Below are 114,159 nucleotides of genomic sequence, written 5' to 3'. Positions count from 1 at the left end.
CGTGGTGGTCGCCCTCTCGTCCCTGGTCGTCGCCGACGTGCGGCTCCTGCAGTCGGTCGACCCGGGTGCGGCCTTCGCCGCCACCCTTCGGACGCCCACGCTGCTGCTCGCCCTCCTCGCGGTGCTGCTGGCCTCGACCCTGTTCCACGAGCTCGGCCACGCGGCCGCCTGCCGCTACGGCGGCGCCCAGCCGGGGGCGATCGGCATGGCCGTCTACGTCGTCTACCCGGCCTTCTACACCGACGTCACCGCGTCCTACCGGCTGGGCCGCGCCGGACGGGTGCGCACCGACCTCGGCGGCGTCTACTTCAACGCCCTCTTCGCGCTCGGGCTCGTCGGCGTGCACGCCTGGACCGGGTGGGACGTCGTCGTGCTCGCGGTCGCCCTCGTGCACCTCGAGCTCCTGCAGCAACTGCTGCCGCTCGCGCGCCTCGACGGCTACTTCGTGGTGGCCGACGGCGTCGGGGTGCCCGACCTCTTCTCGCGCATCCGCCCCATCCTCGCCAGCCTGGTGCCCGGTCGAGAGCCCGGCCCACGGGTGCGTGAGCTGCGACCGGCGGCCCGGGCAGTCGTCACCCTGTGGGTGCTGACCGCCGTCCCCGTCATGGTCGTCCTCCTGTGCCTGCTGGTCTGGAACGCCCCCGCGATGCTCGCCGCGGTCTGGGCCGCCGAGCAGCAGCACGTCGCGCACCTGCTGTCGGCCGTGCGCTCCGGCGACGTCGCCCAGACGGTGCTCTCGACGCTGTCGGTGCTGCTGCTGCCGCTGCCCCTGGTGGGGCTCGCGCTGCTGCTCCTCACCATCGGCCGCCGCCTGCTGGCGGCCCTCGTGGGCCGGGTCGCCCGGCCCTCCCTCGTCCCCGGCCCGCCGACCGCGGGTCGTCCACCCTCGGAGGTCACGATGTCCGGATCGAAGCCTGCGCCCGTGCTGCCCATGATGGAGGGAGCACCCACCCAGCCGGCGGCGCCGCCACCCACCCCACCACCGCCCACTCACGGGGTGGCGGCGCCACCACAGAAGTCCGAGCGCCCACCGGGACCACGGGGTTCGGCACCGCCGACGCCGGTGCCGGCGAGCCCCCCACCTGCCGCACCTGCTCCGCAGGAGCCGGGGTGGGGTGCCCCGGGCCCGCACACGGCGTCGGAGTTCACCGAGGAGGCCATGCTGCGCCGCCGGACCCATCCGGCCAGCCGTGGCTGGCGCCGAGGCGTGTATGCCGTGACCGGCGGCACCGTGAACCTCGGCCCGGGTGCCGAGGAGCGCCGGCAGATCGACCTGCTGGCCCAGGTCCGCACACCGATCCGCGGCTGCCGCCGCGTCGTGGTGCTCTCGCGCAAGGGCGGTGCGGGCAAGACCACGACGACTCTGATGCTCGGCCACACCTTCGCCACCCACCGCGGCGACCGGGTGGTGGCGCTCGATGCCAACCCCGACGCCGGCAGCCTGGCGCACCGCATGCGCCGCGAGTCGCCCGCGACGGTCACCGACCTGCTGCAGGAGCGGCAGTACATCGAGCGCTACGCCGACATGCGCGGCTACACCTCCCAGGCGGTCGACTCCCGGCTGGAGGTGGTCGCGTCCGACGACGACCCGCGGATCACCCAGGCCCTCGGCGAGGACGACTACCGCACGGCCATCGACGTGCTCGACCGGCACTACAACCTGCTGCTCGTCGACACGGGCACGGGCATCCTCGACAGCGCCATCCGCGGCGTGCTGTCCGAGGCCGACCAGATCGTGGTGGTCATGCCGCCCGCCCTCGACGGCGCCCGGGTCGCCGCGATGACGCTGGACTGGCTCGAGGAGCACGGCCACGCCGACCTCGTCGAGGGTGCCGTCGCGGTGGTCAACGCCGTCCACGGCGAGGGACCCCTCGAGCTCGACCGCATCGACCAGCACTTCGCCGCCCGCTGCTCCGCGGTGGTGCACATTCCCTGGGACGTCACCCTGCAGGCCGGGGCGCACACCAGCCTCGGCGACCTGCGGCGGGAGACCCGTGACGCCTACCTCGAGCTCGCCGCCACCGTGGGCCGTTCGTTCGCCGTCAGCCGCCCCCGTCGCGGCCAGGCCGTCGAGGGGTCCCGGTGAGCCGCGCGATGGTCCGACGGCTGCGCTGGGCCGCGGCCGTCGTGGCAGCGACGCTCGCGCTGGCCGGGCTGCCGGCGACGGCCAGTGCGGCAGCGGCATCCGGAACCGCACCAGACGCCCGCTCGGTCACCTTCACCGACCAGCAGGTCCTGGAGCTCACCCGCGACGGCACCCGTCGAGGCGCGTCGGGGCTCGGCGTGCACCACACCGACGCCGACCGCGTCACGGCCCGCAACGCCGCCGTGGCCTATGCCGCCTGCGACGGCTGCCGTGCCGTGTCCCTCTCCTTCCAGGTGGTGCTGGCCGACGGCCGCCCCACCGACGTCGACGCCCAGAACCTCGCCGTGGCCGTCAACGACCACTGCCGCCGCTGCGAGACGCTTGCCGTGGCCTACCAGGTCGTGGTCGCCTCGCCGGGCCGCACGCGCCTGACCGAGGTGGGTCGGGTGGGCCTGCAGTACGTCGAGCTGAGGCTGGGCGGACTGGCCCGCTCGGGACGGCCGCTGCCGGAGATCCGCCGTGAGGCCGACCGGCTCATGCGGATCGTGCAGGACATCGTCACCGAGGAGCTCGACGCGCGCCCGGTCATCCGTGAACGGGAGCGCTGGGACCGCGACTAGTCACCACCGGGCGGCCCCACGCCGCCGGGTGCGTGCGCGGTGCCGCGACCAGCGCGCACGCGCCCGGCCGGTGCGCTCAGTCCTCGATGCGGAAGCCGAGCTTGACGGTGACCTGCCAGTGGGCGACGGCGCCGTCGACCAGCTGGCCGCGGATGTTCGACACCTCGAACCAGTCGAGGTGCCGCACGGTCTGCGCGGCCTTGCCGACGGCGTTGTTCACCGCCGCCTCGACACCGTCAGGTGAGCTCCCGACGACCTCGGAGACGCCGTACACGTGGTTGGTCATGTCCCGTCCTCGCTCTCCCGCGCCACGATCAGGCACGACCCGACCACGCTAGCCCCGACCACGCGGGGCGGGGGTCGATACGAGCGGAGCGAGTCGAAGGGCTCGGCGAGTCGATGGGCAGAGCGAGCCGAAGTGCTCGGCGAACGACGGGCTCAGCGCCGGCCGACGAACCAGGCGCGGATCTTCTCGATGCGGGCGGTCACCTGGTCGGAGCTGGCCTCGTCGAGCGCCGGCCCGCCACACGCCCGGCGCAGGTCGGTGTGCACAACCGCGTGGGGCGCACCCGTCTTGCGGGCGTACGCCGACACCAGCTTGTTCAGCTCCTTGCGCTGCGCCGCGAGCGCCCGGTGCGCGGCCACCGGCTCCTCGGCCTTCTTGGGCCGCCGGGTGTTCTGGGCCGCCTGCCGCTCGTGCAGGAGCATCGCGACCTGGTCGGGCTCGAGCAGACCGGGCAGGCCGAGGTACTCCTGCTCGTCCTCCGAGCCGACCTGCGCGTTGAGGCCGAACTGCTTGGCGTCGAACAACACGTGGTCGAACTCGGCGTCGGACTGCAGCGCCTCGAACCCGGGTGCGTCGAGGTCGGCGGTCTTCAGCGTCCGGTTGGCGGCCGCGAGGAGCGCGTCCTCCTCCGACCACATCGACGCCTCAGGGTCCTCCGTCCTGGGGCGGTCGAGGGCGTGGTCGCGCTCGTCCTCCAGGCGCGCCGCGTGCTCGAGGATCACCGGCACGCTGGGCAGGAACACCGAGGCGGTCTCGCCGCGCTTGCGGGCCCGCACGAAGCGGCCCACGGCCTGGGCGAAGAACAGCGGCGTCGAGGTCGACGTGGCGTAGACGCCAACGCACAGGCGGGGCACGTCGACGCCCTCGGACACCATGCGCACCGCGACCATCCAGCGGTCGTCGCTGGCCGAGAACTCCTCGATCCGAGCCGAGGCACCGGCGTCGTCGGAGAGCACCACGGTCGGCTTCTTGCCGGTGATGCCCTCGAGGATCTTGGCGTAGGCGCGGGCCGCCGTCTGGTTCGAGGCGATGACGAGCGCGCCCGCGTCGGGAACGCCCCGCCGCACCTCGGTCAGCCGCTTGTCGGCGGCCGCCAGGACGGCAGGGATCCACTCCCCCTTGGGGTCCAGGGCGGTGCGCCAGGCGTGCGCCATGGCGTCCTTGGTGAGCGGCTCACCGAGGCGGGCCGCGATCTCGTCGCCGGCCTTGGTGCGCCAGCGCATGCCGCCGCCGTAGGCCATGAAGAGCACCGGCCGCACGACCCCGTCGCGCAGCGCCTCGGCATACCCGTAGGTGTAGTCCGCCGAGGAGCGGCGGATGCCGTCACGGTCCGGCTCGTAGGTGACGAACGGGATCGGGGAGGTGTCGGAGCGGAACGGCGTCCCCGTGAGGGCCAGGCGGCGCACGGCCGGCTCGAACGCCTCGCGGATGGCGTCACCCCAGGAGAGGTTGTCGCCTCCGTGGTGGATCTCGTCGAGGATCACCAGGGTCCGCTCGCCCTGGGTGCGGGTGCGGTGCAGCGACGGGCGGCTGGCGACCTGGGCGTAGGTCAGGGCGACGCCGTCGTACTCGTGGCTGTGCCGCGCCGAGGAGTTCGAGAAGCGTGGGTCGATGTGGATGCCCACCCGCCCGGCTGCGTCGGCCCACTGCGTCTTGAGGTGCTCGGTCGGCGCCACGATGGTGACGGCGGTGATCTCGCCGCGACCGAGCAGCTCGGTGGCCACCCGCAGCGCGTAGGTGGTCTTGCCGGCCCCGGGCGTCGCGACGGCGAGGAAGTCCTCAGGGGCCTGCTCGAGGTAGATCGAGAGCGCGGCCGCCTGCCAGGCGCGCAGCTTCGACGCGGTCCCCCAGGCGGCCCTCTCCGGGAACGCTGGTGACAGGTTCGAGGCAGCCGCAGTACTCATAGGCGGGCAACGATAACCGGATCCCGGGGACGACATGCCGGGGCCCCGCCATCACCGGCGGGGCCCCGAAGTGTGCTATCCCAGAGGGATTCGAGGGTGGTTCGTCACCCCCGGTAGGCCGCCCACGAGTTCTGCATGCGGACCTGCTGGCCCGAGGAGAAGGTGTTCATGCAGGCGTCGTCGGTGTAGTCCATGAAGTTCTTGATCGGGTCGAGCCCGGCCGCCGAGCAGGTGTCGCGCCCGGTCGGGCAGCCGTAGGCCGCGGAGGCCTCGGCCGGCGTGTCGCCGACGTAGTCGCCGCTGCCGGTGCAGCCGCCCTGGAACGTGTGGTAGAGCCCGAGCCAGTGCCCGATCTCGTGCGTCGCGGTGTCGCCCTGGTTGTACGGCGCCGCCGAGCCGCCGGGGATGCTCTCGTCGAGGATGACCACGCCGTCCATGGCGTCGTAGCTCGACTTCGGGAAGGTGGCCCAGCCCAGCAGGCCGCCCTGCAGGTTGGCGCTGTAGATGTTGAGGTCGGCCATGGTGCCCTTGCGCAGCGTGCGCTTCATGTCGCGCTCCTGCTTGGAGCCGTTGCGCAGGTTGTACCACTGGCTGTTGGTCGTGGTGTCCGTGCCGGCCAGCGCGAAGCTGAAGCCACTGCTGGAGTAGGCGCTGTTCAGCACGTTCAGCTGGCCGCTGATGTCGCTGGAGGTCAGCTTGCCGTTGGTGCCGTCGGTGATGACGTGCCAGTAGACCTTGACGGTCGCCGCGGCGAAGGCCCCACCGCCGCCGGGCTTGCGCGCCTCGCCGTTGGGGGCCTTCGTGTAGCCCTTGGCCGCCAGGGCCCGCGACAGGTCGGCCTCCATGGCCCTGGTCTGGGCCGCGGTGAGCTCGTGCGGGTCCTTGCGGTTGCCTCCGGCGGCCGCACGGCCCGCGTTGACGCTGTCGGTGTGCGTCGCGCACTCGGGGGCGACGCTGTCGGTGCCGGCCATGGTGACGGCCTGGGCGCCTGCCGGTGCGGCCACGCCCGCCGCGGCGAGCAGCAGGGCGGAGAGGGCGAGACGGGCGCGTGCTGACATGGGCGTCCTTTCACGGGTCGCCGCGCCATCGTGTGGCACGGTGCTGACCCGAAGGACGCTAGGTCGGTCTGCTCGGCAGGTCGGCCTTGCGGAGCCCCGGATTCGGTAAAGACTCCGCCAAAGCGGGAGCTACTCGCCGCCGTCCTGCGGTGCCCGCAGCCCGTCGTAGATCTCCTTGCAGACCGGGCAGACGGGGAACTTCTTCGGGTCGCGGCCGGGGACCCAGACCTTGCCGCACAGGGCGGTCACGGGCTCGCCGGACAGCGCGCTCTCGAGGATCTTCTCCTTGCGCACGTAGTGCGAGAAGCGCTCGTGGTCGCCGGGCTCCTGCAGCTGCTCCTCGACCTGCTCACGCTCGAGCACGGCCGTCGACGTCGAGGGCTGGGCCTGGGGGGCGTGCGGGTCGTCCAGAGGGATCTGCGGGTCGCTCATGCCGCCGAGTGTAGGCGCTGGTCGACCGGCTCAGTTCATCTCCGGGTCGGGCGGGAACGTCGAGACCAGGGCGAGGTGGTCACGCTGCCGGCGCAGGACGCGCTTCCACATCTCGAGCGGGTGGTCGCTGAAGGCGTCGCGGGCCTCGGCGTCCACGACGTACCAGCTGCCCGTCTCGACCTCGTCCTCGAGCTGCCCCGGTGACCACCCGGCATACCCCGCGAAGATCCGCAGCCCGGCGATCTCGGGGACCACGAGCGGTGGGGGCGTGTCGAGGTCGACGAGGCCGACGCCGCCGAAGAGCCGCTTGACCCCCATCGGCTCCTCGCTGTCGCCGGGCACGGTCACCAGGCCGAGGGCGGTGTCGAGGCCCACCGGGCCCCCCTCGAACAGGACCGCCGGCGGGGTGACGTGCTCCTGCCACATGGGCAGCACCGCGTCGACGGGCGCCTCCATGGGCCGGTTCAGCACGACGCCCTGGGCGCCGTCGGCGTCGTGGTGGAGCAGCAGCACGACGCTGCGGTGGAACACGCCCTCCCCGATCTGGGGGGTGGCCACCAGCAGCTGCCCGGCCAGGGTCTCGTTCTCCACGCGCCCATTCTGTCGGAGACGGGAGCGGCCCTTTATCGGGTCACCCGATAAAGGGCCGCTCCACCCGAAGTGCCACCCCGGGAGAAGTGCACGTTTGTCGGGTCACCCGACAAACGCACAGCAGGTATGCAGTGGGTCAGCTCCGCGCGCCGCGGTAGCCGCCGCTGCGCTCACCGCGGGGGGCGGGACGACCGCCCTGACCGCGGTAGCCGCCACGCTGGCCACCGTCACGGCGCGGGCCGCCGGGACGACGTCCGCCGCGCTTCTCGCCCTCGAGGACGCGGCGCACCTGGTCCTCGGGCACCGGGACACCGCTCGGGGCCGAGGCCCCGGTGGCGGCCAGGCGGGCGTCGCCGGGGACGGCCTTGGTCGGCATCGCGTCGATGCCGGCCTCGCGGGCCATCCGCTCCATGCCCTTGCGCTGGTGCGGCAGGGCCAGGGTCACGACGGTGCCCTTGTCGCCGGCGCGAGCCGTGCGGCCCGAGCGGTGCAGGTAGTCCTTGTGGTCGGCCGGCGGGTCGACCTGGAGGACGACCGAGACGTCGTCGACGTGGATGCCGCGGGCCGCGACGTCGGTGGCCACGAGCACCGGCAGGGTGCCGTCGCGGAACGCGCCGAGGACACGGTTGCGGGCGCCCTGGTTGAGGCCACCGTGCAGCGCCGCGGCGAAGACGCCCTGCTCGCGCAGCTGCAGCGCCACGCGGTCGGCGCCGAGCTTGGTGCGCACGAAGACCACGGTGCGGCCCTCGCGGTTGGCGACCTCGGCCGTGATCGTCTTCTTGTGCATCGGGTCGATGAGCAGCACGTGGTGCTCCATCGTCGTGACCGAGGCCTTGGCGTCGTCGGTGGAGTGGGTCACCGGGTCGGTGAGGTAACGGTCGACGAGCTGGTCGATCCCGTTGTCCAGCGTGGCCGAGTAGAGCAGCCGCTGGCCGCCCGCAGGCATCTGGTCGAGGATCGCGGTGACCTCGGGCATGAAGCCCATGTCGGCCATGTGGTCGGCCTCGTCGAGGATGCAGACCTCGATGTCGCCGAGCTCGACGGCACCGCGCTCGATGAGGTCCTTGAGACGGCCGGGGGTGGCGATGAGCAGGTCGAGGCCGCGGTTCAGGGCGTTGATCTGCGTGGTGTAGGACAGGCCACCCGCGACGAGCTTGTGGCGCAGGCCGAGCACGTGCACCAGGGGCTCGAGGGCGTCGGAGACCTGCATGGCCAGCTCGCGGGTCGGCACCATGACGAGGGCACGGGGGCGGCGCGGAGCCGCCTTGGTGCCGTCGGCGAGACGGGTCAGTGTCGGCAGGCCGAAGGCCAGCGTCTTGCCGGAGCCGGTCTGGCCGCGGCCGAGCACGTCCTTGCCGGCCAGCGCGTCCGGGATGGTCGCGGTCTGGATCGGGAACGGCGTGGTGATGCCGTCGCGGGCCAGGCGCTCGACGAGGGCCTGGGGCAGGCCCATGGCGGCGAAGCCGTTGTCCTCGGTCACCGAGACGGGGCCGTCGACCTCCTTGCGGGTGGCCTTCACCCAGGTGTCGGCCTCCATGCGCTCGGACTCGGGGTCCACGAACTCCTCGCGGGGTGCGCGGTCGAACCGGTCGGTGCGCTCGAAGCGGCGGGGACCACGGTCGCCGACGTCACGGCGCGGGCCGCGGTTGTCGAGCTCGCGGCGCTGCGGCCGCTCGTCGCGGTTGAACTCACGGCGCTGCGGGCGCTCGTCGCGGTTGAACTCGCGACGGGGGGCGCGGTCGTCCCGGTCGAAGGAGCGAGCCGGGCGGTCGTCGCGGGAGAAGTCCCGACGCGGGCTCCGGTCGTCGCGGTCGAAGGAACGAGCCGGGCGGTCGTCGCGCGAGAACTCGCGACGGGGGGCGCGGTCGTCCCGGTCGAAGGAACGAGCCGGGCGGTCGTCACGCGAGGACTCACGACGGGGGCCGCGGTCGTCACGGTTCCAGGTGCGAGCCGGGCGGCTCTCCTGGCCGTCGCGGTCCACGCGGCGCGGACGGTCGTCGAAGCGACGCGGGGCGCGGTCGTCACGGTCGTAGGAACGGGCCGGACGGTCGTCGCGGGAGAACTCGCGACGCGGGCTCCGGTCGTCACGGTCGAAGGACCGAGCCGGGCGGTCGTCACGGTCGGACCACCGCGGCGAGCGCTCGGCGCGAGGCGCCTTGCCGGCATACCCGGTCTTGCTGGACGAGGACGCGGAGGCGGACTGGCCGCGGTGCGGCTTCTTAGGACCGCGCTGGGCGTCAGCCTTCTTGGAGGCAGACCAGCGGGCCTTCTTGGGCGCGCCGGAGGAGGTGTTCTTGGGCACAGACGTTCAACTCACTTCAGATGACTCGAGGTAGACACGTCTCGAGCCACCTGGCGAGGGCGACCTGTGTAGACGAGCCTCAGGCGCTTCGCGCCCGGCGGACCGGATCGACAGTTGTCATCCGGCGGTCCCAGTCGGCCTCGGGGGGCAGTCATGTCCGACGACTGCGATGGCGACCTTGCCACGTGGCGCTGCCAGCGCCGCCGATCTGGGCAGAAACAGTCTACCAGCGCAGCCGGGTGCCCCCGACCACGGCGATCGTGACCCCGACCACGACCCCGGACAGGTCGGCGACGGCGTCCCACGGGTCCCCGGAACGGTTCGGCAGGAGGAAGTGCTGGACCAGCTCCGAGAGCGGCGCGTGCAGGGCGAGAGGCACGAGGAGGTATGCCGGTCGGAGGCTGGCGAGCAGCCCGGCCGCGGCCGGCAGCGCGAAGAGGAGCACGTGGACCACCTTGTCGGTCCAGGTCACCGGGCCCTCGACCCCAATGCGCGGCCAGTAGAGCGCGCAGAGGTGGGCGACGACGAGCACGAGGAACACCCAGAGCCAGGGACTCCGCACGACGCCCCGTTGCTCCGTCGTGGTCTCCCCCAGCTCCTGCGCGCCCATGGCACCCGACCCTACGTGGTCCCGGCGGCGCGCAGACCCGCCGTGGCCGGGATAGGAATCCCCACGGGGCGCGCGACGTTGGCAACGGTCGTGAGTGCTCCCGCCCTTCCCCTGTCCCTGCTCGACTTCGTCGACGTGCCCGCCGGTGTGCCGGCCCCGCAGGCCATTGAGCGCACCGTGCGCACCGCGCAGACGGCCGACCGCCTGGGCTACGCGCGGTTCTGGATCTCAGAGCACCACAGCTTCGCCGGCCTCGCCAGCAGCTCCCCCGAGATCCTCATCAGCCACATCGCCGGGGCCACCAGCGGCATCCGGGTCGGCGCCGCCGGGATCATGCTGCCGAACCACTCCCCCCTGAAGGTCGCCGAGTGGTTCAAGACGCTGGAGATGCTGCACCCCGGCCGCATCGACCTCGGGCTGGGCCGCGCGCCCGGCACCGACCAGCTGACCGCCTTCGCGCTGCGCCGCTCGCGCGAGGCGCTGACCGCCGACGACTTCCCGCAGCAGGCCGCCGAGCTGATCGCCTTCCTCACCGACACCTGGCCCGACGGCCACCCGTTCGAGGCGGTCAAGGCCACACCGGTGGTCGAGACCCAGCCGGAGCTGCTCATGCTGGGCTCGAGTGGCTGGGGCTCCAGCTTCGCGGCCGCCAACGGCATGACCACGGTCTTCGCCCACCACATGAGCCCGGAGCTCGCGGTCGCCGCCCTGCGCGCCTACCGCGAGAACTTCGTGCCGTCGGACCTCGGCAGCGAGCCCCGGGTCATCGTCTCCGCGCTGGCCCTGGCGAGCGAGGACCCCGAGGTCGCCGAGGAGTTCCGGGCCGGCTGGGCGCTCGGGATGCGGCGGATCCGCAGCGGTGACACGACCCGCCCCACGCTCGAGGAGGTCCGCGCCTTCCGCCGCAGCGACGAGTGGGCCCGGCTCGCACCGAGCCTGGCCGGCCGGGTCTTCGCCGGCCGCCCCGACGAGGTGCGCGAGGGCCTGACCGCCCTGGCCAAGGAGGCCGGCGCCGACGAGCTCACCCTGGTGTGCCCGACCCCCGACCACGACGCCAAGCTGCGGAGCCTCGAGCTGCTCGCCGGCGAGTTCGGGCTCAGCCCGCGCTGACCTCGGTGACGCCGCGGGCGCACCAGGCCCGCGCGGTGAGGTGCACCGTGCCGTCGTCGTCGACGGGCAGCCGCCGTCGCACCTCCTCGCCCAGCGCCTGCCGCGCCGTGTCGTCGAGCCCGGCGACGTAGCCGGCCACCGAGCCCTGACCACCCAGGAACGGCTGCCAGTAGTCGTCCACGTCGGCGAAGACGGTCGGCACGGTGAGCTCGCCGACCTCCACGTCACGCAGCCCGGCGGAGCGGAACGCCTCGAGCAGGGCGTCGGGACGGCAGAGCGGGAACCGGCCCTCGTCGAGCTCGGCCGCCGCAGGGTCGAGCGCCACGGCGGCGTCCCAGAAGTGGCGGAGCATCTGCATGCCGTCGGCGTAGTCCCAGACCGTGCACGCGACCGTGCCGCCGGGGCGGGCGACCCGGGCCATCTCGCGCAGGGCCTGCACCGGGTCGCCGACGAAGTTCAGCACGAGGCTCGAGACGACGTAGTCGGCCGTGCCGGAGTCGAGCGGCAGGTCCTCGGCCGCACCGGTGCGCACCACCACGCGCTCGTCCCCCAGCCGCGCCCGGGCGTGCTCGGTGAACACCGCGGTGGGGTCGACCGCCGTCACCTGCGCCGGAGCAGCCCTGCGCAGCACCGCCTCGGTCAGGGCTCCGGTGCCGCTGCCGACGTCGACCCACCGCGCCCCGGGCTCGGGGTCGAGCCGGCGCACCATCCCGTCGGCGAGCAGCCGGCTCCACCGGCCCATGAAGCGCTCGTAGGCCGCGCCGTCCGACCAGGTGCCGGTCATGCGGTTCATCATGGCGGCGCGAGCTGCCGCGCACCAGCAGCTGCCTGAACCTTCGCCTGGGCGGCGAGGTGGCGGCCGGGCAGCGCACCGGAGGGCCCACCCCGGTCAGGCCGGGGCGACCGTCTCGCTGCGCTTCACCGCGGCCTCGACCGCGGCGGAGACGACCTCGGTCACGTGCGGGTTGAACACGCTCGGGATGATGTAGGCCGGGTTCAGCTCGTCGGGGTGCACGACCTCGGCCAGGGCGTCGGCCGCCGCGAGCAGCACGTCGTCGGTGATCATGGTCGAGTGGGCGTCGAGCAGCCCGCGGAAGACGCCGGGGAAGACGAGCACGTTGTTGATCTGGTTGGCGAAGTCGGAGCGGCCCGTCGCCACGACCGTCGCGTGCTGCGCCGCCTCCACGGGGTCGACCTCGGGCTCGGGGTTGGCCATCGCGAAGACGATCGCGTCGTCGTTCATGGTGGCGATGTCGTCGCCGGTGAGGATGTGCGGGGCGGAGACACCGACGAAGACATCGGCGCCGACCAGGGCCTCGCGCAGCGTGCCCTGCATGCCCTCGGTGTTGGTGTGGGTGGCCGACCACATCAGCGACGGGTGCTCGCCCGACGCGATGTCCTCACGCTCGGGGTGCAGGATCCCGAACTGGTCGGCCACGATCACGTTCTTCGCGCCGGCCTTGAGGAACAGCTTGAGGATCGCCGTGCCGGCGGCGCCCGCCCCGCTCATGACGATGCGCACGCTGCCGAGGTCCTTCTTCACCACGCGCAGCGCGTTCTTCAGCGCTGCCAGCGCCACGATCGCGGTGCCGTGCTGGTCGTCGTGGAACACCGGGATGTCGAGCTCCTCGCGCAGGCGGGCCTCGATCTCGAAGCAGCGAGGCGCGGAGATGTCCTCGAGGTTGATGCCGGCGAACACCGGCGAGATGGCCTTGACGGTGCGGATGATCTCCTCGGTGTCCTGGGTGTCGAGGCAGATCGGGAACGCGTCGATGTCCGCGAAGCGCTTGAAGAGGGCCGCCTTGCCCTCCATCACCGGCAGCGCGGCCAGCGGACCGATGTTGCCGAGGCCGAGCACGGCTGAGCCGTCGGTGACGACCGCCACGGTGTTGCGCTTGATGGTCAGCCGCCGGGCGTCGGCGGGGTTCTCCGCGATCGCGGTGCACACCCGCGCGACGCCCGGGGTGTAGATGAGCGAGAGGTCGTCACGGTTGCGGATCGGCACCTTCGACTCGATCTTCAGCTTGCCGCCGAGGTGCACGAGGAACGTGCGGTCCGAGACCTTCCCGATCTCGATCCCGTGCACCGTGCGCATGGCCTCGACGATCTCGTCGGCGTGCGCCGTGTCGCGCGCCGCAGCGGTGACGTCGACCCGGAGCCGGTCGGGGCCCGAGGCCGTGACGTCGAGGCCGGTGACGAGGCCGCCGCTCTTCTCGATGACGTTGGTCAGCTCGCTGACGGCCGTGGCACGGGCCGGCAGCTCGAGGCGGACGGTGATGGAGTTGGAGACGGAGGGGATCGCGGCCATGGCGGCCATTGTCCCGACTACCGCTCGGTAGACCGAACCGGGGCCGCCGCCGTCTCACCACCGCGGTCTGCTACGCCGGCCTCCGTGCCAGGTCCGGCATTCGCCGGCGCGTTCGCGGGTGCGGCGGCCGGCACGTCGGCGCGCGTCCGTCCGTGGCGCGAGAGGCCGAAGACCACCGTCACGGCCGCCAGCGCCAGGCTCAGGGCGAGCTCGAGGCGGTGTCCCTCCTGCACGAGCATGAGCACCAGCACGAAGCCGATGAACCCGATCGTGAGCCAGGTCAGCCACGGGTAGAGCCACATCCTCACCTGCGGGGTGTGGCCGGCGCGGTCGAGCTGGCGGCGCATCCGCAGCTGCGACAGGGCGATGACGAGGTAGACGAACAGCGCGATGGCGCCGGAGGTGGCGAGCAGGTAGCCGAAGATCGCCTCGGGCAGCAGGTAGTTGCCGATGACACCGAGGAAGCCCACGACCGAGCTGGCGATGATCGCCGCCGCCGGGACGCCGCGGGCGGTGGTGCGCGACCACGACGCCGGGGCGTCGCCGCGCGAGGAGAGCGAGAACGCCATCCGCGAGGCGGTGTAGAGCGCCGAGTTCAGGCAGGACGCGACCGCGGTGAGGATGACGAACTCCAGCACCGTCGTCAGTCGGCCGAGGCCCATCTGCTCGAGGGTGAACTGGTAGGAGCCCGAGGCGCCGGAGGCCAGGTCCTTGGCGTTCCAGGCGACGAGGGAGACGACCACGAAGATGGAGCCGAGGTAGAAGAGGCTGATGCGCCAGATCACCGAGTTCACGGCCTTGCGGATGCCCGCCTCGGGGTGCGGCGACTCGGCGGCCGCGATGGTGACGATCTCGGTGCCCATGAACGTGAACATCGTGATGAGCATGGCCGCGAACACCGACCCCAGCCCGTTGGGCATGAAGCCGCCGTCCTGCCACAGGTGGCCGACGCCGGACGTCTGCGACCCCGGCAGCAGGCCGAGGATGGCGGCGACGCCGAGGGCGATGAACGCGACGATCGCGACCACCTTGACGAGGGCGAACCAGAACTCGAACTCGCCGTAGTTGCCCACGCTGAACAGGTTCGTGCCCACGAGCAGCGCGGTGATCAGCAGTGCGAAGGCCCACTGCGGCACGGCCGGGAACCAGTCGCCGAGGATCAGCGCACCGGCGGTCGCCTCGACCGGGATGACGATGACCCAGAACCACCAGTAGAGCCACCCGATGGAGAACCCGGCCCAGCGACCGAGCGAGCGGTCGGCGTAGGTCGAGAAGGACCCGGTGTCGGGCTGGGCGGTCGCCATCTCGCCGAGCATCCGCATGACGAGCACGACCAGCGAGCCGGCCAGCGCGTAGGAGATGAGCACGGCCGGACCGGCCGTGGCGATGGCCTTCGCGGAGCCCACGAAGAGGCCGGCGCCGATGACGCCGGCGATGGAGATCATCGTGATGTGCCGCGGCTTCAGCCCGGCGTCGAGGCCCGTGGACGGGGTGTCAGTGGAGTCCGTCAGGGCGCCGTTGTCCTGGTTCGTGACCGTTCTGCTCATCCGAGCAGGGTGGCGGAATCAGGACGGATGACGCAAACCGGGGCGACGCCGCGCACGCAGCGCGATCCGGTGCTCGAGCAGGCTCTGGCCCCGGACGGCGAGCCAGCCGCAGACCGCCGCCAGGGGCAGCTCCACCAGCAGCGCCATGGCGAGCGCGGCGAGCTGCTCGTCCCGCGTCGGTGCCGTCACGACGTCGAACCACGCGTCGACGAGCAGCATCGTCGCCAGGGCCGCGGAGCTCACCGGCAGCCAACGGCTGCGCCGCACCGCGGCGATGGCGGTGGCCGCCAGCACCGCGAGCAGCCCGACGTCGAACCCGCCCCAGGCGAGGTCGTAGTGCGCCGCCTGGTGGGATCCCGGGAGGGCGAGCGCGAGGTATGCCGTCCACGGCACCATCAGGGCGGCCAGCACCGCGAACACCCAGCCGACCGCGACCATCCGTCCGGCAGCCGGTGCCAGGCTCCCGGGCACCGGCACGTCGACGGAGCCCTCGACCGGCACGGTGGGGGGGGCGCTCACCGGCTCGGCCGGGCCACCGGTCGAGCCGGTCGCGCCGGTCACGTCGGTCGAGCCGGTCGAGCCGGTCGAGTCGGTCGAGTCGGCGCGCGGGTCGTCGGGGAGGTGCGTGGTCACGCTGATGGCACCCGCGCCGCGAGGAGGTAGCGCTCGTCGTCGATGTCGCGGCCCCACAGGACGGGGTCGGTCAGCTGCACGACGTGCACGTCCTCGGCGACCTCGGCGACCGCCGCGCGCAGGTCGTCGGCGCGCACGCCGCCGGCCCACGGCATACGGTCCGGGTCGTCGAAGCTGTCGTCGCCGACCGAGCTCCACCGCCCCTCGACGAGCACCAGCCGGCCCCCCGGGCGCAGGGCCCGGGCCCACGCGACGAGCGCGGCATGCGGGTCGGGCAGGGTCCACAGGATGTGCCGCGCCAGCACGGCGTCGACGCTGGCCGGCGCGAGGGGTGGCGCGCTGACGTCGGACTGGTGCACCTCCACCGCGGCCCCGAAGTGGGCGGTCTTCGCCGTGGCCCGGCGGACCATCTCGCCGGAGAGGTCGTAGGCACGCACCCGGTGGCCCAGCTCGGCGGCGAGCGCGGTGAGGGTGCCGGTGCCGCAGGCGAGGTCGACGACGTCGCTCGGCTGCGGTGGCAGCCACATGCGCAGCAGGTCCTTCCAGGCCGCCCGGGTGTCGGAGTCCAGCAGGCCGTGGTCGGGCTCCTGGTCGTACTCGGCGGCGTACTCGTCCCAGTACTGCGCGATCTGCTCGGCGTTCATGCCTCTCCTCGTCGAGACCCGCCGCACCGTTGGCGGGTGGCGGCCCTGACATCCCACCACGCGGGGCCGGGCGGACGCGAGACGCCGCGGTTCCCCCGCCCCTACGCTGGCCCCCGTGCCGGGCAACGAGGAACGAGCGGCCGGTGGCGCGGCCCACGTCGAGGTCAGCGGTGTCGGCGCGGCGAGCGCCGTGCCCGATGTCGTGCGGCTGGACGTGACGGTGCGCTGCGACGCCGAGGACGTCGCGCGGGCCCTGGCCGACGCCGGTGCCCGGGCCACCGCGCTGGCCGAGGCCGCTCGCGACCACGGCGTCGAGGGACGCGACGTGCAGACGACCGGAGCAGGCGTGCGGCCCCGGCACGACCGCGACGGCGTCGAGGTCGTCGGCTACACGGCCCACCAGGGGCTGAGCCTCGCCGTCCGCGACCCCGGACGTCTCGGGGCGCTGGTCGAGGCCTTCGCCGGGGTGGCGGGCAACGCGCTGGCCGTCGACCGCATCTCGCTCGAGGTCGGCGACCCCGAGCCGCTGCGCGCCCGGGCCCGCCAGGCGGCCTTCGCGGACGCCCGGGCGAAGGCGGAGCAGTACGCCGACCTCGCCGGACGGACGCTCGGGAAGGTGACAGCCCTCACCGACGTTGTGCAGGGTGGTGCCCAGCCCCGCTACGAGCTCATGGCCGCACGGGCAGGCTCCCCCGGCGCCCTGCCGGTGGAGCTGGGAGAGAACACGGTGACCGCGACCGTCGTGGTCCGATGGGATTGGTGACACAACATGGCGAGCACGACCCTGACCGCTGACAACTTCGAGAAGACCGTCCTCGGCGAGGACATCGTCCTGGTCGACTTCTGGGCGGAGTGGTGCGGCCCGTGCCGCCAGTTCGCGCCCGTCTTCGAGGCCGCCTCGGAGGAGCACGACGACATCGTGTTCGGCAAGGTCGACACCGAGGCCGAGCAGGCCCTCGCCGCGGCCGCCAACATCACCTCGATCCCGACCCTGATGGCCTTCCGCGACGGCATCCTCGTCTTCGCCCAGCCGGGTGCCCTGCCCGCCTCCGCGCTGCAGCAGGTCATCGACGGCGTGCGCGGCCTCGACATGGACGCCATCCGCGCCGAGATCGCCGCCGACCAGGGCACCGAGCAGGGCGCCGGCCAGGGCGGCGACGCCACCCCGGGCGCCTGAGCCCGCGATGAGCGCGCGGTGAGCTGGGTCCAGGCGCTCGGCTGGGCCGGCTCGGCGCTGCTCGTCTTCTCGATCCTGCAGGCGCGGGTGCTGCGCTTCCGGGTGCTGAACCTGCTCGCCTGCCTGATCCTCGTGGTCTTCAACGCGGTCCTGCACATCTGGCCGATGGTCGCGATGAACGTCGTGCTGGCCGTCATCAACCTGTGGTTCATCCGCCGGCTGCTGGCCGACCGCACCGACGACCAGGCCTACACGGTGCTGCAGGTCGCCGCCGACGACACCTACCTGCAGCACTTCCTGCAGGTGCACGCCGGTGACATCGCGCGGTACTTCCCGCACCTCGGTGCGGCGGCCCCGGCCGGTGACCGCACGGCATACCTCGTGCTGCGCGGTGACGAGACGGTCGGCGCGGTGGTGGTCCGCGACGCGGGCGGAGGGGTGGCGCAGGTCGAGCTCGACTACGTGACCCCGCGCTTCCGCGACTTCTCCCCCGGCGAGTTCGTCTACCGGCGCAGCGGGCTGTTCACCGAGCGCGGCTTCCGGCGCATCGTGACCCCGCCCGGGATGGTCAACCCCTACTACGAGCGCCTGGGGTTCACCCGCGAGGGCGACTCCTGGACCGCAGAGCTGGTCTGACCACCGGCTCCACCCGCGCCCGGGCTGCCGGGCGCTGTCGCTGCCGTCGCCTCCTCGCGCCGGGCCCGTCGGACCGTGAGGAAGAGCCGGTGGGCCGTCACCACGACGCTGAGCCAGGCCAGGCCGAGGGTCCAGCCCACCATGACGTCGGTGAGCCAGTGGTGCCCGAGGAAGACCCGGCTGAGCCCCATCGCGACGACGAACACCGAACCCGCCACGACGACGGCCGTGCGGGCCCATCGGCTCGAGAGGTGCAGCAGCGCGACGTAGACGAGCACCCCGATGAGCACCGTCGAGTTCAGCGTGTGGCCGCTGGGGAACGACGGCGAGTGCTCGTAGGGCGGGACGGCCAGGTTCAGCGGCGGGCGGGCCCGGCCGATCAGGTCCTTGCCGGCGGTGGTCATGGCCAGCGAGCCGGCCGCAGCGATGAGCGTCAGCACCACCGGGGTCCACGAGCGCCAGGCGAGCACCATGACCAGCAGGACCACTGCCACGAGCACCGGCATGCCGGCGGTGCCGCCCACGTCGGTGAAGGCGGTGACCGCGGTGTCGAGCCCCGGGCTGCGCCACTGCACGGCCTGGTGGAGCACGGGCTGGTCGAGGCCGGCCACCCCGTCGTTCTCGGTGACCGCGTCGTAGACCTCGGCCGACGCGGTGGTCAGCAGCACCGCCAGCACGCCGCCGACGACCGCCGTTGCCACCAGCACGCCGCGAGCCGTTGTCCACCGGACGAGGGCGAACGCCACGCGCACCAGCCACCGGCCGGGCTCGGAACGCCACTGCGCCAGGTCGCGCTGCCCGATCCGCTCCTCGTCGGGCGTGTGGTCGCGAAGTCGCATGCCCCATTCTCACCAGGCTGTCCGGGCTCGGCGCGTCGTGCGGCCCTACCGTGGGGCCATGCCGAGCGAGCCGACCACGACCGACCACGCCGCGACCGCCGCACCCGACCTCGACGCACCGGACCTCGCCTCACCCGACCTCGCCGCGCGGCGGGCCGTCGCCCGGCGCGGCTGCACCCGGTGGCTCGTCGGCCACGGCGACGTCACGCCGCAGGCCTGGCTCGAGGAGGTCGCCGACGCCGCCACGGAACAGGACCTCGACCGCTACGGCGAGGGTGGCGAGGTCGAGGCGCTCGAGCGCGAGGTGGCCGAGCTGCTCGGCATGCCCGCCGCCGCGTTCATGCCCAGCGGGGTGATGGCCCAGCAGACCGCGCTGCGGTCGTGGGTCGAGCGCTCCCCCACCGACGCCGTGGCCGTGCACGGGCTCTCGCACTTCGTGCTGCACGAGCTCGACGCCCTGCCCGAGCTGCACCGGCTGCGGGTGCAGCAGCTGACCGCGGAGCCGCGACCGGCGACCGTCGCCGACCTCGACGCGCTGCCCGGCCCGCTCGCCGCGCTCAGCCTGGAGCTGCCGCTGCGCGACGCCGGCTACCTGCTGCCCTCGTGGGAGGAGCTGGTGGCGTTCAGCAGCCGGGCCCGCGAGCGCGAGGTGCCCCTGCACCTCGACGGCGCCCGGCTCTGGGAGAGCCAGCCGTTCTACGGCCGGCCCCTCCACGAGGTCGCGGGACTGGCCGACTCCGTCTACGTCTCGTTCTACAAGGGCCTGGGCGGCCTGGCCGGCGCGGCCCTCGCCGGGCCGGAGGACCTCGTGGCCCAGGCGCGCCGCTGGCGCACCCGCCACGGCGGCACCCTGTTCACCCTGCTGCCGTATGCCGTCGCGGCACGCCACGGCCTCGCCACCCGGCTGCCACGGATGGCCGGCTACGTCGAGCGGGCTCGGGAGCTGGCCGCCGGCCTCGCCGCGGTCGAGGGGGTGCGGGTGCTGCCGGAACCGCCGCACACCAACGCCTTCCGCCTGTTCGCCGACGCACCCGTCGAGGCCCTCGAGGCCGTGGCGCTGGAGGTCATGGAGCGCGACCGGGTGGCCTTGACCCCCCGGTGGCGGGCGAGCGAGGTCCCCGGCTGGTCGGTCACCGAGCTGACCGCCGGGGACGCCACGCTCGACTGGCCGGTCGCCGACCAGGTCGCAGCCCTCGCGGCGCTGGTGGGTGAGGCGCGCGCCCGCTGAGGCCCGCGGCATACCGGGCCTGCGCGCGAGCCCGCCTCCGACGCGCGCTGCCTGCCGGGCACGACGCTGTCGGCGGGGCACGCCGAAGGGCCCCGCCGGAAACCGGCGGGGCCCTTGTCGGTGAGTCGCGTGATGTGGCCACGATGGTGGAGGTGGCGGGAATCGAACCCGCGTCCATTGACGGGAAACCAGGGCTTCTCCGGGTGCAGTGCGCTGTGGAGTTTCTCGGCCCCAGAGCTCGCGCGCACACGTCCTCTGACAGGCCCAGTCGAGTAAGAGTCCCGCACAGCCCCCCGACATGACTGCGCAGCAAGTTCTCTAGCTGACGCCAGACACTGAGTCGAGAACTAGCTCAGGCTGACGGACTTCGAGGCTCGCTCAGGCGGCGAGGGCGAAGTCGGTGCGCTTGGAATTGGCACCTATTGGTTTGCAGGGGGCGTTGACGAGATGACCCTGCATCCTCGACCCGCTTCCCCTGGTATGCCGACCAATGTCGAAACCGATCACCCCCATGCTCCCGCACGGGGTGTCCACATCACGCTGTTCACTTGTCAAGCTGCTGTTCGCACAGCGTCTCATGCTGCTCGCCCAGTATTGCCTGCAACGCCGACGGGGCCCAAATCATTTCCCGAGCTGGTCACCGGCATGGTCCATCCGAGTCTCGGAAATGGTCACCCGCATGGCCCATCCGCCCTCCAGGGAGGTCCGAACCACGTCCGACAGCCGGGGAGCGGACGTGGCGGACCCGCAGCGGGGGGCCTCATCGACACGCCAACACCATGCAGGAGCAACCCCATGACGACTCGACGCACACTCGCGGTCATCGCCGCCGCCGGCCTCGCCTCCGTGGCAGGCCTCGCCACCGCCTCGGGCGCCTCCGCGCACGAACGCCAGCACTGCCCCAAGCCACCGACCCTGGGGACGCGCAGCCTGGCAGCGGTCCTGGCCTCGGACCGGTCGGGCTTCGACCGCAACTGGAGGGACTACGACATCGTCACGGCCGCAGTCGGCGCCGTCCTGAAGGCCAAGCCGAACAGCCCCGTCAAGGTGCTGGCCGACGGCAAGGTCCCCCTGACGGCGTTCCTCCCCACCGACCAGGCCTTCCGCATCCTGGCCACCGATCTCACCCACAAGCGGTACACCAACGAGAAGGCCGTCTTCGCGGCCGTTGCCAGCCTGGGCATCCCGACCGTCGAGACCGTCCTGCTCTACCACGTGGTGCCCGGTGCGACCATCGACGCGCGGACCGCCCTGCGCAGCGACGGGGCCAAGCTCAAGACCGCCCAGGGCGGGACGATCACCGTCGACGTGCGTCACGGCAAGCGCATCTTCCTCGTCGATGCCGACCCTGACGCCCGCAACCCGCGGGTCGTCCAGCCCGACATCAACAAGGGCAACCGGCAGATCGCCCACGGGATCGACCGCGTGCTCCGGCCGGTGAACCTGCCCTGACGGGCCCGGCACAGCCGTGGGCCGGCTCCCCCACTGGGAGCCGGCCCACGGTCATGTCACGCTCCGTCATGCCACGCTCCGGTGGCGTTCGTCAGCCGCCAAAATCAGCCGCCAAAATCAGCCGCCGAAGTCCTGGGTCCAGTACGTGCCGTAGGTGCCGCCCTTGGCGTAGCCCACGCCGAGGTAGCGGTAGGCGCAGTTGAGGATGTTGGCGCGGTGGCCCGGGCTGTTCATCCAGCTCGTCATGACGGCGGTGGCCGTGGCCTGGCCTGCCGCGATGTTCTCGGCGATGGCACCGCCGGTGTAGCCCGCAGCACGGATCCGGTCGGCGAAGGTGCGGCCGTCCTGGCTGGTGTGCGAGAAGTAGTCGTTCGCCGCCATGTCGGCACTGTGGCCCTGGGCGGCCCGCTGCAGCGCGGAGCTGGTGGCCAGGGCGCCGCAGCCGGCCTTCGCGCGCTCGGCGTTCACGAGGGTCAGGACCTGCGCGGCCACCCCACTGGAGGCGGTGACCGGCTTCGGAGACGGCTTCGGCGTACTGGTCGCGCGCGCCGTCGTGGCCTGCGGCGACGGCTTGGGCGCCGCCTGCACCGGCTTGGGTGCAGCCGTCTGCGACGGCGCCTTCGGCGTCGTCGTGGTGCGGGCCGGTGTGCGCGTGGGCGTCGGCGCGGCCGTGGTCTGGGTCGTGGTCGTCGGCACGGCCCGGGTGGGGGCGGTCGTGCTGACCCGCGTCGTCGGGGTGGTGGGGGGACTCGTCGGGCTCCACGACGGGGTCGTCGGGGGTGCTGCGACCGTGGAGCCGCTCGTCGGGGAGCTGCTCTCGCGACCGAACGCCATCACGGCGCCCGCGCTCCCGGCCAGGAGCGCGGCGACGGCCACCACTCCGAGAAGTCGCTGTCGTGAACTGGTGGGTACGGCCCGGTGCCGTGCCATGTCATACCTCGCAAACCGTCCATCTGGCTCGGACGGGCCGACACCCTACGCGAGGTGGGCTATGACCACGACATTCCGTGTGGTGTGCTCCTCGTGGCCGGTGGCCCGGTAGCACCCGAGGAGGAGCAGGCGCCCGGGGATCCCGGCAGCGACGGCAGGGGTCTTGCTGAGGTCGGTCTTGGCGACGGTGAAGGAGCTGTCGACCACGTAGCGCAGGCGGCCGGTGCGGGTGGTGACGTAGACGGAGTCACCGCGTCGGAGCTCCTTGATGTGGTTGAAGACGGCCGGCTCCTTCCAGGTGTGCCCGTAGAGGTAGACCGTGTTGCCGGCATGGCTGCCGGGCATGCCTCCCCCGGTCCACCACGCCACCTCCCACAGGCTCGAGGGCTTCACGGCCCCGTCGTTCGCTGCCACCTGCTCGGGGGTGTACGGGGTCACGGCGGCGCGCAGCCGGATCGCCGGCGCCTCCAGCAGCCGCGGCTCGCTGCTGGGCACGTACGGGCGCGACTCGTCGGCGGGCCGCGAGAACGACTGTGGCGGCGCCGGGTCGACGCCGTGCGAGGTCTGTGGTGCCGAGGCGGTGGACGCTGCTGCGACGCCGCGACCACCCGGGAACAGGTCCGGCCACCCGCTGAGCCCGACCACTCCGGCCACGAGCAGGGCGACCGCCGCCGCCACCAGGACGGTGGCGGCGACGGTCGCCCACCCGACCGGCCGGTACCTCTTGGACCGGCCGGTCGGTGCGTTGCTGCGGAACCTCACGGGCTCCCCGCTCCTAGAAGGTGTGACGGCGCCTCATGGACATCAGGCCGGCAGCCAGGAGCAGCAGTGCCCCCGATCCGACGAGCCCGTAGCGCAGGCCACCCCAGGTGCTGTCGCCGCCCATCAGGTCGGCACCGTCGGTGGCCGCCTGGGGCACGGCGTTCTCGTTGACCGCCCCCAGCTCGGGCTGCCCCGCCCCCGGCGCAGCCGGCGTCGTGGGCGCCTCGGTTGCCGGCACCTCGGGTGCCTCGGTGCTCGGAGTCTCCGTGGCGGGGGTCTCCGGCGCCGGGGCGCTGGTGGAGGAGGTCGGCGACGTGGCACCGGTGCTCGGGGTCTCCGTGGAGGTGGTCGACGTCGTGCTCGAGGTCGTGCTCGAGGTGGTCGTGCTCGAGGTCTCCGTGGAGGTCCCCGTGCCCGAGGTCGACGTGGTGTGCGTCGGCGGGGTGGTGTGCGTCCCGGTGTGCGAGGTCGTCGACGTCGGCGGCGTGGTGTGCGTCTCCGTGTGCGAGGTCGTCGACGTCGGCGGCGTGGTGTGCGTCTCCGTGTGCGTTCCCGTGCCGGACGTCGTGCTCGAGGAGGAGCTGCTCGAGGAGGAGCTGGTCGTCGAGGTGGTGGGGGGTGGGGGCGGCGGCGGGCACTGGCTCACGTCCGGCTCGGGGTCGAGCTTGAGGGTGTCGGCGATGAGGACGTAGGACCGGCCCTGGCGGTCGTTGAACCAGGTGCCCTGCGTGGCCGCCGTGTCGACCCAGATCGGGTTCTGGCCGGTCTGGAGCCGCTCGTCCACCCCCGGCTTCCCGACGTACTTGCAGACGTAGTCCTTGTGGGCCGGGTCTGGCGGAGTCGCCTGGGCGGGGGCCACGAAGCCCACCACCACCGCGACCAGGCCCAGCAGCCCCACCACCATGGACGGACGACTGAGACGGAACGTGTAGACCGTCGGCGCTGCCTTCTTCTCCTGCATGGCACCCCTCACTCCTCAGGCGGACGAGGTCCGCCTGTTGCACGAGGTCGCCACCCGCAGGCGCGAGTACCCCAGACGTAGCGACCTCCTCCCAGAGTCGGCATGCAGGTGCACGAGGCACAGATGCAGGAGTTCTACGTGGTCTGCGCCGTGTGCCGTAGGACGAATGCAGTGGTGTGCGCAGAGGTGCGCCCTCGGCCTGCCCGGACCCCGCTGCTGCCGCCGCCACGGTGGGCGGCGGCAGCAGCGGTTCGCGGTTCGATGTGACCGTGACCGGGTCAGCTGGTCGGCGTCCGACGAGCCGAGAACAGGCCGGCGGCGAGCAGCAGGAGCAGCCCAGCGCCGATGAGCATCGGCTGCAGGCCGGTCGAGCCAGCGCCCTGCGGCTGCAGGTCGGCACCATCGGTGGCCGCCTGCGGCACGGCGTTCTGCACCACGGCGGCCTGCTGCGGTGCCTGGGCGGCCGGCGCCACGACGGCGGCCTCGGCCGGGGCGGCCGGAGCCTGCGACGGCGGCTGGAACGGCGCCACCGACGGCGGCGTGGTCTGCGTGGCCGGGGTCACCGGCGTCGAGCTCGTCGTCGACGACGAGGTGGCCCCGGTGGACGGAGTCGTGGACGAGCTGGTCGTGGACGAGCTCGTGGTGGACGAGCTCGTCGTCGATGAGGTCGTCGTGCTCGTGGTGGTCGTGCTCGTCGACGACGTCGTGGAGGTGGTGGGGCAGGTCGTCGTCGGGTGCGGCTTCGGGTGGTGGGTCTTGGTGTGGGTCGGCGTCGGGTAGCCCTGGGCACAGTCCTTGCCACCGGACGCGTAGGTGTCCGTGCGCCCGTCCTTGCGGGTGTGCTTGCCGGCGCCATTCTGCTCGTTGATGTGGCTGGAGTGCGCGTTCGGGTTGATGACGTTGTAGCCGGCGCCGCTCTCGCCCTTGCCCTCGACGGGGTGGCAGATCCACGGCTTGTCACCGCCTCTCCCGTTGCCGCTGTGGTCACCCGCCTGCGCCGAGAGCGGAGCGAACAGCCCGAAGGCCACCGCGACGAGCCCCGCCAACGCCGCAAGGAGTGCTGCGCGGGTGGGACGGAACCTGACGACGACCGGGGCGGCTTGATGTTTCTGCATGACGTCCCCCTTTCCGAAGGCGGTGCGGTGCACGGCACCGGAGCCGAGAGTCCCGAGAGACCCGCTGCCCCCGCGGCGGCTCCCGGCCCTTTTGTCAGGATCGAGCCCGGTCGACTCGACAGCACAGACGCATCCGTCCTACTCCCTCCATGCTTGTCGTAACCCGGAAGGACGACGTGGGTTGGCCCTTCGTGCTTGGCCCACCCCAGCACCCTCATCCCAGCTGGGCGACGACCACCACGTTGCGGGTGGTGCGTTCCTCCCGGCCCGTCTCCCGGAAGCAGCCGATGAGCAGGAGCCGCCCGGGATGCGCGTCGCGGACGAGCGGGTGGTCGTCGAGGTCGGCCTTGGCCACGGTGAACGACTGCTCGACGACGTAGGCGAGCCGTCCGGCTCGGGTGGTCACCACCACCGCGTCACCGAGCCGGAGCTCCTTGACCCGGTTGAAGACCGCCGGCGCGGTCCAGGTGTGCCCGTAGAGGTAGACGGTGTTGGCGGCGTGGCTGCCCGGGGTGCCTCCCCCGGTCCACCACGCGACATCCCAGAGGGAGGAGGGCATGACCGCTCCGCCGTGGGCCGCGACCTGCTGCTCGCCCCACGGTGTGACGGTGACGCGTAGCCCGATCGTCGGCACCTCGAGGAGCACCGGCGGGCTCTCGGGCACGTACGCCCTCGCCTCCCGCGCCGGACGCGACGACGACTGCGGCGGTGCCGGTGCGACGGTGGCCGGCGCCGTCACCGCCACATCCGGTATGCCGCTGGCCCGGCCCTGCTCACCCACCTGCTGCGGCGTCGTGGCGAGCAGGGCGGCTGCCGCCGCCACCAGCACGGTGGCGGCGGCCGCCCGGCCGGTGGTCGCACCGGTCACCCGGTGTCGGCCGGTCCTCACGGAGCCTCACTCCCGCCTTCGATGGGTCCTACCGGTCGACCGGTTCCCGTCGGACGGTCATCAGGCCACCGGAGGCCACCATCAGCAGCCCGGCCCCCACGAGGGCCGCCTGCAGCCCGGTCCAGCCACCGGACGAGCCGACCAGGTCGGCACCGTCGGTGTGGGCCTGCGGCACGGCGTTCTCCTGAACCGCCCCCACCTCGGGGCCAGCAGCCGTTCTGGGCGTGGTGGGTGCCACGGTGGCGCCTTCCTCGGGCGTCTCCCCCTCTGTCGTCCCGGGGACCAGCGGGTTCGACGACGTCGTCGACGGCACGGTCGCACCGGTGCCCGGGGTCTCCGTCGACGGTGCGGTGGTCGTGGCGGTCGGCGGCTCACTCGTCGTCGGAGGCTCGGTCGTCGGAGGCTCAGTCGTCGGCGGAGTGGTTGTCGTGGTCGATGTCGTGGCAGTGGTGGTCGTCGGCGGCACCGAGCCGGGGCACGTCCACGTCCCGTCGGTCCACACGGCATACACGTCGGTGCTGCCGTCCTTGCGGGTGTGCTTGCCGGCCCCCGTCGCCTCGTCGATGTGCGACGACGCCTTCGACGGGTCGATGAGGTTCCAGCCCGAGCTGGCCTCACCGGCGCCCTCGACGGGGTGGCAGACCCACGGCTTGGCGCCCACGTCGACGCCGCCGCCCTGGTGGTCGCCCGCCTCCGCCGACAGCGGCGCGAGGAAGCCCACGCCGAGGGCGAGGACCCCCAACGCGGCGACGAGCAGAGCAGGCCGGGTGAGGTGGACCCTGTAGGTCACCGGTGCTGTGCGTCCGTCTCTCATGACGCCCCCTTTCGAGGTCCCGGTGCCGTGGTGGCACCGTGAGCCGGGAGCCCTGGGTGGCCGGTGCCGCTCGGCGGCTCTCGGTCCACCACCACGCTCTACTGACCGGTAACAAGTGCCCAGAGGCGATGGGCCCGCCTTCTACGTCTTTTCGCGCAGGTGCGCGGGGACCTCGCAGGAACTCGTCGGGCTGCGTCGGGCGCGGTGTGGCGACGGCCCGGCCCGCTGGGCGGTGTCCGTATGACGGTCGTGACATCTCACGTGGCGGGACAGGTCACTAGGCTCGCGGCACACGCCTGCCCCGCCCACAGGAGGTCCCCCTGTGTTCAGCAAGGTCCTGGTCGCCAACCGCGGCGAGATCGCAGTCCGCGCCTTCCGCGCCGCCACCGAGCTCGGCGCCAAGACGGTCGCCGTCTTCCCCTACGAGGACCGCAAGTCCGAGCACGTGCTCAAGGCCGACGAGGCCTACCAGATCGGCGAGCCCGGGCACCCCGTGCGGGCCTACCTCGACCCGGCCGCCGTGGTCCGTACCGCGGTGGACGCCGGGGCCGACGCGGTCTACCCGGGGTACGGCTTCCTGAGCGAGAACCCCGACCTGGCCGAGGAGTGCGCCGCCCAGGGCGTCACCTTCGTGGGGCCGCCCGCCAGCGTGCTGCACCTGACCGGCAACAAGGCTCGCGCCATCGCCGCCGCCAAGAAGGCCGGACTGCCGACGCTGCGCAGCGCCGAGCCGGGCACCGACGTCGACACGCTCGAGGCGGCCGCGCACGAGATCGGCTTCCCGGTCTTCGTCAAGGCCGTGGCCGGTGGTGGCGGGCGCGGCATGCGCCGGGTCGAGCAGCCCTCCGAGCTGCGCGACGCCATCGAGGCGTGCATGCGCGAGGCGGAGTCCGCGTTCGGCGACCCGACCGTCTTCCTCGAGGAGGCGGTCGTCAGCCCGCGGCACATCGAGGTCCAGATCCTCGCCGACGCCGCCGGCAACGTCATCCACCTCTTCGAGCGCGACTGCTCGGTGCAGCGGCGCCACCAGAAGGTGGTCGAGATCGCGCCGGCCCCCAACCTCGACCCTGAGCTGCGGGAGCGCATCTGCGCCCACGCCGTCGCCTTCGCCCGCGAGATCGGCTACGTCAACGCCGGCACGGTGGAGTTCCTGCTCGCCCCGGACGGGCGCTACGTCTTCATCGAGATGAACCCCCGCATCCAGGTGGAGCACACGGTCACCGAGGAGATCACCGACGTCGACCTCGTCGGTGCGCAGCTGCGGATCGCCAGCGGCGAGACGCTCGACGACCTCGGGCTGTCACAGGACCGGCTGCGGATCCGCGGCGCCGCCCTGCAGTGCCGCATCACCACCGAGGACCCGGCCAACGGCTTCCGTCCCGACACCGGTCGCGTGACGACCTACCGGTCGGCAGGCGGTGCGGGGGTGCGCCTCGACGGCGGCACGGTCTTCGTCGGCGCCGAGATCGGGGCGCACTTCGACTCCATGCTGGTCAAGCTGACCTGTCGCGGCGCCGACTTCCCCACGGCCGTGCGCCGCGCCCGGCGGGCCCTGGCCGAGTTCCGCATCCGTGGCGTGTCCACGAACATCCCGTTCCTCCAGGCGCTCCTCGACGAGCCCGACTTCCAGGCCGGGCGGCTCAGCACCGCCTTCATCGACGAGCGGCCCGAGCTGCGCACCGCCCGGGTGCCGGCCGACCGCGGCACCAAGCTGCTGACCTACCTCGCCGAGGTCACCGTCAACCAGCCCCACGGTCCCGCCCGCACCCACGCGTCCCCGCAGGGCAAGCTGCCCGCCCTCGACCTCGAGGCGCCGCCCCAGCCGGGTGCCCGTGACCGCCTGGTGCGGCAGGGCCCCGAGGCCTTCGCCCGGTCGCTGCGCGAGCAGGTGCCCGTGGCCGTCACCGACACGACCTTCCGCGACGCCCACCAGTCGCTGCTCGCCACCCGGCTGCGCACCCGCGACCTGCTGCACGTGGCGCCGTACGTCGCCCGCATGACCCCCCAGCTGCTGAGCGTCGAGGCCTGGGGAGGTGCCACCTACGACGTCGCCCTGCGCTTCCTCTCCGAGGACCCGTGGGAACGGCTGGCCGCGCTGCGCGAGGCGATGCCCAACCTGCCGCTGCAGATGCTGCTCCGCGGCCGCAACACCGTCGGCTACACGCCGTACCCGACCAAGGTGACCGACGCCTTCGTGCACGAGGCGGCCCACACGGGCATCGACATCTTCCGCATCTTCGACGCCCTCAACGACGTCGGGCAGATGCGGCCGGCCATCGAGGCCGTGCGCGACACCGGCACGGCGGTCGCCGAGGTCGCCCTCTGCTACACCGGCGACCTCACCAGCCCGGGCGAGAAGCTCTACACCCTCGACTACTACCTGCACCTCGCCGAGCAGATCGTGGAGTCGGGCGCCCACATCCTCGCCATCAAGGACATGGCCGGCCTGCTGCGCGCCCCGGCAGCGCGCACCCTCGTCACGGCGCTGCGTGAGCGCTTCGACCTCCCCGTGCACCTGCACACCCACGACACCGCCGGTGGACAGCTCGGCACCCTGCTGGCCGCCATCGACGCGGGCGTCGACGCGGTCGACGTCGCGAGCGCGTCGATGTCGGGCACCACGAGCCAGCCGTCGATGTCGGCGCTCGTGGCGGCGACCGACGGCACCGAGCGGGCCAGCGGGCTCGACCTCCAGGCGGTGTGCGACCTCGAGCCCTACTGGGAGGCCGTGCGCCACCTCTACGCCCCCTTCGAGTCGGGCCTGCCCTCCCCCACCGGGCGGGTCTACACCCACGAGATCCCCGGCGGCCAGCTGTCGAACCTGCGCCAGCAGGCCATCGCCCTCGGGCTCGGCGAGCGCTTCGAGTCGATCGAGGACACGTATGCCGCCGCCAACCGGATCCTGGGCAACATCGTCAAGGTGACGCCCAGCTCCAAGGTGGTGGGCGACCTCGCCCTGGCGCTCGTCGGCGCCGGCGCCGACCCCGACGCGTTCGAGGCCGACCCCACGGCATACGACATCCCGGACTCGGTCATCGGCTTCCTCAACGGCGAGCTCGGCGACCCGCCCGGCGGCTGGCCGGAGCCGTTCCGCACCAAGGCGCTGCAGGGCCGCACGACCAAGCCGCGGGTGACCGAGCTCGCCGACGAGGACGAGGAGGCCCTGCGACGGCAGCCCCGCAGCACCCTCAACCGGCTGCTCTTCCCGGGGCCGACCAAGGACTTCCTGCACTCACGTGAGGCGTACTCCGACCTGGCGGTCCTCGGCACGCGCGAGTTCCTGCACGGCCTCGAGCTCGGCGTCGAGCACGAGGTCGACCTCGAGCCCGGCAAGCGTCTGCTGCTGAGCCTGCAGGCCATCTCCGACCCGGACGAGCGGGGCATGCGCACTGTGATGTGCACGCTGAACGGCCAGCTGCGACCCCTCCAGGTGCGCGACGAGTCGGTGTCGGTGCAGGTCCGCTCGGCGGAGAAGGCCGACCCCACCGACAAGGGCCAGGTCGCGGCACCGTTCGCCGGCGTGGTGAGCCTGGCCGTCGGGGAGGGCGCCACGGTCGAGGCCGGAGCCGTCGTGGCCACCATCGAGGCCATGAAGATGGAGGCCAACATCACGGCCCCGGTCGGCGGCACCGTCAAGCGGCTCGCCATCGGCTCCCAACAGCAGGTGGAGGGCGGCGACCTGCTGCTGGTGGTCGCCGGCTGAGGCCCTCGCGGGCCGGCTCCGCTCGAACTGCCGATTTCGGCGAGCGGGGTTAGCGTGGCGGTGACGCCGGCTCCACGAGGGGCGGCGGCAACCCGACACCGACTGACAGGAGAGTGCCATGGGACTCGGCGACAAGATCGAGAACACCTCCGAGAACATGCAGGGCAAGGCCAAGGAGGCCGCCGGCAAGGCGACCGACGACGAGAGCCTCGAGGCCGAGGGCCAGATGGACCAGTCCAAGGCCGACGTGAAGCAGGCCGGTGAGAAGGTCAAGGACGCGTTCAAGGACTGACCGTCCGGTGCGACGAGGGGGCGGGTCCGCGTGGACCCGCCCCCTCGTCGTGTGCCGTCCCGTTCCACCGCCGCGGCCCCGCGGTGCCTGGCAGCTACCAGGAGCCGCCTGAGCTGCCCCCGCCACCGCCGCCCGAGAAGCCGCCCCCGGCGGAGAAGCCGCTCGAGCCCGAGGAGCCGGGCGTGCTCGTGAAGGTGCCGCCCGCCGTGGTGGCGAACGAGTCCATGCCCGAGGCGAGGTGGGTGAAGCTGCCGAAGCCGCCGGGGCCGGCGTACCACCACGGCGCGACGATGGTGTGGCCGGCGGCTGCGGCTGCCGCGGCCACCTGCTCGAACGTCTTGGCCCACTTCTCCGCCACGCCGAAGACGATCGCGTACGGCAGGTAGCGGCTGAAGACCTCCTGGGCCTCCTCCCAGCGGATCTGCGAGGCCTCGGCGGTCACGAGGTACTCCCGGAAGCCGAGCGACTGCGCGAGCACCGCGCTGCCCTCGGCCGTGCGGGCGGCCATCCGGCGACCGAGCAGCCAGAAGATGGCTCCGGCGAGCACGACGCCGACCGCGAGCGCCAGGGCAGGCGGCACCGGGTAGCCGCTCCCGGCCATCATCGAGGACAGGCCACTGCCGAACCAGAACGTGCCGAGGATGCCGCCGAAGACCAGGACCTGGCCGAGGCCGGTCCACACGGCCCGCTGGGCCCGGGGTGAGCGCCGGAACCAGCCTCGCGCGACGACCTCGTCGTACATCGCCGACTGCACGCTGTCGAGGGTGGGCTTGAACTCGTTCTTGAGCTCCGAGAGGAGCACCGCGTCGCGGCCGGCGAAGATGCCGTCGAGCAGCCGGCGCTCGTAGAGGTGCAGCGCGGACCGGTCCTCACGGGTGCTCTCCGTGCGCCTGAGCATCCAGTCGACGTGGTGTCCGAAGCCGCTCCGGTCCCTCTCCTCCATGGTCAGGTGCCCGCGCACCGCGAGGTCGACGACCGTCGCCGCCACGTCGACCGTGTTGGCGGTCTCGTCGATGACGGTGCCGAGCATGCCCGGCTGGACGCCCGCCGGGGGCGTGAACTGCACCGCCACGGTGGGAGCGGCACCGCGCACGACCTGCGCCTGCTGCCCGGCGCCAGGAGCCGTGCCCGGAGCCATCCCCGGGGTCAGGCCCGGGGTCAGGCCCGGGGTCAGGCCCGGGGTCAGGCCGGGGGTGAGCCCGGCGTAGCGCTCGTCGCGTCCGCGGGTCCAGACCAGGAAGCCCATCAGCGCCGCGGCGAGCACCGGGAGCACGACCCCTGCCCCGATGCTCAGCGCGCCGAGGGCCCGGGCGGTGCCGGTGGCGACGACCTCGCCGCTGTCGGTCACGGCACCCTCGCGCAGGTCGGGCTCGAGCGAGCCGAACGCGCTGCGCGGCAGGGACGCCAGGATCGAGACGGCCTGCCGGGGAGCCACGGTGCCCGCCGAGAACGAGGCCGACTCCCCCGGCGACGACTGGCACCGCTGGGTCGACCCGAGCTCGCCGTAGAAGCAGTCGGTCCGGTCGACCGGCGCCGGGCCGTGCACCGTGGCCGAGACGTTCTCGTAGGTGTTCTCGTTCGAGGTGTCGACGAGGTTGAAGTAGAGCTCGGCGTGGTCGGGGAAGCCGTTGACGTAGTGGGCGAGGGTGTAGCGCACGACGTAGGTCTGGGTGCCCGAGACGGTGCGGTTGGGGTCGCCGACGCGGATCCGCTCGTAGGCGCCGAACGAGCTGGTGCTGACGTCCGACGGCGCGCCCGAGGGCGACTGCGCCGAGACCCTGCTCATGTCGTAGAGCCGGTAGGTGTCCTGGCGGTCCTGGTAGCCGGCGCGCACCTTGATGAGCCGCTCGATCCCGTGCCGCTCCTCGCCGCTCGGGAACTGCCAGGTGATGTTCTCGGTGACGTCGACCGAGCCGTCGGCCTTGAGCTCGAAGTCGACGTGGAAGCGGGTCGCCTTGTCCTCGGACCCGGCTGCCGACGCCGGAGCAGCCCCCAGGGTGGCCAAGACCAGTAGGACAGCCATGAGCGCACCGAGCCGCACCCCGCCGCGGGCAGCCCGCGGCATACCCCCCGCTGGTCGCACCCTCAGACGTCCCGGCCTCGGGAGTGCAGCGCGCGCTGCACCTCGCGCTCGTCCTGCCGCTCCCGCAGCGCGTGGCGCTTGTCGTAGGCCTTCTTGCCCTTGGCGAGGGCGATCTCGACCTTGGCCCGGCCGTCCTTGAAGTACAGCGCCAGTGGCACGATCGTGTGGCCGCTCTCACGGGTCTTGGCGGCGAGCTTGTCGAGCTCGATGCGGTTGAGCAGCAGCTTGCGGCGCCGGCGCGGCGTGTGGTTGGTCCACGTGCCGTTGAGGTACTCGGGGATGTGCACGCCTTCGAGCCACAGCTCGTCGCCGTAGAACGTGGCGTACCCGTCGACCAGCGACGCCCGGCCCATGCGCAGCGACTTCACCTCGGTGCCCGTGAGCACCAGGCCCGCCTCGTAGGTGTCCTCGATGAGGTAGTCGTGGCGCGCCTTGCGGTTGCTCGCGACGAGCTTGCGCCCCTGCTCCTTGGCCACTGCTGTCGTCCGTCCTTGCTCTGCTGCCGTGCGGCTGCACGGCGCCCTGCCGTGCGGGGCCACGCTACCCGCTCAACGCCTGGCGGCGCCGAGGTGTTCTCTGGCAGCGGGCGTCCGGCCCGGCTCGGCCGTCAGAGCCACTTGCGCGGGTCGACCGGGGTGCCGTTCTCCCGCGCCTCGAAGTGCAGGTGGCAGCCCGTGGAGGTCCCGGTCGTGCCGACGTAGCCGATGACCTGGCCCCGGTTGACGTAGCCGCCGGTGCGGGCGAACCGCGTCATGTGGTTGTAGGTCGTGGCGAGGTCGACCCCGCCGTGGAGGCCGTGGTCGATGACGATCTGGTTGCCGTAGCCCCCGGCGACGCCGGCCGAGATGATCGTGCCCGGCGCCGCGGCGTAGATGGGCTGTCCACAGTTGGCGGCGTAGTCGCGACCGGCGTGCAGGCGCCAGTAGTGCAGGATCGGGTGGTAGCGCATCCCGAACTCGGAGGAGATCGGCGCGGTGCTGGGGGCGGAGAGGTAGCCACCCGACCGCTCGGCCGGGGGCGGCGGCGGGGCCACGTAGCGGCGCTTCGCCTTGCGGGCGGCGGCCCGGGCCGCGGCCTCGCGGGCTGCGCGGGCCTTGGCGGCGGCGATCCTCGCGGCGCGGGCGCGGGCGGCCAGCACCCTCGTCAGGCGGTCCGACTCCGCCTGCATGCCGGTGAGCTTGCGCTGCTCGGCGGCCTTGCGGGCGGCGACCTGGGCGGCCTGGCTTCGCTGCTGGGCCGCGAGCTGGTCGAGGTGGACCTTGGCGGTCTGGGCCTGGGCGCGAGCGGCCGTCGCCGCCTTGAGCGCGTTCTCGGCGGCGACCTTCGCGCGGGCGGAGTCGCGGCGCAGCGCCTCGACGTGGGCCTTCTGCGCGGTGGCCGCGGCCTGCACGGTCGAGAGCCGCTGGAGCGAGGAGTTCTGCACGCTCATGACCGTGTCGGCCATGGCGAGCTTGGTGGCGAAGTCGTCGGGGCTGGTGGCGCTCATCGCCACCGAGAGCTGCCCCATGCCCTGGTCCTGGTACATCTGGGCGGCGAAGTGCGCGACCCGCGAGCGGGTGTCGGCGATGTCGGCGTCGGTGCGTGCCAAGGCATCCACGGCCCGCGCCTCGTTGGCCTGCGCGACCTGCAGGGCGACGGCCATCTCGTCGTTGTGGCGGTCGGCCTTGGCCAGCGCCGCGTTGGCCCGGTCCAGCTTGGCCTGGGCGACCGGCAGGGCGGCCTGCGTGCGCCGTAGCGCGATGAAGGCGGCCGCGAGGTCTGCCGAGGTGTCGTGCAGCTGGTCCTTCAGCTGGGAGATCTCGCGGTCGACCTTGCGCTTCTGGTCGTTCGGGTCGGCTGCCGTGGCCCCCATGGGCGGTGCCATGAGGGTGACAGCGCAGGCGAGGGCGGTACCCACCGTCACGAGGCGCACGCGGCGCGACACGGCGCGGCGGGGCTGGTTCGCACTCATAGGCCCCATTCGTAACACAGTCACCACCAGTTTCTGGGGATTGTGGCGGGGATGTGACGGGAATGGTGACCACGGCGTGGGTCGATCGGCCGATCACCGCCGGGTGCGCCGCTCCCCTGTGCCGGGGCGGTCAGACGCGCAGGTAGCGCCACAGGGTGACCCAGGAGGTGCCGATCGACAGCACGGCCACGCCCACGACCATCCACGGCGTGATGGCCCAGACGTCGGAGACACCGATGAAGGCCTGGTCGAGGATGAGCTGGTTGAGGTAGCGGTTGAACCCGTAGTTCGCCGTCGCCCACAGCAGGCCGGTGGCGGCGGCCGCCCCTAGCAGCGAGCTGAGCAGCGTCTCCATCATGAACGGGAACCGGATGGTGAAGTTCGAGGCGCCGACGAGCTTCATGATCCCCGTCTCACGCCGCCGGCTGAACGCCGCCTGGCGGATGGTCGTGGCCATGAGCAGCACCGCGCACAGCACCATCAGGGCGGCGAGGACGAACGAGAAGATGGTGATGTAGTTGATGCCCTTGAAGAACTTGTCGAGCACCTTCTTCTGGTCCTGCACCGCGCCGACGCCGGGCGCCCCCTCGAACGAGCTGACGATCACCTCGTACTTCGTCGGGTCGCTCAGCTGCACGCGGAAGTTCTGCGGGATGTCGCCGACCCGCACGTTGCCGGCGAGCGGGCTGTTGCGGAACTGCTTCTGGAACCGGTCGTAGGCCTGCTGTTCGGACTCGTAGTAGACGTTCTTGACCAGCGGGCGCATCTGGTCGAGCTGAGCCTTGATCGCGTTCTTCTGCTCCTCGGTGACCGCCTTCTTGTCACAGGCGGGCTCGCCGGAGTCCTCGGTGCACATGAAGATCGTGACCTGGACCCGGTCGTACCAGTAGCCCTTGAAGGTGTCCGCCTGGCGCTGGGCGAGCAGGCCCAGGCCGAGCAGGTACATCGACACCATCGTCACCAGCACCACCGAGATGGCCATGGACAGGTTGCGGCGCAAGCCGATCCAGATCTCGCTGAGGATGAACTGCAGTCGCATCAGTGACGTCTCTCGTGTGCTCGTGTGTCGTCGGTATGCCGGGTGGTCGGGTCGTCGTGGGGCGCCGGTCAGCGCGCGGCGCCGTAGACGCCCTGGTTCTCGTCGCGGATGACCTCGCCGTTGTCGAGCTCGACCACCCGCTTGCGCAGCTGGTTGACGATGTCGTCGTCGTGCGTGGCCATGACGATCGTGGTGCCGGTCCGGTTGATCCGGTCGAGCAGGCGCACGATCTCGAGGCTGGTGGTGGGGTCGAGGTTTCCGGTGGGCTCGTCGGCGAGCAGGATGGCCGGCTTGTTGACGAACGCGCGGGCGATGGCGACGCGCTGCTGCTCACCGCCGGAGAGCTCGTGCGGCAGGCGCTTCTCCTTGCCCTGCAGCCCGACCATCTCGAGCGTCTCGGGGACGACCTGGCGGATGGCGTGGCCGGAGCGGCCGAGCACCTGCAGGGCGAAGGCGACGTTCTGGTAGACGGTCTTGTTCGGCAGCAGGCGGAAGTCCTGGAAGACGGTGCCGATCTCGCGGCGCAGGCGCGGCACCTTGCGGTGCGGCAGGCGGCCGAGCTCGTGGCCGGCGACCAGCACCGTGCCGCGGGTCGCCTGCTCCTCACGCAGGGCCAGCCGCAGCAGGGTGGACTTGCCGGAGCCGGACTGCCCCACCACGAAGACGAACTCGCCGCGGTTGACCTCGAGGTTGATGTCGTGCAGCGCCGGCCGCGACGAGCGCGGGTAGACCTTGGTGACGTTCTCGAAACGGATCATGCGGCAGGGAGGCCTTCGCGGCTGGGGGACGTCGACGACGAGCCACGCCCGCCTCCGGCCTCACGACACCGGCGGACGCGCGTGGCGCACCGTCGAGGATAAGTCGCGGTTCCGCCCAAACCCGGCAGCCGAGGACCCTCGGCGTTGCGAACCGGCCGACCGGCCGAGGCGCGGGTCAGGCGTTCGCCTTCTCCTGCTCCTTGCGCCAGCGGATGCCGGCCTCGATGAAGTCGTCGATGTCGCCGTCGAACACCGCGCTGGGGTTGCCGACCTCGTGCTCGGTTCGCAGGTCCTTGACCATCTGGTACGGCTGCAGGACGTAGGAGCGCATCTGGTCGCCCCAGCTGGCCTTGACGTCGCCGGCCATCTCCTTGCGCTCGGCGGCCTCCTCGGCCTTCTTCTGCAGCAGCAGGCGCGACTGGAGCACGCGCAGGGCGGCGGCCCGGTTCTGGATCTGGGACTTCTCGTTCTGCATCGAGACCACGATTCCGGTGGGGATGTGCGTCATGCGGACCGCGGAGTCCGTGGTGTTGACGCTCTGGCCGCCCGGGCCCGAGGAGCGGAAGACGTCGACCTTGATCTCGTTCTCGGGGATCTCGATGCTGTCGGTCGACTCGATGAGCGGGATGACCTCGACGGCCGCGAAGCTCGTCTGGCGGCGGCCCTGGTTGTCGAACGGGCTGATTCGCACGAGGCGGTGGGTGCCGGCCTCGACGGAGAGGTTGCCGTAGGCGTAGGGCACGTTGACCTCGAAGGTGACCGACTTCAGGCCGGCCTCCTCCGCGTAGGAGGTGTCCATGACCTTGGTCGGGTAGCCGTGACGCTCGGCCCAGCGCAGGTACATGCGCAGCAGCATCTCGGCGAAGTCGGCGGCGTCGACCCCGCCGGCTCCGGACCGGATGGTGACGACGGCCTCGCGCTCGTCGTACTCGCCGGACAGCAGGGTGCGGACCTCGAGCTCTCCGAGGGCCTTCTTGATGGCCACGAGCTCGCGCTCGGCCTCGGCCAGGGTGTCGGCGTCGCCGCCGTCCTCGGTGGCCATCTCGACGAGCGCCTCGAGGTCCTCGACCCGGGCGTCCATGCCGACCACGCGGTCACGCTCGCTGTTGGCCCGCGACAGGGCGGAGGTGATCTGCTGGGCCTTCTCGGGGTCGTCCCAGAGATCGGGGGCCGACGCCTGCGCCTCCAGGTCCTTGATCCGGGCCTGCAGGGTGTCGAGGTCGGTCACGCCGCGGACCGAGTCCATGGTCGCGCGGAGCTCTTTGATCTCTTGGGTGAAGTCGACTGCCACGAGGCACAACACTACGGCAGCACGGCCCCCTCCCCCGAACCGGCGACCGCCGAGCAGCCGTCAGGCGGCCGGCCCGGACGCCCCGGCACGGAGGACGTCGCGGGTGATCTCCAGCTGCCCGCGGTGCTGGGCGAGCTCCTCGTAGACGTGCAGCAGCACGGAACCCTGCGTCGCGACGATGGCGCGGTCCCGGTCGTCGCCGAGGCCCCCGGGTGGGTTGGCGGGCGGTCGGTCGACGTCCGCCGCCGCGAACCAGTCCGCGAGGTCGGACCGCAGCGCGTCCGTGCGGGCGGCGAGGTCGGCCACGGGCCCGGTGGCCGTGAACTCGGCGTCGCGGTCACGCGGCACCACCCGCCCCAGGTTCACGCTCGAGGCCCAGTACCCGCACACGCCGAGGCAGTGCGTGAGGATCGCGAACGGGCTGTTGGCACCGGGCAGGTCGGGGCGCCGGTTGGCGAGCTGGTCGCGGAGCTCCACCACCATGTCCCGCATCGCGACGAGCGCCTCGTCGCAGTACCGGAGCAGATCGTCGCGCACTGTGCCTCCTTCTCTTCAGGGCCGGCCGGTCTCGAGCAGGCGCACGAACCCGGCCTCGTCGAGGATGGGCCGGCAGAGCTCGCGGGCCTTGTCCTCCTTCGACCCGGCGTTCTCCCCGACCACGACGTAGTCGGTCTTCTTCGACACCGACCCGGCCGCCTTGCCGCCGCGGGCCAGGATGGCCTCCTTGGCCTCGTCACGGGAGAAGCCCTCGAGCGATCCGGTGACCACGACGGTCAGGCCCGAGAGCGTCTGCTCGACGGACTCGTCGCGCTCGTCCTCCATGCGCACGCCGTCGCTGGCCCACTGCTCGACGATGTGGAGGTGCCAGTCGTTCTCCGGAAGGTCGAACCACTCGCGCACCGAGTCGGCGATGACGCCGCCGACGCCCTCGACGGAGGCGAGCTCCTCGCGGCTGGCGGCCCGGATGGCGTCCATCGAGCCGAAGTGCTGGGCCAGCGCCCGGGCGGCGGTGGGGCCGACGTGGCGGATGGAGAGGCCGACGAGCACTCGCCACAGGGGCTGCTCCTTGGCGGCCTGCAGGTTGGCGACCAGGCGCTTGCCGTTGGCGGAGAGCACCCGGCCCTCGACGACCTCCTCCGGCGGGTCGGTCCTCTTCGCCGCACGGGTGTAGATGGGTACGCGGGCGATGTCCTTCTCGGTCAGCCCGAACAGCGTGCTCTCGTCCTCGATGACGCCCGACTCGAGCAGCGCGATGGACCCCTCCCAGCCCAGGGCCTCGATGTCGAAGGCGCCGCGGCTGGCGAGGCCGAAGACCCGCTCCCGCAGCTGTGACGGACAGGAGCGGGAGTTGGGGCAACGGATGTCCTTGTCACCCTCCTTCTGCGGCGCGAGCTCGGTGCCACAGGAGGGGCAGTGGGTCGGCATGACGAACTCGCGCTCGGTGCCATCGCGCAGGGCGACCACAGGTCCGAGGATCTCGGGAATGACGTCACCGGCCTTGCGCAGCACCACGGTGTCGCCGATGAGCACGCCCTTGCGCTTGACCTCGTGGGCGTTGTGCAGCGTGGCCATCTCGACGGTGGACCCGGCCACCAGCACGGGCTCCATCACCCCGAACGGAGTGACCCGGCCGGTGCGCCCGACGTTCACCTGGATGTCGAGGAGCTTGGTGTTGACCTCCTCGGGCGGGTACTTGTACGCGATCGCCCAGCGAGGGGCCCGCGAGGTCGAGCCGAGCGCGCGCTGCACGGCGAGCTCGTCGACCTTGACGACGATGCCGTCGATCTCGTGCTCGACGCTGTGCCGGTTCTCGCCGAAGTAGGTGACGAACTCCTGCACCTGCTCGATGGTGTCGAGGACGCGGTAGTGCGAGGAGACGGGCAGCCCCCACTGGGCGAGCAGCTCGTAGGCCTGCGACTGGCGGGTCAGCTCGAAGCCCTCGCGGTAGCCGATGCCGTGGACGAGCATGTGGAGCGGGCGGCTGGCCGTCACCCGGGGGTCCTTCTGCCGCAGCGACCCCGCGGCGGAGTTGCGGGGGTTCGCGAACGGCGCCTTCCCCGCCTCCACGAGGGAGGCGTTGAGGTCGGCGAACGCCTCGATGGGGAAGTAGACCTCGCCGCGCACCTCCACCCGGGCGGGGTGGTCGGAGCCGGCGAGCCGGTGCGGGATGTGCTCGATGGTGCGGACGTTGTTGGTGACGTCCTCCCCCGTGCGCCCGTCACCGCGGGTGAGCGCCCGCACCAGCCGGCCGTGCTCGTAGAGCAGGTTGACGGCGAGGCCGTCGATCTTGAGCTCGCTGAGGAAGTGGAAGTCGTCGCGGCCGGCGTCGCGGGTGACCCGCGCGGCCCAGGACGCCAGCTCCTCGGGGCTGAAGCAGTTGTCGAGGCTCAGCATCCGCTCGAGGTGGTCGACCGCGGCGAAGTCGGTGGAGAACGTGCCGCCGACCTGCTGGGTCGGGCTGTCGGGCGTCCGCAGCGAGGGGTAGGCCTCCTCGAGCTCGGTCAGCCGCCGGATGACCCCGTCGTAGTCCGCGTCGCTGATCGTCGGCGCGTCCTTGACGTAGTAGTTGAACTGGGCCTCGGCGGCCTTCTGGGCCAGGTCGACCCACTCGTGGTGGAGCTCCTGCGGCACCTCGCTGACGATCTCGCTCACGGGCCCATCCTGCCGCAGACCGCCGACACCGACGCGGACAGCGACACCGACACGGATGTGTACCGATTGGTAGCGCAGGCGGAGGTCAGCAACCAAGATGGGGCGCAGAGTCAGCGCCGACCCAAGGAGCCCCGATGACCAACCTCGCCACCGACCTCGTCGCCACCGCCCGGGAGTACCCGGACCGGCCGGCGATCAAGTTCGCGGGCAACGACATCAGGTACGGCCAGGTGCACGCGATGGCTGCCAGGGTGGCCGGGCAGCTTCGCCAGGCGGGCGTCGAACCGGGCGACCGGGTGGCGGTGATCCTGCCCAACGTGCCGGCCTTCCCGGTCGTCTACTACGGCATCCTCCTCGCGGGCGGCATCGTGGTGCCGATGAACCCGCTGCTCAAGGCGGGGGAGATCGACTACTTCTTCACCAACTCCGGCGCGAAGGTGGCCTTCGTCTGGCCGGACTTCGTCGACGAGGCGGTGGAGGGCGCCGCCGGCTCCGGCACCCGGGTCGTCCCGTGCGGGCCGATGGGCCCCGCGGAGGGGACGCTCGAGGACGGCGAGGCGGTCACCGAGCCGGTGGACCGCGCCGACGACGACACGGCGATCATCCTCTACACCTCCGGCACGACGGGGCGCCCGAAGGGTGCCGAGCTGACCCACAGCAACATCCACCTCAACGCCTGGCGCAGCGCCAAGGACATCCAGGGCATCGACCCGAACGACGTCGTCATGGGCTGCCTGCCGCTCTTCCACGTCTTCGGGCTGGTCGTCGGGCTCAACGCCGCGGTCATCGCCGGCGCCGCCCTGGCTCTCATCCCCCGCTTCGACCCGGCCGCGGCCATCAAGGTCATCAACGACGAGTCCGTCACGATCATGCTCGGCGTGCCGACGATGTACCACGCGATCCTCAACCACCCCGACTCGGACTCGATGGACGCGACGCACCTGCGGATCTGCTGCTCGGGGGGCTCGGCGATGCCGCTGGAGGTCATGAAGGCGTTCGAGCAGAAGTTCGGCTGCATCATCCTCGAGGGCTACGGCCTCTCCGAGACCTCGCCGGTGGCGTCGTTCAACATGCCGGGCCGTGAGCGCAAGCCCGGCACCATCGGCGTGGCGATCCCCGGCTGCGAGATGAAGCTGGTCGACCTCGACGGCAAGGACGTCGCCCCCGGCGACGGCGTCGGCGAGATCGCGATCCGCGGCGACAACGTCATGAAGGGCTACTGGCGCAACCCCGAGGCGACCGCCGAGGCGATCCCGGACGGCTGGTTCCGCACCGGCGACCTCGCGACCGTCGACGAGGAGGGCTACTTCACGATCGTGGACCGCAAGAAGGACATGATCCTGCGCGGTGGCATGAACGTGTACCCCCGGGAGGTCGAGGAGGTGCTCTACCAGCACCCGGACGTGCTCGAGGCGGCCGTCGTCTCAGTGCCCGACGACATGCTCGGCGAGGACGTCGGCGCCGCGGTGGCGCTCCGGCCGGGTGCGACCGCGACGACCGAGGACATCAAGGCCTTCGTCAAGGACCGCATCGCCGCCTACAAGTACCCGCGCCACATCTGGCTGGTCGACGAGCTGCCCAAGGGCCCCACGGGCAAGATCCTCCGCCGCGAGGTGAAGGCCCCCGAGAAGGAGGCCGCAGCGGAGCAGAAGGCCGCCAGCGAGGGCTGAGCTGAGCCCGGCGCTCGGCTGGGCCGAGCCCGGCGCCCGTCAGCCGGCGGCGGCGTCGGGCTCGGAGTGCTCCACTTGGCGCTCCACCGGGCGCTCCACCGGCGCGGCCGCCCGGGACCGGCGCCGGGCCGGCAGGCCGATGACGACCGCGGAGGCGAGGACGACGCCGGCACCGAGCACCTGGGGCCACGCGAGGCGCTCGTGCAGAAGGGCCACACCGAGCACGACGGAGACCACCGGGATCAGGTAGGTGACGGTGCTGCCCACGGTGGCGCCGGCGGCGCGGACGACGTCGAACTGCAGGGTGTAGGCCAGCCCTGTGCCGACCACACCGAGGGCCACGACGGCGACCAGCGGCCAGACCGCGGAGCCGCTCGTGGCGTCGGGCCGCACCGACCACGGCGCCGAGACGGTCTCGCGGTGCAGCAGCCACCAGCCGAGCAGGACGAGCACGATCTGCGCCGACGAGGCGAGGAGCTGCGCGGTCGGCATCGCCAGGCCCCCGAGGTCGGCCTTGGACAGGTTGCGGCGCACGTAGGTCCAGCCGAGGCCGTAGGAGGCACCGGCCACCAGCGTCATGGCGAAGCCGACCGGGTCGGGGCGGCCCACGGCCTGCCACGGCTGCAGGATGACGAGGACGCCCACGAAGCCGGCCAGCACGGCGGCCAGCTTGCGGCCCGGGAGCCGCTCGCCCGGCAGCAGGAGCAGGGAGAACAGCACCGTCGCGAGCGGGGTCGTGGCGTTGCCGATGCCCGCGAGCGCCGAGGAGACCCGCTCCTCGCTGGCGGCGAAGAGCGAGAACGGCAGCGTCCCGAGGAAGAAGCCGGTCACCATCAGGTGGCCCCAGATCGCGCGCCCCCGGGGCAGCGAGCCCTTGGTGAGGCGGAGCAGCAGGAGCAGCGTCGAGCCGCCGGCCAGGATGCGCAGCCCGGCGATCTGCAGCGGCGCCAGCGAACGCAGGCCGAGCTTCATGAGCAGGAAGCTCGACCCCCAGATGCCCGCGAGCAGCAGGAACTTCACCTGCCACGGCACCCGGCCCACGCGGACCGACGGGACCGGCAGGACGGGGGTTGTGGCGGTGGTCATGGGCTCCTCGACTCTCTGCTCACCGGTGGGGGCCGGTCAGCCCTCTGCGCGTTCGGACAGTTCTCTGGCCACCTCGACGGCCGACCGTTGAACGTCGCGGGCCCCCGCAGGTGTGAGCCCGGCCAGTCCGCAGGCCGGGCTGACCACGATGTCAGCGAGCGCCGACAGCGGTAACCCCGTTCTCTGCCAGGCCTGCACGATCTGGCGCCACGCGCCCGCCGAGGTGCCGCTGCCATCGGTGGGCAGGCACCCGGCATACAGCGTGGTGCCTGCCTCGACGGTGGCGGCCACGGACTCCCAGCGGGCCGGCGTGAGCGCCGTGGTGTCGATGGCGAGGGCACCCGCCCCGGTGGAGCGCAGCAGCGGCAGCGGGGCGTCGGGCGCGCAGCAGTGCACCACGGTGGGTCGCTCCCCCGCCGCGGCCAGGACCTCCTCGAGCCCCTGCCGGGCGACCTGCGGGTCGACCGGGCGCAGGTGCCCGTAGCCGGAGGCCGTCGGCAGGCGGCCGGCCAGCACGGCCGGCAGCGACGGCTCGTCGACCTGGAGCACGAGCTGCGCGCCGGGCACGAGGCGCTCGACGTCGGCCAGGTGGCCCCGCACGCCCTCGGCCAGCGACCCCGTCAGGTCGCGCACCGCGCCCTCGTCGGCGAGGGCCCGCTCGCCCCGGTGCAGCTGGAGGCTCGCGGCGAGGGTCCAGGGGCCGGCGACCGCGAGCTTGAGCTCGCCCTCGTAGCCGTCGAAGACCTCGGCGAGGTCGTCGAGGTCGCGCCGCCAGAACGACGCCGTGCGCCCCGCGTCGCGGCCGGGGCGGTCGACGAAGCGCCAGCCCGAGGGCTGGAGGTCGACGGTGAGGTCGACGAGCAGGCCGGCTGCGCGGCCCACCATGTCGGCCCCGGGACCCCGTGCCGGTGCCTCGGGGAGGTACGGGAGCCCCTCCTCCGCGAGCAGCCCCTGCACCGTCCGCAGCGCCTCGCGCAGGTCGGTGCCGGGCCAGGATCCGATGCCGGTTGCGCGTGTCACGCCCTGACCCTAGTCGCGCGTGCCACGCCCTGAACCCCGCGGTGCCGTGCAGCAGGTTCTCAGCCGACATCCAGCGTCCTCCGAGCGGGTCGACCTACCGTTGACACATGACGGCAGCGTCCGCACTGCGCTCCGGTGGCACCCCGTGTCACTGACCGGCGGCGCCTTCCTCGGGCTGGTCATCGCGCTGACGGTCCTGGCCTTCCTCGTCGTCGTCGCGGAGTGGCCGGCGCTGGCCGGCCCCAGCCCCGGGAAGGTCGCGGCCAGGGTGGGGACGCTGCTCGTGGTCAACGCCCTCGTGCTGCTGACGGCCGCCACCCAGCTCAACGCGCAGTACCTCTTCTTCGCCGACTGGACCGACCTCAAGGGAGCGCTGACGGGCACCGTCACCACCACCGGACTCAAGCGAGGAGGCAACGCCACGCAGGCCGGGCGGGCCACGGTCCACGGTCGGGCGGCGAAGGCCGCTTCGACCCTGCCCCCGCTGCCCGCCGGGGCGTCGTCGGCCCAGCCGATCTCCTACACGGTGCACGGCCCGGCCAGCGGGATCGTCAACACGGTCATCGTCCAGCTCCCCCAGGGCTACACCGCCGCGGCGAACGCCGGCACCCGCTACCCGGTGATCGAGACCTTCCAGGGGTACCCCAGCTCGCCCAGCCGCTGGTTGGCGTCCGACAGCATGAACCTGCCGACCGTGATGGACCAGAAGGTCGCGGCGCACGAGATCGCCCCGGCCCTCATCGTCTCGCCGCAGGTGGAGATCCCCCGTGGGTTCGACACCGAGTGCGTCAACGGCCGCCCCGGGCGGCCGCAGCTGGAGACCTGGCTGACGGTCGACGTGCCGAACTGGGTCGCCAAGACCTTCCGGGTGCGCACCGACCGTGGCTCCTGGGCCGCGATGGGCCTGTCCACCGGCGGGTGGTGCGCGGCGATGGCCAGCATGCTGCACCCCGCCCAGTACGGCGGGGCGGTCGTGCTCGGCGGCTACTTCCGGCCCGAGTTCGGCCTGTACGAGCCCTACCCTCCCCAGAGCGCCCTGGCCCGCCGCTACGACCTCGTGGCCCTCGCGCGTCGCAAGCCACCGCCGGCCGCGATGTGGCTCGAGACGTCCCACGCGGACGCCACGTCCTACAGCTCGAGCGCAGCCTTCCTGAAGGCGGCACGCCCCCCGCTGGCGATCGAGGCCGTCGTCCTGCGGCACGCCGGTCACCGGGTCGGCATCTGGCAGGCCCTGCTGCCCTCGACGCTCACCTGGCTGGGGAAGACGCTGCCGGGCTTCGCGCCGAAGCCCTAGCGCGGGCACGGGTATGCCGCTCGCCCACCCCAGCGGCGCCCTCACCCGCCGCCCGAGCGGCGCCCTTACCGGACGCCCGCGCGGCAGGCGCGGCATACCGGTCAGCGCTCGAGCGTCGCCGCGCCGATCGTCGCGGAGCCGACCACGCGGGTCCCCTCGTAGAGCACCACGGACTGCCCGGGCGCGACGCCGCGGACCCGCTCGGAGAGCCGCACCTCGACGCGGTCGCCGTCGGCCCAGGCGGTGGCCGGTACCTCCTCGCCGTGGGCACGCACCTGGGCGCCGACCTCGATCACGCCCTCGGGAGCCGGTCCGCACCACCGGGCGTGGTCGCCGGTGAGGGCGTTGACCCCCAGCAGGTCCGCGGTGCCGACGACGACGGTGTTGGTGCGGGCGTCGACGTCGACGACGTAGCGGGGCTGCCCGTCCTGGCTGTGCCGGGGCAGGCCGAGGCCGCGGCGCTGGCCCACGGTGTAGCCGTAGGCGCCGGCGTGCGCACCCACCACCTGGCCGGACCCGGCGTCGACGATGTCACCCGGCTGCTCGCCGAGCCGCTCGGTCAGCCAGCGTCGGGTGTCGCCGTCGGCGATGAAGCAGATGTCGTGGGAGTCGGGCTTGGAGGCGACGTAGAACCCGCGATCCTTCGCCTCCTCCCGCACCTGTGGCTTGGTGCTGTCGCCGAGCGGGAAGAAGGAACGGGCCAGCTGCTCGGCGGTCAGCACGCCGAGCACGTAGGACTGGTCCTTGGCGGGGTCCACCGCGCGGTGCAGCTCACGGCCGCCGTCGGGCCGCTCCACGACCTGGGCATAGTGCCCGGTCGCGACCGCGTCGAAGCCCAGCGCGACCGCCTTGTCGAGCAGCGCGGCGAACTTGATCTTCTCGTTGCAGCGCAGGCACGGGTTGGGGGTGCGGCCGGCGGAGTACTCGGCGACGAAGTCCTCGACGACGTCGCGCTTGAAGCGGGCCGCCATGTCCCACACGTAGAAGGGGATGCCGAGCATGTCGGCCACCCGGCGGGCGTCGCCGGCGTCCTCGATGGTGCAGCAGCCGCGGGCGCTCTCGCGCAACGTGGCGGCGCTCTGCGAGAGCGCGAGGTGCACCCCCACGACCTCGTGGCCGGCGTCGAGCATCCGGGCCGCGGCGACCGCGGAGTCCACTCCCCCGCTCATGGCGGCGACGACGCGCATCAGCTCGCCATCCCCGAGGCGCGGCGGGCCCGCTCGACCGCCGCGGGCAGGGCGGCGAGGAAGGCGTCGACGTCGGCGTCGGTCGACGTGTGGCCCAGGGTCAGCCGCAGGGCACCGCGCGCCTCCTGCTCCGGGACACCCATCGCCAGCAGCACGTGGCTGGGCTGCGGCACCCCGGCCTGGCACGCCGAGCCGGTGGAGCACTCCACGCCGGCGGCGTCGAGCAGGTAGAGGAGCGAGTCACCCTCGCAGCCGGGCACCAGCAGGTGGGCGTTCCCGGGCAGCCGCCGGGTCGTGTCGCCCGGCTCCCAGGCCCCGCTCACGGTGATGCCGTAGCCGAGGCCGAGGGCGGTGGTGAGCAGCCGGTCGCGCAGCGCCGCCACGCGCACGGCCTCCTCCTCGAGGCGGCCGACGGACTCCTCGACCGCCACCGCGAACCCCCGGATGGCCGGGGTGTCGAGCGTGCCGCTGCGCACCTGCCGCTCCTGGCCGCCGCCGTGGGTCTGCGGCACCAGGGCCATGCTGCGCTTGACGACGAGCGCGCCGACCCCGAGCGGGCCGCCGACCTTGTGCGCCGTGACGGTCATGAGGTCGAGGCCGCTCTCGGCGAAGTGAACGGGCACGTGCCCGAGCGCCTGCACCGCGTCGCTGTGCACCGGTATGCCGTGCTCGTGCGCCGCGCGCACGATGTCGCGCACCGGCTGCACGGTGCCGACCTCGTTGTTGGCCCACATCACGCTGACGAGCGCCACCGAGCCGGGGTCCTCCTCGATGGCGGCCCGCACCGCGTCGGCGATGACCACCCCGCGGGCATCGGGCTCGACCCACGTGACCGTGGCGCCCTCGCGGGCGACCAGGTGCTCCACGCAGTCGAGCACCGCGTGGTGCTCGATGGCGCTGACGACGAGCCGGGTGCGTGCGGGGTCCTGCTCGCGTCGGGACTGGAAGGCCCCGGTGACGGCGACGTTGTCCGACTCGGTGCCACCCGAGGTGAAGACCACCTCGGAGGGGCGGGCTCCGATCGCCTTCGCCAGCCGCTCACGCGACTCCTCCACCACCCGGCGGGCCGACCGGCCGGAGGTGTGCAGCGAGGAGGCGTTGCCGACCACCGAGAGCTGCTCGGCCATGGCCGCGACGGCCGACGGGAGCATCGGCGTCGTGGCGGCGTGGTCGAGGTAGGCGGTCACCGGGCGAGTCTACGTCGCGGCGCGCGGGCGCCTGCGGCTGCCGACCGGTCCCGGATCCTCGTTGGCGGGCTGTTGTCCAGGGGTTGGCCAACCGTTGGCCGATCCCTGACCCGTCCAGCCGTAACCCGCCCCGGGGAGCCTCGTTGGCCCGGGCAGGCGACCGGCAACGACGCCGCCGCCGTTCCCCGAGAGGAAAGCATGCGCAACCTGAAGAGACCGGTCGCCGTGGCGGCCGCAGGCCTGACCCTCCTCGCCCTGGCCGCCCCCGCATCGGGATCGGTGCTGCCCGGCGGCGACGCCCTCAGCGGCGGTGTCCTCAGCGGAGATCGAGTGCTCGCCCCGGTGCAACCGTGGCTCTCCCGGCAGCTCGACGTGCTCGACGCAGCCACCCCGACCACGGTGCTCGTGCACGGCACCGACCTCGAGGCGGCCCGCAGCGCGGTGCGAGCGGCGGGGCTGACGACCAACACCACCTTCGACCGCATCGGCGTCGTCGTCGCGACGGGGCTGCCCGCGCAGGTGCAGCTGGTCCGCAGCCAGCCCGGGGTCACCTACGTCGAGGGCAACCAGCCCATCGCCTTCTCGCTCGCGACCTCCAACAAGGCGACCCGGGGTGACGAGGCGCGCAGCACCCTCACCGGGGCCGACGGCACCTCGCTCGACGGCAAGGGTGTCTCGGTGGCCGTCATCGACTCCGGCGTGGACCCGACCCACCCGTTCCTGCAGAACGCGGACGGCACCTCTGCCGTGGTCAAGAACCTCAAGATGGTGTGCGAGCCGCTGACGGAGAGCACCTGTGCGCCGGTCGACGCCGGCTCGGCCGACACCGACCTCGTCTCCGGCGGCGGGCACGGGATGCACGTCAACGGCATCGTGGCCGGTCGCGACGTCACCCTCTCGGACGGCACCAAGATGCACGGCGCGGCCCCGGGCGCGAGCCTGGTGAGCATCAGCACCGGCGCGGTCCTGTTCATCATCGGCGCCGACGCGGCCCTGAACTGGGTGCTCGAGCACCACGACGCCCCGTGTGGCGCGGGCGTGCCGGCGGCCCAGTGCCCGCCGATCAAGGTGACGTCGAACTCCTACGGCCCCAGTGGCGGCGGCGCGTTCGACCCGAACTCGGCCACCGTGAAGCTGCAGCGCGAGCTGGTCAAGGACGGCGTGGTGACCGTCTGGGCGAACGGCAACGACGGCGGTGACGGCTCGCAGAGCATGTCCAACCCGCCCGGCATGGACCCCACCCCGGGCATCATCAGCGTCGCGTCGTTCTTCGACCAGAACACCGGCACCCGTGACGGCACCGTCTCCGACTTCTCCTCCCGCGGCAAGAAGGGCGACCTGTCGACGTACCCCGACATCTCCGCGCCCGGTGAGGACATCACCTCCTCGTGCCGGGTCTACCTGCCGGTCTGCTCGACCGGGCTCGACCCGAAGGACGGCGGCGACTACAACACGATCTCGGGCACCTCGATGGCCACACCGCACATCTCCGGCATCGTGGCGCAGCTCTTCCAGGCCAACCCCTCCGCCACCCCGGCGCAGATCGAGGCGGCCATCGAGTCCACGGCGTACAAGTACGCCGACGGCGCCGCCTACGAGGGCGGTGACCCGAACGGCACGACGTCCTACGACAAGGGCCACGGCCTCGTCGACGTCGTCGCCGCGGCCGCAGCGGTGAAGTGAGAGGTTCCACCGCGGCACGGGCGAGGCGCGCGCGCCGCTGAGCCCGCGCGGAGGGGCGGTCCCGGAGCAGTGTCCGGGGCCGCCCCTTCCGGTGCGCCTCCGGGCGCGCGGGCGAGGCGGACGCCTGCGTGTCCCGCCCGCGCAACGCGCGCTTCCGCGAACCCAGCCCTAGCCTGAATGGCGACCGCCACCTCGGAGGAGGGGACCATGGCAGCCGAGCCGGCCGTCGCAGCACCCGTCAACGCGACCGTGACGACACCCGTCACCCGCGCACCCGTCGCACCCGTCACGGCACCGGTGAGCCCATCCGTCGGCTCCTCCGACGCCGTGGCAGACCGCCGACCCAACGCGTCGGCCTGGCGGTACGGGTTCATCTCCGCCGCCGCGCTGTGGGTGGCCCTGCTGCTCGTCCTCGTGACGATGGGCCGTCCGTTCACCGCCCTGACCTATGTCGCCCCGCTGGTCCTGGGCGGTGGCCTCGTCGCCCTCGTGGCGGCCCGGCTGCCCGTCCGGGTGCCGCCGGTGGCCTATCCCGTCGTGATCCTGGCTCTCGCCACCCTGCTCAACGCACCGGTGCTCGAGCTGGTCTTCTAGGACCCGCCGGGCCTCCTCCGGGGCGCCCGGAAACGCAAGAGCCCCCGTATGCCGTGTGCACGGCATACGGGGGCTTCTCGCACGGGGCGCTGCCCGGCAGCGGGCCGGACGCGAGCGCCTGTCGTCAGGTCAGCTCGCGTTTGGTCAGCCCCGTGCGGCCTTGACCGCGTCGGTGGCCTGCGGCAGCACGCTGAAGAGGTCGCCCACGACGCCGAAGTCGACGAGCTCGAAGATCGGCGCCTCCTCGTCCTTGTTGATCGCGACGATCGTCTTGGACGTCTGCATGCCCGCGCGGTGCTGGATGGCACCGGAGATGCCGCAGGCGACGTAGAGCTGCGGGGAGACCTGCTTGCCCGTCTGGCCGACCTGGCTGGTGTGCGGGTACCAGCCGGCGTCGACGGCGGCGCGCGAGGCACCCACCGCGGCGCCGAGGCTGTCGGCGAAGTCCTCGACCTTGGAGAAGTCACCGCCGGTGCCACGGCCACCGGAAACGACGATGGCGGCCTCGGTGAGCTCGGGGCGGCCGGTGGCCTCCTTGGGCTTGGACTCGGTGATCCGGGCGGTCTTGGCGGCGTCGGACACCGCCACCTCGACGACCTCGTCGGCGGCCGCACCCGCAGCCTCCTCGGGGGCGGCGGAGTTCGGCTTCACCGTGACGATCGGCGTGCCCTTGGTGACGGTCGCGGAGACCGAGTAGGAGCCGGCGAAGACGGACTGGGTGGTGAGCACACCGCCGCCGTCCTTCGGCTGCACGTCGACGGCGTCGGTCACCAGGCCCGACTCCGTCTTGATCGCGAGGCGGGCCGCGACCTCCTTGCCGGCGCTGTTGCTCGGGATGAGCACCGCGGCGGGCGAGGTCTTCTCGACGAGCTGGGCCAGCACCTCGGCCTGCGGTGCGACGAGGTAGTCGGTGACGTCGGCGGACTCGACGCGGTAGACCTTCTCCGCGCCGTACTTGGCCAGCGTCTCCTTGGCGGCGTCGAATCCGTCGCCGACGAAGACGGCGGAGGGCTCGCCGAGGCGGCGGGCGATGGTCAGCAGCTCGGCGGTCGTCTTGCGGACGGTCCCGTTGGCGTGGTCGACCAGGACGAGAACTTCAGCCATGTCTGTCTACTCCTTCTCTGCTGGTCGGCTCAGATGAACTTCTGCGCGGACAGGAACTCGGCGAGCTTGGTGCCACCGTCACCCTCGTCGGTGACGATCTGGCCCTGCTGGCGCGGCGGGCGCTTGGTGAAGGACTCGACCTTCGTCCAAGCGGCGTCCAGGCCGACCTGCGAGGCGTCGACACCGAGGTCGGCGAGGCCCCAGGTCTCGACCGGCTTCTTCTTCGCGGCCATGATCCCCTTGAACGAGGGGTAGCGCGGCTCGTTGATCTGGTCGGTCACCGACACCAGGGCCGGCAGCGACGCGACGATGGTCTCGGAGGCGGCGTCGCCGTCGCGGCGGATCGTCACCTGCTGGCCGTCGACGGTCAGCTCGGAGGCGAAGGTCACCTGGGGCAGGCCCAGGCGCTCGGCGAGCATCGCGGGGACGACGCTCATGGTGCCGTCGGTCGAGGCCATGCCGGTGAGCACGAGGTCGGCGTCGCCGATCTTCTTGATGGCCTCGGCGAGCACCAGCGAGGTGGCGACGGAGTCGGAGCCGTGGATGGCCTCGTCGTTGACGTGCACGCCCTTGTCGGCGCCCATCTGAAGAGCCTTCTTCACGGCGTCGGCAGCCTGGTCCGGGCCGACGGTCAGCACGGTGACCTCGCCCTCGCCGGCCTCGACGATCTTCAGGGCCTCCTCGACGGCGTACTCGTCGAGCTCGGAGAGCAGGCCGTCGACGCCCACGCGGTCAGTGGTGTTGTCGGACTCGTTGAACGTGCGCTCGGACTGTGCGTCCGGCACGTACTTGACGCAGACGACGATGTTCATGCGTGATCGTCCTCTTCCATGTGAGGGATGAACGGGTGGTGCTTGGTCGCCGACCATCCTTACAGGGGACGTGCGCAAACGACACGCCACGGTCGCGTGACGCTCACCACCAGCCCCGCAGGAACCCGGTCGGGCGTGCCGAGCGTCACGTCGTGCCGGGTCGACCGCGTCGCGTCGCGGCGCCACAGCGAAAGGGCCTTGGCCGCCCACCTACTCCGTCGACGGATACCGTGGGCCGCCATGACGTCGTCCCCGTCGCTGCCGCTCACCGGTGAGCGCACCGTGCCCGGGGTCGCGCACGAGAACTACTGGTTCCGTCGGCACGAGGCCGTGTATGCCGCCGTGCCCGGCCTCGTGCCCGGGCCCCCCACCGTCGTCGTCGACGCCGGCTCCGGCGAGGGCTATGGCGCCTCCCTTCTGGCGCAGGCCTTCTCGGGCGCGGCAGTCCTGGGAGTCGACTACGACACCGCCTCGTGCGCCCATGCCGTGGTCGCGCACGCCGGTCCGCGCACGGCATACGTGCGGGGGCTGGTGACGGCGCTGCCGGTCGCCACCGCGGCCGCCGACGTCGTCGTCTCGCTGCAGGTGGTCGAGCACATCTGGAACCCCGACGGGTACCTGCGCGAGCTGGCCCGGGTGTGCCGGCCCGGCGGCGTCGTGGTGCTGTCCACGCCCAACCGGCTGACCTTCTCCCCCGGCCTGGGCCGCAGGGAGAGGCCCGCCAACGTCTTCCACTGCCGCGAGTACGACGCCGCCGAGCTGGTGGAGTCGGCGACCCGCTGGGCCCCCGACCTGGCCGTCACCCACCGGCTCGGCCTGCACCACGGCCCGCGGCTGCGGGCGTGGGAACGTCGGCATGGAGCACTGCCGGCCGCCCTCGCGGCCGGGGACCCGCGCGAGTGGCCGGCCGCGCTCCACGAGGTCGTGGTCTCGGTGACGGCCGGCGACTTCGCGCGGTCGGCGGAGGGCGTCGACGACTGCCTGGACCTCGTGGTGGTGCTGCGGAAGAGGGCGTGACGACCGTGGGGCAGACTGGCCCCTTGTGACTGCCGCCGTGCCCGGGGCCTTCTGCCTCGTCCTGCACTCGCACCTGCCGTGGCTCCCCGGCCACGGGGTGTGGCCGCTGGGTGAGGAGTGGCTGCACCAGGCGTGGGGCGAGTCGTACGTGCCGCTGGTGGCCGAGCTCGACGCCCTGGCGGCCGAGGGGCACCGCAATGTGCTGACCCTCGGCGTCACGCCGGTGCTCGCCGCCCAGCTCGACCACCCGCGGATGCTCACCGACGTCGCGACGTGGGCGGCGTTGTGGGAGATGCGGACCCGCGAGATGGGGTTCGACGCCGACCCGCACCGCCGGGCCATGGCGGCCCACGAGTACCGCGCCGCCGCACGCACGCGCGAGCTGTTCGGCTCACGGTGGGCCGGTGGTGGCGCGCCGGTGCTGCGGTCGCTGCGCGACGCCGGGGTCGTCGAGCTGCTGGGCGGCCCGGCAGCGCACCCGTTCCTGCCGCTGCTCGTGCCGCAGGTGGCCGAGCAGGCACTGGAGGCAGGCCTGGACGACTCGCTGTGGCGCCTCGGTGAGCGACCGCGCGGGATCTGGTCACCGGAGTGCGGCTTCTCCCCCGAGCTGGCGCCGGCGCTGCAGCGCGCCGGAGTCGGGCACTTCGTCGTGGACGAGCAGACCGTGCGCGACGCGGGGGGCCACCCCGGGGCCGCCTGGCGGGTGCGTGGCAGCGACCTGGTCGCCGTCCCACGAGACCTGTCGGTCACCGACCTCATCTGGTCGTCCCGCAGCGGCTACCCGACCGCGGGCGCGTACCGCGACTTCCACGCACGCGAGCAGTTCACCGGCATACGGCTGTGGTCCGTCACCGGCCCCGGCGTGGACACGGCCGGCAAGGCCCCCTACGACCCGGCCGCCGCCGACGCGCAGGTCGACCGCGACGTCGCCGACTTCGTCGAGGCCGTGCGCCGCAGGCTGCTCGACCACGTCGAGGCGCAGGGGCGCCCGGGACTGGTCGTGGCGGCGTACGACACCGAGCTGTTCGGCCACTGGTGGCACGAGGGCCCGGTGTTCCTGGGGCGGGCCGTCCGGGCGCTCCGTGCGGCCGGGGTGACCGTGACGACCGTGGAGAAGGCGATCGGTTCAGGGCACGTCGCCGGCGAGCTCGACCTCGGGCCGGGCTCGTGGGGGGCCGGCAAGGACTTCTCGGTGTGGGACGGCCCGGCCGTGGCCGACATCGCCCGCGAGAACGCCTGGCTGCAGCTGCGCTGGCTCGACGTGCTCGCCGCGGAGCGCGACGCCGGCCGGCTGGACCGACGCCGGCCCGATCTCGACCAGCTGCTCTGCACGGTCTTCAACGCGCTGTCCAGCGACTGGGCCTTCCTCGTCACCCGGGGGCAGTCGGTCGACTACGCCCGACGCCGGGCCGAGGAGCACCGCCACGACGTGCACGCCCTGGCCCAGCTCATCGAGGACGGCCGGCACACCGAGGCGCTCACCGAGGCGGCCCGGCAGGCCCGCACCGACCGCACCTTCCCCGAGCTCGACGTCCGCACCCTGCGGGCCTGACGCACTCCGCCCGCCGTGTGTCGCACTGCCCACCAAGCTCGGCGGGCACGGCGACGCTGCGTGGGCAGAGTGGGCCCGACGCAGCTCAGGAGCGGGTCCGCACGACCTTTCCCGGTATGCCGGCGACGACCGAGCGGGACGGGTACACCCCGCGCGCGACCGCGCTGGCCGCCACCACCGACTGGGCGCCGATGTCGGTGCCGCGGGTCACCACGACCTTGGTGCCGAGCCAGACGTCGTCACCGATCCGCACCGGCGACTTCACGATGCCCTGGTCCTTGATCGGCACGGTGAGCGACTCGGTCTTGTGGTCGAAGTCGCAGATGTAGACGTCGTCGCCGAACAGGCACGTGCTGCCGATCTCGATGTCGAGCCAGCAGTTGATGGTGTTGCGGATGCCGATGACCGACTTCCGTCCGATCCGCAGCGTCCCCTCGTGACACCGGACCCGGGCGTGGGCGCCGAAGTGGCTGTAGGCGCCGACGATGATGCGGCCGTAGCCCTCGCGGACCTCGAACCGCACGTCCGGGCCGATGAAGACCGGGCCCTCGAAGCGCAGCGACGGGTAGCGCAGCGACGCCCGAGCCATGCGCAGGTAGCTCGCCAGGTGGTGCACGGTGTAGGCGCGGTTGGCCACGGCCCACCCGGCCCAGCGCAGCCAGGACACCGGGCGCGGCAGGCGCAGGTGGCCCGCGCCGGGCTCGTCGTGGTCGCGCGGGGCAGGGTCCGCAGCCGGCACCGAGGTCACGCCTGTCACCCGGATTGCCGCGTCAGGCGGGCTTCACGCCGGTGAGGCCGACGTTGTAGAAGAGCTGCTCGGGCACGACCCGCGAGAGCACCCGGTCGACCGCGGACAGCCGCTTCCACGAGCCGTAGGCGAACATCGCCCAGTGCCACCCGAGAGCTCCCGGCTTCACGGCGGCCTCGAAGGTGCGCACCGGCCAGCCGAACAGCGCGGCGGTCAGCTCCTCGGTGTGGGTCCGCACGTCGACGGCGCCGGCCCGCAGGGCGGTGCGGGTCAGCTCGGCAGGGTCGAAGGTGTGCAGGTCGACGACGGCCTCGAGCGCAGCCACCCGCGACGACTCGTCGAGCTGCCCCTTGTCCTTGGCCCACTTCTCCCGCAGCGGCGGCAGCTGGGTCACGGTGGTGGCGGCCTTCCAGGTCAGGCGGCCCAGCTGCCGGGCGTACCAGTCCCCCACGCGCGTCGGCTCACCGGCGATGACGAAGCGGCCACCGGGCTTGAGCACCCGCACGACCTCGCGCAGCGCCTGCTCGACGTCGGGGATGTGGTGGATGACGGCATGCCCCACGACGACGTCGAAGGTGTTGTCGTCGTAGGGGATCCGCTCGGCGTCGGCGACGCGGCCCTCGACGGTGAAGCCGAGCTTCTCCGCGTTGGCCCTGGCCGCCTCCACCATGCCCGGCGACAGGTCGGTGACGTGCACCTCGTCGAGGACACCGGCCTGCCGCAGGTTCAGCGAGAAGAAGCCGGTGCCCGCCCCCAGCTCGAGGGCGGTCCCGTAGGGCTCCTGCGGCAGCTCACCGACGATCGCCTCGAACCGGTCGCGGGCGTAGGCGGTGCAGCGCTCGTCGAAGGAGATCGACCACTTGTCGTCGTAGGTCTGCGACTCCCAGTCGTGGTAGAGCACCTGGGCGAGCTTGTTGTCCTCGTAGGCCCGAGCGACGTCGGCCGCTGACGCCGCCATCGCTCAGGCGCCCTCGAACTTCGCCTTGCCGGGACCGTTCTCGACGAAGGACCGCATGCCGATCTCGCGGTCCCTGGTGGCGAACAGCGAGGCGAACTGCATGCTCTCGATCTCCAGGCCGGTGTCGAGGTCGACCTCGAGCCCGCGGTCGATGGCTTCCTTGGCCGCCCGCAGGGCGAAGGCCGGCCCGCCGACGTAGCGCTCGACGCGGGCGCGCGCAGCGGCATACACGTCCCCACCGTCGTTCTGGTCGACGACCTCGTCGACGAGGCCCATCGCGAGCGCCTCGTCGGCTGAGACGAAGCGGCCGGAGTAGACGAGGTCCTTGGCCTTGGCCGGTCCGACGAGGCGCGCGAGGCGCTGGGTGCCGCCGGCGCCCGGGATGACGCCGAGCAGGACCTCGGGCTGGCCCAGCTTGGCGTTGCGGGCTGCGACCCGGAAGTCGCAGGTGAGGGTCAGCTCGCAGCCGCCGCCGAGGGCGTAGCCGGTGATGGCGGCCACCGTCGGCTTGGGGATGCGCGCGACCGCGCTGAACGCCGACTGCAGCCGCCGGGAGTGGAAGACCATGTCCGTGTAGGACATGGTCTCCATCTCCTTGATGTCGGCCCCGGCGGCGAAGACCTTCTCGCCGCCGTAGATGATCACGGCCGCGACGTCACGGCGTTCCGTGACCTCCTCGGCGGCCTCGCGCAGCGCCTCCTGGATCTCCACGTTGAGCGCATTCATGGGCGGCCGCTTGAGGAGGATGGTGGCGATGCCGCCGTCGACCTCGACCGAGAGCAGCTCGCTCATGCGGGGTCGCCGTCGGGCGCCGGCTGGCCGGAGGTGGGGCCATCGCCCTCGCCGCCGCCGAGGATGCGCTCGTGCCACATCTGCACGCCGGCGAGGACGAGCTGGATGGTCACGCCGACGAGGGCGGTCAGGTCGCTCTCGGGGGTGACGACGTGCTCACCGGTGACGACGAGGGTGCCGTTGGCGATGCCCGTCTTGACGATGTTGAGCTGGAGGGTGATGTCGTTGCAGGTCTGCAGGCGCAGCAGCGGGTCGGCCGGGATGGCGTCGCCTATGGCCCACTGGCCGAAGACGCGCATGATCTGGAAGTCGCCCTCGGTGCAGCGGACGAACAGCTGCTGGTCCTGGACCGTGAACGCCACGTCGCCGTCGGAGTCGATGTCCGGGTTCAGCCCCTGGTCGATGAGCACGTCCAGCACGCGCCCGCGGAGCGGGTGCTCGTCCGGCGGCGGGGGGAAGTTCGGCAGCGAGGTGGGATCGGTCATAGGTGCAACCGTAACCACTGCCTAGGCTGAGGGCTATGTCGCACCCCTCACGCCCCGTGCGTCACCTGCCGCCGCCCCTGGGCATGACGCTGGTGGAGGGCGGAGCCGAGTTCGCGGTGTACGCGGGGCACGCCACGGCCGTCGAGGTGTGCCTGTTCGAGGAGGGTGACCTCGACGGTGTGACCGAGCGGCGCATCCCGCTCACCGAGCACGTCCACGGCGTCTGGCACGGCTTCCTCGAGGGGGTGCAGGCGGGCCAGCGCTACGGGCTGCGGGCCGACGGGCCGTGGCGCCCGTCGGAGGGCCTGCGCTACAACCCGGCCAAGCTGCTCCTCGACCCCTACGCCCGGGCCCTCGAGGGCGACGTGGTGTGGCTGCCGCCGGTCTTCGGCCATCAGGTCGACGGGTCGCTGACCGGTGACGACGAGGTTCCGGGCACCGACGACAGCGCGGCGTTCGTGCCGCGCTGCGTCGTGGTCGACGACCGCTTCGACTGGGGCGACGACGTGCGCCCCGACCACGCGCCGGCCGACTCCGTCATGTACGAGACGCACGTGCGCAGCCTCACCCGCCTGCACCCCGAGGTGCCCGAGGAGCTGCGGGGCACGTATGCCGGCATGTGCCACCCCGCCGTCATCCGTCACCTCACCGAGCTCGGCGTCACCGCGGTGGAGCTGCTGCCGGTGCAGGCCTTCACGAGCGAGCCCGAGCTCGTCAAGCGGGGCACGCGGAACTACTGGGGCTACAACACCCTGGGCTTCTTCGCCCCCCACGCCCCGTATGCCGCGGCGAGCGACCCGCAGCGCGTGGTCGACGAGTTCAAGGGCATGGTCAAGCTGCTCCACGCCGCCGGCATCGAGGTCATCCTCGACGTCGTCTACAACCACACGGCCGAGCAGTCCCGGCGCGGGGCGACCCTGTCGTGGCGCGGCCTGGACAACCGGGCCTACTACCGCCTCGACGAGCGCGGCCACGACGTCGACGTCACCGGCTGCGGGAACACCCTCGACGTGCGGCACGCCATGGTGTGCCGGATGGTGCTCGACTCCCTGCGCTACTGGGTGCAGGAGTGCCACGTCGACGGGTTCCGGTTCGACCTCGCCGTCGCGCTGGGCCGCGGGCGGGGTGACGACTACGACCCCGACCACCCCTTCCTCGTCGCGCTGCGCACCGACCCCGTGCTCTCCCAGGTGAAGCTGGTCGCCGAGCCCTGGGACGTCGGGCTGCACGGCTGGCGCACCGGCCAGTTCCCGCCTCCCTTCTCGGAGTGGAACGACCGGTTCCGCGACACCGCGCGCACCTTCTGGCTCCAGGACCTCGCCGCCGTCCACGCCGACCACCCCGGGCACGGGGTCCAGGAGCTGGCCACCCGCATGGCAGGGTCCCAGGACCTCTTCGGCGCCCGCGACCGCGGCCCCAGTGCGTCGGTCAACTTCGTCGCCGCCCACGACGGCTTCACCCTCGCCGACCTGACCCGCTACAACACCAAGCACAACGAGGCCAACGGCGAGCACAACCACGACGGCAACAGCAGCAACCGCTCGTGGAACCACGGCGTCGAGGGCCCGGACGAGGCGCTGGAGCCGCTGCGGAGGCGCTCGATGCGCAACCTCATGGCCACCCAGCTGCTCGCGACCGGGGTGCCGATGATCAACGGCGGCGACGAGCTCGGACGCACGCAGGGCGGCAACAACAACGCCTACTGCCAGGACAACGCGGTGTCGTGGCTCGACTGGGAGCTCGAGCCGTGGCAGGAGGACCTGCTCGCGACGACCGCCTTCCTGTCACACCTGCGCCGCGAGTTCCCGGCCCTGCGCCAGCGGAGCTTCTTCACGGGCCGCGAGGTGCACGAGGACGGCTCGACCGACCTCGGCTGGTTCGACGCCGAGGGCGAGCCGATGCGCAGCCCGGCGTGGGAGGACCGGTCGACGCGCACGCTGCAGATGCTGCTCAACGGCGCCTGGATCGGGCACCGGTCGGTGCTCATCGTCATGCACGGCGGCGCCGAGGACGCGAAGGTGACGCTGCCCAGCGTCCCCGGCCTGACGGCATACGAGCTGTTGTGGGACAGCGCCTCCGAGCGCCCCCAGCCGACCGGCGCACCGATCGAGCCGGGCAAGGTCTCGGTGACCGCCGCCAGCCTGCAGGTCTACCGGGCGGCCGACCCGACCTGACCCCGGCAGGGGTGCCGAACATGGCAGAGGCCGCCGGTCCCCGAGGGGGAACCGGCGGCCTCCGGACGCGCGAGATGCGTGGAACGGGTCAGGCGTTGACCACCAGGCCGAGCTCGCTGCTGCTGGCCAGACCGGTGTGCTTCGGCAGGATGCGCGCGGTGTAGCCGAACGAGCCCGTGCGCGACAGGGCGAAGTCGCCGGCGAACTGGTGCCGGCCGCCCTCGTAGGACTCGACGAAGCCGAGCGACTCGACCTCGACGTCGGTGAGGTCGTCGGAGTCCTGCGCGTGGCCGTGCACGACCTGCACGTCGACGTCGTGCGGCGACAGGTCGCCCAGCGACACGTAGGCCCGCACGTGCAGGGTCTCCCCCACCTGCGGGGAGTCCGAGACGCCCGAGGACTCGACGTGGTCGACCCGCACGTTGTCCCAGTTGCCCGTGACCCGAGCCTTGTATGCCGCGAGCTCGCGGGCGCCGTCGAAGGACGGGCCGTTGAGCGCCCAGCCCGCACGGGCCGCCGGCCCGTAGAGGGTGGTCGTGTAGTCGCGCACCATCCGGCTCGCCAGGACCTTCGGGCCCAGGGTCGAGAGCGTGTGCGTCATCATCGAGATCCAGTTCTGCGGCAGGCCGTCGGCGTCACGGTCGTAGAACCGCGGGGCCACCGAGTTCTCGATGAGGTCGTAGAGCGCGGCCGCCTCGAGGTCGTCGCGGCGGTGCACGTCCTCCACGCCGTCGGCGGTCGGGATCGCCCAGCCGTTCTCACCGTCGAACCACTCGTCCCACCAGCCGTCGAGGATCGAGAGGTTGAGGCCGCCGTTGAGGGCCGACTTCATGCCGGAGGTGCCGCAGGCCTCGAACGGGCGCAGCGGGTTGTTGAGCCAGACGTCGGTGCCCGGGTAGAGGTACTGCGCCATCGCGATGTCGTAGTTCGGCAGGAACACGATGCGGTGGCGGATCTCCGGGTCGTCGGCGAACTGCACCATCTGCTGGATGAGCTGCTTGCCGGTCTCGTCGGCCGGGTGCGACTTGCCCGCGATGACCAGCTGGATCGGGCGCTCCGGGTCGAGCAGGAGGCGCTTGAGCCGCTGCGGGTCGCGGAGCATCAGGGTGAGCCGCTTGTAGGTCGGCACGCGACGGGCGAAGCCGATGGTCAGCACGTCGGGGTCGAGCACGTCGTCGACCCAGCCGAGCTCAGCCGGGCTGGCGCCGCGCTTCTTCCACGAGGAGCGGAGCCGGCGACGGGCCTCGACCACGAGCTGCTCGCGCAGCTCTCGCTTGGTGGCCCAGATGGCGTCGCGCGGGACGTCCTCGACGCGGTCCCAGGCGTTCTCGCGCTCGAGGTCGGAGGTGCCGAGGTACTTGTCGGCGAGCTCCCAGACCTTGCGGTCGACCCAGGTGCCGGCGTGCACACCGTTGGTGATGCTGGTGATCGGCACCTCGCTGTCGTCGAAGCCCGGCCACAGCCCGTCGAACATCTCGCGGCTGACGACACCGTGCAGCTGGGAGACGCCGTTGGCCCGCTGGGCCAGGCGCAGGCCCATGACGGCCATGTTGAAGATGCCGGCCTCGCCGCCCGGGTAGTCCTCGGCGCCGAGGGCCAGCAGGCGGTCGACCGGGACGCCGGACAGGGCCTGCTCGCCGCCGAAGTGCAGCTCGATGAGCTCGGTGGTGAACCGGTCGATGCCGGCGGGCACCGGGGTGTGGGTGGTGAACACCGTGGCGGCGCGCACCGCCTGCAGGGCCTCGTCGAACGCCAGGTCGTGGCCGGTGGTCAGCTCGTGGATGCGCTCGATGCCGAGGAAGCCGGCGTGGCCCTCGTTGGTGTGGTAGACGTCCGGGGCCGGGGCGCCGGTGAGGCGCGACCACAGGCGCAGGGCGCGGACACCGCCCATGCCGAGCAGCATCTCCTGCTGCAGGCGCTGCTCGCCGCCGCCGCCGTAGAGGCGGTTGGTGACGTTGCGAGCGGCCTCGTCGTTCTCCGGCACGTCGGAGTCGAGCAGCAGCAGCGGCACGCGGCCGACCTGGGCGCGCCAGACGTGGGCGTGCAGGTCGCGGCCGCCGGGCAGGGACAGCGTGATGACGCTGGGCTTGCCGTCCTCCTCGCGCAGGAGCGAGATCGGCAGGCCGTCGGGGTCGAGGACGGGGTAGGTCTCCTGCTGCCAGCCGTCACGGTTGAGGCTCTGCTTGAAGTAGCCGGTCTTGTAGAACAGGCCGACGCCCACGATCGGGACGCCGAGGTCGGAGGCGGTCTTGAGGTGGTCGCCGGCGAGGATGCCGAGGCCACCGGAGTACTGCGGCAGCACCTCGGTGATGCCGAACTCGGGGCTGAAGTAGGCGATCGCCCTCGGGGCGCCGCCCTCGACCTGCTCGGCCCACGCCTGGTACCAGCGGGGCTCGGAGAGGTAGGTGTCGAGGTCCTGCTTGGCGCTGGTGACCGCGGCGACGAACTCGGAGCTGGCCGCGAGGTCGTTCAGCTCCTGGGGGGACAGGGCGGACAGGAGCCGGACGGGGTCCTTGCGAACACGAGCCCAGCGCTGGGGGTCGATGCGCTCGAAGAGGTCACGGGTGGGGGCGTGCCACGACCACCGCAGGTTGCTGGCGAGCTCGCCGAGCGCAGCGATGGGGGCAGGCAGAACGGTACGAACGCTGAAGCGACGGATGGCCTTCACGAGGCGCGATCATACGCCCTGCCATGACGGATTCTTGCAATTCTTTCAAACGACTTTCACAGCCGTCCCACTGGCCTCCCAGGCCCGCCGGGAGCCGCCCGCCCACGGGCTGGTCGGGCGGCTGCCGGAACGTGCAATCACCTCCAAACCCGGTAGCGTCGGGCGCGTGACTGCGACCCCGCCAGCAACCACACCCGCTTCGCCGGACGTGACCAGCTCCGGCACCCGCCCGTCCGGCCAGCAGCCTCCCCGCTCCGTCCCCCCGCAGACCCCCGTCGGGCGCATTCCCGTGCAGGACGTGCGCCCCGTCGTCGACCACGGGATGCGCCCGGCCAAGTCGGTGGTCGACGAGGTCTTCACCGTCAGCGCGACGGTCTTCCGCGAGGGCCACGACGCCGTCAACGCCTCCGTGGTGCTCGTCGACCCCCAGGGGCGCGAGCGGGTGCTGTCGATGCGCTGCACCAACGAGGGCCTGAACCACTGGGAGGCCGAGGTCGCGGCCGACGCCCCCGGCCTGTGGTCCTACCGGATCGAGGGCTGGTCCGACCCCTACGGCACCTGGGAGCACGACGCGACGATCAAGGTCAACGCCGACGTCGACACCGAGCTCATGCTCGAGGAGGGAGCCCTCGTCCTCGAGCGCGCCCTCGCGGAGGTCGAGCGCACCGCCGAGCAGGCGAGGCCGCTGCGCGACGCGGTGACCGGCCTCCGGGACACCCGCCGACCGGCCCAGGCGCGCCTGCACGCGGGCATCGACCCGCTGGTGCACGCCGAGCTCGCCGCCCGGCCGCTGCGCGACTACGTCAGCCCGTCCGCGGAGCTGCCCCTGATGGTCGAGCGCGAGCGCGCGCTCTACGGCGCGTGGTACGAGATCTTCCCCCGCTCGGAGGGCGCGACCTTCGACGAGGAGACCGGCCGCTGGACCTCCGGCACCCTGCAGACCGCAGCGAAGCGCCTCCCCGCCATCGCCGGCATGGGCTTCGACGTCGTCTACCTCACCCCCATCCACCCCATCGGCACCACGGCGCGGAAGGGCCCGAACAACACCCTGGACGCCGGTCCCGACGACCCCGGCAGCCCCTACGCCATCGGCTCGCCCGACGGCGGCCACGACGCGATCAACCCCGACCTCGGCACCTTCGAGGACTTCGAGGACTTCGTCGCCGAGGCGCAGCGGCACGGCCTCGAGGTCGCGATGGACATCGCCCTGCAGTGCTCCCCCGACCACCCGTACGTCACCGAGCACCCGGAGTGGTTCACGACCCGGGCCGACGGCACCATCGCCTACGCCGAGAACCCGCCGAAGAAGTACCAGGACATCTACCCCCTGAACTTCGACAACGACCCGCAGGGCGCCTACGCGGAGATGCGGCGCATGATCCAGGTCTGGCTCGACCACGGCGTTCGGATCTTCCGGGTCGACAACCCGCACACCAAGCCGGTCGAGTTCTGGCAGTGGCTGATCCAGGACGTCGCGCGTGAGTACCCCGAGACGATCTGGCTCGCGGAGGCGTTCACCAAGCCGGCGATGATGCACGCGCTCGCCAAGGTCGGCTTCCAGCAGTCCTACACGTACTACGCGTGGCGCAACCAGAAGTGGGAGCTCGAGGAGTACTGCCGCGAGCTCGCCGGCGACGCCGCGGCATACATGCGTCCGTCCTTCTGGCCGACGACGCACGACATCCTCACGCCCTACATGCAGTTCGGCGGCCCCACGGCGTGGAAGCTGCGCGCGGCGCTGGCGGCGACGCTGGTGCCCACCTATGGCATCTACGCCGGCTACGAGCTCATCGAGCACGTGGCACGGCCGGGTGTCGAGGAGCAGATCGACAACGAGAAGTACCAGTACAAGGACCGCCGCTGGGAGGACTACGAGCCGGGCGGACCGAAGGAGGGCCACTCCCTCGCGCCGTACCTCACCCGGCTCAACGAGATCCGCCGCGCGCACCCCGCGCTGCACTGGCTGCGCAACCTGGTCTTCCACCACGTCGACGACAGCAACATCATGGCCTTCTCGAAGTGCCGCACCCTGCCCGACGGGAGCGAGGACATCATCGTGGTCGTCGCCAACCTCGACCCGCACAGCACCCGCGAGTCCACCGTGCACCTGGACATGCCGGCGCTCGGCTTCGACTACCACGACACGTTCGCGGCGCAGGACCTCATCACGGATGAGTCATGGCACTGGGGGGAGCACAACTACGTCCGGCTGGGCCCAGCCGGCGAGCCCGTCCACGTCCTCGCGATCCGGAGGTTCTAGGCAGCCATGCAGGGACTCAACCTCGCCCAGCCGGGGCTCAACCGCGACCCGGAGTGGTTCAAGACCGCGGTCTTCTACGAGGTGCTCGTGCGGGCCTTCGGCGACTCCAACGGCAGCGGCTCCGGTGACTTCACCGGGCTGATCAACCGGCTCGACTACCTCGCGTGGCTCGGCGTCGACTGCCTCTGGCTCCCACCGTTCTACGCCTCGCCGCTGCGCGACGGGGGCTACGACATCGCCGACTACACCGCCGTCCTGCCCGAGTTCGGCACCCTGCCGGACTTCCAGGAGCTGGTGTCGCAGGCCCACGCCCGCGGCATCCGGGTCGTCACCGACCTGGTGATGAACCACACCAGCGACCAGCACCCGTGGTTCCAGGCGTCGCGGGCCGAGCCGGACGGCCCCTACGGCGACTTCTACGTCTGGTCCGACAGCGACGAGGGCTACCCCGACGCGCGCATCATCTTCATCGACACCGAGGTCTCGAACTGGACGTTCGACCCGGTGCGCCGCCAGTTCTTCTGGCACCGGTTCTTCTCCCACCAGCCGGACCTCAACTTCGAGAACCCGGCAGTGCAGGAGGCGATGTTCGACGTCGTCCGGTTCTGGATGGACATGGGCATCGACGGCTTCAGGCTCGACGCGGTCCCCTACCTCTTCGAGGAGGAGGGCACCAACTGCGAGAACCTGCCCAAGACGCACGAGTTCCTCGCCAAGCTGCGCGAGATGGTCGACCGCGAGTACCCCGGGCGCATCCTGCTGGCCGAGGCGAACCAGCCGCCCGCGGAGGTCGTGGACTACTTCGGCACGGAGGAGAAGCCCGAGTGCCAGATGTGCTTCCACTTCCCCGTCATGCCGCGCCTGTACTACGCGCTGCGTGAGGAGAAGGCGAACCCGATCATCGACGTGCTCGCCGACACCCCGCCGATCCCCAAGGGGACGCAGTGGGGCACCTTCCTGCGCAACCACGACGAGCTCACCCTCGAGATGGTCACGCCGGAGGAGCGCGCGGCGATGTACGGCTGGTACGCCCCCGACCCGCGCATGCGCGCCAACGTCGGCATCCGGCGCCGGCTGGCGCCGCTGCTCGACAACAGCCGGCCGGAGATCGAGCTCATCCACGCCCTCGTGCTGTCGCTGCCCGGTTCGCCGTGCCTCTATTACGGCGACGAGATCGGCATGGGCGACAACATCTGGCTCACCGACCGCGACGCGGTGCGCACGCCGATGCAGTGGACCCCCGACCGCAACAGCGGCTTCTCGGTCGCCGAGCCGGGCAAGCTCTACCTGCCCGTCATCTCCTCGCTCGTCTACCACTACAACAACGTCAACGTCGAGGCCCAGATGGCGCACAGCTCCTCGCTGCTGCACTGGCTGAGGGCGATGCTGTCGGTGCGCAAGCAGCACCCGGTCTTCGGGCTCGGCGACTTCGAGGTCTGCCCCGCCGACAACGACGCGATCCTGTCGTTCGTGCGCATCCACGAGCCCGACGACGGGTCGACCGGCGACGCGGTGCTGTGTGTCAACAACCTCTCGTCCCGACCGCAGGCCACCGAGATCCGGCTGCCCGAGCAGTTCAAGGGTGCCCAGCTCGTCGACCTCTTCGGCGGCTCCGGCTTCCCCAAGGTCACCGACGACGGCACCATCACGCTCACCCTGGGCTCGCGTGACTTCTTCTGGCTGCGCCTCGACACCGGGGCGGCTCGTGGCTGAGATCCACCAGACCGCGTCCCTGACGCCGACCAAGCTCGAGCTCCTGCCCGAGTGGATGGCGCAGCAGCGCTGGTATGCCGCCAAGGGGCGGGTGCCGCGGCTGCGTCGCCTCTGGTCGTGGCGCCTCGACGACCCCGCCGGCGAGGTGGGCATCGAGACGCTCCTCGTGGTGGACGAGTCCGGCACCGACCACGGCCACGAACCGGTGGTCTACCAGGTGCCGCTCACCTACCGCGCCGCTCCCCTCGAGGGCGCCCACCACGCGCTCGTCGGCACGATGGAGCACAGCGTGCTGGGACGCCGCTGGGTCTACGACGCCCCGCACGACCCGGTCTACGCCCGCCAGCTGCTGGAGCTCGTGCTCGGGCGTGCGGTGCCGCAGGCCGGCTCGCAGTCCGACACCCCGGAGCCTGCCGTCGTCGGCACCCGGCACCCGTCGTGGACCGCGCAGAGCACCGTGCGTGAGACGCGCGTCCTGCGCGGGGAGCAGTCGAACACCTCGGTGATCTACGACTGCGTCGACGAGCAGGGTGTCGCGGAACCTTTGATCCTCAAGGTCTTTCGCACGCTCCAGCCCGGCGAGAACCCCGACGTCGTGGTGCAGGGCGCCCTCGCCGAGGCGGGCACCACGCGGGTGCCGGGCATGGTCGGCAGCGTCAGCGCCACCTGGCCGCCGGTCACCGGTGACGAGCCCGCGCACGGGCACCTCGCCTTCGCGCAGGAGTTCTACCCCGGCACCGAGGACGCCTGGCGCGTGGCGCTGCGTGCCGTCGCCGAGGGCCACGACTTCACCACCGAGGCCCGCGACCTCGGCGCCGCCACGGCCGAGGTGCACGCGCTGCTCGCCCGTGCCCTGCCCACCGCCCAGGTCTCCCCGGAGGCGGTCGCGCAGACGGTCGCCAGCATGCGCTCGCGCTACGTCGCGGCCGCGTCCGAGGTGCCGGCCATCGCGGCATACGACCACGAGATCGCGGCGGTCTTCGAACGCGCCGCCCGGGCGCCGTGGCCGGTGCTCCAGCGCATCCACGGCGACTACCACCTCGGCCAGGTGCTCCAGGTGCCCGGCCGCGGCTGGGTGCTGCTCGACTTCGAGGGCGAGCCGCTACGGCCGCTCGCCGAGCGCACCCTGCCCGACCTCACCGTGCGTGACGTCGCCGGCATGCTGCGCTCGTTCGACTACGCGGCCGGGTCGTGGGAGCAGTCCCACCCCAGCGGCTCCGCCCGAGAGTGGGCCGAGGCCGCCCAGGCGGCCTTCCTCGACGGGTATGCCGCGGCCGCCGGTCGCGACCCGCGCGAGGACGCCGACCTCCTGACAGCCTTGCAGCTGGACAAGGCGCTGTACGAAGTGGTCTACGAGGCCCGCAACAGACCGACATGGCTGACGATCCCGACCGACGCCGTGGTTCGACTTCTCGACGAGGCCAGGAAGGCACCCCGATGAGCCCCATGCTGCCCAAACGACCGAAGAAGACCCAGCCCGAGAACGAGACCGTCAGCGAGACGGTGAACGAGTCCGCGAACGAGACGGTGAACGAGACCGTCGCCCCGGAGGACGTGCTGCCGCCGCTCGGTGGCACGTCCGCGGCCGACGAGCCCGCGGCCCCGACGCCCGCCGACGCGACGAGCGCTGACCGCGACCCCCAGCCGGAGCAGCCCGCTCCCACCGCCCCGGACATGTCCGGGGCGATCGAGGCGCTGGCGGCCGGGCGCCACCAGCAGCCGCACGACCTGCTCGGCCAGCACCTCGAGGGCGGCGGCCTCCGCGTGCGGGTGCTCCGGCCCATGGCCCGCAGCGTCGTGGTCGGGTTCGAGGACGGCGAGCGGATCGAGCTGCACCACGAGGCGCACGGTGTCTGGACCGGCGTCCGTGAGGGCTGCGACCGCACCATGGACTACCGCGTCCACGTCGCCTACGACGACGGGATCGAGCACGAGCAGGACGACCCCTACCGCTTCGCCCCCACCCTCGGCGAGGTCGACCGGCACCTCATCGGCGAGGGCCGCCACGAGCAGCTGTGGACGGTGCTCGGCGCCCACGTCCGCGAGTACGACGGCCCGATGGGCTCGGTGCGCGGCACCAGCTTCGCCGTGTGGGCACCCCACGCCCGCGCCGTCCACGTCATCGGCGACTTCAACGGCTGGGACCCCGTCCGCCACCCGATGCGCCTCCTCGGCGAGTCCGGTGTCTGGGAGCTGTTCATCCCCGGCGTGGGCGAGGGCAACCGCTACAAGTACGAGATCCGCGGCTCCGACGACATCGTGCGGTCCAAGGCCGACCCCATGGCGCAGGCCACCGAGGTCCCGCCGGCCACCGGCTCCGTCGTGACCCGGTCGCAGTACGAGTGGGCCGACGACGCCTGGATGGAGCGGCGCCGCACGACGGACCCGCACAGCGGCCCGATGAGCATCTACGAGGTGCACCTGGGCTCCTGGCGCCAGGGCCACAGCTACCGCGACCTCGCCGAGCACCTGGTCAACTACGTCTCCGACCTCGGCTTCACCCACGTGGAGTTCCTGCCCGTGATGGAGCACCCCTACGGCCCGTCGTGGGGCTACCAGGTCACCGGCTACTACGCCCCCACCGCCCGGTTCGGCTCGCCCGACGACTTCCGCTACCTCGTCGACCGGCTGCACCAGGCCGGCATCGGCGTCATCCTCGACTGGGTGCCGGCGCACTTCCCGCGCGACGCGTGGGCCCTCGCCAAGTTCGACGGCCAGGCGCTCTACGAGCACCCGGACCCGCGACGCGGCGACCAGCCCGACTGGGGCACCCACATCTTCGACTTCGGCCGGATGCAGGTCCGCAACTTCCTCGTCGCCAACGCGATCTACTGGCTCGAGGAGTTCCACATCGACGGCCTGCGCGTCGACGCGGTGGCGTCCATGCTCTACCTCGACTACTCGCGCCAGGAGGGGCAGTGGCTGCCCAACCAGTACGGCGGCCGCGAGAACCTCGAGGCCATCGGCCTGCTGCAGGAGACCAACGCCACCACCTACAAGCGGGTCCCGGGCATCGTCACCGTGGCCGAGGAGTCGACCTCCTGGCCGGGCGTCACCCGCGCCACCAGCGGAGGGGGCCTCGGCTTCGGCCTGAAGTGGAACATGGGCTGGATGAACGACAGCCTGCGCTACATCGGCCAGGACCCGGTCCACCGGCAGTACCACCACAACCTGCTGACCTTCTCGCTCATGTACGCCTACAGCGAGAACTACGTGCTGCCGATCAGCCACGACGAGGTCGTGCACGGCAAGGGGTCGCTGCTGCGCAAGATCCCCGGCAGCCGCTACGACCAGCTGGCCACCCTGCGCGCCTACCTCGCCTACATCTGGACCCACCCGGGCAAGCAGCTGGTGTTCATGGGCAGCGAGTTCGCGCAGGAGGCGGAGTGGGCCGACGGCCGTGAGCTCGACTGGTGGCTGCTCGACCACCCGGCGCACTACCGGATCCACAACCTGGTCAAGGAGCTCAACCACATCTACCGGACCAACCCGGCGCTGTGGGCGCTCGACTCCTCCCCTGCCGGTTTCGAGTGGCTGAACGCGGACGACAACGCAGGAAACACGTTCTCGTACCTGCGCTTCGGCGCCGAGGACCGCCAGAGCGGCCCGGTCGTTGCCGTCGTCGTGAACTTCAGCGGCATGGCCCACGACCGCATGCGGATCGGCGTGCCGCGTCCCGGACGGTGGAAGGTCGTCCTCGACACCAGCGGCTTCGACGAGTTCGGCACGCCGAGCCAGGCCGACGTCGTCGTCGAGGCCCAGGAGCACCCCGCCGACAACCAGCCGTACTCGGTCGAGGTGCGGGTCGCCCCCCTCTCATCCGTGTGGCTCGCCCCGGTCGAGGCACCGGCCATCGCCGGCTCGGTGCAGGAGCAGGTGTCCGCATCCCGTCAGGAGGACTGACATGCCCGACTCGTCGCCCACCAGTGGGTCCCGCGCCGGGCAGCCGGCCCAGCCGTCCGACCTGGTCGACGTCGCCCACCTCGTCACCGCCTACTACACGCTGACCCCCGACCCGCAGGACGTCGACCAGCAGGTCGCGTTCGGCACCTCGGGCCACCGAGGGTCGAGCCTGAAGACGGCGTTCAACGAGGCGCACATCTTGGCGACGACGCAGGCGATCGTCGACTACCGACGCGAGCAGGGCTACGACGGGCCGCTGTTCGTCGGCCGCGACACCCACGGCCTCTCGGAGCCGGCGTGGTCGTCGGCCCTGGAGGTGCTCGCCGCCAACGACGTCACCGTGCTCGTCGACGACCGGGACGGCTACACCCCCACCCCGGCGGTCTCGCACGCGATCCTCAAGGCCAACGGCGGGCGCACCACCGGCACCGGCCTCGCCGACGGCATCGTCGTGACGCCGTCGCACAACCCACCCGCGGACGGCGGCTTCAAGTACAACCCGCCACACGGCGGACCGGCCGACACCGACGCGACGAAGGCCATCGCCGCCCGGGCCAACGAGCTCATCGCGGCCGACCTCGACGGTGTGCTGCGTGTGCCGTTCAGCCGGGCCCGCGCCCACGCCCAGGGCTACGACTTCCTCGGCTCCTACGTCGACGACCTGCCGAACGTCGTCGACCTGGCGCGGATCAAGGACGCCGGCGTGCGCATCGGCGCGGACCCGCTCGGTGGGGCGAGCGTCGCCTACTGGGGCGAGATCGCCGACCGCCACGGCATCGACCTCACCGTCGTCAACCCGCTCGTCGACCCCACGTGGCGCTTCATGACGCTCGACTGGGACGGCAAGATCCGGATGGACTGCTCCTCCCCCTCGGCCATGGCGTCGCTCATCGACAAGCGCGACCAGTACGACATCGCCACCGGCAACGACGCGGACTCCGACCGGCACGGCATCGTCACCCCGGACGCCGGGCTGATGAACCCGAACCACTTCCTGGCCGTGGCGATCCGCTACCTGTTCGGCGGGGCCCGTCCCGGCTGGCCCGACGGGGCCGCCATCGGCAAGACCCTGGTGTCGTCGTCGATGATCGACCGCGTCGCCGAGGAGGTCGGCGGCCGGCTGGTCGAGGTGCCGGTGGGCTTCAAGTGGTTCGTACCGGGGCTCATCGACGGCAGCTTCGGCTTCGGCGGTGAGGAGTCCGCAGGGGCCTCGTTCCTGCGGATGAACGGGCGGGCCTGGACGACGGACAAGGACGGCATCATCCTCGCCCTCCTCGCGTCCGAGATCCTCGCCGCCACCGGGAAGACCCCGAGCCAGCACTACGGCGAGCTGACCGCGAAGCACGGCGACCCGGCCTACGCGCGCATCGACGCACCGGCGAACCGGGAGCAGAAGGCCAAGCTGGCCGCCCTCTCCCCCATCGACGTGACGGCGGAGACCCTCGCCGGCGAGCCGATCACGGCGAAGCTGACCGAGGCGCCCGGCAACGGCGCGGCGATCGGCGGCCTGAAGGTGACGACCGAGTCGGCGTGGTTCGCGGCCCGGCCGTCGGGCACCGAGGACGTCTACAAGATCTACGCCGAGTCGTTCCGTGGACCGGAGCACCTCGCCCAGGTGCAGGCCGAGGCCAAGGAGGTCGTCGGCGCGGCCCTGGGTGGCTGACCGACCGGGAATATCGACCTACGTCAATAGGTTGAAGCGTGCATGAACCGCGAGAACCGAGAGCACCCAGCCCCTGCCAACTCGTTCCCCCGGTCCTCGTCCGCTGGCCCCAACCTCGCGACGCTGGACCGCCTGCGCGCCGTGCGCCGTCGTCGGAACACCCCGACCGCGGCCCTGCGCCGGCCGCTGCCCGGCGAGTGCATCGCCTGCTGAGCGCTACTCCGCCGGGACCGCAGGGGCGGGGCCGCCGATCGCGGCCTCGTCCGTTGCGGACTCCCCCGCACCGATCCGCGACTTCTCGTCGCTGAGCCACAGACCCACGAGGCCGCCGAAGTGGGCCTCGAACCGGTCCCACTCGTGCGGCGGGTAGGTCTGCTGGACCGTGCTCGTCAGCAGCTTGCGGAAGTCGTCGGAGTCGACCCACTCCAGCACCATCTCGTCGATGTGCGGAAGCGCCACGTCGCAGAACTCGCGGTAGCGCTCGGTCTCGAAGTAGTCGTCGGCCAGCCGCTGGTATGCCGCGAGCTTGCCTGAGTACTCGAGCGACTCGTCGTCGGCGACCGCGAACCACGGGGTCGTGTCGACCTGGGTGCGCGGCTTCCGGTCGGTGGCCAGGCAGTAGACCGACCAGCGCAGCAGCGCCTTCATCGCCCACGGGAAGTAGTAGTGCAGTGACGTGACGGCGACGTCGGGGCAGGCGTTGGCGTAGTCGATCGGGTACACCACCCCGTCCTTGACGAGCATCTCGCAGGAGTTGAACTCCCAGCGGAAGAACGCGTTCACGGTCTGCGCGATGGTGACCGCCTCGGAACCCACGGCCGGGCTCAGGAAGCCGTGCTCCACGGCATACCGGTTGTGCATCGGCTCGTCGGGCCGGAACTTCATGACCATCGTCTCCGGGCCGATCGTCAGCGCCCGGGCGAACACCTCGAACCCGTCGACCGCCTGCTGCAGGTGCATGAGCATCTCGCCGGAGTCGTCGTAGGAGCGGTGCAGGTCGTCGCGGTCACGGATCATCGAGACCCCACGCCAGGCCCCGCCGTCGAACGGCTTCATGTACATCGGGTACCCGAGGTCCTCGGCGATGCGGTCGAGGTCGAACGACTTGTTGTACTTCGCCGAGGTGAACGCCCACCGGGCGTTGTCGACCGGGTTCTTGTACGGCACCAGCACCGTCTCGGGCACGTGCATGCCGAGGCGCATGAGGGCGCAGTATGCCGCGTGCTTCTCCATGGACTGGAAGGTGAACGGGCTGTTGAGCAGGTACACGTCGTCCATGAGCGCGACCTTCTTCAGCCACTCGCGCGGGTGGTAGTACCAGTGCGCCAGGCGGTCGATGACCAGGTCGTGCCGCGGCTTGTCACGCAGGTTGAACGGCTCGATCGTCATGCGCTCGGTGCTCACCGCGTGGCGCGCGCCGTCGGGGGCCGTCACGGGCCCCAGCCGCCGGGTGAGGGCTTCGAAGGCCGTGGGCCAGTCCTCCTCCGCTCCGAGCAGCAGTCCGATGAGGTGCTCGTGGGTGGCGGGCATGGTGGGGCCTCCTCGCTGTCAGCCGTCGGCCTTCATCCTGTCGGTCCCCGCGAGTTCCGCAAGATATCGGCCGCAAGAGATCGGCCGGACCCAGAACAGCGCGCGCCGATCGGCCGGACTCAGAAGAGCGCGCTCATGAGCGAGGTGCGCGCCTTGCGCACCCGCTCGTCGTGCGGCCCGACCACGGCGAAGAGCTCCAGCAGGTGGGTGCGCACCCGCTCGCGGTCGTCGCCGCTGGTCGCCTTCACCAGGTCGATGAGCCGGAGGAAGGCGTCCTCGACGTGGCCGCCGAGCAGGTCGAGGTCGGCGACCAGGGTCTGGGCGTCGATGTCGGCCGGGTCGGCAGCGGCCGCATCCCGCGCGCTCTGCAGGTCGGCACCGGCCGTGCGCTGCATGAGGCCGACCTGGGCCAGCCCGAGCTCGGCGTCGGAGTCACCAGGGTTCTGCCTCAGCGCCGTGCGGTAGGCCTCGGCCGCCGCGTCGAGGTCACCGCGCTCGATGGCGTCGTAGGCCTCCTGGTGCAGCGGGGGCAGCGGCGGCTCCTCCTGCTCACCCTCCTCCGCGGGGGCGCCGACGTCGACGCGACCGGTGACACCGTGCTGGACGGCGAGCTGGAGCAGCTGGTCGATGACCGGCCGGATCTCCTGCTCGCCCTGGATGCCGGCGAACAGCGGCACCGGCTGGCCCTGGATGAGGCCGATGGTCACGGGTACGGACTGGATCTGGAAGGCCCGCAGCAGCCCCGGGTTGGCGTCGACCTCGACCGACACGACCTGGAACCGGCCGCCGTAGGACTGGGCGAGACCCACCACGGTGTCGAGGTAGGACGCCGACTCCGGGAGCCGCGCCGACCACAGCACCAGCACCGCCGGCACACTGACCGAGGCGTTGAGCACTTCGGAGAAGTTGGCGTCGGTGCCCTCCACGACGAGGTTCGAGCCGGCCGCTCCGCCGCCGGCCTGGCCCGTGCCGGCCGCCACGCCGGCACCACCCGCGGCCGGGGACGCCCCAGCCCCGGCGCCCTGGGCTCGGGCGGCGGGAGCTCGACCGGCTCCCCCGCGCTGGGCCTGGAGTCCGGACAGGTCGACGGCACCGCGCAGGGCGCTGGCGTTGAACGGCTGCTCAGTCATGTCCGCGATTCTGCCGCAGGTCGTCGCGCCGTGGTCACTCGCCCTTGGCGGAGACCAGCGTCTCGTCGACGGCGACCAGGTTCGCCGTGCCGCTCTTGGCCGGCACGGTGAAGACGACGGTCTCGTAGGTGTGCATCTGCGCGCTCTTGGTCAGCGTCTTCTTGCCGAGCAGCTTCTGGAAGTCGGCGCTGGGGGTCAGCGACTTCCCGCTGGGCTTCAGCGTGATGGTGTCGGTGCGCTCGAGGAGGCCGAAGACCACCGCGCCGCCGTCCCTGAGCGAGATCACCACGGTGTTGTCGGGCTGCACCGTGTGCGTCTGGCGCAGCGACGCGAGCTTCGCGAAGGAGTCCGCCTGCGACTTGGCGTTGGCACGCACGGCCCGGGCGAAGACGTCGGACGAGCTCACGTGCTCGGCGGTCGCCGGCTTGGGGTAGCGCAGGCTCGCGGCATACTCCTCGAGCAGTGCCTTGGGGGCGACCGCCAGCCCGGTGCCCTGGGGGTTCAGCGGCGAGCCCTGGTCGAGGCTGTCGAGGGCGGCGACGCTGCTGCTCGGCTGCATGGCCGCGCTCGAGGCGAGCTTGAACGGCTCGCTGGCGCTCTCGGAGACCAGCACGTTGAGGGCGGTCCTGCCGTCCTCCCGGCTGCTCTGCACCAGCATCACCCGCGGCCAGCTGTTGCCGCGCGAGATGCCGAGCACCTTCGGCGGGGTCGCCTTGGTCACCGGCTCGGTCGAGGTGGAGCCGGCCCGGGCGAGGCGGCTGTCGGCGCTGGTCACGGTCAGGGCAGCGCCCGTGAGCGCCTTGGCCCGCAGCTGCTGGGCCTCGGCGCCGGTGGCCTCGCGGGCCCGGGTGGCGTCGGTGAGGACCCGGGTGGCGATGGTCTCGGCGGACTCGGCGCTGACCGGAGCCGTGTCACCGACCTCGCGCGGGACGTCCTGCACGCCGACGAGGGCGTCGCCGAGCCCGCAGCCGGTGAGGGCGGCCGCCGACAGCGCGACCGCGGCCACGCCGACCAGGGCACGGCGAGGAGCGGTACGGGAACTGGCCCCGGGGCGTCGGAACAGGTGAGTCATCGGCGTCCCTCCTCGGACGTGGCGGCGGGCTGCTGGGTCGGTTCGGTCGTGCCGGCTGGCTGCTGGGTCTGCTCGGTCGTCTCAGGTCGGGTGTCCGGGGCCGTCGGGTCGTCGGGCTTAGTGCGCTCCGGGGGCGTCGGGTCGTCGGACTCGGTGCGCTCCGGGCGCGCTCCCCTCACACGCGCCAGTCCGGCCACGCCGCCCGCCATCAGCAGCAGGCCGAGCACGAGGGCGGTGACGGCCTCGGCCGTCCACGCCTGTCGCTGCCACGTCAGGGTCAGCTCGGACAGGTCGGCGGGCTTGCCCGAGCGGGTCGCGACGACGACCGTCTCGGGGGCGTGCGTCTGGCTGATGGCCAGCGTGGCCGTGCCCTTCCCGGCCACCTGCTGGCGCCACAGGTCGGCCCCGGCGAGCGTGGGGGCGGTGCCCGTGCCCCGCGCGGCGGTCTCGAGCCGCCATCCGCTGACCGACACCCCGGTCACGGAGGTCGCCGCAGCCTTGCCCACGAGCGAGCGCGCGTCGCTGGGCGCGGCGCGACCGATCCAGACGTCGCCGCCGTCCTTGGCCTTCGCGGTGATGGTCACCGGGCTGTCGACCCGGTTGAGCACGGAGGGGTCGAGCACGACGATGCGGCCGGTGGACGGCGTGGCCCTGAAGGAGCCGGTGCCGGAGAGGCCGAGGTGGGCGAGGAACCACAGGCCGGCGACGGCCAGCACGAGGCCCGCGAGGGTCAACACGCCCAGCGCGGCCCGCTTGGACACAGGTGACACTGCTGTCTGTTTCCTTACGTGAGACGGCCGGCCGCCATGCAGGTGGGGGCGGTCGGCATCCCTCCACCATGACCCAGAGCCGGTCGGGAGCCAAATCGGTGACGTCGTTTGCGTGCGAACGGTGGCATCATCGGCCGGATGACCGCAGCCGACCCCCCTGCCGCGAACCGTCGCCCCGGGCGGCCTCGCGACGCCGCCACCGAGCAGGCCATCACGCGTGCCGCGCGCGAGCTGCTCGCCGAGCAGGGCGTCGGCGGGCTCACCATGGAGCAGGTGGCTGCCCGGGCGGGTGTGGCCAAGACCACCGTCTACCGGCGCTGGCCGTCGAAGGTCGAGCTCGCGGTGCACGCCGTGGCGGCGACCTTCGACACCATCGACGCCGGCGACCGCGGCTCCCTCGCCGCCGACATGCGGGCGGGCATCGACGAGGCGGCGCGCCTGCTGCGCGAGCCGTCGACCGGAGGGGCGTATGCCGCGCTGCTCGCCGAGTCGGCCCGTGACCCCGAGGGCGTGGGACGGGCCGTGCGCGGGTCGCTGTCCACCCGGCTGCACGCCCTGGTGAGCCAGGCCGTCGAGCGGGCGATCGGCCGCGGCGAGATCCGCCCCGACATGGTCGACGTCGACCTGCTCGCCGACGTCGTCGTCGGCGCGGTGCTGCACCGGGCGCTCGCGACGGGTGAGCCGGACGCCGCCTTCGTCGACGCGCTCATCGACCTGCTCTCCGACGTGGCGTACGCCCGGCTGCTCCTCGCCAAGCGGCAGGCGACGAACCCGCTCCGCACCCAGCCCGGCTGACGCGCGACGGCGGCCGCCGCGGCATACCCCTGCCGTTCTCCGGTGGGAAGGGTCAGAAGCGGGCCGGCTCGCGGTAGACGCCCCACTCCTCGCGCAGCGCGTCGCAGATCTCGCCGAGGGTCGCCTCGGCGCGCACGGCGTCGAGCATGGCGGGCACCATGTTCTCGTGGGTGCGGCCCACCTCGACCATGTGCTGCACGGCGGCCCGGACAGCGGCCTCGTCGCGGGCGGTCTTGCGCTCCTTCAGGGTGGCCACCTGCTCGCGCTCGACCTCGTGGCTGACCCGCAGGATCTCGAGCTCGTGGCTGACCGAGTCGGTGTGGCAGTTGACGCCGACGACCCTCTTGTCGCCCTTCTCGAGCGAGACCTGGTACTGGAAGGCGGCCTCGGCGATCTCGGACATGAACCAGCCCTCCTCGAGGCCGCGCAGGATGCCCTTGGTCATCGGCCAGGTGCCGCCGTCGCGGACGCCGGTGTTGTCGCGGACGAGCTGGGCGAGCTGGTCGGTGTCCCTGCTCGTGAGGTCGCTGCCGCCGAGGGTGAGGATGCGGTCGAAGATCGCGTTGGCCTCGCCCTCGATCTTGTCGGTGAGCGCCTCGACGTACCAGCTGCCGCCGAGCGGGTCGGCCACGTTGACGACGCCGGTCTCCTCCATGATCACCTGCTGGGTGCGCAGGGCGATCTCGGCGGCCTGCTCGGTGGGCAGGGCGAGCGTCTCGTCGAGGGCGTTGGTGTGCAGGGAGTTCGTGCCACCGAGCACAGCCGCGAGCGCCTCGACCGCGGTGCGCACGACGTTGTTGTAGGGCTGCTGCGCGGTGAGCGAGACGCCGGCGGTCTGGGTGTGGAACCGCAGCCACTGGGCCTTCTCGGTCTTGGCGCCGTAGACGTCGCGCATCCAGCGGGCCCAGATGCGGCGGGCGGCGCGGAACTTGGCGATCTCCTCGAAGAAGTCGAGGTGGCTGTCGAAGAAGAACGACAGGCCGGGGGCGAACGCCTCGATGTCGAGGCCGCGTGACAGGCCGAGCTCGACGTAGCCGAACCCGTCGGCGAGGGTGAACGCGAGCTCCTGCGCGGCCGTGGAGCCGGCCTCACGGATGTGGTAGCCGGATACCGACAGCGGCTTGTAGGCCGGGATGTTCTGCGCGCAGTACTCCATCAGGTCGCCGATCAGGCGCAGGTGCGGCTCGGGCGCGAAGAGCCACTCCTTCTGGGCGATGTACTCCTTGAAGATGTCGGTCTGCAGCGTGCCGTTGAGCACCCCGAGGTCGACGCCCTGCCGCTCGGCGGCGACGAGGTACATGCAGAACACCGGCACGGCAGGGCCGCTGATCGTCATCGAGGTGGTGATGTCCTCGAGCGGCAGCTCGTGGAACAGCACCTCCATGTCCTTGGCCGAGTCGATCGCCACGCCGCAGTGGCCCACCTCGCCGAGGCTCATCGGGTCGTCGGAGTCGCGGCCCATGAGGGTCGGCATGTCGAACGCCACCGAGAGGCCGCCACCGCCGCGCGCCATGATCATCTTGTAGCGCTCGTTGGTCTGCACGGCGTTGCCGAAGCCGGCGAACTGGCGGATGGTCCATGCGCGGCCGCGGTAGCCGGTCGGGTAGAGGCCGCGGGTGAACGGGAACTCCCCCGGCCAGCCGATCCGCTCGGGCACCTCGGTGCCGTCGGCCGGGCCGTAGACCGGCGCGACCTCCATCCCCGACAGCGTCGTGAAGTCGGCGTCGCGCACCTGCCCCTTGGCCCGGGCGGCGTCGAAGCGGGCCTGCCAGCGGGCAGCGCCCTCGCTGGTGGACGGGTTCTGCGGAGCGGGGGTCTCAGCCATGGGGGCCAATTTACTAGGACGTCCAACTATCTGTCGACGCACCTCTGCCGCTGGGCGGAGCGGGTATGCCGTGGGGCCGGGTCAGGCGTCGAAGTCGTGCGCGCCGACGCGCACCTTGCGCAGCAGGTCGAAGAGCTGCTCGTGCTCCGCGGGGGTCAGCATCTCGAGGCCGAACCTCGCCTCCACCAGCTCCTTGGTCGCCGCCTCCATGGCGTCGCGACCGGCGGAGGTGATGACGGCGAGCGCGCCGCGGCCGTCCTGCGGGTTCGGAACCCGCTCGACGAAACCCTGCGCCGCGAGCCGCTGGACGATGTTGGTGGCGCTGGTCGGGTGGACCATCAGGCGCTGGCCGATCTTGCCCATGCTGAGGCGGCCCTCACGGCTGAACGCCAGCAGCACCAGCGCCTCGTAGCGGGCGAAGGTCAGGCCGTGCCGCCCGACCATGGCGTCGAACTCGGTGATGAGCAGCTGCTGCACCCGCATGATCGAGGTCGCGCTGGCCATCGCGAGCGGCTGGGACGTGCGGCCCCAGCGCTGGGTCCACAGCTGAGCGGCCCGGGTGATGGGGTCGAACGGCAGGCGGATCGGCTTCGGCACGGCGACAGGCTAGTGCGGCCCTCAACGCGGGACGCGCACCGTCTCACACCGGCCGTCGTCGAGCCGGACCTCGCCGTCGGCCTGCGCGGCGGCCTCCGGGTCGTGGGTGGCCATCACGACGATGGCGCCGCGGTCGGCCTCGGCCCGCAGCAGCGCCAGGACCCGTTCGCGGTTGTCGTGGTCGAGCTCGCTGGTCGGCTCGTCGGCCAGCAGCACCCTCCCGGCCAGGGCCAGGCCCCGCGCCACCGCGACGCGCTGCTGCTGGCCGCCGCTCAGCTCCTCGGCCAGGTGGCTCCCCGACTCCTCGAGGCCGACCGAGGCCAGCGCCAGCCCGGCCCGCTGGCGGGCGTCCGACACCGACAAGCCCTTGGCCAGCAGCGGCAGCTCGACGTTCTCGCGCGCCGACAGGAGCAGGGCCAGGGCGCTTCCCTGCGGGATGACCTCGATCCCCAGGCTCGCGGCGTGGTCGCGGTCGCGCACCTCGGCGTCCCCGAGGCGCACCGAGCCCCCTGCCGCCACGGCGCCCGCCACGGCCCACAGCAGCGAGGACTTGCCGGCCCCGCTGTGGCCCGTCACGGCGATGAACTCCCCGGCGTACGCCTCCAGACTCGCCGACTCCACGGCCACGGCCGACCCGTAGCGGACGCTGACGGCGTCCAGCACGAGCGGTGGCACCTCGACCTCAGCCATGGCGGCCCTCCCCTCCCTCGGGTACCAGGGTCCAGACCCCGTCCTCGGTCTGGTGGACGCGCACCAGCGCGCCGGGTGGGAAGGCCGCCACGACAGCGGGCGGAAGGGGCAGCGACCCGTCGGCCGCCACCACGGCATACTCCTCGCCCGCTCGTCCCTCGCCGCCGACCCGGCCGTCGCGGATGGTGACGGTGCGCGGCAGCCGCGCCGCCACGTCGGGGTCGTGGGTCACCACGACGATGGTCGTGCCCCACTCCTGGTTGACCCGGTGCAGGGCGTCGAGCACGACGTCGCGCGAGGTGTGGTGCAGCTGGCTGGTCGGCTCGTCGCCGAGCAGCAGGCCCGGCCGGCTGGCCAGCGCCACCGCGAGGGCGGCGAGCTGCAGCTGGCCCGGGGGCAGCGACGGCAGCGGCTGCCGTGCGGCACGGTCGAGCCCGACGAGGTCGAGCACCTCGCGGGGTGAGGGCACGTCGCGCCTGGCCCTGCGCGCCGACCGCTGGGCGAACTCCACGTTCTGCTGGGCGCTGAGGTAGGGCAGCAGGTTGCGGGCCGCGCCCTGCAGCACCAGCCCCACCTCGGCGGCCCGGAACGCGTCGAGCTCGGCCTCCGACATCGTCGACAGCTCGTGCTCCCCGACGAGCACCCGGCCCGCGCTCGGGCGCATCAGGCCGCCGAAGAGGGTCAGCAGCGTGGACTTGCCCGCCCCCGACGGGCCGAGCAGGCCGACCACCTCACCCGGGTTCACCACCAGGTCGACACCGGAGAGGGCAGCGACGTCGTGCCCGTCGGCCCGGTAGATGTGCACGAGGCCGCGGGTGGCGACCTGCAGCCCACGTCGGGTCGAGGTGTCCGACGACGTAGTGGCCGGCACGGTGGTGGTCACAGGCTCTCCCTCACGCGTTGCAGGCTGACCCGGCGACCGGCACCCCGCGCGCAGAGCCAGCCGACGACGACCAGCACCAGGGCGGCGAGCAGGGCCGCGCCCGCCGCAGCCCCCACGGCCGGAGCCAGCTGCAGGGCCGGCACGGGGTCGGCCGTGTCGTCGAAGAGCGGGACCAGAGGCATGGCGAGCACCGAGCTGACCGCTCCGCACACCAGGCCCACCGCCGAGCCGAGCAGCACGAGCACCACCTGTTCGCGCACCAGCGCGCCACGCAGCACCGACAGCCGCAGGCCCGACATGTGCAGCGCGGCCAGGTCGCGGGCCACCGTGCGCCAACCCGTCACGGTCATGACGATGACCACCAGGGCGGCGAGCAGGATCCCCATGGCACCGGTGAAGACGGCCAGGCGCAGGCCCTGGGCGGACGCCGACTGGTCGAGCTGCTCCTTGGCCTGGGCGTAGCTGCGGCTGTTGGTCACGCCGATTCCGCTCTGCGCCAGCGCCTTGCTCACCGCGGCCACGTCGCCGGGGTCCCGCAGCCAGACCGAGAGGCTGCCGGTGTCGGCCAGCGTGCCGCCGAGGCGGGCGAGCGTCTCGTAGTCGACGAGCACCCCCTTGGCGCCGAGCACCGGCAGGGCGTCGACGTGTTGCGCGGAGGAGACCCGGATGGGTGCGCCGTTGAGGCCGGCCGCGTCGAACGAGGCGGGCGTGCCGCCCGGCGGGACGGCCCCGGCCAGCAGCCCCGGCACGACGGCCGGCACGTCGGCGTGGGTCAGCGCCAGGGAGAACCCGGTGCTCACGAGGTCGAGCACCAGGCTGTCGTGAGCGGTCCCCTGCTTGGCGTCGAGGCGGTCCGGCGCCCCCGCCGTGGTGGGCACGAACGCGTTCCACTGTCTCGGCGACCCGACGTCCAGCGACCGGCCGTCCACGCCCAGGCCGGTGAGGGTCACGGTGCCGGACACCTGGCTGGCGACCGGGTCGGTCTTGCGGAACTCGAGGCCGTCGAGCCGGCACCCGTCCGGGCAGAGCAGCGGCGCGTCCAGCACCGCCGATCCCCTGCCCCGCAACGGCACCGAGGCGATGACCCGGGTGAGCCGCTGGCCGCCCGGCGTCGTGACCGACAGGCGCAGCTCCGAGGGCTCGCCGGGGGGCTCCACCTCCGCCGGTGGGCGCGGCTTCCCGGACTGGCCCGGCGGCAGGGTGACGACGTCGGACTCGGGCGCCGTGAGGTCCCACGAGATGCGGCCCGTCACGCGGCTCCCCTTCAGCGCGACGGTGGGCACCTGGGGCGGGGCCAGCGCCGCCACCCGGTAGCGCTGGCCGGCGGGCTCGTAGGCCACGTCGGCCAGCGACCGCGACACGACGGCGAGCGTGGCGGTCGACCCGGGGTCGACCCGGCGCACGACGGCCACCGGCGTCGCGCGGGTCCCGTCGGCGTCGAAGCGGCGCACCGCGGTGAGCAGGGCGGCGGGGTTGCGGCTGTCGGTCTCGAGGGAGAGCGGGGCGCCGCTGCGCACCTCCGCGCGCGCCTGCCAGTTGCGGTCGCCCACCGCGACGGCGTTGGCCGCGAACACGGTGAGCGCGACGGCGACGCTCACCACGGTGACCACCTTGCGCGGACCGGGCCGGCGCTCCAGCCCGTATGCCGCGAGCGCGGGCCCGATGCGACCTCGCCGCTGGAAGCCGCGACCGGCCGCTGCGGCGGCCGGGACGACCAGCCGCGCGACGACGAGCCCGGCCGCCAGGGCGATCAGCGTCGGGGTGAGGAGGGCGAGCGGCCCGTCGAGGGTGCGGGTCGCGAGCCCGACGATGCCGAACGCGGCCAGCGCGACGGCCAGCAGGTCGACGACCCCGATGGCCCGCGACCGCTCGGGCGCCACCCGGCGCAGGAGCGAGGAGACGGTGAGGCGCTGCACCGGGCGTGCGGCCAGCCAGATCGCTCCGGCGCAGGCGACCGCGGCGAGCCCGACCGCGGCATACGCCTGCCACGGCACCTCGAACGGCACCCCCGGCGGCAGGACGGTCCACCGGACCACGCTCGTCACCAGCACGGCCAGCAGGAAGCCGACCGGCATCCCCAGGGCGGCGGTGAGGGCGAGCTCGCCCATGACGAGCCGGCCCGCGCCCTCCCGGCTGCGACCGCGCAGGCGGGCCAGGGCGACCTCGGGCCGGCGCTGCTCCACGGCCGCCTGGGCGACGAGGAGCAGGATGGCCACGGCCAGGAGCGCGAGCTGGGCGATGAGCAGCGGGACGATGACCCCGAGGCGCGACTGGCCCACCCGCAGGCCCTCGATCACGGTCGGCAGCTGGGTGCTCACCAGGGCCCCTGCCACCCCGCCGGAGGCGTTGCCGGGGTGGGCGAGGACTGCGGAGATGCGGTCGAGGTTGTCGAGGGTGAACAGAGCCCGCTTCAGCGGCAGGGTCAGGGTGGCCTGGGCCTCGCGCCAGTCGGTCGTGAACGTGCTCTCGGCGGTGACGAAGTCGTCGACGGCCGGGACGATCTCCTGGCCGACCGTGATGAAGGTGCCCGACTTGCCGTCGAGCTGCTCGGTCATCCAGTACGCCGGGTCGGGCTCGACCTCGTAGGCGCCGCTCACCTTCAGGGTGGCGAGCTTGACCGGGCCGGCCGAGTCGCTGCCGGGGATGGCGGTCGTGAAGGTGGTGCCCAGCGGCCAGGACCACGCCTTGAGGTCCTTGGTCGAGACCATGACCTCACCGGGCGCCGTCGGGCACCGGCCGGCCGTGACGCGCACGTGCTCGCACACCCGGTCGCGGGCGAGGAGCGTCAGCGGCGAGGACTTCAGTCCCTTGCGGGGCACCACGTCCAGGGGCTGCGACATCTGCCCCACGCCCCGGCCGTAGAGCCCCGTCAGCGAGGCGGGCACGCTGCGGGCGAGGTCACCGCTGCGGAAGTCGGGGTTGGACTGGCTGCGACCCGCCCGCACCACGAGCGCGGTGTCGACCACGTCGGCCTGGCTGACCGCCTGGCGCAGCTGGCCCTGCTGGAGCGCGCGCTGGTAGAGCGGGGCGACGACGGCGCAGGTGGCGACCATCGCTGAGAGCAGCACGAGCACGAGTGCCTGCGCGCGCCGGTACCGGATCGCCGCCCACACGCCGACATCTCTCCTTCGGTCTCCCCCACGGAACAGGCACACCCTAGGGGGGCCGGTGTCCTCCGCGTGAGGGTTTTCCGGCCACGGTCCGGCAACGATCGGGAGCCGTGCGGCTCGCTACGACTGGTCGGCCAGGAGGGCCTCGACCCGCTCGACCTTGCCGGTCAGCTCACCGGTGTGGCCGGGGCGGATGTCGGCCTTGAGCACCAGGCTCACCCGGGGGCCGTACGCGGCCACGGCGTCGACCGCGCGCTTGACCACGGCCATGCACTCGTCCCACTCCCCCTCCAGGGTCGTGAACATCGAGTCGGTGCGGTTCGGCAGGCCGGAGTCGCGGACCACCTTCACGGCGGCGGCGACGGCCTCGCTGACCGAGCCGGTGGAGTCGGAGGCGACGGACGGGGCGACGGAGAAGGCGACGAGCATGCGCCCACCGTATGCCGTGCGGCCCAGCCCCGTGCCCTCGGTGCGCCACACGCCGCTGCCGCCCCCACCCGCCCCGGTGGTGTGGTGCCGCCGGATGGGTCGCCCCGCCGCTCGGTCAGTCGTCGAGGTGTCGCTGGTAGGACAGGAGCACTTCCACCTTGCGGAAGCCGAGCTCGAGGTTGACGCCGACCATGTGGGCGTTCTGCTCGGCGTTGCAGGTCTGGATCCTCCGGGCCTGCGGCGCGAACCGCGCCAGCTCCTGCAAGCCGCGCACCTTGACCGCCATGCCGAGCCGGTGGCCCCGGTGCTCGCGGCGCACGAGGGTCCCCCACTGCATGACCTCGTCCGGGTCGTCGGCGCTGACCACGAGGTCGTTGTACGCCACGACCTCGCCACCGGGTGCGATGGCGACGGTGTGCAGCATCGTGCGCCCCTGCTGCTCCAGTCGACCGAGCTCCTCGGCATAGGTCTGCGGGCCGAGTGCCTCCTCCTCGAAGTCGATCTCCCCGGTCGGGGCGTCCACGGCGAGCTGGTTCCAGCAGGCGCAGTAGGACTCGCGCAGCTCCTCGGGCAGGCCGCCCACGAAGGACTCGACGCGGTATCCCTCGTGGCGGGGTGCCGCGCCGGCCGCGAGCGCCTCCAGGCGCGCCGGGTCGAGGGGCAGGTCGAGGATGCGGCGGACCTCGGTGTTGGCGTAGGAGTACCCGTGACGCCGGGCGAACCGGACGTGGGGGTGGTTCTCGCGCTCGTCATCGGGGACGTTGACCTCGACGAGGACCGTTCGGCGGCCGGCGGCGGCGGTGCGTTCCGCGAGGCGCTCGGCGAGGGCGGTGCCGGCGCCGCGGTGACGCCAGGCCGGATCGACGTCGACCTCGGCCCAGGTGAAGTGCGTGTTGTCCAGGAGGGGGAACCACAACAGGGCCATCCCGGCGACGTGCCCGTCGACGAGCGCGACGTAAGGCTCCAGGCGCTCGACGGAGTTCTCCGACCGCAGCTGGACCGCCATCTCCCGCAGCGACCAGGTCTTGGCCCACGGTCGCTGGTAGCGGCACGAGGCGACCCGCGCGGCGTGGGCCGCAGCGATCTCGGCGTCATCGGCGAGGTCGAGCGCGCGCACGACGACACCCGTCCCGGGGTGGTCGGAGCGGCCCGGTCCGGAAACGGTCGAGGACCCCGTGCGGGGCGTGGTCGTCACAGCCATGCCCACGAGTGTCCGGCCGGCGCGATGTGCGCGGCAAAGGGTTTTCGGTCCTGCTCCGCCGTGACACGTTCACGGGCTGAGGCACGCGCTCAGGGCAGGTGCGGGCGACCGCGGTGCAGCTCCCACTCCGGGGCGAGCACCGACATCAGGTGGGAGTCGACCCACTCCCCGTCGAAGCGCAGCGCGTCGCGGCGCACGCCCTCGTGCACGAAACCGACCTTCTCGTAGGCCCGCCGGGCGCGGGGGTTGAAGCCGTAGACCTCCAGGCTGACCCGGTGCAGGCCGATGGTCTCGAAGGCGTGGGCCAGCACGAGGCGAGTGGCCTCGGTGCCGAGCCCGCGGTCGCGCCCGCGCGGGCCGATGAGGATGCGGAAGTTGCAGGAGGCGTTCTCGGGCTCCCACTCGTTGAGCACCACCTCGCCGACGCACTCACCCGTCTCGCGGTCGACGATGGCGAGGTCGAGCCGGTCGGGCTGCTCGGCGCGGGAGCCGTACCACTGGCGCAGCCGCTGCTTGTCGAACCCCTCGTCGGGGGCGACGCTGCTGCTGTGGACGCTGCCGGTCAGCCTGCCCACCTCGGGGTCGGCGATCGCCTCGGCCATCGCGGCCACGTCGTCGCCGACGAAGGGCCGCAGCAGGGCGCGCACGCCGGTCAGGGTCGGCTTGGCGGCGAAGGGGCTTGCGCTGGGGGTGCTGCTCATGGCCGCAGACCGTAGCGACCGGCCGGCGCGCCTGTCGCCGGCATTTGCCTGACCGTGACCGTGTCTGACGGTGACCGGGCGGCCCGCGGTGGTCAGGCGCGGCGGTCGTCGGCGATGAGGAAGCCGTCGCCACCCTCGACCACGGTGATCTGGTGCCGCTCGGTGGAGGACGTGCCGCTCTTCATGTCGTACGTCAGCACCGCGGTCACGGTGCCGTCGGCGGCGTCGGCCTGGAGGTCGCTCACCTTGACCGAGTCGACCGTGCTCCACCACCCGTCGTAGGCGGGCCGGCCACCCATCCGTTTCTGGTACTCCGGCGTGAGCTGCGCCCAGGTCTTGTCGCGGTTCTTGGTGACGTCCTTGAAGTAGTCGCGGACGAACTTTGCGACCTGCTGGTCGCTCTTGCCCTGGGGTTTCGTGGTCGTCGTCTCGCTGGTCGTCGACGACGACGACGACGAGGACGACGAGGAGCTGCTGGTGCTTGGCTCCTTGCTCGGGCTCTGGGACTGCGTGGTCTTGCGCGGCTTGCTGCTGGTCGACGTCGTGGCCGCGGGCGTCGCGCCGCCGGGCTTGTCGTTGCCCTGCGAGGCGAGGTAGAAGCCGCCGAGCCCGAGGAGCACCAGCAGGGCCAGCAGCACGGGCACCCACCGGCGCGTGCCGCTGCGGCGCTCCTCCACGTCACGGGTCCCCGGACCCGGCTGGGAGGCGCCGTATGCCGCGGCAGCGGCCGGTGCGGCATACCGCTCGTCGTCGCCGGACGGCGGGACCGGAGTGGGTGTGCTCGGCGTGATGGGGTCGGGCACCGGCGTGGCCATCGCCTGGGTCGGCTCGTCGGTGGTGGGCAGCACCGTGGTGGCGGCCGCACCCGCGGCGCCGGCCGCGGGAAGGGTGAGGGTGTTGTCGCCCCGGGACACCCGGCCGAGGCGGTCGGCCGCGGTGGCCATGTCCCAACGCGCTGTCGGGTCCTTGGCCATCATCGCCTCGATGGCGCCGCCCACGGGACCGGCCAGCTGCATGGGCTCGGGCTCGCCGCGGGCGATGTCCTGCAGCAGCGCGATGGGGTTCGAGCGGGGCGTGAAGGGCGGGTGGCCCTCGACCGCGGCGTAGAGGGTGGCGCCGAGCGCCCACACGTCGGACGCTGCGTCGGGGTCCTCGCCGCGGGCCAGCTCGGGCGAGAGGTAGCCGGGCGTGCCGGTGACGAACCCGGTTTGCGTGAGCGCCTCGTCGCCGAGGCCGCGGGCGATGCCGAAGTCGCTGATCTTGGGCCGGCCCGAGCGGTCGATGAGCACGTTGCCGGGCTTGATGTCGCGGTGCACGATGCCGCGCTCGTGGGCCCGCGACAGGGCCGAGGCGAGCTGCGAGCCGATGTCGGCAACCCGGCGCGGGTCGAGGGCGCCCTCGCGGGCGATGACGTCGGCGAGGGTCTCGCCCTCGACGTACTCCATGACCAGCCACGGGGCACCCTCGTGGTCGACCACGTCGTAGACCGCGACGGCGTTGGGGTGGTTGAGGGCCGCGGCGGAGCGCGCCTCGCGCATGGCCCGGCGGGTCTCGGTGGCGGACTCCCCCGGCAACGCACCGATCTGCTTGATCGCGACGTCGCGGCCGAGCCGGTTGTCGCGGGCGAGCCACACGGTGCCCATGCCCCCACGCCCGATGGCGCGGCGCACCTCGTAACGACCGGCGACGACCTGCGGGTCCATGGAGTCCTCTCTGTGACCGTGCGGGCGGCGATGGAGACCGCCCGACCGACCACCCACCCTACGGGGAACCGGGCAAAGGGTTCATCTCCACAGGTCCCGCTCATGCACGGTGCCAGGCGTGCCCGCGGTGACAGCGGTGCTGGCGGTACAAGCGGTGCCAGCGGTGCTGGCGGCGCTCAGGCCAGCGCGGCCACGACCTGGTCGGCGGCGGCATACGGGTCGGTCCTGCCGTCCACGACGTCGGCGGCGAGCTCGTCGACGCCGTTGCCGTGGCGCAGGTCACCCATCCGCGCCCGCAGCTGCTGCAGGGCGATGGACTCGATCTCGTCGCCGGCACGCCGCACCCGGCGGTCGCGCAGGGTGCCGGTCTTCTCCATCCAGGCGACGTGCTTGTCGAGGGCCTCCATGACCTCGTCGATGCCCTCGTTCTTGGCCGCGACGGTCTTGAGGACGGGCGGTCGCCACAGGCCTGGCTCCGTGCGGTCGCCGAGGGAGATCATGTGGCGGATGTCGCGCACGGTGGCGTCGGCGCCCTCGCGGTCGGCCTTGTTGACGACGAAGATGTCGCCGATCTCGAGGATGCCCGCCTTGGCCGCCTGGATGCCGTCACCCATGCCCGGGGCGAGCAGCACGAGGGTGGTGTCGGCGAGGCCCGCGATCTCGACCTCGGACTGCCCCACGCCGACCGTCTCGATGAGGATCACGTCGCAGCCGGCGGCGTCGAGCACGCGCAGGGCCTGCGGCGTGGTCCACGACAGTCCGCCGAGGTGGCCACGACTGGCCATCGAGCGGATGTAGACGTCGGGGTCGAGCGCGTGGTCCTGCATGCGCACGCGGTCGCCGAGCAGCGCACCGCCGGAGAACGGCGAGCTCGGGTCGACGGCGAGCACGCCGATCCGCTTGCCGCGGGCGCGGAACGCGGCCACCAGCGCGTTGGTGCTGGTCGACTTGCCGACCCCGGGCGAGCCGGTGATGCCGATGATGTGGGCGTTGCCGCTGTGGGGCGCGAGCGCGGCCATGACCTCACGCAGGGCCGGATGATGGTCCTCGACGAGGGAGATCAGGCGCGCGACGGCCCGGGGCGAGCCTGCCCTGGCCGAATCGACCAGGGCAGGGACGTCGACGGTGCGAGCGGCCAAGGTCAGCCGTTCTGCTTCGGGACGCGGACGATGAGGGCGTCGCCCTGGCCGCCGCCGCCGCACAGCGCTGCGGCGCCCAGACCGCCACCGCGGCGCTTCAGCTCGAGCGCGAGGTGCAGCGCGATGCGGGCCCCGGACATGCCGATCGGGTGGCCGAGCGCGATGGCGCCGCCGTTGACGTTGATCTTGTCGAGGTCGAGGCCGAGCATCTTGGCCGAGGCCAGGCCGACCGCGGCGAACGCCTCGTTGATCTCGACGAGGTCGAGGTCGGCGGGGCTGATGCCCTCCTTGGCGCAGGCCTTCTCGATGGCCATGGCCGGCTGCTGCTGGAGACAGGAGTCCGGACCGGCGACGACGCCGTGGGCCCCGATCTCGGCGATCCAGGACAGGCCCAGCTCCTCGGCCTTGGCCCTGCTCATCACGACGACGGCGGCCGCGCCGTCGGAGATCTGCGAGGCGGAACCGGCGGTGATGGTGCCGTCCTTGGCGAAGGCCGGGCGCAGCTTGCCGAGCGAGTCGGCCGTCGTGTCGGCGCGGATGCCCTCGTCGGACTTGAACTCGATCGGGTCGCCCTTGCGCTGCGGGATGGCGACGGGCACGACCTCGTCGTCGAAGAGGCCGTCCTTCCAGGCCTTGGCCGCCAGCTGGTGGCTGCGGGCGGAGAACTCGTCCTGCTCCTCGCGGGTGAACGCGACGTCGCCGGTGTTGGCGGTCTCGGTCAGGGCGCCCATGGCCTGGTCGGTGAAGGCGTCCCACAGGCCGTCGTAGGCCATGTGGTCGCGCACCGTGACATCGCCGTACTTGTAGCCCTCGCGCGACTTCTCGAGCAGGTGCGGGGCGTTGGTCATCGACTCCTGGCCGCCGGCGACGACGATGTCGTACTCGCCCGCGCGGATCATCTGGTCGGCCATGGCGATGGCGTTGATGCCGGAGAGGCAGACCTTGTTGATGGTCAGCGCCGGGACGCTCATCGGGATACCGGCCTTCACCGCGGCCTGGCGGGCGGGGATCTGGCCGGCGCCCGCCTGCAGCACCTGACCCATGATCACGTAGTCGACCTGCTCGGGGCTGACGCCCGCCTTCTCGAGGGCGCCCTTGATGGCGAACCCGCCGAGGTCGGCGCCGGAGAAGCCCTTGAGCGAGCCGAGCAGTCGGCCCATCGGGGTTCGCGCGCCCGCGACGATCACAGAGGTGGGACGGTCAGACATGGGATGAGCCTCCAGCGCCGTTGATGCAGATTCCTCCGGCAACTCTAGCCGCGGCCCACTCCAGCGTCGTTGTGGCCCTCACCACCTCCTGGGTCCGGACAGGCGAGCCCGGACGATGTCCTGGTCGAGACCGCCCGCGTCGCAGTCTGCGTCTCCCTCCGTGGGGCTTGCAGCCGGTGGTCCTGAAGGTGACGCAGCTCGGCAGCTCACGCAGCTACTGGAGGTCCGAGCGTGCAGTGGACTCGACCGTCAGGGTCACGGAGCCCCCGAGCCCGCGCAGCACCCCGCCCACGAGTGGCAGGTCCGCCTCGCCCACCAGCCGGACGACGGCGCGCTGGCCGTCGGGCGAACCCGTGCCACTGGTGACCCGCCACGCGAGCATGCCGACCGGCAGGGGCCGGTCGGCGAGGTAGGCCTCGGCGGTGGAGCGCACGGTCTCGTCGCTGACCGGGACGGCCTTCCCCAGTCCGCGCTCGTAGGCGCTCGCGTCCAGGGAGTCGGCGGCGTCGAGGGCCGCGCCGTCGGCCGCGTCGAGCAGGCGCATCCGGCTCAGCTGCACCGAGGTGACGGCGACGGTGCCGACGATGAGCATGGCCGCCACGAGGGTGAAGCCGAGCACGAGCAGGGTCACCTGTCCCGACTCACCGCTCACGCGAGTCCGACGCAGGCGCGACCTCAGGGCCGCCGCTGCCCGCCGCGCCGTCATGGCGCGCCTCGGAACCGGTCGACGACGGCGACGTGGGTGGCGGACAGGGGCACCTCGAGCGGCACGACGTCGCGCGCGAAGGACGGCACGAGCGGCAGCGGTACGGTCACGACCGAGGTCACCTCGATGCGCCCCTCGGGCCGCAGGCAGGGCGTGCCGTCGCAGGACAGCGACAGGCGTCCGGTGCCGCCGAAGCCCTGGTCCTCGAACGCGATCGAGGCAGCCGCGTCCGCGCGTCCCTCGGCCTCGGCCTCGGTGCTGGCGGTCGTGTACGCGCGGCCGGCCTCTCGGGCGGCCGCCGACGCGGCATACGCGCCGGCCTGGAGCCGTCCGAGGGTCATCACGAGGTAGATGAGCGGGACCAGCATCAGCACGGCGAGGAAGACGAACTCCACCACCGCGCTGCCATTCTCCGCCGAGCAGGCCCGGCGACGCCGCAACGCTGCCCACCACGTCGTCACGACGCCTCCCCTCCCCTCGCACTCGCCGTCACTGGGCCTCCAGGAAGGCCCGACCCGTCACCCGAAGAGCACCGTCAGGGCCCAACGGGCCGATCACGGGCAGCGGGGCGACGACCTCGACCGCGACCGCCCGCACCCCGCCCGCATCGACGACGTGCGCCGTCACCTGACGGGCGTAGCGCGCGGTGAGGGATGTGGTGATGAGCTCACGGGCGCGAGCCGCGCCGTCGTCGGGGTCGGCGTTCGCGCGTGCCCCCAGCCGGGCCCCCTCGGCCGCGCAGGAGATGAGGGTGTTGCGCACGTGCAGTGCCAGCCCGAGCTGGAACACCGCGACGAAGAGCACGGCCACCAGCGCGGAGACCATGACGAAGTCGGTGACTGCGCTGCCGCGCTCCCCCGCTCCGGCCCGTCGGCCCTGCTGCTGGATGGCCATGCGGCTCAGGGACCGGTGACCGAGTTCATCGCCCGGTTGAACAACGCCGTCAGCTGGTCGTTGGCGACGCCCCACAGGACGCTGACGAGCCCGGCGGTCATGAGCGTGATGAGCACCCAGCCGGGGACGTCACCCCGCTCGCCGGAGGCGGAACGGCGCGCTGCGAGCTGCGCCCGGACCAGGGTTCTGGTGATGGTCTCCATGATTCGTTCCTCTCGGTTGAGTGGTCAGAGGGTGAACTGCAGCAGTGAGAAGCCGGGGAAGACGGCGAAGAGCACGGTGACCGGGAGCACCAGGAAGACGACGGGGACCATCATGAGGATCTCCTTCTTGCCGCCCTCCTCCATGACGGCGCGGCGCCCGGCCTCGCGCACGTCCTGCGCCTGGGCCCGCAGGACCTCCGCGAGCGGGGTGCCCCGCTGCACCGCCACGACCATGCCGTCGACGAAGCGTGCGAGGCTCGGCAGGCCCGTGCGGTCTGCCAGTCCCTGCAGGGCGGTCGGCAGGTTCGCGCCCGCCCGGGCGTCGGCGAGGCACCGCCCCAGCTCGGTGGCGAGCTCACCGCGGGAGAGCCGGCACACCCGCTCCAGGGCACCCACAGCTCCCTCGCCGGCGCCCACGGCGAGCGCGAGCAGCTCTGCCACCGTGGGGAACTCGGCAAGCATGCGCGCCTCGCGCCGGTTGGCTTCGTGTGAGAGCCACTGGTCACGCGCCACGATGCCGATGCCACAGCCGCACAGCGTCAAGGACACCAACGGCACCAGCGACCCGCCGTTGTCGAGCCAGAGAACCGTGCCGAGCGCCGCCCCGGCGACGGTGCCCACCGCACCCCAGACGACCTGCTCGGCGCGGAACTTGTCGACGTCGGGCGCCCGGCCTGCCCGGAGCAGGCGGCGGCGCACCGATGCCGAGCCGCCCAGCATGCGCTCCACCCCGCGCGCGAGGTCGCCCACGACCGGTCGCAGGAGGACGCCGAGCGCACTGGCACCGTCGACCTGGCTGCCTGCCAGCAGCCGTGACGGCTTCGGTGCGTCTCGCAGGTAGGGGTGGAGCCGCTGCTCCAGCCGCGGGCGCCGGTGCACGGGCAGCCCGAGCCACACCAGCGCCAGGCCGATGCCGAGCAGCAGCCCGAGTCCTGCCCCGGGACCGGACAGCCCGTCGACCCCCCACGGCCCACTCATCGCAGCACCCGCTCGTCCTCGGGCAGCCGGCCGATGTGCAGCATCACCCGGTATGCCGCGACGGAGACCGCCGCACCAACGGCCAGGACCGCGGCCCCGGTTGCGGTGCTGTAGGCCTGCACCGACTCGGCCCGGCCCGACATGAACGCCAGCACCACCCAGGGCGCCGCGACGGCGAGACGTGCCGCGTTCACCGTCCAGCCCTGGCGGGTCTCGAGCTCCGCACGGGTGCGGGCGTCCTCGCGCAGGAACGTGGAGAGCGTGCGCAGCAGCCGGCCGAGGTCGCTGCCACCCACCTCGCGGGCGATGCGCAGCGACTCGACGAGCCGGTCGCCCACCGGGTCGCTGAGGCGGTCCTTGAGCCGGTCCAGGCAGTCGTGGAACCGGCCGGTGGCCCGGTAGTCCTCGGCGAAGTCGCGGAACGCGGGGCGCAGCTCCTCCGGGCCGCGCTGACCGAGCTGGGACAAGGCCTCCGGCAGGGCCAGGCCCGCGCGCACGCCGGAGGCGATGTTGTCGACGGCGTCGGGCCAGAGGTCGCGCATCACGGCACGGCGTCGACGGGCACGCATGCGGACCAGCGCGATCGGCGCGTAGCCGGCCATGGCTGCGAAGCAGACGGCGATCGGCACGACGGTGGTGACGGCGAGCACGATGGCGAACACCAGGGTGAGCGCGATGACGCAGGCGACGAGCAGCGTCCGCGGGCGCATGCCGTCGTAGCCGGCCTGGACGAGGTCGTCCTGGAGCCGGTCGGCGAGGCCCGGACGCCGCACGCGCGGGGTCGCATCCGCGTCGGGCACCCAGCAGGACCACCAGATGCAGAACACACCGATGCCCAGGAGCAGGCCGACCATGAGGTGCCGCACGGCTGCTCCTGCTATTCCTGGGCCAGCAGCGCCGAGACGTCGTAGCCGGCGCGCTCGAAGCGGTCGATGTGCGGAGGGAACCCATCTGCCCGGCGCAGGACGCCGTCCCGCTGCACGAAGAGGTCGGCGATCTCGACGACGTCCCCCTCGACCCGGCCCGGCACCGCGGCGATCTCGCGCACCCGGCGCACGCCGTCGTGCTCGAGCGCCGCGTGCGCGACGAGGTCGATCGACCCGGCGACCGTCGGGACCACGAAGCGGCTGCTCACGTTCTCGCCCGCCAGCAGGGGCAGCGTGCACATCTTGGTGACGGCCTCGCGGGCGCTGTTCGCGTGGATCGTGCACATCCCCGGCAGGCCACTGTTGAGGGCGATGAGGAGGTCGAGGCTCTCGGCCTGGCGCACCTCGCCGACGATGATGCGTGAGGGCCGCATCCGCAGCGCCTCCTTGACCAGCCTGCGCAGCGGGACCTCGCCGGTGCCCTCGAGGCTCGGCTGCCGGCACTGCATGGACGCCACGTCGCGGAGCGGGATCTTGAGCTCGAAGACCTCTTCGCAGGTGACGACCCGCTCGCGCGCCGGGATCGCCGCGCTCAGGCAGTTCAGGAGGGTGGTCTTGCCCGCCTGGGTCCCGCCGGCCACCAGGATGTTGAGCCCACTGACCACCGCCGCTTCGAGGAAGCGGGCAGCCTGGCGCGTCAGGGTGCCGAGTGCGACGAGGTCGTCGAGGTGGTCGGCCTTGACGACGAACTTGCGGATGTTGACGTGCCAGTGCGCCCGGGTGATGTCCGGGATGACCACGTGCAGCCGCGAGCCGTCCGGCAGCACGGCGTCGACGAACGGCGACGACAGGTCGACGCGACGACCCGAGGTCTTGAGCATGCGCTCGACGAGGTCGCGCACGTCGTCGTCGGTCAGGATCGTGTTGGTCAGCTCCGCGACACCGCCGCGGGCGACGAAGACGCGCGAGGGCTCGTTGATCCAGATCTCCTCGATGGCCGGGTCGTCGAAGTACGGCTGCAGCGGCCCGAAGCCCGCCACCGCGTCGAACACCGACTTCACGGCCGTCTCGAGGCTGGGCAGCGTCGGCAACCCGCCGTGGAGCGAGCGCTCGTCGTCGTCGGCCACCGCCTCGCGCACCAGCCGGTCGATCTCCCGGGTGTCGCGCGCCGGGTCCAGCCCGGTGCGACGGATCAGCTCGCGCACCTCTGCCTCGACGTGGCTCACCGCTTCCACGAAACCCTCCCCCTGCCGGCTCATCCGGACGTCTCCTGCCGCGCCGGGCCATCGTGGTGACCTGGCGCTTCCCGGCATCGTAGGGCGAATCGTCCGGGCTGTGCCGTTTGTCCACAAGGCGACTCGGGTTTCCGAGATGCCGGTTGGAGCAGGTATCGTCCCGCGTGCGGTCGACCCCGCACAGGCCCGCGGCAGGTACCGCCGCGACGGGCCGGGCCCGATCTCGAGACGGGCCGCCATCACCAGCCCCCGCTGGACGCGTGACCTTCCCCCACCGCGCTGACGCGTGCCCGCAGGTCCGCGCGCCCTGTGCTGCCCCCTGCAGCACGCACGACCAGAAAAGCCGTTGCATGCGCCCTCCCCGCCCCGTCCGTCCCCTGCTCGCCGCCGCCGCGGCCATCGTGGTCTCCGCGACCGCCCTGGCCGGCCACGCCGCCACCACCGGCCCCGTCTCGGGCCACGACACCCTCGGTGGCCTCGCAGCCGGCCGCACCACGGCGGCGGCGGACCGACAGGAGTCCGCCCTCGCCCGCGAAGCCCGCGAAGCCCGCGAGGCCGCCGCCCGCCGTGCAGCCGCCGACGCAGCGCGGGCCCGCGCCGTGCAGGCCAAGGCCGCAGCCCGGGCAGCCGAGCGAAAGGCCGTCCAGCAGGCAGCGGCACGCAAGGCGGCGGCATACCAGGCAGCCCGAAGGGCCGCCCAGGCGAAGGCCAAGGCACGGGCCGTCGCCCGTGCCCAGGCAGCCGCGGCGGCGAAGGCGCGGGCCGCCCGCTCGGCCTCTCGCGCCGCCGCCACCGCAGCACCGGCCCGCACGAGCTGGCCGGCGCTGAACCGGGCGATCGCGGCGATCCCCGGGTACCGCGACGGCATCGCCCGCTGGCACGTCACCTCGCGGTTCGGCCACTACGGCATCACCGACGCCAACCAGCCCGGTGCGGCGAACATCTACATCTCCCCCACCGTGCCGGCCGGCAAGCTCTACTCGGTCGCCGCCCACGAGTACGGTCACGCCGTGGTCATCGCCAACTACGGCACCGGCTACGGGCCCTACACGCGGTACAGCAGCGACATGGTGCGCTGGTTCGGCGGCACGACGGTCACCGGGCTGGAGCGGGCGGCCGACTGCATCGCGCTGCGGCTCGGCGCGACCTGGACCAACTACACCGGCTGTGGCGACCCGCACTGGCAGGAGGGCGCCCGCATCCTCCTGCGGGGAGGCACGCTCTGACCCGCAGCTGACCTGCGGCTGACCTGGCACCGGCCGAGGCCGACCCCGACCGCCCTTCGCGTCCAGGGAGGCTGTGGACAAGCGCGCGGGCCGATCGTCGGAACTGCCTACCGTCGGGTGCCATGCACCTGCAGATGACGGTGGTGTGGGAACGCGGCGGCCGCCCGCCGGCCGAGGTGGTGGTCGACGCACCACCCTCCTCAACGGTCGCCGACCTCGTCGGCGCCCTGCGCGGACTGCTCGGACCTGACGTGCCGGCCGGCTCGCTCGGCACCGACTGGTCGCTGGTGGCCCACGGCTCGCCGCTCACGCCCTCCATGCGGGTGGGCGAGGGCGAGCTGGTCGACGGTGCCGTCCTGACCATCGCGCCGGTGCGCGAGCGCCCGGCGCCGACGGACCCCAGCAGGACGGACCGCAGGCCCGGCGGTCTCACCCTCGCGGTGGTGTCCGGGCCCGACGCGGGGCGAGAGCTCCCCCTCCGCCCCGGCACGCTCCGGCTCGGGCGCGGCACCTCGGCAGACCTCCCCCTGGCCGACCCCGACCTCTCGCGCTCCCACGCCGCCATCACGGTGACCGACGACGGGGTCCGGGTGCGCGATGCCGGGTCCACCAACGGAACCCGGGTCGCCGACCGGCCGGTCGCCGACAACGGCACCCCGCTGCAGGCCGGCGACACGGTGCGGGTGGGCTCGAGCCGGCTGCAGGTGCGCAGCTCCGGGCGCCGGCCGGCAGCAGCCCAGCCCGCACGCGACGGGGTCCGGCTCGTGAACCGCAGCCCACGCATCGCCCAGCCGGTCCAGCCGCGCACCTTCACGCTTCCGCCCCAGCCCCAACGGCCCCAGCGCGGCCGCCTCCCGTGGGTGGCCATGCTCGCGCCGATACCGGTCGGTGTGGTCCTCGCGCTGGTCTTCAGTCCCGTGCTGGCCGTCTTCACGCTCATGACGCCGCTGCTCATGGGCGCCACCGCCCTGTCCGACCGGGTCAACGGCAAGCGCTCGTATGCCGCGCAGCTCGCCGAGCACGACGCGGCGGTGTGCCGCGTGCGTGCCTGTGCCGCAACGGCGCTCGCGGAGGAGCGGCGCGTCCGGCAGGTGAGCTGTCCCGACCCCGCCGAGGTGCTGGCCATCGCCGCCAGGCTGTCCACACGGTTGTGGGAGCGGCGGCGCACCGACCCCGACGTGCTCGACCTGCGCCTCGGCACCTGGAGCGCCCGGTCGCAGGTCCGGGTCGCCGACGCGACTCCGCACGTCGACCCCGAGGTCCTGGAGTCCCCGGACTACCCCTGCACGGTCGCCGTCGCCACCACCGGCGTGCTCGGCGTCGCCGCGCCCACCCGGACCGCCGAGGCGGTCGGGCGTGGCCTCGTCGGCCAGGTGGCCGCCCTCCACTCGCCACGCGACGTGCAGCTGTGGGTGCTGGTCGCCCGGCGAGCAGACGGCCCGGCGTGGGAGTGGGTCACCCGCCTGCCCCACAACCGCACCTCGGAGGGACGTCGGTTCGGCTGCCTCGAGGCCGACGCGGAGGCCACGGCGAACGTGGTGCAGACGTTGCTGACCGAGGTGGAGCGGCGCCGGCGCGGAGCAGGTGCCGGTGCGGGTGTCGCTGCGGGTTCGGGTTCGGGTGCGGGTGCGGGTGCCACAAGACCTTGGCGCGGCCCGCGCTCCGTCCTCGTGCTCGTCGGCGCCGGCGAGCTGCGCGAAATCCCCGGCGTCGCAGCCCTGCTCGCCGACGGGCCCTCGGTGGGGCTCGGCGTCATCGCGATCGACGACGACCCCGGGCGCCTGCCCAACGAGAGCCGCGCCGTGGTCGAGGCGGTGGTGGAGGGACCGAGGACCTCGTGGCGGTTGACGGCCGCGGACGACGTCGGAGGACACTCCCTGGTCGTCGACCAGGTCGGGTCGTGGTGGGCCGACCGGCTCTCGCGAGCGCTGGCGCCTTTGCGCGACTCCACCCCCGACGAGGAGAGCGCGCTGCCGGACGCCGTGTCGCTGCTCGACCTGCTGCCCTGCGACGCCCGGGACGCCACGTCGGTGGCCCAGCGGTGGACGGTCCGGCCCGCCTCGACCGAGGTGCCCATCGGCGTCACCACCGGCGGCCCGTGCACCATCGACCTGCGGCGCGACGGCCCGCACGTGCTGGTCGGGGGCACGACCGGGTCGGGCAAGTCCGAGCTGCTCCGCACCCTCGTCACCGGGCTCGCTGCCGTCAACCGACCGGACCGGCTCGCCTTCGTGCTCGTCGACTACAAGGGCGGCGCGGCCTTCCGCGAGTGCGCCCGTCTGCCGCACACCGTGGGCATGGTCACGGACCTCGACGCACACCTGGCGACTCGTGCCCTCACCTCGCTCACAGCAGAGCTCAAGCGTCGTGAGGCGCTCTTCGCGTCGGTCGGCGCCCGCGACCTCGAGGAGTGGGACCAGCGTCGGGGCCGCGGCACCCCACCGGTCCCGAGGCTGGTCATCGTGATCGACGAGTTCCGCGTGCTCGCCGAGGAGTACCCCGACTTCCTCGCCGGCCTGGTGCGCATCGCCGCGGTCGGGCGCTCCCTCGGCGTGCACCTGGTGCTCGCCACCCAACGACCCGCTGGAGTGGTCTCCGCCGACATCAAGGCCAACGTCCACCTGCGGATCGCGCTGCGCGTGCGCGACCGGGCCGACTCCGACGACGTCATCGACGACCCCGCTGCGGCCGGCATCAGCGAGCGGACCCCCGGCCGGGCCCTCGCCCGCACCGGCAGTGAGCCACCAGTGTCGTTCCAGGCGGCCACGGTTGCCGGCGCCGCACGACCGCTGCCGCTCACGGTCGCCGCCGCTGCCTGGACCGAGCGCCCCGTGCCGTCGGGAGCCGCTCCGGCGCCGCGGGCCGACGAGCAGCCCCAGGCACCCGCCATGTCAGCGTCACCCCGGTCAGCTTCACCCGAGCCAGATTCGGCCCAGTCGGCAGGCGATCTGGCCGATGTCGTCGCCAGCCTCCGTGCCGCCACGGCAATGGTCTCGGCCGAGCCGGTCCCCTCCCCGTGGCTGGCGCCGCTGCCGGAGCACCTGCCCGCGGAGGAGGTCAGGCATGCGGCAGACCCCTCCAGCCCTGTCGTCGCACTCGGCTTGGTGGACCTGCCGTCGCAGCAGGAGCAGCGACCATTGGTGTGGGACTTCACCCGTCCCGGTCACTGGGCCGCCATCGGCACCAGCGGCAGTGGCCGCACCGGCTTCCTGCGGCTGCTCGCCACCGAGGCCGCGCGCCTCCTCGGCCCGCACCGGCTGCACCTGTATGCCGTCGACGGCGGCCGGGGTGGGCTGCGTGACCTCAGCTCGCTGCCGCACACGGGTGCCGTGGTCCCGCGGGACGACCGTGGCCGGCTCGAGCGCCTGGTCCGACGGCTCGAGCGGGAGGTGGCTCGCAGGCGGGCCGACGCAGTGGCGGCGCATCCCCTCATGCTGCTGCTCGTCGACGACTGGGACCTCGTGGCGCATGACCTCGACGCGGTCGACCACGGCCTGCTCACCGAGCGCATCGTCGCGCTGCTGCGCGACGGGAGCGGGGTCGGCCTGCGGACCGCCGTCACCGGCGAGCGTGCCTTGATGCACGGCCGGCTCGCCTCCCTCTTCACCGAACGGCTCGTGCTGCGACTCGCCGATCCGACGGAGGCGGTCCTGCTGGGGCTGGCTCGCTCCGCAATGCCGGTCGAGCAGCCGCCGGGGCGGGCGGTCCTCTGCCCGGACGGAACTGAGGTGCAGCTGGCCGCCCCATCGGTCGGTCCCATCCACGGACTGGAGGCCGTGGCGGCATCGGGTCCCGCCGGGGTGCCAGCGATGTGGCACGACGGACTGGGGTCGGAGCCCAGGCCCGGGTCGCGGCCCCTGCGGGTGGAGCCGCTGCCGGAACGAGTGCCCCGGACCGACGTGATCCACAGCCACACCCAGGGCCACGATCCCGGCCACGATCCCGACCACACTGCCGGCCACACAGTTGAACAAACGGCGTCGACGCCGTCGCGCCGACCAGCCGTGCCAGTGGGAGTCGGCGGTGACGAGCTCGACGTCGTCGGGCTGGACCCGCACCGGGACGGCCCACTCTGGCTCGTGGCCGGGTCGTCCCGCAGCGGCAAGTCGACCGCCCTGTGCACCCTCGGCGAGGGCCTGGCACATCTCGGTCACCCGCTGGCGGTCGTCAGCACGCGCCGCGGCCCGCTGGACCGCCTGCGGGACCACCCCGCGGTGTCCGTCTGGGCGGGAGTCGACGACACCGACGCGCTGGTTGCCGCACGACGGACCAACCCCGACCTCGCCGTGCTCGTCGACGACGCCGACCAGCTGCTCGACACCCCCGTCGAGCCGGTGCTGCGTGAGCTGGCACGGGCGGCCCGGCAGGGCCACGGACTGGTCGTGTGCTCGGCGAGCACCGGCACCCTGCTCACGCAGTACCGCGGCGTGGCGGTCGAGGTCGCCCGGAGCCAGGTGGGCCTGCTGCTCGGCGCTCGGGGTACCAATGACGGTGAGCTGTTCGGGTTGGCCGCCGGTCGAGGGCACGCCAGTGCCGACAGGGACCGCGTGCCAGGTCGTGGGCTCCTCGTGACCGCCGCCGGTCCGGTCGACGTCCAGGTGGCGGTCGCCGACGCGGAGGTCCGCCGCCGCGAGGACAGCCGGTTCGCTCAACCGGTATGAGGCCGGGCCGACGTGCGATCAGGCCGGCGCGAGCTCAGGCCGGCGCGAGCTCAGGCCTGCGTGAGCTCAGGCCGGCGTGGAGCCCGAACGGTCCGAGCTGCCGGCAGCCACGGCGGAACCGATGCCGATGAGGGCTACGAGGGCGACGGCCAGCGCGATCAGGATCCGCTCGCTCTGGACCAGGCCCCAAGCCACCGGGAGCAGCAGGGCGTTCCACACGATCGTGGGCGTCCTCGGCCAGTCGGCGCCCACGACCCAGTACCGGCCCAGGGCGAGCAGGCCGACCGCGAAGACCGCCACCAGCAGCACCTCCATCACCACGCGTGACGGGTTGTCCGACCCGGACGACGAGAGCTCGACGAGGGACCACACGCAGAACCCGAGGAGGAACAGTCCCTGCAGGGCACACACCGCAGCGGCCACCAGTCGGGGACGGCGGTCCACGCTGTGGGACGACGGGCGGTCGGACGGGCGGGGGGCGTCGGTCACGGCAGTCAGGCTAGTCGAGCGCGACGAGCCGTCCCCGCCGCAGATTCGGCGGCCCCGATGGCCGACTGTGACCAATCCCTCAGGTCGTCGAGACTTTTCCTGCAAGAAACCTCTGGGAAAAACCGGTGTGATCTGTGACAGTGGAACACAAAGACGCCGCTTTCCGTTGGCAGAGACGTGTGTCTTCCTCGAGAATGTCCGCACCCCCCGCGTTTCATCCTCCCCACACCGTGTGCTGCTTCGCTAGCATGGCCGATCGGCTGTGCGGCCCGTAGCGGTGCATGACTGCACGACGCACTTCCCCCTGCACGACGCAATGACGCGCCTTGCCAGCCGACCACCCCTGCGGCACCCCTGCGACACCCCGCAATGACAAGGAGCACGATCTTCATGGACTGGCGCGACCGCGCTGCCTGCCTCGACGAGGACCCTGAGCTGTTCTTCCCCATCGGTAACACCGGGCCTGCCATCCTCCAGATCGAGGAAGCCAAGGCTGTCTGCCGACGCTGCGAGGTGGTCGACACCTGCCTGAAGTGGGCCATCGAGTCCGGTCAGGACGCCGGCGTCTGGGGCGGCATGTCCGAGGACGAGCGCCGAGCACTCAAGCGCCGCAACGCCCGCGCCCGTCGCGCCGGCTGACCTCACCTCCACACGCCGCGCTGGGGACCTTCCCCGCGCGGCGCTTCTGTGCCCGCCCAGCGTGCACGGTCCCAGCGTGCCCGCCCCAGCGTGCACGGTCCCAGCGGCGTCGGTCCCACGTGCCCGGCCCCGCTCAGACAGAGGCGTCGCGGCTCAGCGGGCGCAGCCGTGCGATGAACCGCACGCGGGTCCCCCGCGGCTCGGCGGGCTCCCAGGTGATCCGCCCGCGCAGGTCCTGCACGAGCGACTGCACGATCTGCGTCCCGAGCCCGGAGCGGCCCGGCGCGAAGTCCTCCGGAAGGCCGGCCCCGTCGTCCGTGATGGTCACCTCGAGGGTCTGGTTGGCGTCCTCGCCCATGCGCTTGGCGGCCACCTCGACGGTGCCGCCGCGCTCGGCGAGGGCGTGCTCGGCGGCGTTCTGGATGAGCTCGGAGAGGATCATCGCGAGCGCCGTGGCGTCCTCGGCGCGCAGCATGCCGAACTCGCCGACGATGTGCGCGTGGATGGGCTGCTCGGCGCGGGCGACCTCGACGACGGCCTTGAGCCCCTTGCTGGCGATCTCGTCGAAGTTCACCCGCTCGTCGAAACCCTGGCTGAGCGTGTCGTGCACCAGGGCGATGACGCCCACCCGACGGACCGCCTCCTCCAGCGCCATGCGCCCTTCCCCCTCCGGGAGGCGCCGGGCCTGCAGGCGCAGCAGGGCGGCCACGGTCTGCAGGTTGTTCTTCACCCGGTGGTGGATCTCGCGGATGGTCGCGTCCTTGGTGATGAGCTCCCGCTCGCGCCTGCGCAGCTCTGACACGTCGCGCAGCAGCAGCAGCGCACCGGTGCGCTGGCCGCCCTCGGTGAGCGGGATCGCGCGCATCGAGACGCTGGCACCTCGCGCCGTGACCTCCGTGCGCCAGGGGGCGCGCCCGGTGACGACCAGGGCGAGCGACTCGTCGACCGGCGACTCCTCCCGCAGCTGGTCGGCCACCACCTTGGCGAGGAGCTCGCCGATCACGTCGCCGACGTGGCCGAGCCGGTGGATCGCCGACAGCGCGTTCGGGCTGGCGTAGGTCACCACGCCGCCCACGTCGAGGCGGATGACACCGTCACCGACGCGGGGCGCGCCGCGCCGCAGCCCGGTGGGCGCCGACGCGTGCGGGAACTCGCCGGCCGCGATCATCCGTGCGAGGGCGTCGGCGATGGCCTGGTAGGTGAGCTCGAGCCGGCTCGGGGTCCGCATGGCGGCGAGGTTGGTATGCCGCGTCAGCACGGCCAGTGCCCGGCCCCCCTTCACGACGGGGATGGCCTCCTCCCGGACGGGCATGTCGTCGCGGAAGGTCGGCTCCTTGGCGCGCACGATGCGCTGCCCGGCGTAGGCCTGGTCGAGCAGTGCGTGGCGGCCCCGGTGGCTGCGGCGACCGACGACGTCCTCGAAGAAGACCATCTGCCCGGTGGTCGGCCGCACGTGCGCCACGGCGAGCCAGCCCTCGACCCCGCCGGGAACCCACAGCACGAGGTCGGCGAACGACAGGTCGGAGAGCAGCTGCCAGTCGCCGACGAGCAGGTGCAGCCACTCCACCTCCGCCGGGGCGAGGTCGGTGGCCTGGGAGAGCGACTCGTTGAGGGTCGGCACGACAGGCAGCCTAACCACGGCCGCGCGGGCCTCGGCCGTCAGCCCGTCAGCTGGTCGCCCTCGGCGATCGCACCGGACTCCACGACGTCGGCGTAGACGCCGGCGCACAGGTCGCGCTCGGCGCCGACCACCTTGAGCAGCCCCCCGAGCGCAGGCAGGCCCACCTGCTCGAGGTCGACCATCCGGCAGCGCTCGATGCGCTCCACCACCCGCAGCACCACCTGGCCGGCGCGCACCTCGCGGTCGACCCAGCCCTCCTCCTCGAAGGGCTCGGCCGTCTCCACGACGAGGTTGGCCCGCAGGTGCCGCGGGTCGACGGGCTCGTCGAGCCCACACATCGTGCCGAGCTCGCGCAGGGTGGCCGTGCCGACGAGGCTCACCTGTCCGGCGTCCTGGTGGGCGATGTCGGCCTCCGGTGCGAGCTCGACCTCCTCGCCGAAGTGGTCCGACAGCGCGAGGTCCGCCGGGCCCTCGCCGGCGACGACCTGGCGACCGTCCGGCAGGAGCACCTCGACGTGGTCGTCGACCGTGCGCGCGGAGAGGGTGAACACCTCGTCCATGCGCCGGAACCGGTTGGTGCGCTTGCCGCTCGCGAGCCGGCCCTCCTCGTCGTAGACCGCCCACTCGCGGTCGCCGACGAGGCCACGGTCGTCGACCTCGACCGAGGTGAGGCGCTCCCCCGCCATCGACTTCACGGGGAAGCGCCACAGCTCGACGAGCCGACCCAGCGTCACCACGGCCGCGTCACCACGGCAGCGTCAGGACGCCGCGGCACCGGCGCGGATCACGGAGCGCAGGGTGCGCAGCGCCACCGACAACGCGGCGATGTTCGGCCGCTCCAGCCGCTCGATGCCGGCCAGCGCGGTGCGGGCCCGGGTCAGCGACTCGGCGTTCGCCTTCGCCCACTGCTCGTACCGTTCCGCCGGCTCCTTCTCGGCGTCGCTCGCCTCGATGACGGAGCGCACCAGTGACTCCAGCACGGCATACAGGTCGTCGCGCAGCGCACCGCGCGCGAGCGCGTCCCACCGGTCGTCACGCGGCAGGTTGGTGACCCGCCCGAGCATGAGGTCGATGCTGAACTTCTCCGACACGGTGAAGTAGAGCGCCGCGACGCTGTCCGGCTGCTCGCCGGTGTCGGAGCAGATGTCGACGAGGTCGAGCAGCGAGAACTGGTCGAGCAGGCTGGCCGAGCGGCGAGCGAGCTCCTCCGGGACCCCGAGGTGCTCGTAGGCGAGGGCGTTGCGCTCCATGCGCTTCACCTCAGCGCCCTTGAGCATGGCGGGGATCTGCGGTGCGAAGTCGCGCACGACGTCCTGGTAGCGGGCCACCTCGCTGGCGACGTCGAGGCGCGACGGCCGCGACGTGAGGAACCACCGGATCGAGCGGTCGATGAGCCGGCGGAACTCGAGGTAGAGCTGGGTCTGGACGTCGGTGCCCACCTGGTTGTCGAGCGCCTGGACCTCGGCGACGAAGCCGGGCAGGTCGAAGATCTCGCGCGCCACGACGAAGGCCCGCGCGATCTGCTCGGGGTTGGCGCCTGTCTCTTCCATGGCCCGGAAGGCGAACGTGATGCCACCGCGGTTGACCATCGAGTTCACCACCGCGTTGGTGATGATCTCGCGGCGCAGCGGGTGCTGGTTGATCTGCTCGGGGAACTGCTCGCGGATCGGCCGCGGGAAGTAGCCGGCCAGCGTCGCCTGGAACCACGGGTCGTCGGGCAGCTCGGAGCTGAGCAGGTCCTCCTTGAGGGCCAGCTTCGAGTAGGCCACGAGGACCGAGAACTCCGGCGACTTCAGGCCCAGGCCCTCGCTGGCGCGCCGGTCGAGCTCGGCGTCCGACGGCAGGAACTCGAGCTCGCGGTCGAGGTCGCCGCGCTCCTCCAGCCAGTGGATGAGGCGCTGGTGCACCGGCAGCATGCCGTGCTCCTGGGCCCGGGCGTTGCCGAGCAGGACGTTCTGCTCGTAGTTGTCGCGCAGCACCGAGGCAGCGACGTCGTCGGTCATCGACGCGAGCAGCGTGTTGCGCTGCTTGAGCGTCATGTCGCCGTCGCGGGTCAGCCCGGTGAGCAGGATCTTGATGTTCACCTCATGGTCGGAGGTGTCGACGCCCGCCGAGTTGTCGATCGCGTCGGTGTTGATCCGCACGCCGTGCAGCGACGCCTCGATGCGTCCGAGCTGCGAGAAGCCGAGGTTGCCGCCCTCACCGACGACCTTGCAGCGCAGCTGGTGGCCGTTGACCCGGATCGCGTCGTTGGCGCGGTCGCCGATGGCCGAGTTCTCCTCGGTGGAGGCCTTGACGTAGGTGCCGATGCCGCCGTTCCACAGCAGGTCGACCGGCGCCTGCAGGATGGCCTTCATCAGCTCGGCCGGCGTCATGTGCTCGGTGCCCTGCGGCAGGCCGAGCGCCTCCACCATCTCCGGGGTGACCGTCACCGACTTCAGCGAACGGTCGAAGACGCCGCCGCCCTTGCTGATGAGCGACTCGTCGTAGTCGGCCCACGACGAGCGCGGCAGCTCGAACAGCCGCTTGCGCTCCGGGTAGGACCGCGCCGCGTCGGGGTCGGGGTCGATGAAGATGTGCCGGTGGTCGAACGCAGCCACGAGGCGGATGTGCTCCGAGAGCAGCATGCCGTTGCCGAAGACGTCACCGCTCATGTCGCCGATGCCGACGGCGGTGAAGTCCTGCGTCTGGGTGTCGACGCCCATCTCACGGAAGTGCCGCTTGACCGACTCCCAGGCGCCGCGGGCGGTGATGCCCATCGCCTTGTGGTCGTAGCCGGCGCTGCCGCCCGAGGCGAACGCGTCGTCGAGCCAGAAGCCGTAGGACTGGGCCACGCCGTTGGCGATGTCGGAGAAGGTCGCCGTGCCCTTGTCGGCCGCCACCACGAGGTAGGGGTCGTCGGAGTCGTGGCGCACCACGTCCTTCGGCGGCACGACCTCGCTGCCGACGCGGTTGTCGGTGATGTCGAGCAGGCCCGAGATGAACAGCTTGTACGAGGCGATGCCCTCGGCCAGCCAGGCGTCACGGTCCACGGTCGGGTCGGGCAGCTGCTTGGCGTAGAAGCCACCCTTGGAGCCGGTCGGCACGATGACGGCGTTCTTGACCATCTGCGCCTTGACCAGGCCGAGGACCTCGGTGCGGAAGTCCTCGCGCCGGTCGCTCCAGCGCAGGCCGCCACGCGCCACGGGGCCGAACCGCAGGTGCACGCCCTCGACGCGGGGGCTGTAGACCCAGATCTCGAACGCCGGCCGCGGCGCCGGCAGGTCGGGCACGGCCTTGGGGTTGAGCTTGAGGCTGACGTACGACTTGGCGCCGCCGTCCGCCGAAGGACCGCCGTCCGCGGAAGGACCACCGACGGCCGCAGGACCGCTGTCCTGGAAGTAGTTGGTGCGCAGCGTCGCCCGGATGACGCCCAGGAACGCCCGGATGATCCGGTCCTGGTCCAGCGACTTCACGGCGTCGAGCGCCTTCTCGATGCGGTCGGCGACCGCCTCCTCCGCCGCGGTGCGGTCGGGACCGGCCGCACCGGCATACCGGCTGGGGTCGAAGCGCTCCTCGAACAGCTCGACGAGCATCGCCGCGATCGGCAGGTTCTGGACGAGCGCGTTCTCGAGGTAGTCCTGGCTGAACGTGGACTGGGTCTGGCGCAGGTATTTGGCGACGGTGCGGATGATGACGACCTGGCGCCAGGTCAGGCCGGCGCCGAGGACCAGGGCGTTGAACCCGTCGGACTCGGCGTGGCCGTTCCACACGGCGCCGACGGCGTCCTGGAACAGCTCGCGGGTGCGGTCGCGCGCCTCGCCAGTCCAGACCTTCTCGTTGCGCACCCGCAGGCCGAAGTCGTAGATGTGCACGGTGACGCCGTCGCCGCGGTCGATCTCGTACGGCCGCTCGTCGACGACCTCGACGCCGAGGTGGGTGAACATCGGCAGCACCTGCGTCAGCGACAGCGGGCCGCGACGGTAGAGCTTGAACCGGCGCTCGTGGCTGGGGCCCCCAGGCTCCTGGTACATGTTGAGCCCGGTTGTCTCGTCGGTGTCGAGGGCCTCCATGTGGCGGATGTCGGCCACCCCGACGCGGGGGGTGAAGTCCTCCTTGTAGGCCTCCGGGAAGGCCTTGCCGTACAGGCTTGACAGCCGCGCGGCGGACTCCTCGCCGACCTCGGTGCGGGCGGCCTCGGCGAGGTCCTCGTCCCAGGTGCGGGTGGCGTCGATCAGCTGCTTCTCGAGCACGTCGACGTCGACCTCGGGGATGCGCTGGCCCTGGGGCACGCGCACCACGAAGTGCAGCCTGGCCAGCGCCGACTCCGACACGCGCGTCGTGTAGTCGACGCTCGCGCCCGAGAAGGCCTTGCGCAGGATGGTCTCCATGCGCAGCCGCACCGCCGTGTTGTAGCGGTCGCGCGGGATGTAGACGAGGCATGACATGAACCGGCCGAACTCGTCCTTGCGCAGGAACAGCTTGGTCTTGCGACGCTCCTGCAGGTGCAGCACCGCCGTGGTGTTGTCGTGCAGCTCCTCCTCGTCGGCCTGGAACAGCTCGTCGCGCGGGTAGGTCTCGAGCACCTCGAGCAGGTCCTTGCCCGAGTGGGAGTCGGTGGCGAAGCCGGTGCGCTCGAAGATCGCGTTGATCTTGTCCTGCAGCACCGGGATCCGGGTCACCGACTCGGTGTATGCCGTGGACGTGAACAGACCCAGGAAGCGCTTCTCGCCGGTGACCTCGCCCTGCTCGTCGAACGTCTTGATGCCGACGTAGTCGAGGTAGGTCGAACGGTGCACGGTCGCACGGCTGTTGGCCTTGGTGACGATGAGCAGCTTCGGCTCGCGGGCCACCGCGCTCGCCTGCTCGCTCAGTCGCACGCCCTCGGGGCTGCTGTCGTAGCGCAGCAGCCCGAGCCCGGACCCCTGCACGGCGGTCAGCACGTCGGTGCCGTTCTCGCGGCCGAGCCGGTACTCGCGGTAGCCGAGGAAGGTGAAGTGGTTGTCGGAGAGCCAGTCGAGCAGGCGCCGGGTCTGATCGACCTCGTCGGTGGGGATGCCGGCCGGCGGGGCCGTCTTCAGGGCCTCGGCGATCTCGCTGCACTTGGCGCGCATCTTGGGCCAGTCCTCGACGGCCTCGCGCACGTCGGAGAGGACCCGGCGCAGGTTGGCGGCGATGTCGGCGCGGTCCTCGGGGTCGCTCTCGCGGTCGACCTCGACGTGCATCCAGGACTCGCGGACCACACCGAAGCCACCATTGGTGTCGGCGTCGACGCCGGAGTCGCGAGTGCCACGGCCGATGACCTCCTCGAGGTCACCGGCAGCGTTGCGGCGCACCACCATCAGCGGGTGCACGATGAGGTGCACGGTGCGGCCCATGCGGCTCAGCTCCGACGTGACGGAGTCGACCAGGAAGGGCATGTCGTCGGTGACGACCTGCACGACGGTGTGCGCGCTCGCCCACCCCTGCTCCTCGACCTCGGGGTTGAACACCTCGACGTTCACCGTGCCGACGGGCCGGGTCCGCGCCAGCTCCATGTGGTGGGTGGCCGCGCCGAGGAGGTCCTCCGGGGCACGGGCGAGCAGGTCCTCGGTCGCCACGTGGCGGTAGTAGCCCTGCAGGAACGTCTCGAGCCCTTCACCCCCCGCATGGGCGCCCAGTTCGGCTGCTGCGTGCAACAACTGCTCTCGAGACTGCTCCAACGATGCAGACATGCTTGTGGTCGTGATCCTCCGGTCGTCGGGTGGGCCGCACGCCGTTGTGCGCCCGGGACGAGCCTAGCGCTCAACCAGACGGGCGCAGGTCCTCCGTCGGAAGCACCAGAACTCGCCGCGCGGATTCCGGCAGGTCACACTAGGTTTCAGGGAAAGTTGGTGCCACAGTGGCACCACGTTCCTTACGGACAAAGGAGTAGCACGTGATTGTCCTCGGCATCATCCTCGTCCTCATCGGGTGGCTGGCCAGCATCTCGATCCTCACGACGATCGGGATCATCCTCATCGTGGTCGGCCTGATCCTCGCCATCCTCGGCGCGACCGGTCGCGCCGTCGGCGGCCGCAAGTACTGGTACTGACGACGCGGGGCAGCGCCCCGCGTCCGAGACAACGGCCCTCGCCGCCCACCTCGTGTGGGTAACGGCGGGGGCCGTTTCCCATGCGTCACTACAGTGTCGGTATGCCGTCGTCGTCCGTGGGCCCCGAACGGCTCCTTGCGCTCGGTGCCGCGCTCGAGGCACTGCGGGCCGTCGCGCGCGAGGGCGCCGAGGAAGTGCTCGGCCACGTCCCCGAGGTCGGCGACCGGCTCACCCAGAACGCGCTCGACGGCTTCCTCGACCAGCTCGCCGACACGCTGCGGGCCCTCGACACCGAGAGCACCGAGCTCGCGGGACGGCTGCGCATCGCCGCCTCGTCGCTGCCCGCCACCCCTGCCCGCGAGACCGCGACGGACGACGCCTCGGCTCCGCCACGCAAGGGGCTCTTCCGATGAGTACAGCGGTGCCAGTGGGCATGGCGGTCCCAGTCAGGGTGGCGGCGTTCCGATGAGCGCGGCGGTGCACGGCGACCCGGCCAGCTGCTCGCAGGTCGGTGGTTCGCTGCGCAGGCTCGCGTCCCAGCTGCGCGCTGCGGGCTCCCAGGTGCAGGCCGCACAGGCCGAACTCGCGGACGAGTGGTCCGGGCGGGTGGCGCGCACCGTCGGGCGGGGCTCCGCGACGGTTGTCGAGGCCACGACTGCCGCTGCGGCGGAGCTCGACCGCGCCGGGGCCATGCTCCAGGACCACGCGACCGACCTCGCCGAGTCGCTGCAGGAGGTCCGCGCCCTCGAGGAACGGGCGCAGGTGGCGGGCCTGTCGATCCAGGACGGGCGCGTCGTCCTGCGGTGGGGGGTCAGCGGGGTCGCCGACGAGGACGCGCTCGCGGCACGCGAGGCGCGCCGCACGGGGCTGCAGTCCGAGCTCGACCGCGTGGTGCTGCAGCTGGGCCGGCGCCGGGCCCGCCTGACCGCTGCGCTCGAGGCGGCAACCGCCCTCTTGGCCGACCACTCGAGCCTCCTGCGCGGGTAGCCTCGGTGCTGTGACGAGCCGGCCGCGCATCGACCTCAACTCCGACCTCGGCGAGTCCTTCGGCCGGTGGGAGCTCGGTGACGACGAGGCGGTGCTGGGCCTGGTCACCAGCGCCAACATCGCGTGCGGGTTCCACGCCGGCGACCCGGCGGGGCTGCTGCGCACCTGCGAGCAGGCGGCGGCCCGAGGCGTCGTCGTCGGTGCCCAGGTGGCCTACCGCGACCTCGCCGGGTTCGGGCGGCGGTTCATGGATGTCGAGCCCGCCGAGCTGACCGCCGAGGTGGTCTACCAGATCGGGGCGCTGCAGGGCATGTGCGCAGCGGCGGGCACGGTCGTGCGCTACGTCAAGCCGCACGGCGCCCTCTACAACGCGGTGGTGCACCACGAGTCGCAGGCGGCTGCCGTCGTCGAGGCCGTGCGGCGCTACGACCCGACCCTCGCCCTCCTCGGGCTGCCCGGGTCGGTGCTGCTCGAGCTCGCCGCCGACGCCGGGCTGCGCACCGTCACCGAGGCGTTCGCCGACCGTGGGTACACCCCCGAGGGCACGCTCGTCGCTCGCAGCCAGCCGGGCGCCCTGCTGCACGACCCGCAGGAGGTCGCCGAGCGCATCGTCAGGCTCGTCACCGAGGGCAAGGTCACCGCGGTCGACGGCACCGACATCGAGATGGCCGCCGACTCGGTGTGCGTGCACGGCGACACGCCCGGGGCCGTCGCGATCGCCACCGCGGTGCGGGAGGCACTGGCCTCGGCCGGCGTCGAGCTCGCCCCGTTCATCCCATGACGGCTCGGGCCGTCCTGCTCCCCTACGGTGACACCGCGCTGATCGTCGAGCTGGCCGACCTCGGCCAGGTGCTTGCCCTGCACGAGGCCGTGACCGAGCGACGCCAGGGCGGGGGTGTCCTCGGCCTCCTCGACGTGGTGCCCGCTGCCCGGACGCTGCTGCTCGTCGCCGACACCCCCGCGGATCTCCCTCGCCTTCGAGACCATGTGGGAGCCCTCCTGCGAGCATGGCAGCCCCCGGAGCCCGGGGCTCCTATCCCCTCAGACGGCCCTACGGTGCGAATACCCGTGCGCTACAACGGTCCTGACCTCGCGGACGTTGCTGGGCTGACGGGTCTCTCGCCGGCAGAGGTGGTCGAGGCGCACACCGGGCAGCCGTGGACCGTGGGGTTCGGCGGCTTCGCCCCGGGGTTCTCCTACCTGGTCGGCGGCGACCCTCGGCTGGAGGTCCCGCGCCGCGCGGAGCCACGCACCCGGGTGCCTGCGGGCGCCGTGGGACTGGCCGGGCCGTTCAGCGGAATCTATCCCCGGTCCTCCCCCGGCGGCTGGCAGGTGATCGGCGAGACCGACGTGGTGCTGTGGGACGTCGACCGCGACCCGCCGGCACTGCTCCAGCCGGGGGCAAGCGTGCAGTTCGTCGACGCGACCACGAGTGGTGGCGTGCCGTGAACCTGCACGCCGAGCTGGAGGTGCTCGAGACCGGTCCGCTCGCGCTGCTGGAGGACCTGGGACGACCCGGCCTGGCGGCTCAGGGGGTCGGGCGCTCCGGTGCCGCAGACCGGGGCTCCTTCCTGCTCGGCGCACGCCTGCTCGGGCAGGGACCGGCGCACGCCGCGGTCGAGGCGACGTACGGGGGCCTGTCGGTGCGGGCGCGCGGCAGTGTGACGGTGGTGCTCACGGGCGCCCCCGGCCCGGCGACGGTTGATGACCGCCCTGCCCCGCACGCCGCACCGTTCCTGCTCCGCGGCGGCCAGGTCCTGCGGATCGGCCAGCCCACCACGGGACTGCGGACGTACCTGTCCGTGCGAGGCGGCTTCGCCGTCGCACCGGTGCTCGGGTCCCGGTCGACCGACACCCTCTCCGGCATCGGTCCAGCACCCCTCAAGCCGGGAGACGTGCTGCCGGTAGAGCCACCAGTTGGCGAGCCGACCGTCGACGTCGCTCCGGTCGCGGACCCCACCGAAGGCGTGGTCGTCCTCCGGGCCCTGCTCGGGCACCGCGACCACTGGCTGGCCGACCCACCCGCACTGGAGCGGCAGACGTGGACGGTCTCGTTGCACAGCGACCGCGTGGGTCTGCGCCTCGACGGCGACCCCTTGGAGCGCCACCCGGACCGCACCGGTGCGGAGCTGCCCAGCGAAGGCTTGGTGAGAGGGGCCGTGCAGGTGCCGCCGGGTGGACAGCCTGTGCTGTTCCTCGCCGACCACCCGGTGACCGGCGGCTACCCGGTGGTGGCCGTGGTGCTCGAGGCCGACGTGGACCGTGCGGCGCAGGCTGTGCCGGGGCAGCAAGTCCGGTTCCGCCTCCAGCGGCGCTAGAACGAGCGGTCGCGCGGGACCCCGGACGCGCTGCAGGCCCCGCCGGTGAGCGGGGTGTGGGGCGGGGCCGTCAGAGGTGCCAGGTGACGTGGGTGTCGGTGATGGTGCAGGTCAGGTCGCGGTCGTGGACCAAGGTGTGGTGCCGGCCGCAGAGCAGGGCGGTGTTGGCCAGCGACGTGTGGCCGCCCTGCCACCAGGGGGTGCCGTGGTGGGCGTCGCACCACTGCG

98 protein-coding genes and 1 other RNA gene (1 of these 99 only partly in view) are annotated in these 114,159 nt (G+C 72.5%); 34 read left to right on the top strand and 65 right to left on the bottom strand.

Going from position 1 to position 114,159, the window contains the following annotated elements:
* Positions 1-2,086: the 3' portion of a MinD/ParA family ATP-binding protein gene (locus tag BMW78_RS06525; RefSeq protein ID WP_091757628.1), read on the top strand. 611 nt of this gene lie to the left of the window's left edge; the window shows 2,086 of its 2,697 coding nt (coding positions 612-2,697); its start codon lies off the left edge, out of view; its stop codon occupies positions 2,084-2,086.
* Complete coding sequence (locus tag BMW78_RS06520; protein ID WP_143056171.1) at positions 2,083-2,706, top strand: hypothetical protein; 624 nt, start codon at positions 2,083-2,085, stop codon at positions 2,704-2,706. Before BMW78_RS06525 ends, BMW78_RS06520 begins: the two co-directional genes overlap by 4 nt.
* Before the next feature lie 76 nt (positions 2,707-2,782).
* Here BMW78_RS06520 and BMW78_RS06515 read toward each other — a convergent pair whose 3' ends face one another.
* From BMW78_RS06515 to BMW78_RS06485, 7 genes are all read right to left on the bottom strand, one after another.
* Positions 2,783-2,992 (bottom strand): dodecin, encoded by a 210-nt coding sequence (locus tag BMW78_RS06515; RefSeq protein ID WP_091757624.1) that lies wholly within the window; start codon positions 2,990-2,992, stop codon positions 2,783-2,785.
* A gap of 152 nt (positions 2,993-3,144) precedes the next feature.
* Positions 3,145-4,896: a DEAD/DEAH box helicase gene (locus BMW78_RS06510; protein ID WP_091757622.1), complete on the bottom strand. Its 1,752-nt coding sequence runs from the start codon at positions 4,894-4,896 to the stop codon at positions 3,145-3,147.
* A gap of 104 nt (positions 4,897-5,000) precedes the next feature.
* Positions 5,001-5,954 (bottom strand): zinc metalloprotease, encoded by a 954-nt coding sequence (locus BMW78_RS06505; protein ID WP_091757620.1) that lies wholly within the window; start codon positions 5,952-5,954, stop codon positions 5,001-5,003.
* A 129-nt stretch (positions 5,955-6,083) separates the two neighbouring features.
* Positions 6,084-6,386 (bottom strand): DUF3039 domain-containing protein, encoded by a 303-nt coding sequence (locus BMW78_RS06500; RefSeq protein ID WP_091757618.1) that lies wholly within the window; start codon positions 6,384-6,386, stop codon positions 6,084-6,086.
* A gap of 30 nt (positions 6,387-6,416) precedes the next feature.
* Entirely contained in the window at positions 6,417-6,977 is a 561-nt protein-coding gene (locus BMW78_RS06495) for a YqgE/AlgH family protein (RefSeq protein ID WP_091757616.1), read from the bottom strand.
* A 136-nt stretch (positions 6,978-7,113) separates the two neighbouring features.
* On the bottom strand, positions 7,114-9,279 hold the full coding sequence (locus BMW78_RS06490) for a DEAD/DEAH box helicase (RefSeq protein ID WP_091757614.1): 2,166 nt from the start codon (positions 9,277-9,279) through the stop codon (positions 7,114-7,116).
* A gap of 223 nt (positions 9,280-9,502) precedes the next feature.
* On the bottom strand, positions 9,503-9,889 hold the full coding sequence (locus tag BMW78_RS06485; protein ID WP_245735703.1) for a VanZ family protein: 387 nt from the start codon (positions 9,887-9,889) through the stop codon (positions 9,503-9,505).
* 90 nt (positions 9,890-9,979) lie between these two features.
* On the opposite strand from BMW78_RS06485, the gene BMW78_RS06480 reads away from it, so the two are divergent.
* Entirely contained in the window at positions 9,980-10,999 is a 1,020-nt protein-coding gene (locus BMW78_RS06480; RefSeq protein WP_091757612.1) for an LLM class flavin-dependent oxidoreductase, read from the top strand.
* Here BMW78_RS06480 and BMW78_RS06475 read toward each other — a convergent pair.
* The 5 genes from BMW78_RS06475 to BMW78_RS06455 form a co-directional block, all read right to left on the bottom strand.
* The gene (locus BMW78_RS06475) at positions 10,986-11,783 is read right to left on the bottom strand and encodes a class I SAM-dependent methyltransferase (RefSeq protein ID WP_218144266.1); all 798 of its coding nucleotides are present in this window, start codon (positions 11,781-11,783) and stop codon (positions 10,986-10,988) included. The genes BMW78_RS06480 and BMW78_RS06475 overlap by 14 nt on opposite strands.
* Before the next feature lie 105 nt (positions 11,784-11,888).
* Positions 11,889-13,307 carry an NAD-dependent malic enzyme gene (locus BMW78_RS06470; RefSeq protein WP_091758231.1) on the bottom strand — a complete coding sequence of 473 codons (1,419 nt, stop codon included), beginning with the start codon at positions 13,305-13,307 and terminating at the stop codon, positions 11,889-11,891.
* Between the two features lie 17 nt (positions 13,308-13,324).
* A complete protein-coding gene (locus BMW78_RS06465; protein ID WP_245735738.1) occupies positions 13,325-14,752 on the bottom strand; it encodes an amino acid permease in 1,428 nt (475 codons plus the stop codon).
* A gap of 120 nt (positions 14,753-14,872) precedes the next feature.
* The gene (locus tag BMW78_RS06460) at positions 14,873-15,487 is read right to left on the bottom strand and encodes a hypothetical protein (RefSeq protein ID WP_091757608.1); all 615 of its coding nucleotides are present in this window, start codon (positions 15,485-15,487) and stop codon (positions 14,873-14,875) included.
* The gene (locus tag BMW78_RS06455) at positions 15,484-16,131 is read right to left on the bottom strand and encodes a class I SAM-dependent methyltransferase (protein WP_091757607.1); all 648 of its coding nucleotides are present in this window, start codon (positions 16,129-16,131) and stop codon (positions 15,484-15,486) included. The genes BMW78_RS06460 and BMW78_RS06455 overlap by 4 nt, the downstream gene beginning before the upstream one ends.
* 115 nt (positions 16,132-16,246) lie before the next feature.
* Between BMW78_RS06455 and BMW78_RS06450 the strand changes: the two genes are divergently transcribed.
* Genes BMW78_RS06450 through BMW78_RS06440 form a run of 3 tightly spaced genes read left to right on the top strand, consistent with a single transcriptional unit; the run spans position 16,247 to position 17,944 of the window.
* Positions 16,247-16,894 carry an SIMPL domain-containing protein gene (locus BMW78_RS06450; RefSeq protein WP_177180292.1) on the top strand — a complete coding sequence of 216 codons (648 nt, stop codon included), beginning with the start codon at positions 16,247-16,249 and terminating at the stop codon, positions 16,892-16,894.
* A 6-nt stretch (positions 16,895-16,900) separates the two neighbouring features.
* The gene (gene trxA / locus BMW78_RS06445; RefSeq protein ID WP_091757604.1) at positions 16,901-17,308 is read left to right on the top strand and encodes a thioredoxin; all 408 of its coding nucleotides are present in this window, start codon (positions 16,901-16,903) and stop codon (positions 17,306-17,308) included.
* 18 nt (positions 17,309-17,326) lie between these two features.
* Positions 17,327-17,944: a hypothetical protein gene (locus BMW78_RS06440; protein WP_091757602.1), complete on the top strand. Its 618-nt coding sequence runs from the start codon at positions 17,327-17,329 to the stop codon at positions 17,942-17,944.
* On the opposite strand, the gene BMW78_RS06435 is transcribed toward BMW78_RS06440, so the two are convergent.
* The gene (locus tag BMW78_RS06435; RefSeq protein ID WP_091757600.1) at positions 17,887-18,783 is read right to left on the bottom strand and encodes a phosphatase PAP2 family protein; all 897 of its coding nucleotides are present in this window, start codon (positions 18,781-18,783) and stop codon (positions 17,887-17,889) included. The two genes, BMW78_RS06440 and BMW78_RS06435, sit on opposite strands and share 58 nt — an antisense overlap.
* A gap of 58 nt (positions 18,784-18,841) precedes the next feature.
* On the opposite strand from BMW78_RS06435, the gene BMW78_RS06430 reads away from it, so the two are divergent.
* The gene (locus BMW78_RS06430; protein WP_177180291.1) at positions 18,842-20,011 is read left to right on the top strand and encodes a threonine aldolase family protein; all 1,170 of its coding nucleotides are present in this window, start codon (positions 18,842-18,844) and stop codon (positions 20,009-20,011) included.
* 144 nt (positions 20,012-20,155) lie between these two features.
* On the opposite strand, the gene ssrA is transcribed toward BMW78_RS06430, so the two are convergent.
* Positions 20,156-20,522, bottom strand: a transfer-messenger RNA (tmRNA) gene (gene ssrA / locus BMW78_RS06425).
* A 284-nt stretch (positions 20,523-20,806) separates the two neighbouring features.
* Between ssrA and BMW78_RS06420 the strand changes: the two genes are divergently transcribed.
* Positions 20,807-21,463 carry a fasciclin domain-containing protein gene (locus BMW78_RS06420; protein WP_091757595.1) on the top strand — a complete coding sequence of 219 codons (657 nt, stop codon included), beginning with the start codon at positions 20,807-20,809 and terminating at the stop codon, positions 21,461-21,463.
* A gap of 117 nt (positions 21,464-21,580) precedes the next feature.
* On the opposite strand, the gene BMW78_RS06415 is transcribed toward BMW78_RS06420, so the two are convergent.
* Genes BMW78_RS06415 through BMW78_RS20730 form a run of 3 tightly spaced genes read right to left on the bottom strand, consistent with a single transcriptional unit; the run spans position 21,581 to position 23,393 of the window.
* A complete protein-coding gene (locus BMW78_RS06415; RefSeq protein WP_245735702.1) occupies positions 21,581-22,393 on the bottom strand; it encodes a CAP domain-containing protein in 813 nt (270 codons plus the stop codon).
* A 45-nt stretch (positions 22,394-22,438) separates the two neighbouring features.
* Positions 22,439-23,155, bottom strand: a complete 717-nt coding sequence (locus tag BMW78_RS06410) for a class F sortase (RefSeq protein ID WP_091757593.1) — start codon at positions 23,153-23,155, stop codon at positions 22,439-22,441.
* Positions 23,156-23,168: 13 nt separating this feature from the next.
* Entirely contained in the window at positions 23,169-23,393 is a 225-nt protein-coding gene (locus BMW78_RS20730) for a hypothetical protein (RefSeq protein ID WP_091757592.1), read from the bottom strand.
* Positions 23,394-23,421: 28 nt separating this feature from the next.
* Between BMW78_RS20730 and BMW78_RS20725 the strand changes: the two genes are divergently transcribed.
* Complete coding sequence (locus tag BMW78_RS20725; RefSeq protein ID WP_218144265.1) at positions 23,422-23,847, top strand: hypothetical protein; 426 nt, start codon at positions 23,422-23,424, stop codon at positions 23,845-23,847.
* Between the two features lie 547 nt (positions 23,848-24,394).
* On the opposite strand, the gene BMW78_RS20420 is transcribed toward BMW78_RS20725, so the two are convergent.
* The 3 genes from BMW78_RS20420 to BMW78_RS06380 form a co-directional block, all read right to left on the bottom strand.
* Positions 24,395-25,231: a hypothetical protein gene (locus tag BMW78_RS20420; RefSeq protein WP_143056169.1), complete on the bottom strand. Its 837-nt coding sequence runs from the start codon at positions 25,229-25,231 to the stop codon at positions 24,395-24,397.
* Between the two features lie 214 nt (positions 25,232-25,445).
* Positions 25,446-26,120 (bottom strand): class F sortase, encoded by a 675-nt coding sequence (locus tag BMW78_RS06385; protein ID WP_143056168.1) that lies wholly within the window; start codon positions 26,118-26,120, stop codon positions 25,446-25,448.
* A 28-nt stretch (positions 26,121-26,148) separates the two neighbouring features.
* Positions 26,149-26,934, bottom strand: a complete 786-nt coding sequence (locus BMW78_RS06380; RefSeq protein WP_143056167.1) for a hypothetical protein — start codon at positions 26,932-26,934, stop codon at positions 26,149-26,151.
* Positions 26,935-27,256: 322 nt separating this feature from the next.
* On the opposite strand from BMW78_RS06380, the gene BMW78_RS06375 reads away from it, so the two are divergent.
* Both BMW78_RS06375 and BMW78_RS06370 read left to right on the top strand, forming a co-directional pair.
* Entirely contained in the window at positions 27,257-30,637 is a 3,381-nt protein-coding gene (locus BMW78_RS06375) for a pyruvate carboxylase (protein ID WP_091757582.1), read from the top strand.
* Between the two features lie 118 nt (positions 30,638-30,755).
* A complete protein-coding gene (locus tag BMW78_RS06370; RefSeq protein ID WP_091757580.1) occupies positions 30,756-30,929 on the top strand; it encodes a CsbD family protein in 174 nt (57 codons plus the stop codon).
* Positions 30,930-31,023: 94 nt separating this feature from the next.
* Here BMW78_RS06370 and BMW78_RS06365 read toward each other — a convergent pair whose 3' ends face one another.
* The 8 genes from BMW78_RS06365 to ligA all read right to left on the bottom strand — a co-directional run bounded on the left by BMW78_RS06365 (position 31,024) and on the right by ligA (position 40,703).
* Complete coding sequence (locus BMW78_RS06365; RefSeq protein WP_245735701.1) at positions 31,024-32,934, bottom strand: DUF2207 domain-containing protein; 1,911 nt, start codon at positions 32,932-32,934, stop codon at positions 31,024-31,026.
* 80 nt (positions 32,935-33,014) lie between these two features.
* Positions 33,015-33,488: an SsrA-binding protein SmpB gene (smpB, locus tag BMW78_RS06360; RefSeq protein WP_091757576.1), complete on the bottom strand. Its 474-nt coding sequence runs from the start codon at positions 33,486-33,488 to the stop codon at positions 33,015-33,017.
* A 131-nt stretch (positions 33,489-33,619) separates the two neighbouring features.
* Entirely contained in the window at positions 33,620-34,963 is a 1,344-nt protein-coding gene (locus BMW78_RS06355; protein WP_143056166.1) for a M23 family metallopeptidase, read from the bottom strand.
* Positions 34,964-35,093: 130 nt separating this feature from the next.
* The gene (ftsX, locus tag BMW78_RS06350; protein WP_091757573.1) at positions 35,094-36,002 is read right to left on the bottom strand and encodes a permease-like cell division protein FtsX; all 909 of its coding nucleotides are present in this window, start codon (positions 36,000-36,002) and stop codon (positions 35,094-35,096) included.
* Between the two features lie 68 nt (positions 36,003-36,070).
* Entirely contained in the window at positions 36,071-36,760 is a 690-nt protein-coding gene (gene ftsE, locus BMW78_RS06345; RefSeq protein ID WP_091757571.1) for a cell division ATP-binding protein FtsE, read from the bottom strand.
* 175 nt (positions 36,761-36,935) lie between these two features.
* Positions 36,936-38,051: a peptide chain release factor 2 gene (gene prfB, locus BMW78_RS06340; RefSeq protein ID WP_091757569.1), complete on the bottom strand. Its 1,116-nt coding sequence runs from the start codon at positions 38,049-38,051 to the stop codon at positions 36,936-36,938.
* Between the two features lie 60 nt (positions 38,052-38,111).
* Entirely contained in the window at positions 38,112-38,588 is a 477-nt protein-coding gene (locus BMW78_RS06335; protein WP_218144264.1) for a mycothiol transferase, read from the bottom strand.
* Positions 38,589-38,603: 15 nt separating this feature from the next.
* Positions 38,604-40,703 (bottom strand): NAD-dependent DNA ligase LigA, encoded by a 2,100-nt coding sequence (gene ligA / locus BMW78_RS06330; protein WP_245735700.1) that lies wholly within the window; start codon positions 40,701-40,703, stop codon positions 38,604-38,606.
* 134 nt (positions 40,704-40,837) lie between these two features.
* On the opposite strand from ligA, the gene BMW78_RS06325 reads away from it, so the two are divergent.
* The gene (locus BMW78_RS06325) at positions 40,838-42,373 is read left to right on the top strand and encodes a long-chain-fatty-acid--CoA ligase (protein WP_091757566.1); all 1,536 of its coding nucleotides are present in this window, start codon (positions 40,838-40,840) and stop codon (positions 42,371-42,373) included.
* Positions 42,374-42,412: 39 nt separating this feature from the next.
* On the opposite strand, the gene BMW78_RS06320 is transcribed toward BMW78_RS06325, so the two are convergent.
* Both BMW78_RS06320 and BMW78_RS06315 read right to left on the bottom strand, forming a co-directional pair.
* Positions 42,413-43,459: a DMT family transporter gene (locus tag BMW78_RS06320; protein ID WP_091757564.1), complete on the bottom strand. Its 1,047-nt coding sequence runs from the start codon at positions 43,457-43,459 to the stop codon at positions 42,413-42,415.
* Positions 43,460-43,495: 36 nt separating this feature from the next.
* Positions 43,496-44,479, bottom strand: coding sequence for a uroporphyrinogen decarboxylase/cobalamine-independent methonine synthase family protein (locus tag BMW78_RS06315; protein ID WP_091757562.1), 984 nt, complete (start codon positions 44,477-44,479; stop codon positions 43,496-43,498).
* A 145-nt stretch (positions 44,480-44,624) separates the two neighbouring features.
* Here BMW78_RS06315 and BMW78_RS06310 point away from each other — a divergent pair, with 145 nt between their 5' ends.
* Positions 44,625-45,773, top strand: a complete 1,149-nt coding sequence (locus tag BMW78_RS06310; protein WP_177180290.1) for an alpha/beta hydrolase — start codon at positions 44,625-44,627, stop codon at positions 45,771-45,773.
* Between the two features lie 101 nt (positions 45,774-45,874).
* Here the strand turns inward: BMW78_RS06310 and mnmA are convergent, their stop codons facing one another.
* Together mnmA and BMW78_RS06300 are read right to left on the bottom strand one after the other, a co-directional pair.
* A complete protein-coding gene (gene mnmA, locus BMW78_RS06305) occupies positions 45,875-46,960 on the bottom strand; it encodes a tRNA 2-thiouridine(34) synthase MnmA (protein ID WP_091757559.1) in 1,086 nt (361 codons plus the stop codon).
* Positions 46,960-48,147, bottom strand: coding sequence for a cysteine desulfurase family protein (locus BMW78_RS06300; protein ID WP_091757557.1), 1,188 nt, complete (start codon positions 48,145-48,147; stop codon positions 46,960-46,962). The genes mnmA and BMW78_RS06300 overlap by 1 nt, the downstream gene beginning before the upstream one ends.
* 198 nt (positions 48,148-48,345) lie before the next feature.
* Here BMW78_RS06300 and BMW78_RS06295 point away from each other — a divergent pair, with 198 nt between their 5' ends.
* Together BMW78_RS06295 and BMW78_RS06290 are read left to right on the top strand one after the other, a co-directional pair.
* Positions 48,346-49,830: a S8 family peptidase gene (locus tag BMW78_RS06295; protein WP_091757555.1), complete on the top strand. Its 1,485-nt coding sequence runs from the start codon at positions 48,346-48,348 to the stop codon at positions 49,828-49,830.
* A gap of 207 nt (positions 49,831-50,037) precedes the next feature.
* Positions 50,038-50,424: a hypothetical protein gene (locus tag BMW78_RS06290; RefSeq protein WP_091757554.1), complete on the top strand. Its 387-nt coding sequence runs from the start codon at positions 50,038-50,040 to the stop codon at positions 50,422-50,424.
* Between the two features lie 144 nt (positions 50,425-50,568).
* Here BMW78_RS06290 and BMW78_RS06285 read toward each other — a convergent pair whose 3' ends face one another.
* The gene (locus BMW78_RS06285) at positions 50,569-51,528 is read right to left on the bottom strand and encodes an electron transfer flavoprotein subunit alpha/FixB family protein (protein WP_091757553.1); all 960 of its coding nucleotides are present in this window, start codon (positions 51,526-51,528) and stop codon (positions 50,569-50,571) included.
* Positions 51,529-51,557: 29 nt separating this feature from the next.
* Positions 51,558-52,340, bottom strand: coding sequence for an electron transfer flavoprotein subunit beta/FixA family protein (locus BMW78_RS06280; protein WP_091757551.1), 783 nt, complete (start codon positions 52,338-52,340; stop codon positions 51,558-51,560).
* Positions 52,341-52,580: 240 nt separating this feature from the next.
* On the opposite strand from BMW78_RS06280, the gene BMW78_RS06275 reads away from it, so the two are divergent.
* Both BMW78_RS06275 and BMW78_RS06270 read left to right on the top strand, forming a co-directional pair.
* Entirely contained in the window at positions 52,581-53,357 is a 777-nt protein-coding gene (locus tag BMW78_RS06275; protein WP_091757549.1) for a class I SAM-dependent methyltransferase, read from the top strand.
* A gap of 25 nt (positions 53,358-53,382) precedes the next feature.
* Positions 53,383-54,909 carry a 1,4-alpha-glucan branching protein domain-containing protein gene (locus BMW78_RS06270; protein ID WP_091757547.1) on the top strand — a complete coding sequence of 509 codons (1,527 nt, stop codon included), beginning with the start codon at positions 53,383-53,385 and terminating at the stop codon, positions 54,907-54,909.
* Positions 54,910-54,994: 85 nt separating this feature from the next.
* Here the strand turns inward: BMW78_RS06270 and BMW78_RS06265 are convergent, their stop codons facing one another.
* Genes BMW78_RS06265 through BMW78_RS06250 form a run of 4 tightly spaced genes read right to left on the bottom strand, consistent with a single transcriptional unit; the run spans position 54,995 to position 57,892 of the window.
* Positions 54,995-55,657, bottom strand: a complete 663-nt coding sequence (locus BMW78_RS06265) for an acyltransferase (protein ID WP_091757545.1) — start codon at positions 55,655-55,657, stop codon at positions 54,995-54,997.
* A gap of 22 nt (positions 55,658-55,679) precedes the next feature.
* The gene (locus BMW78_RS06260; protein ID WP_091757543.1) at positions 55,680-56,615 is read right to left on the bottom strand and encodes a class I SAM-dependent methyltransferase; all 936 of its coding nucleotides are present in this window, start codon (positions 56,613-56,615) and stop codon (positions 55,680-55,682) included.
* A 3-nt stretch (positions 56,616-56,618) separates the two neighbouring features.
* Complete coding sequence (locus BMW78_RS06255; RefSeq protein ID WP_091757541.1) at positions 56,619-57,407, bottom strand: enoyl-CoA hydratase/isomerase family protein; 789 nt, start codon at positions 57,405-57,407, stop codon at positions 56,619-56,621.
* Entirely contained in the window at positions 57,404-57,892 is a 489-nt protein-coding gene (locus BMW78_RS06250) for a hypothetical protein (RefSeq protein ID WP_091757539.1), read from the bottom strand. The genes BMW78_RS06255 and BMW78_RS06250 overlap by 4 nt, the downstream gene beginning before the upstream one ends.
* 35 nt (positions 57,893-57,927) lie before the next feature.
* Between BMW78_RS06250 and glgX the strand changes: the two genes are divergently transcribed.
* A complete protein-coding gene (gene glgX / locus BMW78_RS06245; protein WP_091757537.1) occupies positions 57,928-60,066 on the top strand; it encodes a glycogen debranching protein GlgX in 2,139 nt (712 codons plus the stop codon).
* Between the two features lie 88 nt (positions 60,067-60,154).
* On the opposite strand, the gene glgP is transcribed toward glgX, so the two are convergent.
* Entirely contained in the window at positions 60,155-62,734 is a 2,580-nt protein-coding gene (glgP, locus tag BMW78_RS06240; RefSeq protein WP_091757535.1) for an alpha-glucan family phosphorylase, read from the bottom strand.
* 322 nt (positions 62,735-63,056) lie between these two features.
* Here glgP and BMW78_RS06235 point away from each other — a divergent pair, with 322 nt between their 5' ends.
* The 6 genes from BMW78_RS06235 to BMW78_RS20720 all read left to right on the top strand — a co-directional run bounded on the left by BMW78_RS06235 (position 63,057) and on the right by BMW78_RS20720 (position 72,486).
* The gene (locus BMW78_RS06235; RefSeq protein WP_425439045.1) at positions 63,057-64,994 is read left to right on the top strand and encodes an alpha-1,4-glucan--maltose-1-phosphate maltosyltransferase; all 1,938 of its coding nucleotides are present in this window, start codon (positions 63,057-63,059) and stop codon (positions 64,992-64,994) included.
* A 6-nt stretch (positions 64,995-65,000) separates the two neighbouring features.
* A complete protein-coding gene (gene treS, locus BMW78_RS06230) occupies positions 65,001-66,707 on the top strand; it encodes a maltose alpha-D-glucosyltransferase (protein ID WP_091757531.1) in 1,707 nt (568 codons plus the stop codon).
* On the top strand, positions 66,700-68,148 hold the full coding sequence (locus BMW78_RS06225; RefSeq protein ID WP_091757529.1) for a maltokinase N-terminal cap-like domain-containing protein: 1,449 nt from the start codon (positions 66,700-66,702) through the stop codon (positions 68,146-68,148). The genes treS and BMW78_RS06225 overlap by 8 nt, the downstream gene beginning before the upstream one ends.
* A gap of 233 nt (positions 68,149-68,381) precedes the next feature.
* Positions 68,382-70,610 carry a 1,4-alpha-glucan branching protein GlgB gene (glgB, locus tag BMW78_RS06220; RefSeq protein WP_091758223.1) on the top strand — a complete coding sequence of 743 codons (2,229 nt, stop codon included), beginning with the start codon at positions 68,382-68,384 and terminating at the stop codon, positions 70,608-70,610.
* A 1-nt stretch (position 70,611) separates the two neighbouring features.
* Complete coding sequence (gene pgm, locus BMW78_RS06215; protein WP_091757527.1) at positions 70,612-72,273, top strand: phosphoglucomutase (alpha-D-glucose-1,6-bisphosphate-dependent); 1,662 nt, start codon at positions 70,612-70,614, stop codon at positions 72,271-72,273.
* A gap of 42 nt (positions 72,274-72,315) precedes the next feature.
* Positions 72,316-72,486: a hypothetical protein gene (locus tag BMW78_RS20720; protein ID WP_177180289.1), complete on the top strand. Its 171-nt coding sequence runs from the start codon at positions 72,316-72,318 to the stop codon at positions 72,484-72,486.
* Positions 72,487-72,489: 3 nt separating this feature from the next.
* Here the strand turns inward: BMW78_RS20720 and BMW78_RS06210 are convergent, their stop codons facing one another.
* From BMW78_RS06210 to BMW78_RS06195, 4 genes are all read right to left on the bottom strand, one after another.
* Complete coding sequence (locus tag BMW78_RS06210; RefSeq protein ID WP_091757525.1) at positions 72,490-73,803, bottom strand: ATP-grasp domain-containing protein; 1,314 nt, start codon at positions 73,801-73,803, stop codon at positions 72,490-72,492.
* Between the two features lie 119 nt (positions 73,804-73,922).
* Positions 73,923-74,933, bottom strand: coding sequence for a tetratricopeptide repeat protein (locus BMW78_RS06205; RefSeq protein ID WP_091757523.1), 1,011 nt, complete (start codon positions 74,931-74,933; stop codon positions 73,923-73,925).
* A gap of 34 nt (positions 74,934-74,967) precedes the next feature.
* Positions 74,968-76,005, bottom strand: coding sequence for a DUF8094 domain-containing protein (locus tag BMW78_RS06200; RefSeq protein WP_143056165.1), 1,038 nt, complete (start codon positions 76,003-76,005; stop codon positions 74,968-74,970).
* Complete coding sequence (locus tag BMW78_RS06195; RefSeq protein WP_143056164.1) at positions 76,002-76,775, bottom strand: hypothetical protein; 774 nt, start codon at positions 76,773-76,775, stop codon at positions 76,002-76,004. The genes BMW78_RS06200 and BMW78_RS06195 overlap by 4 nt, the downstream gene beginning before the upstream one ends.
* Before the next feature lie 138 nt (positions 76,776-76,913).
* Between BMW78_RS06195 and BMW78_RS06190 the strand changes: the two genes are divergently transcribed.
* Positions 76,914-77,570: a TetR/AcrR family transcriptional regulator gene (locus tag BMW78_RS06190; protein WP_091758221.1), complete on the top strand. Its 657-nt coding sequence runs from the start codon at positions 76,914-76,916 to the stop codon at positions 77,568-77,570.
* A gap of 52 nt (positions 77,571-77,622) precedes the next feature.
* Here BMW78_RS06190 and icmA read toward each other — a convergent pair whose 3' ends face one another.
* The 18 genes from icmA to BMW78_RS06100 all read right to left on the bottom strand — a co-directional run bounded on the left by icmA (position 77,623) and on the right by BMW78_RS06100 (position 95,962).
* Positions 77,623-79,395, bottom strand: a complete 1,773-nt coding sequence (icmA, locus tag BMW78_RS06185) for a coenzyme B12-dependent isobutyryl-CoA mutase large subunit (RefSeq protein WP_091757517.1) — start codon at positions 79,393-79,395, stop codon at positions 77,623-77,625.
* Positions 79,396-79,476: 81 nt separating this feature from the next.
* Positions 79,477-79,992 (bottom strand): MarR family winged helix-turn-helix transcriptional regulator, encoded by a 516-nt coding sequence (locus BMW78_RS06180; RefSeq protein ID WP_091757515.1) that lies wholly within the window; start codon positions 79,990-79,992, stop codon positions 79,477-79,479.
* A gap of 21 nt (positions 79,993-80,013) precedes the next feature.
* Entirely contained in the window at positions 80,014-80,682 is a 669-nt protein-coding gene (locus BMW78_RS06175) for an ABC transporter ATP-binding protein (protein ID WP_091757512.1), read from the bottom strand.
* Entirely contained in the window at positions 80,675-81,565 is an 891-nt protein-coding gene (locus tag BMW78_RS06170) for an ABC transporter ATP-binding protein (protein ID WP_245735698.1), read from the bottom strand. The genes BMW78_RS06175 and BMW78_RS06170 overlap by 8 nt, the downstream gene beginning before the upstream one ends.
* The gene (locus tag BMW78_RS06165) at positions 81,562-84,678 is read right to left on the bottom strand and encodes an FtsX-like permease family protein (RefSeq protein WP_091757511.1); all 3,117 of its coding nucleotides are present in this window, start codon (positions 84,676-84,678) and stop codon (positions 81,562-81,564) included. Before BMW78_RS06165 ends, BMW78_RS06170 begins: the two co-directional genes overlap by 4 nt.
* A 117-nt stretch (positions 84,679-84,795) precedes the next feature.
* Positions 84,796-85,104 carry a thiamine-binding protein gene (locus BMW78_RS06160; protein ID WP_091758217.1) on the bottom strand — a complete coding sequence of 103 codons (309 nt, stop codon included), beginning with the start codon at positions 85,102-85,104 and terminating at the stop codon, positions 84,796-84,798.
* 115 nt (positions 85,105-85,219) lie between these two features.
* On the bottom strand, positions 85,220-86,305 hold the full coding sequence (locus BMW78_RS06155) for a GNAT family N-acetyltransferase (protein WP_143056163.1): 1,086 nt from the start codon (positions 86,303-86,305) through the stop codon (positions 85,220-85,222).
* A gap of 89 nt (positions 86,306-86,394) precedes the next feature.
* Positions 86,395-87,006: a GNAT family N-acetyltransferase gene (locus BMW78_RS06150; protein ID WP_091757507.1), complete on the bottom strand. Its 612-nt coding sequence runs from the start codon at positions 87,004-87,006 to the stop codon at positions 86,395-86,397.
* Positions 87,007-87,098: 92 nt separating this feature from the next.
* The gene (locus BMW78_RS06145; protein WP_091757505.1) at positions 87,099-88,709 is read right to left on the bottom strand and encodes a serine/threonine-protein kinase; all 1,611 of its coding nucleotides are present in this window, start codon (positions 88,707-88,709) and stop codon (positions 87,099-87,101) included.
* A gap of 176 nt (positions 88,710-88,885) precedes the next feature.
* Positions 88,886-89,848: a methylmalonyl Co-A mutase-associated GTPase MeaB gene (gene meaB / locus BMW78_RS06140; RefSeq protein WP_091757503.1), complete on the bottom strand. Its 963-nt coding sequence runs from the start codon at positions 89,846-89,848 to the stop codon at positions 88,886-88,888.
* A 2-nt stretch (positions 89,849-89,850) separates the two neighbouring features.
* On the bottom strand, positions 89,851-91,056 hold the full coding sequence (locus tag BMW78_RS06135; RefSeq protein WP_091757501.1) for an acetyl-CoA C-acetyltransferase: 1,206 nt from the start codon (positions 91,054-91,056) through the stop codon (positions 89,851-89,853).
* Positions 91,057-91,270: 214 nt separating this feature from the next.
* Positions 91,271-91,708, bottom strand: coding sequence for a pilus assembly protein TadG-related protein (locus BMW78_RS06130; protein ID WP_091757499.1), 438 nt, complete (start codon positions 91,706-91,708; stop codon positions 91,271-91,273).
* A 50-nt stretch (positions 91,709-91,758) separates the two neighbouring features.
* Positions 91,759-92,223, bottom strand: coding sequence for a TadE/TadG family type IV pilus assembly protein (locus BMW78_RS06125; protein WP_091757497.1), 465 nt, complete (start codon positions 92,221-92,223; stop codon positions 91,759-91,761).
* 28 nt (positions 92,224-92,251) lie between these two features.
* A complete protein-coding gene (locus BMW78_RS06120) occupies positions 92,252-92,656 on the bottom strand; it encodes a TadE family protein (protein ID WP_091757495.1) in 405 nt (134 codons plus the stop codon).
* Positions 92,657-92,661: 5 nt separating this feature from the next.
* Entirely contained in the window at positions 92,662-92,859 is a 198-nt protein-coding gene (locus tag BMW78_RS06115) for a hypothetical protein (protein WP_091757493.1), read from the bottom strand.
* 24 nt (positions 92,860-92,883) lie between these two features.
* Positions 92,884-93,837, bottom strand: a complete 954-nt coding sequence (locus tag BMW78_RS06110) for a type II secretion system F family protein (protein WP_091757491.1) — start codon at positions 93,835-93,837, stop codon at positions 92,884-92,886.
* Positions 93,834-94,703 (bottom strand): type II secretion system F family protein, encoded by an 870-nt coding sequence (locus BMW78_RS06105; RefSeq protein WP_245735697.1) that lies wholly within the window; start codon positions 94,701-94,703, stop codon positions 93,834-93,836. Before BMW78_RS06105 ends, BMW78_RS06110 begins: the two co-directional genes overlap by 4 nt.
* Before the next feature lie 11 nt (positions 94,704-94,714).
* Positions 94,715-95,962, bottom strand: coding sequence for a TadA family conjugal transfer-associated ATPase (locus BMW78_RS06100; RefSeq protein WP_177180288.1), 1,248 nt, complete (start codon positions 95,960-95,962; stop codon positions 94,715-94,717).
* A 326-nt stretch (positions 95,963-96,288) separates the two neighbouring features.
* On the opposite strand from BMW78_RS06100, the gene BMW78_RS06095 reads away from it, so the two are divergent.
* Complete coding sequence (locus tag BMW78_RS06095; RefSeq protein WP_091757487.1) at positions 96,289-97,164, top strand: hypothetical protein; 876 nt, start codon at positions 96,289-96,291, stop codon at positions 97,162-97,164.
* Positions 97,165-97,286: 122 nt separating this feature from the next.
* Positions 97,287-101,825, top strand: a complete 4,539-nt coding sequence (locus BMW78_RS06090; protein ID WP_091757485.1) for a type VII secretion EssC family protein — start codon at positions 97,287-97,289, stop codon at positions 101,823-101,825.
* Positions 101,826-101,891: 66 nt separating this feature from the next.
* Here BMW78_RS06090 and BMW78_RS06085 read toward each other — a convergent pair whose 3' ends face one another.
* Entirely contained in the window at positions 101,892-102,314 is a 423-nt protein-coding gene (locus BMW78_RS06085) for a hypothetical protein (protein WP_245735696.1), read from the bottom strand.
* A gap of 390 nt (positions 102,315-102,704) precedes the next feature.
* On the opposite strand from BMW78_RS06085, the gene BMW78_RS06080 reads away from it, so the two are divergent.
* On the top strand, positions 102,705-102,953 hold the full coding sequence (locus BMW78_RS06080) for a WhiB family transcriptional regulator (protein ID WP_056882623.1): 249 nt from the start codon (positions 102,705-102,707) through the stop codon (positions 102,951-102,953).
* Positions 102,954-103,086: 133 nt separating this feature from the next.
* Here BMW78_RS06080 and BMW78_RS06075 read toward each other — a convergent pair whose 3' ends face one another.
* Genes BMW78_RS06075 through BMW78_RS06065 form a run of 3 tightly spaced genes read right to left on the bottom strand, consistent with a single transcriptional unit; the run spans position 103,087 to position 110,267 of the window.
* Positions 103,087-104,574 (bottom strand): sensor histidine kinase, encoded by a 1,488-nt coding sequence (locus tag BMW78_RS06075; protein WP_091757483.1) that lies wholly within the window; start codon positions 104,572-104,574, stop codon positions 103,087-103,089.
* A 38-nt stretch (positions 104,575-104,612) separates the two neighbouring features.
* A complete protein-coding gene (locus tag BMW78_RS06070; RefSeq protein WP_091757481.1) occupies positions 104,613-105,311 on the bottom strand; it encodes an MOSC domain-containing protein in 699 nt (232 codons plus the stop codon).
* A 21-nt stretch (positions 105,312-105,332) separates the two neighbouring features.
* Positions 105,333-110,267 (bottom strand): NAD-glutamate dehydrogenase, encoded by a 4,935-nt coding sequence (locus tag BMW78_RS06065; protein WP_091757479.1) that lies wholly within the window; start codon positions 110,265-110,267, stop codon positions 105,333-105,335.
* 203 nt (positions 110,268-110,470) lie between these two features.
* On the opposite strand from BMW78_RS06065, the gene BMW78_RS20715 reads away from it, so the two are divergent.
* The 6 genes from BMW78_RS20715 (at position 110,471) to BMW78_RS06035 (ending at position 113,931) form a co-directional block, all read left to right on the top strand.
* Entirely contained in the window at positions 110,471-110,626 is a 156-nt protein-coding gene (locus BMW78_RS20715) for a DUF6131 family protein (protein ID WP_091757477.1), read from the top strand.
* 101 nt (positions 110,627-110,727) lie between these two features.
* Positions 110,728-111,039, top strand: coding sequence for a hypothetical protein (locus tag BMW78_RS06055; RefSeq protein WP_091757475.1), 312 nt, complete (start codon positions 110,728-110,730; stop codon positions 111,037-111,039).
* A 52-nt stretch (positions 111,040-111,091) separates the two neighbouring features.
* Positions 111,092-111,613 (top strand): hypothetical protein, encoded by a 522-nt coding sequence (locus tag BMW78_RS06050; RefSeq protein ID WP_091757473.1) that lies wholly within the window; start codon positions 111,092-111,094, stop codon positions 111,611-111,613.
* A gap of 10 nt (positions 111,614-111,623) precedes the next feature.
* Positions 111,624-112,394 (top strand): LamB/YcsF family protein, encoded by a 771-nt coding sequence (locus BMW78_RS06045; RefSeq protein ID WP_218144263.1) that lies wholly within the window; start codon positions 111,624-111,626, stop codon positions 112,392-112,394.
* A complete protein-coding gene (locus BMW78_RS06040) occupies positions 112,391-113,062 on the top strand; it encodes a 5-oxoprolinase subunit B family protein (protein ID WP_091757471.1) in 672 nt (223 codons plus the stop codon). Before BMW78_RS06045 ends, BMW78_RS06040 begins: the two co-directional genes overlap by 4 nt.
* A complete protein-coding gene (locus tag BMW78_RS06035) occupies positions 113,059-113,931 on the top strand; it encodes a 5-oxoprolinase subunit C family protein (protein ID WP_342707709.1) in 873 nt (290 codons plus the stop codon). Before BMW78_RS06040 ends, BMW78_RS06035 begins: the two co-directional genes overlap by 4 nt.
* The last annotated feature ends 228 nt before the right edge of the window (positions 113,932-114,159 follow it).

It is taken from the genome of Pedococcus cremeus (genome assembly GCF_900111375.1).
Taxonomy (GTDB): Bacteria; Actinomycetota; Actinomycetes; order Actinomycetales; family Dermatophilaceae; genus Pedococcus_A; species Pedococcus_A cremeus.
Note: the sequence above shows the minus strand (reverse complement) of the source record. Positions and strands in the feature narration are given on the sequence as shown.

What these genes read in the sequence shown, in the direction of transcription:
- BMW78_RS06145 (WP_091757505.1), bottom strand. Translation starts at nt 88,709, where the DNA reads ATGGACCCGCAGGTCGTCGCCGGTCGTTACGAGGTGCGCCGCGCCATC.
- BMW78_RS06115 (WP_091757493.1), bottom strand. Translation starts at nt 92,859, where the DNA reads ATGGAGACCATCACCAGAACCCTGGTCCGGGCGCAGCTCGCAGCGCGC.
- BMW78_RS20720 (WP_177180289.1), top strand. Translation starts at nt 72,316, where the DNA reads ATGAACCGCGAGAACCGAGAGCACCCAGCCCCTGCCAACTCGTTCCCC.
- BMW78_RS06295 (WP_091757555.1), top strand. Translation starts at nt 48,346, where the DNA reads ATGCGCAACCTGAAGAGACCGGTCGCCGTGGCGGCCGCAGGCCTGACC.
- BMW78_RS06455 (WP_091757607.1), bottom strand. Translation starts at nt 16,131, where the DNA reads ATGAACGCCGAGCAGATCGCGCAGTACTGGGACGAGTACGCCGCCGAG.
- BMW78_RS06050 (WP_091757473.1), top strand. Translation starts at nt 111,092, where the DNA reads ATGAGCGCGGCGGTGCACGGCGACCCGGCCAGCTGCTCGCAGGTCGGT.
- icmA (WP_091757517.1), bottom strand. Translation starts at nt 79,395, where the DNA reads ATGGCTGAGACCCCCGCTCCGCAGAACCCGTCCACCAGCGAGGGCGCT.
- BMW78_RS06210 (WP_091757525.1), bottom strand. Translation starts at nt 73,803, where the DNA reads ATGCCCGCCACCCACGAGCACCTCATCGGACTGCTGCTCGGAGCGGAG.
- mnmA (WP_091757559.1), bottom strand. Translation starts at nt 46,960, where the DNA reads ATGCGCGTCGTCGCCGCCATGAGCGGGGGAGTGGACTCCGCGGTCGCC.
- BMW78_RS20420 (WP_143056169.1), bottom strand. Translation starts at nt 25,231, where the DNA reads ATGCAGAAACATCAAGCCGCCCCGGTCGTCGTCAGGTTCCGTCCCACC.
- BMW78_RS06355 (WP_143056166.1), bottom strand. Translation starts at nt 34,963, where the DNA reads ATGAGTGCGAACCAGCCCCGCCGCGCCGTGTCGCGCCGCGTGCGCCTC.
- BMW78_RS06200 (WP_143056165.1), bottom strand. Translation starts at nt 76,005, where the DNA reads ATGACTCACCTGTTCCGACGCCCCGGGGCCAGTTCCCGTACCGCTCCT.
- pgm (WP_091757527.1), top strand. Translation starts at nt 70,612, where the DNA reads ATGCCCGACTCGTCGCCCACCAGTGGGTCCCGCGCCGGGCAGCCGGCC.
- BMW78_RS06325 (WP_091757566.1), top strand. Translation starts at nt 40,838, where the DNA reads ATGACCAACCTCGCCACCGACCTCGTCGCCACCGCCCGGGAGTACCCG.
- trxA (WP_091757604.1), top strand. Translation starts at nt 16,901, where the DNA reads ATGGCGAGCACGACCCTGACCGCTGACAACTTCGAGAAGACCGTCCTC.
- BMW78_RS06095 (WP_091757487.1), top strand. Translation starts at nt 96,289, where the DNA reads ATGCGCCCTCCCCGCCCCGTCCGTCCCCTGCTCGCCGCCGCCGCGGCC.
- BMW78_RS06160 (WP_091758217.1), bottom strand. Translation starts at nt 85,104, where the DNA reads ATGCTCGTCGCCTTCTCCGTCGCCCCGTCCGTCGCCTCCGACTCCACC.
- BMW78_RS06470 (WP_091758231.1), bottom strand. Translation starts at nt 13,307, where the DNA reads ATGGCCGCGATCCCCTCCGTCTCCAACTCCATCACCGTCCGCCTCGAG.
- BMW78_RS06505 (WP_091757620.1), bottom strand. Translation starts at nt 5,954, where the DNA reads ATGTCAGCACGCGCCCGTCTCGCCCTCTCCGCCCTGCTGCTCGCCGCG.
- BMW78_RS06275 (WP_091757549.1), top strand. Translation starts at nt 52,581, where the DNA reads ATGACGTCGTCCCCGTCGCTGCCGCTCACCGGTGAGCGCACCGTGCCC.
- ftsX (WP_091757573.1), bottom strand. Translation starts at nt 36,002, where the DNA reads ATGCGACTGCAGTTCATCCTCAGCGAGATCTGGATCGGCTTGCGCCGC.
- BMW78_RS06285 (WP_091757553.1), bottom strand. Translation starts at nt 51,528, where the DNA reads ATGGCTGAAGTTCTCGTCCTGGTCGACCACGCCAACGGGACCGTCCGC.
- BMW78_RS06175 (WP_091757512.1), bottom strand. Translation starts at nt 80,682, where the DNA reads ATGGCTGAGGTCGAGGTGCCACCGCTCGTGCTGGACGCCGTCAGCGTC.
- BMW78_RS06135 (WP_091757501.1), bottom strand. Translation starts at nt 91,056, where the DNA reads ATGTCTGACCGTCCCACCTCTGTGATCGTCGCGGGCGCGCGAACCCCG.
- BMW78_RS06250 (WP_091757539.1), bottom strand. Translation starts at nt 57,892, where the DNA reads ATGACCGATCCCACCTCGCTGCCGAACTTCCCCCCGCCGCCGGACGAG.
- BMW78_RS06080 (WP_056882623.1), top strand. Translation starts at nt 102,705, where the DNA reads ATGGACTGGCGCGACCGCGCTGCCTGCCTCGACGAGGACCCTGAGCTG.
- BMW78_RS06465 (WP_245735738.1), bottom strand. Translation starts at nt 14,752, where the DNA reads ATGATCTCCATCGCCGGCGTCATCGGCGCCGGCCTCTTCGTGGGCTCC.
- BMW78_RS06280 (WP_091757551.1), bottom strand. Translation starts at nt 52,340, where the DNA reads ATGAACATCGTCGTCTGCGTCAAGTACGTGCCGGACGCACAGTCCGAG.
- BMW78_RS06415 (WP_245735702.1), bottom strand. Translation starts at nt 22,393, where the DNA reads ATGGCACGGCACCGGGCCGTACCCACCAGTTCACGACAGCGACTTCTC.
- BMW78_RS06040 (WP_091757471.1), top strand. Translation starts at nt 112,391, where the DNA reads ATGACGGCTCGGGCCGTCCTGCTCCCCTACGGTGACACCGCGCTGATC.
- BMW78_RS06435 (WP_091757600.1), bottom strand. Translation starts at nt 18,783, where the DNA reads ATGCGACTTCGCGACCACACGCCCGACGAGGAGCGGATCGGGCAGCGC.
- BMW78_RS06500 (WP_091757618.1), bottom strand. Translation starts at nt 6,386, where the DNA reads ATGAGCGACCCGCAGATCCCTCTGGACGACCCGCACGCCCCCCAGGCC.
- BMW78_RS06320 (WP_091757564.1), bottom strand. Translation starts at nt 43,459, where the DNA reads ATGACCACCGCCACAACCCCCGTCCTGCCGGTCCCGTCGGTCCGCGTG.
- BMW78_RS06370 (WP_091757580.1), top strand. Translation starts at nt 30,756, where the DNA reads ATGGGACTCGGCGACAAGATCGAGAACACCTCCGAGAACATGCAGGGC.
- BMW78_RS06100 (WP_177180288.1), bottom strand. Translation starts at nt 95,962, where the DNA reads ATGAGCCGGCAGGGGGAGGGTTTCGTGGAAGCGGTGAGCCACGTCGAG.
- glgX (WP_091757537.1), top strand. Translation starts at nt 57,928, where the DNA reads ATGTCGCACCCCTCACGCCCCGTGCGTCACCTGCCGCCGCCCCTGGGC.
- BMW78_RS06515 (WP_091757624.1), bottom strand. Translation starts at nt 2,992, where the DNA reads ATGACCAACCACGTGTACGGCGTCTCCGAGGTCGTCGGGAGCTCACCT.
- BMW78_RS06430 (WP_177180291.1), top strand. Translation starts at nt 18,842, where the DNA reads ATGCCGAGCGAGCCGACCACGACCGACCACGCCGCGACCGCCGCACCC.
- BMW78_RS06290 (WP_091757554.1), top strand. Translation starts at nt 50,038, where the DNA reads ATGGCAGCCGAGCCGGCCGTCGCAGCACCCGTCAACGCGACCGTGACG.
- BMW78_RS06190 (WP_091758221.1), top strand. Translation starts at nt 76,914, where the DNA reads ATGACCGCAGCCGACCCCCCTGCCGCGAACCGTCGCCCCGGGCGGCCT.
- BMW78_RS06120 (WP_091757495.1), bottom strand. Translation starts at nt 92,656, where the DNA reads ATGGCCATCCAGCAGCAGGGCCGACGGGCCGGAGCGGGGGAGCGCGGC.
- BMW78_RS06205 (WP_091757523.1), bottom strand. Translation starts at nt 74,933, where the DNA reads ATGACTGAGCAGCCGTTCAACGCCAGCGCCCTGCGCGGTGCCGTCGAC.
- BMW78_RS06055 (WP_091757475.1), top strand. Translation starts at nt 110,728, where the DNA reads ATGCCGTCGTCGTCCGTGGGCCCCGAACGGCTCCTTGCGCTCGGTGCC.
- ftsE (WP_091757571.1), bottom strand. Translation starts at nt 36,760, where the DNA reads ATGATCCGTTTCGAGAACGTCACCAAGGTCTACCCGCGCTCGTCGCGG.
- BMW78_RS06255 (WP_091757541.1), bottom strand. Translation starts at nt 57,407, where the DNA reads ATGAGCGAGCTGCTCTCGGTCGAGGTCGACGGCGGCATCGCCACCATC.
- BMW78_RS06420 (WP_091757595.1), top strand. Translation starts at nt 20,807, where the DNA reads ATGACGACTCGACGCACACTCGCGGTCATCGCCGCCGCCGGCCTCGCC.
- BMW78_RS06150 (WP_091757507.1), bottom strand. Translation starts at nt 87,006, where the DNA reads ATGAGCAGCACCCCCAGCGCAAGCCCCTTCGCCGCCAAGCCGACCCTG.
- glgB (WP_091758223.1), top strand. Translation starts at nt 68,382, where the DNA reads ATGTCCGGGGCGATCGAGGCGCTGGCGGCCGGGCGCCACCAGCAGCCG.
- BMW78_RS06065 (WP_091757479.1), bottom strand. Translation starts at nt 110,267, where the DNA reads ATGTCTGCATCGTTGGAGCAGTCTCGAGAGCAGTTGTTGCACGCAGCA.
- BMW78_RS06235 (WP_425439045.1), top strand. Translation starts at nt 63,057, where the DNA reads ATGCGCCCGGCCAAGTCGGTGGTCGACGAGGTCTTCACCGTCAGCGCG.
- BMW78_RS06090 (WP_091757485.1), top strand. Translation starts at nt 97,287, where the DNA reads ATGCACCTGCAGATGACGGTGGTGTGGGAACGCGGCGGCCGCCCGCCG.
- BMW78_RS06510 (WP_091757622.1), bottom strand. Translation starts at nt 4,896, where the DNA reads ATGAGTACTGCGGCTGCCTCGAACCTGTCACCAGCGTTCCCGGAGAGG.
- treS (WP_091757531.1), top strand. Translation starts at nt 65,001, where the DNA reads ATGCAGGGACTCAACCTCGCCCAGCCGGGGCTCAACCGCGACCCGGAG.
- BMW78_RS06475 (WP_218144266.1), bottom strand. Translation starts at nt 11,783, where the DNA reads ATGACCGGCACCTGGTCGGACGGCGCGGCCTACGAGCGCTTCATGGGC.
- BMW78_RS06380 (WP_143056167.1), bottom strand. Translation starts at nt 26,934, where the DNA reads ATGAGAGACGGACGCACAGCACCGGTGACCTACAGGGTCCACCTCACC.
- BMW78_RS06485 (WP_245735703.1), bottom strand. Translation starts at nt 9,889, where the DNA reads ATGGGCGCGCAGGAGCTGGGGGAGACCACGACGGAGCAACGGGGCGTC.
- BMW78_RS06110 (WP_091757491.1), bottom strand. Translation starts at nt 93,837, where the DNA reads ATGAGTGGGCCGTGGGGGGTCGACGGGCTGTCCGGTCCCGGGGCAGGA.
- BMW78_RS06155 (WP_143056163.1), bottom strand. Translation starts at nt 86,305, where the DNA reads ATGGCTGTGACGACCACGCCCCGCACGGGGTCCTCGACCGTTTCCGGA.
- BMW78_RS06260 (WP_091757543.1), bottom strand. Translation starts at nt 56,615, where the DNA reads ATGGCGGCGTCAGCGGCCGACGTCGCTCGGGCCTACGAGGACAACAAG.